Origin of the sequence: Streptomyces sp. NBC_01635 (genome assembly GCF_045209715.1) — a bacterium.
Lineage (GTDB): Bacteria > Actinomycetota > Actinomycetes > Streptomycetales > Streptomycetaceae > Streptomyces > Streptomyces hirsutus.
In genome coordinates, this window is the sequence record NZ_CP109277.1 from 1250554 (window position 1) to 1363551 (window position 112998).

Consider the following 112998-nt stretch of genomic DNA (forward strand, 5'->3'; position numbering starts at 1 on the left):
TGGTGACCATGTGCGTCAGCCACATGGTGGACAGGCTCAGGGGGACCACGGCGAGGCTGCGCAGCAGCCTGCGGGCGCGTCGGCCTGCGACGGCGTCGAAGTCGTCGAGCAGTTCGCCGGCGTCGGCCGGGTCCGCGAGCGCGGCGTCGTCGGGGGCGGGCCCCGGAAGGGTGTCGGACGCCCGCTCCGAGCCGGCGTCCGTCGTGGACTCGGGCATGGTGGGGGGCCCGGTATCGGAGACGGAGGCGGAGGAATGATTGTTCCGCTTCTCTCCCGGCCCAGCAATGACGATCCAAGCCGAGGCGGACACGCTGCGGTCGTGCGCACCGGTGATCAGCGCGGCCCAGCGGTTCAGCGGTCCGGGCGCGAGGGGCACCACGGGGACCGCGTGCGGACGGCCGCCGGACGGGGGGCGGCCCTCGGGCCAGAGGTCCGCCGGGGACCAGCCGGCCGGTGTGAACCGCCGGGCGAGGCCGGTGAACCTCCTGGACCGGGCCCCTTGCGTCTCCGGGTGGAAGGTCACCGGCAGCGGGTCGATCCCGGTGCGCCCCCACAGGTAGCGGGGCAGCAGATGGACGATCACCACGGGGCCGTAGCGGGACAGCAGGTGGACCTGCTCGGCCATCCGCCCGTCGTGCCAGCCGGGGCCGACGCCGTCGGTGACCAGGGCGATCAGGCGTCTGCCGTCGGGCTCCAGCAGTGTGCGCAGGCTGCTGGACCCGCCGCCGGGAGTCGTCGGGAGGGTGCGGGCGGTCCGTGAGTCCAGCCGGCTCACGGTGATCGACCGGAAGACGCCGTACTGGGCCACGGCTCGGGCGAGTTCGCGCAGCATCGGTGTCCACAGCCGCATCGACGAGCCGGTGTCGCGCACGAGGGCGAGGTCGAAGTGCGGTTCCTCGGCGGGCTCGACCATCGGCACGACCATGCCGGTGGCCGCCGCCCACTCGGCCGTGGCCTCCTCGTCCACCGCGGTCCGTACGGGTGAGGGACTGGTACGGCGCAGCGGCCGAAGGGCGTTGCCCAACTCCAGGCGGCCGGGCAGCATCCGCGGTGGGAGGGGCGCGTCGACCAGAGCGGTGGTCTCTCCCGCTCCGGTGAGCAGGGGTTCGGCGCCCGGCAGCCACAGCGCCATGTCGGCGGCCCGGCCGCCGGACTCCGGGGACGTACGGCCCGGTGCCGACGGCGGACCGCCCGCCGGCGAGGCCGGGCCGTCCGGCGCCGGGTCCGCGGATCGCGGGCCGGGCCCCGGAGGGCGCGCCGTGGCCGCCCGGCCGGCCACGGGCAGGCGTGCGGCCAGCCAGGCGGTGTCGAGCACTTCGCTCAGTCCGACCCCCTCGCAGTTCAGCAGCGCCCGCGCGACCTCCGGATGCACCGCGTCACGCCCCGGAGAGCGAGTGGAACACCGCGTTCGTGATCGTCTCCAGGTCGTCCGGCCCCAACTGGGCCGTGAGCCTGAGGCGTACGGCGTTGATCAACTGGTCGGGTGAGAGCTGGCGGCCCTCGGCGGTCAGCCCTTTGTACTCCTTCAGGACGTCCGCGACCTGGGAGAGGTCCTTCATCTCGGGGACGTGCGCGCGGAGGATGTCGTGCAGACGCTCTCCCTCGGGGGGTTTGAGGGTGAGGAAGAGACAGCGGCGGCGGAAGGCCGGCGGAAACTCCCGGTCGCCGTTGCTGGTGAGGATCACGAGGGGGAACTGCGCGCACCGGACGCGGCCGTCGTGCACGGGCACCCGCTCGTTGCCGTCCCAGCTGAGCACACGGACCGGCGACTCGGCGACCCGGCGCAGCTCGGGGATCTCGTAGCCGCCGGTCTCGAAGACGTGCAGCAGGTCGTTGGGCAGGTCCACGTCGCTCTTGTCGATCTCGTCGATCAGCAGCACGCGGGGCCTGCGCCGGGGCAGCAGCGCGTCGCCCAGCGCGCCGAGCCTGACGTACTTCCCGATGTCCTCGTGCCGGTCGCCGTCCTCGTGCCGTCCGGTCTCCCGAGGGGTCCCGGCGCCCTTGTGGGTTCCGCTGTCCCGGTGGTCCTTCTCCCCCCGGTGCCTCCTCTGCTGCGGTGGCACGTTCTTGCGCAGGTTCATGTCGTGCAGACGGCCCAGGACGTCGTAGTCGTAGAGCCCTTCGCGCAGGGTGGACCTGCTGGTGATGCCCCACCGCAGGACGGGGCCCAGGGCCAGCTCCCGGGCGATGGAGGCGGCCAGGGTCGTCTTTCCGGTTCCGGGCGGGCCGGTGACCAGCAGGGGCCGGCGGAGTTGGATCGCGGCGTTCACGAGATCGTGCGCGTTCCGGTCTCCGCGATAGGCGACCGCCGCCTGCTCGTCCCACGATCCCGCTCCCCCGGTCCCGGGCGGCGGCACCGGGAGACTGCTGTGCAGGGGGTCCCGCGCGCGCAGCGCGGCCTCCTCCTCGGGGGGCACCAGCGCGTGCAGTCCGAAGGAGCGCCAGGGCGGTGGGTCGGGAATGCCCGGGAGCGCGCCCTCCCGGGTGCGGGGCTCGCCCCGGTGTCCGCGGTAGACCCACCAGTCGGGAACCGCCGGGGCGGCGACCGGCCCTTCCGTCATTGCTCGTCCCTTCCGTACGTCCGTCCTTGTGAACATCTGTCCATGCGGGGCCCGCAGTCCTCGCGGTCCCCCTCCCGGTGGGGGCCGTTCCTCCCGTCAGGGCGGGTTCAGGGGCCCGCGGACCAGAGGAGAACGACGCGGGTCGTCGAAGAGCACGACCATGTCCCGGAACACTTCGGCCTCGGTGCCGCCCGTTCTGCGCAGGTCGAAGACGATCTCGGGCAGGTCGTGCAGGGGACGGCCGTCGAGTCTGCGCATCAGGCTCTCCCGTACCAGCGCGCCGTCGCAGACCGCGCCGTCGTCACCGCCGCGCCGGCAGTCGTCGGCCGGGGACCGGGCCGGCCATATGGCCAGCAGGGCACCGTTGTTGAGGGCCGTGCCGACGAGATCGGCGTGCGCCCGGTCGGCCAGGGGGCGGGAGAGCACGATGCCGGCGCACGGGTCCGCCGCACCGTTCGCGCCGCCGTTGGCTCCCGCCGGAGCCGACGCGCTCCTGGCGCCGTTGGTTCCGTTGCCCGTGGTGTCCGTCTCGGTGCCGATGACCGCGTTCAGGGTGAAGGCGGTCTCCACGGTGCGGGCGTGCTGTTCGAACTCCGCTTCCCCGGTTCCGCAGGAAGAGGCACAGTCGGTCCACTGCAGTCGTGCCGCGGGGACGGAGTCCAGGAGGGAGGCCCTCCGCTGCCAGCTCAGCGTCTGCGGGCCTCCGTGGTGGCGCCAGCCGTCGCGCAGCACCACCGGCCCGCCGTCCCCCAGCAGCGGCGCCTTCCCGCTGGGTACCGAGAACCTCGGCAGTGCGTCGAAGCGGTGACCGAACAGGTCCCGGTCGACGATGAACTCCACCCAGGCTCCGTCGAGCGCGGACTGGACCTTGGTGTGGGCCTTGCCGTAGATCAGCTTGACGAGGCTGGGGAACTCCTCCTTGCGCCAGCTCTGCCTCGGCAGTCTGATCGGCCGGCGCTGGTGTCCTGTGTAGAACCACGCCTTGGCGCGGTAGCGCGGTCCCTCGGTGCTCTGCGGCTCACCCCGCTCGGCGGACGTCTCGCCGTGGCCGAGCTCGTCCTCCCGTTCCAGGTCTATGACCAGGTGCCCGCGCCGCCGCACGGGCGTGGGCGCGACGGACACGTCGGCCAGCGGTGGAAGGCCTTTGTCCGTGGCCCAGGACGCGTACCACCGGTGGATGCCGTCCCGCAGCCGCCCGATGCGGGCGAGGACGACGCAGAGGTCGGTGATGCAGTGGCTGCCGTCCGCGCGGTGGGGCAGTTCCGTCACCCGCACGGCTGTCTGCGGCAGGGTCAGGTCGTCGTCGGCGAGACGCGGGCCGTAGCGGTGCAGCCACTCCCACACCTCGCTCTCCTCCGCCGGAGTCAGGCAGGCCCGGCTCACCGTCCGGTGCAGCGTCTCGGCCTGGGTGACGGTGACCGCCGCACCCGGCAGAAAGTCGCGGTCCACCAGCAGGTCACCCCGGTGGCTGAGCCAGTAGTGGGTGGGGATCTGGCCGTACTCGGGATCCCCTTGCCGGTAGGCCGCGCGGAAGCGGGCCGCGAGGGCGACCGCGGTCTGCTCGATCCGTTCCAGATCCAGCCGGCCGGCGGACGGCAGTGTCTCCAGCGCGTCCAGGAGCCGGTCGGTGAACACTCCGCCCCGGCCCTCGTCGAAGAGGGCCTGCTCGCCGTGGCGGGCGCCGTAGAGCACCAGGCCCAGCCAGTCCGGGTGCGGGACGGCACCGGCGGCGATGGTCAGGGTCTGGCCGCCACCGCCGTCGCCGGGCCGGGCGGTGTCCGCCTCCCGGCAGGCGTCGATGACGAACAGTTGACGCCCGGGTCTGCGCGGACCTGCCATCCCGCGCGTCAGGTCCTCGAGCGCGAGGCGCCCGTTGTGCGGAAGGTACAGCAGGTGGTTGCCGTTCTCCCGGTTGATCCCGCCGTGCCCGATCCAGTAGAGGACGAAGGCGTCGTCCTCCCCGAGTTCCCCCACGGGGCTGGAGCCGGCCGGGCTGAAGAACTCGCCGATCGGAAGGAGGTCGGCCGATGCCAGGTCGGTTCGCACGTCGGTCCGTCCGGTGTCCGCGGTGGCCGCCCGCAGTCGCGCCGGCAACAGCTCGGTCAGTGGTTCGGCGGACGGTCGGCCGGACGGCGGGTCGGGCGGGGGTTCGGAGGGCGGGGCGGACGGCGCGTGGGCCGGGGGCCCGGACGGCGGGCCGGACAGGTGGTCGGTGTTGGTCAGGAAGGTGAGGGAGCACGGCTCGTCGACGTGGTTCACCAGCCAGGACGCGAAGCGGACGCCGGAGGCCAGGGAGCCGGGCATGGGTCGCAGCGACGAACCCTCGTACGTCTCCGGGCACACCACCAGAGCGCGTACGACCATCGGTCAGCACCCCTCGACGGCGGTGCGGACCGCGTCGTAGACGCGCGGTGTGGTCCAGTAGGCGCCGTGCGCCCGGGGGAACGGCTCACGGGTGTCGACCTCGACATCCGTGACCCGGCCGGCGAAGTGGTCGTCCGCGGGGAAGGCCAGGAGGTCCTCCTTGTCGACGACGTTGACCCAGCGGGCCCGGAAATGATCCGGCAGGGGGGCGTCGAGGCGGTGCGTCGCCAGTGCGTCCAGGCCGTACAGGTAAGGCACTTGGCTGCCCACGGTCACCAGCAGCCGTACCTGGGGCAGTGCGTGGGCGACCAGGCTCTCGAAGCAGGCGATTCCGCCGAGGCTGTGGCCGAGCAGGACCACGGGCCCGTCGATCTCCCGCACCCGCTCGGCCAGATAGGTCCGCAAGGGCTCGCCCCTGGCCTGGTAGAGCAGGATGTCGCCGAGCGCCGGTGTGGCACGGGTCAGCAGGGCGTCCCGGTGGCGCCGGACCACCGGACGGGCCATGTGCTGCGCCGTGGTCCAGGCGACGGCCCGGGCCCTGTCGCCGACGCCGAGGGCGGCCCCGCCCAGACGCCTCTCCATGGCACGCCACAGTGTGTCGCGTTCCTCGGCGGACACGAGAACGGGGCCTGAGTCCCGTTCCCGGAACCTGATGTACGCGGCGGTGACGGACCGTGCGACCAGGTCGTGCGACGCCCTTGCGGCGAGAAGGGGGAGGGCCGCGACGAATTCCTGGGCACGCAGCAATTCCGTGACGGCTGCACGGAATTGCTCGCCGGGTTCGCCTGCCGGGATCAATTCCCCGACTTCGGGATCGTCCGGCATGGCACCGATACGCGTCCTCAGCAGGTCCAGTGCCCTCGGTGAGGTGGCGGACGCGTCGCCGGGTGCCGCCAGGACCGCCGTCCGGATCTCGTAGAGCGGGTCGTCGTACAGCCGGGCCCATACCGCCCGTTCCGCATCCGACCAGGCCACTCCGTGTCCGTCGGGGGCCCAGGCAGGTACTGCGCCGTCCGGCGCGCCGGTCTCGTCCGCCGGGGTCACACCGAGGACGTCGCCCCAGGAGCACGTCTCCACCACGGCGTCCGGCAGTACTTTCCGGAAACCGTCCCCGATCCTGTCGAGCGCTTCCCGCTCACGCTTCGACCGAACTCCCGTTCCGTGAACGAACAGAATCGTCTTCATGTTTCTTCGCACTTGTCCCCCCACCCCGATGCCGCGGCCATGAACACCACGGCGGCGGCCAACGGTAGCGCGGCACAAGGAATTACCTCCGCATATTCCTTGAATTCGCCCCACACGGAGGACGAGTTGTCTTTTCGGAAAAACAACGGAACCCAACCGATCAGGAACGGACAGAGCGAAAGAACGTCCCGTCGGGGGTTCGCCCCCCGCGTGCGCACCGCCGTCCCCCGCCTTTCCCGGCCGGAATCCTTCAGGAGGGCGGGCTCGAGGCCGTCGTGGTGTCGGACCCGCGCAGGAAGCAGATGACCGGGTGGCCGGGATGCCGCGTCACCCCGGCGCGGACGCCGTGGACCTCCTCGATGAGGGCGGGGGTGAGCACGTCGGCGGGGTGGCCCTCGGCCACGGTGCGGCCGTCGCGCAGGACGAGGAGCCGGTCGCACTACATCGCGGCGAGGTTGAGGTCGTGCAGCGCGATCACCGTGGTGACCGGCAGACCGGCAGACCGGCGATCAGGTCGAGCAGGTCCAGCTGGTGCTGGATGTCGAGGTGGTTGGTCGGCTCGTCCAGCAGCAGTTCGCGCGGTTCCTGGGCGAGGGCGCGGGCGATCTGGGCCCGCTGGCGTTCGCCGCCGGAGAGGGTGTGCCACGACTGGGTGGCCCGGTCGGTCAGGCCGGTGCGTTCCAGGGCGGCGGTGACGGCCCGCTCGTCGGCGACGGACGCCGGGCTCCAGGCGCGGCGGTGCGGGATGCGGCCGAGTTCGCCGACGGTTCGCCGTCCGGTGCCGCCAAAGGCTGATCGCCCGTCTGCCCGGCGCGCCCCGCGGCCCGGCCCGGGGCGGGGCGGGTGCGCCGCCGCACCCGCCCCGGGCCGGCCGGCCAGGCCTGCGGGTCAGCCCGCCGGGGCCTGCGCCACGAGGTCGAGAGCGATGTCGGTGATCATGTCCTCCTGACCGCCGACCATCTTGCGGCGCCCGACCTCGACGAGGATCGCGCGGGTGTCGATGCCGTAGCGCTCGGAGGCCCGTTCGGCATGGCGCAGGAAGCTGGAGTACACGCCCGCGTAGCCGAGCGTCAGCGTCTCCCGGTCGACCTGCACCGTGCGGTCCTGCAGCGGCCGTACGAGATCGTCGGCCGCGTCCATGAGGGGGAACAGGTCGCAGCCGTGGTCCCAGCCCATGAGGTCGGCGACCGCGATGAACGCCTCCAGCGGGCAGTTGCCCGCCCCCGCGCCCTGACCCGCGAGCGAGGCGTCGACGCGGGTGACACCGTTCTCGACGGCGACCACGGTGTTGGCCACGCCGAGGGCGAGGTTGTGGTGGGCGTGGATGCCGAGTCCGGTGGCCGGGTCGAGGACGTCGCGGTAGGCCCTGACGCGGTCACGGACCCCGTCCATGGTGAGGCGGCCACCGGAGTCGGTGACGTAGACGCAGTGGGCTCCGTAGGACTCCATGAGCTTGGCCTGGCGGGCGAGTTCGGCCGGCTCGGCCATGTGGGACATCATCAGGAACCCCGCGACGTCCATACCCAGCTCGCGCGCCGCCGCGATGTGCTGGGCGGAGATGTCCGCCTCGGTGCAGTGCGTGGCGATCCGCACGGAGCGGATCCCCAGGGAGTGGGCCCGCTTGAGGTCGTGGACGGTGCCGATGCCGGGCAGCAGGAGCGTCGTGGGTATGGCGTGCCGCGTGGCGCCGGCCACCGCTTCGATCCACTCCCAGTCGGTGTGGGCGCCGACACCGTAGTTGATGCTGGAGCCGGCCAGGCCGTCACCGTGGGCGATCTCGATCGCGGCCACGCCGGCCGCGTCCAGCTCGGCGGCGATGGCGCGGGCCTGGTCGACGGTGTAGCGATGGCGGACGGCGTGCATGCCGTCCCGCAGTGTCACGTCCTGCACGTACAGGGCGGGCTGCTGCTGTGCGGTCATCGGGAGACCACCTCCGACGTGTGGTGGGCGGCCATGCGCTCCGCGGTACGCAGCGCGGCCGAGGTCATGATGTCGAGGTTGCCGGCGTAGGACGGCAGGTAGTGGGCGGCGCCCTCGACCTCGAGGAACACCGACACCCGTGTCGCGTCCGGGGTGCGGGAGCCGGCGGGGAGGAGGGAACGCAGCGGGTCGTCGGCGGCGACCCGGTCGAACTGCACGGCCTGCTTGAGGCGGTAGCCGGGGACGTAGCCCTGGACCCGGGCGACCATCTCCTCGACCGAGTTCTTCACCGCGGTGTCGTCGCACTCGCCCACCAGGCAGTGGACGGTGTCGCGCATGATGAGCGCGGGTTCGGCGGGGTTGAGGATGATGATGGCCTTGCCGCGGGCCGCGCCGCCGACCTGTTCGATGGCGGACGACGTGGTCTCGGTGAACTCGTCGATGTTGGCCCGGGTGCCCGGCCCGGCCGAGCGGGACGCGATGGACGCGACGATCTCGCCGTAGTGCACGGGCGTGACCGCCCCCACCGCCGCGACGACGGGAATGGTGGCCTGGCCGCCGCAGGTGACCATGTTGACGTTGGCGGCGTCGAGGTGGGCTGCGCCGTTGACCGGCGGCACCACGTAGGGGCCCAGTGCGGCGGGGGTGAGGTCGACGAGTGTGCGGCCCAGGGGGCGCAGGACGTCCTCGTGGTGGCGGTGGGCCCCGGCCGAGGTGGCGTCGAAGACGATGTCGATGTCGGCGAACTCGTCCATCCTCACCAGCCCCTCCACCCCTTCGTGGGTGGTGGCGACCTTGAGGCGGCGCGCGCGTGCCAGGCCGTCGGAGTCCGGGTCGATGCCCGCCATGGCGGTGATCTCCAGGCTCTCGGAGAGCCGCAGCACCTTGATCATCAGATCGGTGCCGATGTTGCCGGAGCCGATGACCGCTACTTTGGTCCGCCGTGCGGGGGCCGTGCTCGTCGTGGAGGCCGTGCTCGTCACTGCTGTACTCCCTCGTCCGGGGTGTCCGGGGTGTCGGTGGTGTCCGGTGCGAACGAGACCTGTACGGAGCCGAGCCCGGTGATGTGGGCGTCGAAGCGGTCGCCGGGAGCGGCCACGACCATGGGTCCCAGGGCACCGGTGAGGACGATGTCCCCCGCGCGCAGCGGATCTCCGGCGGAGGCGAGTACGTCCGCCAGCCAGACGGCGGCGTTAAGCGGGCCGCCCAGGCAGTCGCGCCCCGAGCCGCTGGACACCTCCTCCTCGTTGCGCAGCAGCGTCATCCGCACGTCCCTCAGGTTCACCGCGGTCAGCGGCACAGGGGTGCCGCCGAGAACGAAGAGGCCCGAGGAGGCGTTGTCGCAGACCGTGTCGACGATGGAGATGTCCCAGCCGCTGATGCGGCTGTCGACGATCTCCAGAGCGGGCAGGGCGAAGTCCACCGCGCGCAGTACGTCGGCGACCGTGGGCCCGACGAAGGGGAGATCGGCGCCGAGGACGAGTGCCACTTCGGCCTCGACCTTGGGTTGGAGCAGCCTCCCGGCAGGGACCGTTCCGCCGTCGGGGACGGCCATGTCGGACAGCAGGGCCCCGAAGTCCGGCTGGTCGACCCCGAGTTGCTTCTGCACGGCCGGCGAGGTGAGGCCGATCTTGCGGCCCACGATCCTGCGGCCGTCGGTGAGGCTGCGCCGCACGTTGAGACGCTGCACCTCGTAGGCGGTGCCGAGGTCGCCGGCGCCGAGAAGCGTGCGCACAGGCGGACATGTCACGCCTGTTTGCGCGGCCTGCTTCAGGATGTCGGCCGCCTTCAGGATGGAACCGGGCGGCGGGTCGTACAGGGGAGGCGTGGTCATGTTGCCCTCGGGGGTGCGTCGGAAGGGTGGTTCCGGAGGTTCGGGAGGTTCGGGACCGGAGTCCGGCGGGTGCTGAGGTTCCGGTATAGACAGGGGGGCGCAACTCTGACAATCATTGTTCCGTGACACGGAACAATGACCAGGGCAACATGCTGGACAAAGCGGTATCCATCCTGAATTGCTTCGACAGCGTCGGCGGCTCGTTCCGGCTCACGGAACTCTCGGACCGTACGGGGCTGCCGAAGGCCACGGTGCACCGGCTGACCGCGGACCTGGTCCGCCTCAAGCTGATGGAGAAGGAGGGCAACGCCTACCGTCTCGGCGGCCGGCTCTTCGAACTGGGCAGTCTGGTTCCGCGCCGGCACGGCCTGCGGGAGACGGCCCTGCCCTTCCTCCAGGATCTCTACGAAGCCACCCACGAGACGGTGCACCTCGGCGTGCGCGAAGGGCGGGAGGTGGTCTATCTGGAGCGCATCCACGGCCACGACCGGCTGCCGCTGCCCTCACGGGTGGGCGGGCGACTCCCGCTGAGCTGCACCGGCGTGGGCAAGGCACTGCTGGCCTTCTCCAGCCCCGAGCTGGTGGACACGGTGCTGGGCGAGACTCCCCTGCCGCAGCTCACCCGCTACTCGACCTCCGACCCCGACCGGCTGCGGACCGCCATCGAGCAGGCACACGTCTCCGGTCTGGCGTACGAGGAGCAGGAGGCCGCCCTCGGAGTGAGCTGCATCGCCGCTCCCGTCTTCGACGGCAGCGGTACGGCGGTCGCCGCTCTGTCCGTCGCCGTACCGCGCGCCCGTTTCCAGCCGGCGCAGCTCGCCCCCGCCGTCCGCACCGCGGCGCTGGGCCTGTCCCGCGCACTGCGTGCCGACAGCGCGGAACGACGGCCGTCCGTACAGCACACGCTCATGGCCCTGCACGCCGAGGCCGGCCGGGACGACGGTCGCCGGGGGGCATCACGTCCTGGATGACCCGGTAAGGGACCCGCACGACGACCGTATGCCCGGAACGCAGCATGTCCTGTTGCGCATGTGCCTGGTCCTGACGGTCCTCCCGGCGATCGCCTGCCGACGGACGGACGGCGGGAACGGCCCGCCGGCCCGCCGCCGCAGAGGAGGACTGTCAAGCCCGGCCGAGGGCGGCCGCGAGGCCGGTCAGGTGCTCCGGCACCGGCCGAGGGTGAGGAGCCCGTTGCCCGCACCGGCCGGTTCGCCGGCTGCGGGAGTGAGCGCGGTGTGGGCGCCTCGCATGCTGTCCCGGTCGCCGAGGGGGAGGGCCGCCCGGGCGGTGAGGCACCACAGGACTTCCTGGAGGAGATCGCGCGGCGGGTCGAGGGCCTCGCGCAGGGCCTCGGCGCCTCGGCACGGCGGACCTGTTCGATCAGCACGAGAGGTCGGATCCAGGGAGCGTACGGTCCCGGCCGACGGTCCCCTCGAAGTCCAGGGGCAGGACGTGCCGCAGACGCGGGCCCAGCAGCGCCAACGGCGGCAGACCGCGGGCGAGGCCGGGCGTGCCGCAGCCGTCCAGCAGGGCTGCGGCATGCCCGGCAGGCCGCCTCCACCTCGGGTACCGGTGCCCGGACACCGGGGCCGGGCCCACCCGCGCTCCTGACGGGCCCGGCCCCGGTTCGCCCTCTTCTCAGGTCGTCACGTGACCGTACGCGTCTCCTGCTCGTGCACGGCCGACCCTTCCATGATCACCTCGGAGCGTCGGTCGCCCCGGTCCATCAGGCCACCCGTGAAGGCCAGGCCGAGGCCGGCCAGGGCAAGAGCCGCACCGGCCAGGCTGGGCGCGGCCCAGCCCCAGCCGGCCGAGATGACCAGGCCGCCGATCCATGCCCCGCCCGCGTTGGCCAGGTTGAACGCGGAGTGGTTGGAGGCCGCCGCCATCGTCGGAGCGTTCTTGGCCTTGGCCATGAGCAGCATCTGGACGGGCGTGGTGATGAGAGAGCCCATCGCACCGATCACGGTGATCGTCACCAGGGCGGGCACGAGGCTGTGCACGGTGAAGTAGAACGTCACCAGTGCCACGGCGAGCAAAGCCAGGCCCGCGTACAGCGTCGGCCGCAGGGCACGGTCCGTGAGCGGGCCGGCGATCAACGTGCCGAGCGTCATGCCGACGCCGTAGAGCGCGAGGACCAGAGTGGTCGATGAGTCGGACATGCCCGTCAGGTTCGTCAGCATCGGCACCAGGTAGCTGTAGACGGCGAAGAACCCGCCGAAGCCGACCACGGCGACGGCCATGCCGATCGCGACCTGCCTGTTGCCCATGGCCCGCAGCTCGGTCCGGATGCCGGACTGCCGGCCCCGTGGCTGGTGGGGGACGAAGCAGGCCAGCATGAGGAGGGCGACGAGTCCGATGGCGGTGACCGCCCAGTAGGCGGACCGCCAGCCCAGCTGCTGCCCGAGGGCCGTGCTGGCCGGGACTCCGACGATGTTGGCGACGGTGAGGCCGAGGAACATCTTCGAAACGGCACGCGCCGCACGCCCCGGGGCGACCAGTCGTGAGGCGACGACGGCGCCCACGCCGAACAGCGCTCCGTGCGGCAGGCCCGCCAGGAACCGCGCGGCGAAGAGCAGACCGAAGTCGGGAGCGAGCGCGGACGCCGCGTTGCCGACCACGAACAGTCCCGACAGGAGCAGCAGCAGCCGCTTGTGGGGGATGCGCGCACCGATGCCCGTCAGCAGGGGCGCGCCGACGACGACACCGAGCGCGTAGGCGGAGACGAGGTTGCCGGCGTGCGGCACGGACACGCCGACCCCGTCGGCGATCTGGGGCAGCAGCCCCATCGTGGCGAACTCGGTCGTGCCTATGCCGAACGCGACGACAGCCAGGGCCAGCAGAGCCAGCGGCATGGTGCGAAAAACCTTTCGAAGACAAGGAGCCGGGAGCGGGGGGACGATACCGGGCCCGGCCCCGAGGGGCGTCGCCGGTCCGGTGGCCCGAACAGCGGCGGGCCGGTCGCGTCGAGCATCGACCGTACGTTTCTGGACGGCCTGCCGGACCCATTTCGCGGACGGTCTGCGTGACCGCGCGGAGCGGGAAGCGTGGGGGTCGAGGCGGTACGGGTCCCGCTACGGGGTTCTGTTGCGGTGACGGGCGCGGCGCGTCCCTGCCGAGTCGTGCCGTGCCGGCACCGTCTCGTCGCGCGAGACCGCTGAATCCGGCAAGGAAGCGGTGGGGGACGTACGGAGTTCCATGGTTCGTGACTCTCGGAGAGTGCGGCGACCGCCCGAGACGGGGCGAACCTGCGGGACGAGCTGAGGAGGCGCGGGCCTCGACGGTGAGGCAGGCCACCAAGGACCGTAACACCGATTCGATCTATATATCGATTCGCCGTGAAGCGGGAGAAGAACCCTGCGTGCAGTCCCGCCGTCCGAGCGCGGTCCGAGCGCGGTCCGTCAGTGCCCCCGGCGGGCGTGGAGCCGGGCGGCCTGGCGTGTCAGGTGGTCGCGTTCGGCGAGGTTGGACGCCCTTTGGGCCGCCTCGGCGTACAGCCGTGCCGCCGTCGCCGGGTCGCCGTCGCGTTCGTGGAGGTACGCGGACACCGCGGTGTGGCGGGGCAGTGAGTCGTCCAGCGCCGCGAGCGCCGCCAGGCCCGCGCGCGGTCCGTCGGCCTCACCGACGGCCACCGCGCGGTTGAGCCGGACGACCGGGCTGTCGGTCAGGCGCGCGAGCTCGTCGTACCACTCGACGATCTGCACCCAGTCGGTCTCCTCGGCGGTGGGGGCGTCGGCGTGGAGCGCCGCGATGGCGGCCTGGGCCTGGAACTCGCCCAGCCGGTCGCGGGCGAGGGCGGCCTGCAGGATCCCGACGCCCTCGGCGATCGACGCGGTGTCCCACCGGCCGCGGTCCTGCTCGGCGAGCGGTACCAGGCTGCCGTCGGGCGCGGTCCGGGCGGCGCGCCGGGCGTGGTGGAGCAGCATGAGGGCGAGCAGCCCCGCCACCTCGGGGTGGTCGATCGCGGCCGCGAGCTGCCGGGTGAGCCGGATGGCCTCGGCGGCGAGGTCGACGTCGCCGGAGTAGCCCTCGTTGAAGACCAGGTAGAGGACGCGCAGCACGGTGGCGACATCGCCGGGCCGGTCGAACCTTCCCCGAGCTCTCGGCTTCTCCCCCACTCTCGGCTTCGCTCGAGCTGGGGGACCCCCATGAGCAGGGGAGGCCCCATTGCCGGAGACGGTGCGCTTGGCCCGGCTGATGCGCTGCGCCATGGTCGCCTCGGGCACCAGATAGGCCTGGGCTATCTGGCGGGTGGTGAGCCCACCGATGGCGCGCAGCGTGAGCGCGACCGCGGACGACGGCGTCAGCGACGGGTGGGCGCACAGGAAGTAGAGCTGGAGCGTGTCGTCCGCCGAGGGCGCGGGTCCGGGCGGCGGCTCCTCGTCGACGCGCTCCTCGCGCCGGCGGCGGGCGGTGTCCGCCCGGGTCGCGTCGAGGAACCGGCGCCAGGCCACGGTGACCAGCCAGCCCTTCGGGTCGTGCGGTGGGGCGGCAGGCCAGACGCGGACCGCCTCGACCAGCGCGTCCTGCAGGGCGTCCTCGGCCGCAGCGAAGTCCGCTCCGCGGCGGACGAGGATCCCGAGCACGCTCGGCGTGAGGCTCCGGAGCAGGACCTCGTTCACTCCAGACGTCATTCCGGTCCCGTTTCCGTCATCGATTCCGGCCTGCCGTTTCGTCATGTCATTCCGTCATGTCATTCCGTGATGGTGGGCGGTGCGGTCAGGAACGGGCGTACCTCGAGCCATTCGTGAATCGGCTTCCCGCCCGCCCCGGGGGCGGCCGACAGTTCCCCGGCCAGCTCGACGGCGCGCTCGTAGTTGTCGACGTCGATCACCATCCAGCCGGCGATGAGGTCCTTCGTCTCGGCGAACGGGCCGTCGGTGACCGGCGGGCGGCCCTCGCCGTCGTACCGGACGAACGTCCCCTCGGGGGCGAGCGCCTGGCCGTCGACGAACTCGCCGGTCTTCTCGAGCCGGGCGGCGAAGTCGTTCATGTACTGCACGTGGGCCGAGATCTCCTCCGGCGTCCACCGGTCCATGGGCACGTCGTTGACCGCGGCCGGGGCGCCCCGGTAGTGCTTCAGGAGCAGGTACTTGGCCATCGTGTTTCTCCTCGGTGCTGGTGCGACCTCTTCCGGTCGCGTTCACTGCGGGGACGGAGCCGGCCGCGGTTCCTCGACATCGACGCCCGAGATCTTTCCGGCTCCCGCCGATACGCGACGCCCACCGGTGGCCATCGTCCCGGGCCGGCACGGCTTCCGCGCGCTGGAGGATCACGCGGCTCGGCGGGGCACCGGCAGTCTCCGTCAGCGCGGACGCGTGACGAAGACCTGTCGGTCACCGCCGGTGGACGACTCCCCCAGCAGGTCACGCGGTACCGCGTCGTACGCCACCGCGCGTCCGTGCGCGTCGAGAGTCGGGTCGGACGCCGGCCTCTGATTGACGGTGCCGTCGGGCCGGGCGGTGACCATGTCCGTGCGGCCGGTGCGCAGGTCCAGCAGATAGATCACCTGGAGCGGGCCGCGAGGCTCCCTCTCCTCCGCTGCCACGAAGACGATGTGACGGCCGTCCGCGCTCAGACGGCCGGTGTGCGTGGCGAACTGCGGCTTCGGGCCCAAAATGTGGCGCAGCGTTCCGCTCCTCAGATCCTTGAGGAAGACGTCACCGGTGTCGTTGGTGCCTCCGGGTCGCAAGGTACGGCACTTGAAGCGGAACACGACGTGGCGGCCGTCCGGACTCATCACCGGGTCGCTGACCCCGTACTCGGCCGGATCGTCCGCGCACTCGGGGTCGACCCGCATCCGCTTGTCCGTGCGCCGGTCGAGTGCGTAGACGTGCGTCCCACTGCCCTCTGCTCCGTCCGTCCCGGGACCCGACGCCAGGTAGGCGATGTGCCGGCCGTCATGGCTCAGAGACGGCGTCGCGACCCATCGCTCCTCGCCGGCAGAGGGGACGTCGAGCCACTCGCCCGCACCCCGCCCGAGGTCGCGCAGGCGGATGAGAGAGCGGCCTCCCGTGTCCTCCACCGGCCGGGCCGTGAAGGTCACGTACCTTCCGTTGCCACTGATGTTCGGCGCGTTCACGTTGCTGAATCGGGCGTAGGCGCCGTCACTGACCAGTTCGGTACGCCCCGTGCGCACGTCGTACACATAGGCCTGGGTGCTGTCCAGCGTCGGGAAGACCACCCGCATGCCGTCGGCGCTGATGGACGGGGCGATGTACGGTGCTCCCTCGTCCATACCGTCGGTCAGGTTGCTGGCCCAGTGCACCCTCCCGGTCCGCAGGTCCTTCACGTAGACGTCGTGGACGTTGTCGGTGTCGCCGGGCGCCAGATTCGAGGCGCGTGACCAGAAAGCCACATAACGGCCGTTGGCGCTGATCGCGGCGTACTGGCTTCGTTCGTTCCCCATCACCTCGTCGGACGTGACGTTCACGTAATCCGTACCCGGCTTCAGTTCCAACGCCCCTGCGGGCGTCGTCTGCACGGCTGCGCACACCACTGCCACAGCGGCAACGGCAGCCGCTCTCCACCCAAGACGCATTCTTCCCCCCGGTCGACACGTCTCCCCCGGTCCTGCGGCCAGGGATCACCTTCATGCAACCGGCCCGCAGATGCGCGGTCAATGCGTCTATCGCCGTACAACCCGGACGCCTGATCGACCGTCCGCACCCGCGCCCTCGGGAACTTCTCAAGCGCATCGTCGCCGCGAGCCCGATCGGCACCACCGTCGAGTGGTACGACAACTCATTCGGCCAGAGCTGTGACCTACTGCTTTTCGCCTCTGCCCCGTTGACGTCACCACCGAAGCAGCACCGGGAGATCACGTCGGGTGGAGAGCTGGGAGGGACCTGCCCGCACAAGCCACGGGCCACTGGCCACGCCGACTATCACCGCGAACGATCGCTCACAGCGATGAAGATGCCCGTCCCCGTCCCGCCCTTCGAGAGGCTACGACAAGCCCTCCGACCAGCGCGCCGACCGCGTACCAGAACAGGTCCGGCGCGTTGAAGGTGGAACCGAGGATCAAACGGGCAGCAGCGCTGTGCCCGGAGAGCTCCGCCGGCAGCCCACTGAGCTGCAAGAACTCGACCCCCCAACTGACGGCCAGCGCAAGTGCGCCAGCTTTCCATGCTGTCAACCGCGGTGCCGCCAGGATGACGAGGGCGAAAATCAGCAGGGTGTACAGGGCGTCCCCGCCGTACTTGGCCACGTCTCCCGCTGCCACGGCCCGGAGACCCAGCCCCGCGCCAACGGTCGCCAGCGCGGCCACAGCCGCCGAAAGACGAATCCGGTTCGTCTCGCTGTCGATACCTGCACCGATTCCGGAAGGGGAAGTCATCCGGTCATTCTGCTGGACGCCTGGTACTCGCCCCAACAGACGGCCACCACACCGAGCCGCGGACACCTGGCCACACGCTTCCTCGCCTTCGTCGGCATCACCGCCACCTTCCTCTGCCACCACAGGCTCGGCGGCCTCCCGCCGCGGTAATTCGATGGCGTGCGCGAAAAAGTGTCCACCTTGTCCCGTGGCAGAACCCAAGTACCGGATCCGCGCCCCGTACACGGACTCCACAGTCACCGTCCACCAGGCGTACGCGCCGGGGATCGGTCTGCCGACAGCCGGAGAAGGCCGTTTCCCGTCAGTGTGGCAACGGAACCGGATGACGTGGATCACCATGCCACGTTCACAGACCTCAACGGGGCGGAGGAGCAGGTGGCCAAGGTTCGCGCCTCATCAGAGGCGTCGACCGCCTCGTTCGGCTCTCGGAGGCGAAGAGTCGGCCGCTACCGAGGGCCCCACAGGAGGGCCCCTGTCCCATGGGAGACTACGGGTACTGCGCTGTCAGTCGAACGCCACGACCAAGCGGACTCCGTCGTCACCGAAGCGGCCGGCCAGAGCCTTCATCACAGCGAAGACGTGCGGCCAGTGAGTCTCCGAACCCAAGGCAGCGCCCGCGGTCAGCGGTTCGTAGGCGCAGACCAAATCGCCGGTGGTCCACTCAACACGTTTTGAAGCGTTGTGACACTCGCGAGGTGGCACGCCCACCAGGGACAAGAACTCCGACGGCCACTGATGGGATACCGGCTGGCGATGCAGTGTCGACGGCAGCGACTTCTTGTGCCACGTCACGTGGCCGACAAAGTGCTCAGGTCCGGTCGCGGGAGCGAGGGAAGCGAGCTCCCGCCAGCTGACCCAGCTCGCCCCGTCCATCTCGTCCCGCTCAATCCAGGAGCCCAACTGCGAGCGCATACCGCTCGACAGGTCCACGGGAAGACCACGACCGGGCGCAAGCGGCGGAAAGCCCGCGTAGTTGCGCACTCCGAAGAGAAGACCGAAGGCCGTGTAGTCGGTCTCGTCGTACAACGGCCACAGATCCATGGCAGTCACCCATGGCTCGGCGTCGTAGTCATCGGTGCCGGCGTAAGAATGACGAAACTCGATCCCGCCGTAGATGTCCGTGCCCATGACGGCGCACCCTAACTGCCCTGGTCTGTACGGCGCACGTCACTATTAAAGGTCGATGACAGAGACACTCCGAGTGCCGCTTGAGGTGCGGACCGCGGCGTCCCCCAGCCTTCGTGACGATCTCGGTCGACTGGTCTGTGAGCGCGGCTTGACATGGGTCATCAAGCAGCGTTCACAGACCGCAAGAGCCTGTGGCTGGGCGGTGGGCCGGGGTCACCTTCAGGGCTGGCCTGTCGAGGCTGGACCATGGTCTGGTGATGAAGTGGACGAAGGAGACGCCCCCGGTCGGGCAGTCCGAGCATGAGTCGGAACTCTCGGACTACCAGCGGGCGATGCGGGACCGGCTTCTCGCGGCTCCTGTGGTGCCCGCGCCCGAACCCTGGCGGCCCGTCTTCGCCTAAGAGTACGGCGTTCCTGTCGGCGGACTGCTCGGGATCGGCTTCGCGACGAACCCCGATACAGGCCACGATCTGGTGATGGTTGTCTCGCACGACGGGCACGGTCTCTTCGACGCCGTCACCGGCGAGAAGATCGCCAGGGACCGCGACCCCGCTCTTGAGGACAGCACCCCCGACGCAGTCGCCGACCTGTCCTGCCCTGGACTGGGGCCGATCACCGGAAGCCGCGTACACATCGCCGGGCTCTTCGGCGGAGGGCTGCACACCACCACCGAAGACGGCTGGACCCTGGAAGTCGTCACCCCGGCCTGGCCGAACGAGCGGGTCCTGCTGTCAATCGACGGCGGGCTCCCCCATGCGGGTCCGCACGGAGAGGAGTGGTGGCACATCTTCCACTCGAACTACTCCACATTCCGTGCAGCCGGCTTCTCCCCCTCCGGCCAGACGATCGCCGTAGCGACAAGCAGCGACCTCTCCCTGTGGACCCGCAGTACGGACGACCGTCACGCCGACGGCTGAGACACGCCCGAGTTCGGGTGGAAGAGCAGAAGGAGGCGGAGTTGAGCGTCACAGGTGTGTGGATCGTCGGCGCAGTGCCTGAACAGGAGGTACGGAGTGTGCTGAGCGCTTCGGTTCAGAACTCGGCGCCGGCACCGGTGCACTGTGATGTGCCTGGGGAACTGGCTTGGTGGCGAAGCAAGGCGCAGGCGTCCATGTTCACTCCGTCGACGAGTTCTCCCGGCGATTGGAGCGCCGACGAGGACGCCCTCCGGCTCAGCGCGTTCTTCGACGCCTGCCGCGACGACTCTGACCACGCGCAGGAGTTGCGTGACACGGTCATGGATCAGTTTCCCCCCGCTGCTGAGGAGGGCTTGTTCGTGACCACGGCGCGCAAGGCCGACCCGTTCTCCGCCTTGGCTTACGCGCTGGGCCCCGAGGCGACGCTGCGGCTGCCAGGCCGGTTCGGGGACTTCCTTCTTGATGCCGAGCAAGTCCGCGATCAGCTGCCCGCGGTCGAGGAGACCCTCGTCCTGACCGGAACCCCACGTCGTGACGCGATCGAGCGAATCCACGCGTGGATGACCGGCTTGGGTGACGACCCCGACCACAACGCGGACGAACTTCTTGACGGCCCGCTCGGCGTCCTCCGCCACGCCGCCCGCACGGGCCATGGGGCAGCCGGCCAAGTCCGCTGGTACTGACGAGGCCGAACACCTCATTCACCTCGACACGGTGCGCCCGCCGGAATGGGACAGACATCACGAAACCCTGTGCCCAGGCTCCGCTACCTCGCGGGAAAGATCTGTGAGCAAGGCTTGACTTGGGTCATCAAGCCGCTTTCACAGCCCCATCCATGGTCCTGGCAGGATGCGGACCCCAAGCGGATCTACTCTCCGACCCCGCGGGCGACCTCACCGATCAGGTCGGCCAGTAGCCCCGGGTGGGACAGAAACGGATGGTGGCCGGTCGGCAGGTCGATCACACCGGACGCCCGCCGGGCGAACTCCCGCTGCTTCGCCGGCGACGTGGCCCGGTCCCCGGTACAGACGACGTACGTCGAGGGGGTCTTGTGCCAGGCGATGCCGCGCGGAGCCTGAGCGAAGACCGCCTGTGACTGCGGTCCCAACCGCCGGAAGGCGCCCGCCTCGGCCTCCTCGTCGCAGTCGTGCAGGAAGGCGCCCCGCAGGTCGACCGCCGTATTCGGGACGACCGTGCCGTCATCCCGCGGGACGACCCAGGGGGCGGGGTCAGGTCCGGCCAGGGAGGCGAGGGATTCACCGCGGTCCGGCACGACCGCGGTGATGTAGAGGAGGTGGGTGACGTCGTCCCTGCCCGCGGCGGCGTCGGTGATCACCATCCCGCCGTAGGAGTGCCCGCACAGCAAGGCGAGGTGCCCAGGCTCCTGGTCCAGCACGGACCGCACCGCGTCGGCGTCGGCGTACAGATCCGCCCCGTACGTGGCGCCCGCCCGCTCGCCGCAGCTGGGCAGTTCCACACTGCGGCTCTCCAGCCCCAGGGCGGCGAGTGGCTCCACCATCCGGTTCCACCACCAGTCGGCATCCTGCGCGCACGCGCCATGGACGAATACAACCCGCATTCATGCCTCCCTCAGCTTCCCAGCCACCCCGTGACGACCGCAGGCCCAGGCCATCATGTCCAGCCCGAAGGTCAACCGCTTTGCTCTGCGCGCGAATTTCCTCATGCCATCGGCCGGCCCTCGCTGCGAGCACCTGAAGACGCGTGCGGGCCTGCTCGATCTGATCGACAGGGCCGCCTGATCCGCGGGCCGCCGATGCCCAGCCTGCCACCCTCCCGAGAGATCCCGCCGCCCACCTTGAGGGACAAGGACTGCGAACGTGGCTTGACGGGGTCATCAAGCCACGTTCACAGACTCCTTCCGTGACTGAGGCACTCGGAATGGACAGGTAGGGCAGACGTTTTCCCCACAGATCCTCTGGGCGGACGCCATCTTGGACTCCCCAGGCCGATCGCAGTTCGGGGACCGCTCGCAGTCGTCACGGACTCTCCTCTCCCGGTATGGCGAGATCCCGGGCGGTCTCGGTACGAGTGCGCTCGTATTCCGCCGGGTCGAGAATCTCCCATACCGCCTGGCCGATGGCCAGAATGCCGCGGGCCGGCAGGGGCACGTCACCGATGCGCGGGTTCTCCCTCAGCCGGACCGGACGCCCGAGGTCGACGCCGTCGAATGTGGCATGCGAGTCGTCGACGAAGTACATCCGCTGTGGCATGAGCGTTCCGGTGTGCCCGCTCGGCATCGTGCCGGACAGCTGGAGGTCCCCCATTCCCAGCGCACGGGCCAGACGCTCGCGAGCCCGCACCAGGAGTCGAGGGCGCCAGGTCGCGAGCGGCAGCACCCCGCTGACGCCGTTGAGAAGACCGAGGAGTCGTGTCGCGGAGGCGGTGAGGGCCCAGTCCAGGGAGGGGGAATCCATCGTCACCCGCAGGGTGGCAGGGCCCGCCCACGCGAGCCCGATCCGGGCATGACCTGTTTGGCCGCAGGCAGCGCCGTAGTACCTGGGGCACGCGGTGTCCAGTCGTGGCCCGTCGACGTGAATCGACCAACTGCCGTTCGGGTCGCGATGCCACAACGTGCGGTAGGGACCGAAGCAGTTCTCCGGAAAGACACGCAGGGCGAGTACGTGACCGGAATCGAAGGGGAGTCCGAAGACACCCCAGCCCTTGACGTATTCGTGATGGGGCCATGGCGCCCGGCCCCGTACGGGGGGAACATCGGACAGCGCGGAGGAAAGGTCGAGCATCTCCATCACCCCGGCGAGGTTGGCCTGTGCCCCAGATCAAGGTTACGGGGGTCACGACCGGATCCGCTTGGGTTGCCACCTGCGCGGCAGCGTCACAGCAGTGTTTCTCGTCGGACCGCACGGGCTCGACGCACGCTCCTGTGGATGGCCGGGGCGCGGGACCACCTCGACGAGAGCCCTCGCGGGTTACTGCGGGCCGAATGGGACGGGGGTCAAGTCAGGTGACCCGTTCGGGACGAACCCGGGGGCATCGCGCCGAGGCTTCGCCCGAGCCCTCCGCCCCGGCTCGAAGCATTGAACAGTTGGGCAGATCGCTTGGCTGCGGGCGGGATGATTCTTGAGACTGAAGGGTGAGTTGCGGCGTGCCGTCGAGGAAAAGGGCTGTGAGCACGGCTTGACGTGGATCATCAAGCCACGTTCACAGTCTCTTCCGTGCTGCGGGCAGCCGCCCAGCCCAGGCTGCTCCACTCCACGTCGAGGCTGTCCCGTGGCGCACCTGCGGAGGGCCTTGCGTCCGGGCCGGCGGCCGCCGTTCGGATCACCCAAGGCTGCCCTTCGGGTGATGGCCGGACGTCTCATGGGCCAGGCAGCTGTCGCAGGGGTACGACGTCTCAGCAGAGGACGAACACAGAATGCCGTGAGGAGCTTGGGAATGTACGCAGCGGTCCGGCGATACGAAGGGGTGACCGATCCGGCCGAGGCGGTACGTCTCGTGAAAGAGGGGTTCGTGCCGCTCCTGCGCCAGGTCTCCGGCTTCGTGGCCTACTACTGGATCGATGCCGGGGACGGGGTGGTGGTCTCGACCAGCGTCTTCCAGGACCGGGCCGGTGTCGAGGAATCGATCTCGAGGGCGGCGGACTTCGTGCGGGACAACCTCGCGTCAGTGCTTCCCAACCCTCCCGAGGTCATGGCCGGCGAAGTAGGGGCTTCCGCGTGACAGCGTTCGGACCAGCCATGTGAAAGGTCTCCAACGCTGTCCGGCCTGTCGTGCCCACAGAGTCGCCCTTCTCAGCGGCGTTGATCCCGCGAGGGTTTTGGCCTCAGCCTCCACGAGGGTCGCCACCATCACGGAGAGCTAGGGCCACCTTGTGGCAATGCGCGCTACCGAACGTGTCGCTCTGACCTGCTCGCCGACGGATGCGGGGCGCCGGAGTAGACCCATATGCCCCAGTGTGCTCGCCGCGCGACTACTTCCGGGTGACGCTGTGACCGTGACGGATGCGCCCGCCTCCCGCCCGCGTCGTGAGGTGCGGTGACGACCGCGCCAAGACGAAGGGTCAACAGGTCATGGTGGACATGCCTCACGAAGCACGGCAGGAGACCAGAGGCGCCCGAAACGATGGCCAGCCAGCCGGACCGATGAGGTACTTCGGTGTGCTGCTCCTCCTCAGCGGAGTGCTGAGCATCCTTCAGGGCATTGCTGGCATTGCCAAGGATCGTCTTTTTGGCGTGCCGCGATACTACGAGTACCGGTTCGACCTCACCAGCTGGGGCTGGATCCATCTCGTCGTAGGCGTTGCGCTGGTGATTGTGGGCGTGGGAGTGCTGCGGGCCATGAGCTGGGGCCGCGCGGCCGGGGTGACGACCGCCTCGATCAGTCTGGTGACCCAGTTCATGTTCATCCCTTACTACCCTCTGTGGTCGATCAGTGTGATGGCGCTCGATCTGATCATTCTGTGGGGTCTGGCACGGATCGCCATCACTTGATCGGAACCGAAGCCGGCTTGCATACTTCACGGAGTGTGGCACTCCTCCGAACTGAGAGTTCACGGTGATCAAAGAGGGCTAGCACAATGCACTGAGTTGTCGGGGGTGATCAGGCAGCAGGCGAGTTCGAGGAAGGCTTCGTGGATGTCGGCTCGTCTCTCCCATCGGATGCGTGGCCGACGGAAGCCGTGGAGCCTCCTTCTACTGTGCGAAGTGCGGAGTCGAACTCACCCCGGACTTGGTGGAGCTGCCCCCGTGCCGGACGTCTCGGGCCGTGACAAGGATCGGGACAAGGAGACGCGTCTGGCCCCCTCCAGCGTGCCGCGAGGGCACTGTGCTGTTGATCCCGAGCCGTGGGGCGCACCGTTCATCCCACCGACCGACGAACCTCGGTCGCACCATCCGCACCGACTGCTCATGCCGCCCGAGCTGACCGATTGGACCCCGGCCGGCCCGAGGAACAGCGTCGTCGTGCATCCCCAAGACGTACCCGCTCTGCGGCTGCTGGATCAGGGCGGCACGCACGGGGGTTGCTGCGACCCGTTCGGCAGCGGGGGCCGCAACATGGCCTGTGGCTGCGGTGTCCTCGTCGCCCCCCTCGCTGCCGACTGCATGGGCCCGTACGAACTCCACCTAGATCCCGTACGGGTGCGGGCGTTCGACACGAAGGGATCGAAGAGATGAGCAGCCGTCCTGTGCCAACGCATGCTGCTGAACTGGAACCGCTCAGACGCCACCTCCGTGACCCCTCGTTCGAATTCGATGTGGGTCCCGGGTGGCGGGCCCTTGTACTGCGGTGCCATGAGGCGGTCGTCGCGGTGTTTCCCGAGTACGAGCTTCTGGCGGTGAAGCAGAAGTGGGCGGCCCTGGCCTTCCAGGCATTTCCTCGGCCGTGGAAGCGGGGTGGAAACTGGACGTCCGACGAGGCGGTCAGGCTCGACGCGCTGGTGGCCGAGTTCACGGCCGCCGGCGAGCACGTCTGCGAGCGCTGCGGCAACGCTGGAACGCTGCGCGAAACCCGGCCGATCGAACTGATTCTCTGTGATGCGTGCGAGTCCTGCGTGGGACCGGACGGCCGCCTGTAGGCGGGTCTTGCTTCAAGCTGCTGCCAAAGGTTTGTGGGCGCGGCTTGACGTGGGTCATCAAGCCGCGTTCATGGACCTTGTCCGGAAGCGGTGACGGTCCTGTCCGCTACGGGAGGAGGGCCAGGGCCTCCTTCAGGTTGTGCTCGGCGATCCCGTGCATGGAGGCCCGGTCGGGAAAGTCGCCGTCGAGCAGGCGCAACGGGCCGGCGACCAGGGACAGGCGCATCGCGAGCATGTAAAGGTTCAGTCGTTGTGGATCGAGGCCGGGCCGGGACAGGGCGGGATAGTGCTTGCCGAAGCGGAGCCGGAGGAAGACGTGCTCCCACTCGATGTCGAAGTGCATGAGGCCCTCGATGTCGATCAGCACCGCGTGACCGTCGGCGTCGACCAGGACGTGGTCGGGGCCCAGTTCTCCGTGGATCAGTCCGTATTCTGCTCGGGGGGACACCCGTACGGCCAAGTCGTGAAGGCGGTCGCGCAAGTGACCGTCCGCTGCGGCGATCCTGCGGTCTCTGCCCGAGGCCTCTTCGAGATCGTGCAAGGCCCGGCCGAGAACCAGTTGCTCGCAGGAGACTCCGGTTGCCGTGCCGCCCTGTTCCAGCAGATCCATCCGACCGTACTTCGGGGCAAGGTGCCGGTGCATGACGTCCGTCATCGCGGCCAGGTCGTCCAAAGCCGCAGTCGCGCGAGCGGGATCGCTCTCGAAGAGCTCTTCGAGCGTGCCGACGGAGATGTCCTCGACCACGGCCACGTCCGCCGGGTACCGCTGCCGACTGCCGTCCGACAGGAGGACCCGCGGAGCCCTTACGCCCAGGCTGTCCAGACTCCGCTGGGCGGTGAGGAACGGGGCCAGGCCTGAGGCGGGGGCGAACGGATCCCTGACATCGGCTTCGTTCCAGCCCGGCCAGAAGTTCTCCTCCTCGGCCCAGCTATAGACGATCACACTCGTCAGCGGGCTTCCATCGACTCGGACCCGGTACACCCCCTTCTTGCTGCCCCCGCGCAACCGGTCCACCGCGACCACACGGCAGCCCGGTCCCAGCACGTCACGGACCAGCCCCGGCAGGTCTTCGAGCTCCCCGATCTTCCGCATCGGTAGAACATATCGAACAGCGCGTTCGCACGTGCAGTGAAATACGCCCCCGGCAGCGTCCGACCACCGATCGGCGGTACGCGCCCGGCCTACTCCAGAAGGACTACGAACGAGGCTCGACGTGGGTCAGGCCCGAGGTCCTCGGACGGTCCCGTGGGTGGTGGAGAGCTGTCGGTGCAAAGACCGGGCTTGCGCCTCCCCGCTCCTTCGCCGAGTCCGTGCCGCACCGGTACGGCCGCGCGAGAAAGTTCCAGCAGACCGATGAATCTCCGCGCCCGCGGGCGTCTACAGGTGCGACAGTCCCGGGCAGCATGAGACCAGGAGACGAAAAGATGAGCACCGAGCAGACCACCCCGACCGGCGGCTTCTCCTACAAGCTGACTCGAAAGCTGGACGCCCCCGCCGTGAAGGCGTGGCGTGCGTGGACCACCCCCGAGCAGTACGCCCAGTGGGCCTACGCCGCTGCCGGCTCCGTCGAGATGGACGTCCGGCCGGGCGGAGCGTGGAAGGCCATGACGGTCACGCCCGACGGCGGACGGTTCCCGCTGGCCGGCTCCTATCTCGAGGTCGTCGAGAACCGCCTCCTGGTGATCGGCATGGACGTACCCGGCAAGCCCGCGCCCGCGGTCATGACCATGGAACTCGACGAGCAGGACGACCACCACACGCAGATCGTGCTCCGCCAGACCTGCGACACCGCAGAGGATCGCGACATGGCCGAGCAGGGCAGCACCATGCTCCTCGACAGCCTGAACGCCTTCCTGGCCGATGGAGCGAGGGACTGAACCCCGCTCACGACTCACCGCCCGCCCCGGATCACGCGACGGGCCGGAAACACGCCCGGGCGGTGGCCCGCGGACGGGTGCGGCTACTGCCCCGCCGGCGACTGGACTCACGGCACAGGCCGCCCGGAATGGCGTCGGACGGGTGGGCGGCGACTCGTGCACACGGTCCGCATTCATCCCTGTTCGCTTCAACGACGCGCTGGAGGACTCGGCGGCCCGACTTCGCAGGGCACTGCTGGTCATCCGGAGCGGTGACGACCGGATCGGCACTCTCCGCCGGCTCGTCAAGGGGCCGGACCGATGCCAGACGGACAGCGCGTCGAGATGCCGGGCACACACTTTCCCCTGGCACGAACCGCAGTCGCGGTCCGACCCGATACGCCGGCTCGCGGCCCGGGCCGGGTCGGGGCCGTGTCCCGGTCGCTGCTCGGACGCCGCCCGGGTGGCTGTGGAACGGTCACGGCTGCGGCTCGCGATCGGGCGCGGTTTCCGGTGGAGTCGGGGCACGATCTCTGGTGGCGGGTGGATACCGGGCGTTCATGGAGCTGCTTCCGGCTCCGCCCCTCAGCCCTGGTGCATCGAGGCATCGTGCTCGTGGAGAGCTTCGATGACCTCGTCATCACTCACCTGCTCGAAGTCGTCGTACCAGTGGCCGACCGCCCGGAAGTCCGACGGCTGGTGCAGGCAGACGACGTCATCGGCTTCCGACCTCATGTCGGCCGCGGTCTCGGGAGCGCAGACAGGGACGGCGAGGATCAGTCGGGCGGTATGCAGACGGCGCAGGTGGCGCAGGGCGGCGCGGGCGGTGGCCCCGGTGGCCAGTCCGTCGTCGACGAGGATCACTGTCCGGTCCTCGACCTCGGGCGGTGACTGGTCGCCCCGATACAGCAGTGCGCGACGGTGCAGTTCGGTGCGTTCGCGGGCCACATCCGGAAGGAGGCGGTCCTCGTCCAGGCCGAGCATGTCGAGTGCCCGCCGGTCGAACAGCGGAGGGTCGTCGCCCACGATTGCGCCGATGCCCGTCTCCGGCCGGCCGGGAAGGCCGATCTTCCGTACGACCAGCACATCCAGTGGTGCCCCGAGCGCCCGGGCGACCTGGGCGGCCACGGGAACACCGCCCCGGGGCAGCGCGAGTACGACAAGATTGGGGAGGTCGCCGTCGGACGCCCGTTCCACAAGGCGGACGGCAAGTTCCTGACCGGCTTCCCGGCGGTCGTGGAATCGCATGACCGGGTACCTGCCTTTCTGAAGAATAAAGGGTGGGGCCCGCAGCCCCACGCGACCGGTTCGGTCGCACCTTGGCTGCGGCATCCTCACCGGACTCAGGCGGCTGCTCGCTCGGTCACATACCAACGGGCCGGATTCTCCTCCTGGTGCGCTGCCAGGCAGTCCGGCCAGTCCCCTTCCACGGCCACGAGTTCCACGGCCACGAAGGAAAATCCCTTCTCCTCGATCAGCCGCCGTGTCAGCACAGCACGCCACCGGTAGCACTCCATGGTGCCGTGGGACGCCTCCTCGAGCAGTACGTGCCGGGTGGCACCGTCACGGTGAGGACCAACCACGGCGACGCCCTGCGCGCGTGTCGTCGTCGGCGCTGATGGCAGCGCCGGCCGAGTAGCCCGGTACGTCGGAGTGCTGTGCGCACAGGTCGACCTGGCCCTGGAGGTCGAGCACGTGCGGCTCGATGCCGCCGCTGAGGCCTCGGGCCTGCTCGGTCAGCGCCTCCAGGCCTGCGGCGTCCCGGTCGACGGCTCTCACCTTGACGCAGGTGACGAGGGCGGTGCGGCCACCGAGGTCGAGCAGGGGGCCAGGGAGGTGGAGAGGGCGTGGGGCGCGGTCATGTCCCGACGCCAGGCAGCGCCCCTACCCCCTCCCATGCGGTCACGCCCCACAGTTCAGCCAGAAGTAGCGGGGTCGAACCATGTGGGTGCGTCAGCCATGGCTTGCTTGATGCGGAAGCGCCCGAACTCGTTCAGCTCCGGCAGCGCGTCCACGGCGAACCAGGCGACGTCCAGTGATTCGTCGTCGTTGACCCGGGCCTCACCACCGACGGCACGGCAGCGGAAGGTGATGTCCATGTACTGGCAGATGTCGCCGTTGCCGTACGTCACCGGGTTCAGCGCCTGGACCAGCACGACCCGTTCGACGACGCAGTGCACCGCGGTCTCCTCCTCGACCTCGCGCACCGCGCAGGCGGCGGGCTGCTCCCCCGGGTCGGGGATGCCGCCGAGCACCGACCACTTGCGGGTGTCGGACCGGCGGTTCAGCAGCACTCTGCCCTCGTCGTCGAAGACGACGGCGGTGACCCCGGGAAGCCAGAGCAACTGGTGACCGGCGGAAGCGCGCAGCGTGCTGATGAAATCAGGAGTAGCCATGCCCCGACCCTAACGGGCAGGTCGGACAGTTCTACGGCACTTCAGGGGTGTGCGTTCTCCGCACGACCGCGCGTCACCGGCGCGCCCGCCCGCGCACGCCGGTGCCGGCGGCCCGTCCCAGGCCGCCCGCGGCGACCAGGACGAGGGCGACCTCGGGGAGGACGCCGAGGCGGGTGGCGGGGGTCCGGGAGGAGCGCAGCGGCACCTCCTGCACCAGGGAGTCGGCGACGAACATGCCGGTCTTCTGACTGACCGTCCCGTCCGGCATGATGATCGCGCTGACACCGCTGGTCACCGGGACGGTGACGGTGCGGCTGTGCTCGACGGCGCGGACCCTGGACATGGCGAGCTGCTGGTGGGTCATCTCGCTGCGGCCGAAGGTCGCGTTGTTGCTGGGTACGGAGATCAGCTGGGCGCCGGCGGTGACCGTGTCGCGCACCGCCCAGTCGAAGGCCGCCTCGTAGCAGGTGACGAGTCCCACCCCGGTGCCGGCCATGGTGAACACGCCGGGTTCGGTGCCCCGGCTGAAGTCCTGGCGGACCATCGACGTCCACTCGTCGTTGATCGCCCCGACCAGGGAGCGCAGCGGAAGGTACTCGCCGAAGGGCTGGATCTGCCGCTTGTCGTAGGTGTCGACGGGGCCCTTCGCCGGGTCCCAGAGCACCTGCTCGTTGAGCAGCTTGCCGTCCTTGCCCACCACGGCGCCGACCGAGACCGGGGCTCCGATCGCCCGGGCCGCGCGGTCGATGACGGCACGCGCGTCGGCGTTGGTGAAGGGGTCGATGTCGGAGGAGTTCTCCGGCCACAGCACGATGTCGGGCCGCTCGGCCCTGCCCGCGTCGACGGCGGCGGCCAGGCGCTCCGTCTCGCGCGCGTGGTAGTCGAGGACGGCACGCCGCTGGGAGTTGAAGTCGAGCCCCAGCCGGGGCACGTTGCCCTGGATCACGGCGACGGTCGCCGTGCCGTCCTCGGCCGTGTCGCTCACCAGCGGCCGGGCGGCGAACGCGGCCACCAGGGGCACCACCACGCTCAGGGCGCCGACGGCCGCCGCGACGCGCCGCACGGTCCCGGTGCGGCGGGCGTCCAGGGAAACGCGCGCGATCTCGTACAGGCCGAAGCCGCACAGGACGACCGCGAAGCCGAGCACGGGGGTGCCGCCCAGTGCGGCGAGCGGCAGGAACACGCCGTCCGCCTGCCCGAACGCGATCTTGCCCCAGGGGAAACCGCTGAACGGCACGCGCGCGCGTGCCGCCTCCCCCGCCGTCCAGAGCGCGGCGGCCCACACCGGCCACCCGGGCAGCTTCGAGACCGCGGCGACACCCGCGCCGACCAGCGCGACGAAGACCGCCTCGATCACGGCGAGGGCGATCCACGGGCCGGGGCCGACCTCCACACCGGTCCACACCAGCAGCGGCAGCAGGAAGCCCAGGCCGAAGAGATAGCCGAGGCCGAGCCCCGCCTTCCAGCTCCGCCCGCGCAGCAGCAGGGCGAAGACGGCGAAGGCGGGCAGCGCCAGCCACCACAGGGTGCGGGGCGGGAAACTGACGTAGAGGAGCAGTCCGGAGAGTGCTGCCGCTGCGGCCGGAACGAGGCGCACGAGCCACCGGCGCCACGCGCTGGGCGCGGCCTGCGGGGGCATCGGGTCCGACTCGCCGACGGAGGTTGCGGTGACGGTCACTCCGCGAGTCTACGGCGGCCTGCCCGGGCACCGACCGTGCCGGCCGGGCGGGCGGGCGGCGGCGGGGAGGGCGGGCCGCACGGGGAGGGCCGCGGGCGGAGGCGGTGTCCCCGGGTGCGGCTCGTCAGCGCACGTTCCCGCACATCCCCGAACCGCCCATCAGCCGTTACCGTGTGCCGGTGCCTCTGTCGTGCCGGCCCGTCGCGGTGTCGGCGGCCGAGGTCCGTCACAGGTCGGGGGGCGACGCGGTGCGGGGTGCGGGGTGGGTTCCACGGGGACGGTTGTGGTCGGTCCGGATGCAAACGGTGGAAGACGGAGTGGTCTGGCCACGGCGGGCGTCGTGGTGCTCGGTGCGTGCTCGGCCTGGTCGCTGATCACTGCGGCGGCCGGGAACGGCCGGCCCGAGGGGGTGCTGTGCGCGCTGTGGCGCAGTCCGCGGGCCACGCCCGTGGTGCTCTCGGCGGGTGCGGCGCTGACGGCCGTCGCGGCGGTCGCCGCGGTGGGAAACGCGCTGAGTTTCACCGCGGTTTCGGTGGGGGCGGGCCTGCTCGCGGGACTCGCGACGGCCCGTCCGCTCACCCTCGGTGCACCGGAACGGCCGACGGACACTCCCGTCCGCGGGACCCGGCGCACACCGTGACCGCCCCGGCGCGGCGGCTCAGCCTGCCGGGTCCGGTTGGTGCGGGTGGAGACGGTCGCGGATGGCGGTCACCGCCGCCTCCGCGTCGTCCACGGTGATCGTGAAGGTGTGTCCGTCCCACAGACTCAGGGCGATGCCCTCGCCACGGCGCACGATGACCGCGGTGCCCTTCTCGGGCCTCCAGCGGTAGCCCCAGCCGCCCCAGTGCCGCGGGGTGACGTGCGGGACGAACTCCGCTCCGACGACGTGCGACAGCGGGATGCGGCGGCGCGGCACCCCGATGTGGCCGCAGCGCACTTCCAGGTGGTCCTCGTCGACCCGCAGCGCGACGTGCACGAAGGCCAGAGTGCCGAACAGGACCAGCAGCCCGGCCGCGATGCACCCGACGACGGCCATGGCCAGCGGAGCGACACCGCTCGACCAGGCCGAGTCCACGGCCAGCACGATGCCGAGCGCCATGCAGGCGGCACCGATCAGCGCCAGCAGCCACTGCATCCGGTTGGTCGCGCGACCGGTCCAGACGTCGGGGTACGGGGCACGGGCGCCGTGGGGGTGGTCCCTCATGCCTTCGAGATTACTCACGTTTCGCTCCGCGGGGCCCGCGGTGCCCGGCTCCACTGCGCCGACCGGGGTGCGGGTGGCCGGGGTGCGGGTGGCCGGGGTGCGGGTGGCCGGGGTGCGGGTGGCCGAGGGCTCACCCCGCGGCGGTGACCTGCTGGAGGAGCCGGCCTTCCGCGTAGGTGAGGGCGGGCAGGGGGAGCGCGCCCTCGCGTCCGCTCAGCAGCACGGTGAGGGTGCCGGTCGCCGGGGCCTCGGGGGCGGGCTGCTCACCGAGGCGGCGCATGGCCTGGGCGGCGACCGCTCCGGCGGAGCAGTGCAGGACGAGCGGCGGCAGGCCGGGGCGCTGCACGGCGGCCCGGATGCGTTCGGCGACCAGTTCGTAATGGGTGCAGCCCAGGACGACGGTCGTCACCTCGTCCGGGGTGAGTTCGGCGGCGGCGTCGACGGCAGCGGCGATCGCGCTCTCGTCCGCGCGCTCCACGGCCTCCGCGAGCCCCCAGCACGGCACCTCGGTGACGTCGACGCCGCCGGCGAAGTCCCGGATCAGGTTCCGCTGGTACGGGCTGCCGGTCGTGGCCGGAGTCGCCCAGATCGCCAGCGGTCCGCCGCCGGCCGCCGCCGGCTTGATCGCCGGGACGGTGCCGATGACGGGCAGGTCCGATTCGAGGCGGGCGCGCAGGGCGGCGAGCGCGTGCACGGTCGCGGTGTTGCAGCCGACGATCAGGGCGTCGGGCCGGTGCGCGGCAGCCGCCTCGGCGACGGCGAGGGCGCGAGCGGTGAGGTCCTGTGGAGTCCTGGGTCCCCAGGGCATGCCGTCGGGGTCGAGGGAGAGGACGAGATCGGCGTCGGGGCGGAGGTGCCGTACCGCTGCGGTGGCTGCCAGCAGGCCGATTCCGGAGTCCATGAGTGCGATCTTCACCCGGTCACGATAGTCGATGGGCCGTGTCCGGCCCTGCGTTCGGGGCAGAATGCGCGCGTGAGCGCCCTTGTGTGGACCGCCCTCGCGTCCCTCGTCGCCTGGCTGTGGCTGCTGCTCGGCCAGGGCTTCTTCTGGCGTACGGACGTCCGGCTCCCGCCCGGGCGGGAACCGGAGCCGTGGCCGTCGGTGTGCGTGGTCGTTCCCGCGCGGGACGAGGCGGCGGTGCTGCCGGTGAGTCTGCCGTCGCTGCTCGCCCAGGACTATCCCGGGCGGGCGGAGGTCTTCCTCGTCGACGACGGCAGTACGGACGGCACCGGGCGGCTCGCGCGTGAGCTGGCGGACCGGCACGGCGGACTGCCGCTGACCGTGGGTTCGCCCGGCGAGCCGCCGGCCGGCTGGACCGGCAAACTCTGGGCGGTGCGGCACGGCATCGGCCTGGCCCGCGCACGTGCGCCCGAGTACCTGCTGCTCACGGACGCCGACATTGCGCACGCGCCCGACAGCCTGCGCCGGCTGGTCGCGGCGGCCCGCACCGGCGGGTTCGACGTCGTCTCGCAGATGGCGCGGCTGCGCGTGGAGAGCTTCTGGGAGCGGATGGTCGTACCGGCGTTCGTGTACTTCTTCGCGCAGTTGTATCCGTTCCGCCGGATCGGGCGGGACGGGTCGCGGACGGCCGCGGCGGCCGGGGGCTGTGTGCTGCTGCGCGCGGAGGCGGCCGAAAGGGCGCGGATCCCGGACGCCATCCGGCAGGCCGTCATCGACGACGTGGCGCTCGCGCGGGCGGTCAAGGCCGGCGGCGGCCGGATCTGGCTGGGGCTGGCGGACGGGGTGGACAGTGTGCGCCCGTACCCGCGGCTGGACGACCTGTGGCGCATGGTCTCGCGCAGCGCGTACGCGCAGCTGCGGCACAGCCCGGTACTGCTGGCGGGTACGGTCGCGGGTCTTGTGCTGGTGTACCTGGTGCCGCCGGTGGCGGTGGTCGCGGGACTGGCGGTGGAAAGTACGCAGGCCGTGGCCGCCGGTGCGGCGGCCTGGCTGGTGATGACGGGGACGTACCTCCCGATGCTGCGCCACTACCGGCAGCCGCCGTGGCTCGCTCCCCTGCTGCCGTTCACCGCGTTCCTGTACCTCCTGATGACGGTCGACTCGGCGGTGCAGCACCACCGGGGGCGGGGGGCGGCCTGGAAGGGCCGCACCTACACGCGCCCGGGCGCCGTGCCCGACGAGGGCTGAACCGGGGGCCCGTCGGGCGTCGTGGCGATCGGGGGTCAGGTGCTGCCGGAGCCCCTCGTGACCGCGGAGCGCTTGCGGCCGGGGGTCACTTGCGGCCGGGGGTCCAGTTCATGCCCCAGCCGTAGGCGCGGTCGACGGTGCGCTGCGGGCTGACGCCCCGGTCGGGCACCAGGTAGCGGGCCTCGCGCTGGACGACGAGGTCGCCGCCGGTGTGGGTGATGAGGGCGAGGGCGCACACCGTCGAGGGAACGGTGCACTCGTCGAGCGAGAAGTCGATCGGGGCGCCGTGCTGCGGCTGGAGGGTGACCGTGGCGTGCAGGTCGGCGAAGGAGCGGGCGCCCTCGTAGATGGTGACGAAGACGAGGATGCGGCGGAAGTACTGCTTGTGGTCGAGGCTGACGGTGAGGTTCTCGCCGGAGTCCACGGCGCCGGTGCGGTCGTCGCCGTCGAGGTGGATGAAGGGGGGCCGCTGCAGTGAGCCGTACGCGTTCCCGAGGGCCTGGACGACTCCCTTGCTGCCGTCGCTGAGTTCGAACAGGGCGCACAGGTCGAGGTCGAGGTCGGAATGCATGGCGACCGGACGGCCCAGCTTGCCCGCCCAGCCGGAGAACTGTTTGCGCACCTGCCAGTTGAGGTTCACCCGGAGGGCGCCCGAGGTTCCGCCCTGTTTGGCCAGCGAGACGGAGGGAGCGGCCTTGGTGAGCGTCACCTTGGTGAGCCGGACCGGCGACGCGGTGGGAGGCGCGGCCGCCGGGGGCGGCGGCGTGGTGACCGGGGGTGTCGGGGCGGCCGGCGGAGCCGTCGCCGGGGAGGCGGGAGCGGCGTGCTGCGGCTCGTCCACGGTGATGCCGTAGTCGGTGGCCAGTCCCTCGAGTCCGCTGCTGTAGCCCTGGCCGACGGCGCGGAACTTCCAGGCACCCTGGCGGCGGTAGAACTCGCCGAGCACGAAGGCGCTCTCGCTGGTCGCGCCCGCGCTGTCGAAGCGGGCCGCGACGGTGCCCTGCGCGGCGTCCTTGACCTCGATGTACAGGCCCGGGATCCGGCCGAAGGTGCCGCCGTCGGAGGAGGCCGCGAGGAGCACCGTCTCGATGCCGGGCTCCACGCGCGCGAGGTCGACGAGGACGGTGTCGGTGACCTGCCCGCCGGCGTTCCGCTTGCCCTCGTGCCGGACGGCTCCGGAGGAGTGGGCGGGCTGGTTGTAGAAGACGAAGTCGCCGTCGGAGCGGACCTTGCCGCCGGCCAGCAGGAGCGCGGAGGCGTCCGCGTCGGGGACCCCGGGGCCGGTGCGCCACCCCAGTTCCACCCGGAGTGCCGTGGTCGGCACCGGCGTGTTCGATCCCTTCGACATGGACATGTCCGCCCCCATCACGTGTCACCTCGCCAGGCGATGCCCGGCATGCGTCGTGCTCCGTCCGCACAACCTAGTACCCGCACGCGGGAACTCCCATGGGGGCATGCGCGGAGAGGCCGATCGCCCCCGGGTAACCCCGCCGGAACTCGGCTTTTACCAGATGGCCATCAGGACGTACAGCCGTTTCATCCAACTTCGCCCGAATTAGCTATCCCAGGGCACGTCGGACACGGAAAACAACCCTCTTATCGGTCTCCCCAACCAGCACATCGTGGGCTTAACTTATGGCCATGACCTCCCCCCGCTCCACTTATGGCGGCGGCTACTACTCCGCCTCCTTCCCGGACACCCCGATCTACGACTCCCTCGTGGCCGAGCGGGGCACCCCGCAGATCGCCCCGATCCGGGTCCCCTCCGTCTACGACGTGCCGGGCAGTCATCTGCCCGCGCTCCCGTCGGCGTTGCCCGCGCTCCCGGCGGGCCCCTCCCAGCCCGCCTACGGTTATCCGCAGGCGCAGCAGCCGGCCCCGCTCCAGCAGGCGCATACGCCGTACATTCCGCAGCAGGCCACCACGCCGCGCGGTTACCCCGGGCCCCAGCCGCAGCAGCCGCGTCCGGCCGCTCCCGGTGCGGGCTACGAGGCCATGCGCCCCGCGGCCCCGCGCCCGGCGCCGGCTCCGTACCAGGACCCGTACAACAACCAGCAGTACCGCGGGTACTGAGCGGTACCCCGCACTCGCCGGGTACCGAGCCGTTCCAGGCAGTGCGCCCCGGGCCCTGAGCCGTCCCGCGGACCGCCGACCCGGAGCCGTGTCCCCCCGGAGCCGTCGTCGCCGGCTGGCACGATGGCTCCATGGGGAACGCGCTGCTGCAGTCGATTCACGTACATCCGGTCAAGGCCTTCCGTAGCCTGCCTCTTCGGGAGGTCGTCGTGGAGCCCTGGGGACCGGCCGGAGACCGGCGCTGGATGCTGACCGACGACGGGGGAAGGGTCGTCACACAACGCGGGCATCCGCGCTTGGCGCTGGCCGCTGCCGAGCTGTTGCCCGGCGGCGGTCTACGGCTGTCCGCGCCCGGCAGGGACCCGGTGACCGTGCCCGTGCCCGCGCCGGGCGGCCCCACCGAGCGGGTGGAGATCTTCCGCGACAAGATCGACGTGGTGCCGGCCGAGGGCGACGCCGTGCACGCCTGGTGCAGCGCCTTCCTCGGCGCCGACGTACGTCTGGTGCACCTGGACGACCCCGCCACGCGCAGGCCGGTCGATCCCGGGTTCGCGCTGCCGGGCGAGACGGTCAGCCTCGCCGACGGCTATCCCCTGCTGCTCACCACGACCGCGTCCCTCGACGCCCTCAACACCCTGATCGCCGGGGGCGACCACGCGGACGAAGGGCCCCTGCCCATGAACCGCTTCCGGCCGAACCTGGTCGTCGAAGGCACCACCGCCTGGGCCGAGGACACCTGGTCGCACATCACGGTCGGCGAGGTCGCCTTCCGTGTCGCCAAGCCCAGCGGACGGTGTGTGGTGACGACCACCGACCAGCGCACCGCCGAGCGCGGCCGGGAACCCCTGCGTTCGCTCGGCAGGCACCGCAGGTTCGGCGACCAGCTGGTGTTCGGGCAGAACCTGGTGCCCCTCGCACCCGGTACGGTCCGGGTCGGCGATCCGGTCACGGTCCTCGCCTGACGGACGCGACGGGCGCGACGGACACGACGGAGATGACGGATGCGGTGCGGGCCCACCCGCCGGACGGACCCCCGCCGCAATGCCCTCCCGGCCCGGCGGATCACGCCCACCGCCTCGCCCGGCAGACACCGTGTCAGTTCTCCTCCGTCCCCGCCCGATTACCGGGGCGTGCGCGGGAACCGCCCTCCCGGGTCTGCCCGTCGTCCTTTCCGAGAGCCGATGAGAGGGCCTCGGGGGTGACGTCCCTCTCTCTTCGGCGGAATCCTGGGTGAACGGCTCCGTCGCCGCGTTATCACGGATGGAGGAAGGGGGTGCGGCCGGTGCGGGTGATCAGCGGGCTCTGGCGCTGGCGGCACAATCCGCTGTGCCGGCCGACCGACCTGGCCGAGGGCCTGCTGGCGCTCGTGGCGCTGCTGCTCGTTCTCGTCGCCGCTCCGCTCGTCGGCGTCCTCGCCGGAAGCGCCACCGAGGACGCCCTTCAGCGTTCCGTGCGCGAACAGCACAAGGCACGGCACCAGGTGCGGGCCACGGTGGTACGGGTCCTCGAGCCCGCCCGTCCGGACCTCGACCCGGAGGGTGTCTCCGGCCAGGCCCTGCGCACCCGGGTCATGGCCCGCTGGACCGCCCCGGACGGCACCGGGCGCCAACGCCCGGTCCTCGTGCGGCTGAAGGACCCGCGGCCGGGCGGGCACTTCTCTCTGTGGACCGACGCCGAGGGCCGCACAACGGCCCGCCCGCTGGACACCGCGACGGCGACGACGCACGCCGTGCTCGCGGGCTTCGGCGCGGCCCTGCTGACGGCGGCCCTGATCGAGGGCGCACGACGGCTGATGGTCCGGCGCATGGTCCGGCACCGGTACGCCGTCCTGGACCGGGCATGGGACAAAGCGGGCCCCGACTGGGGCAGGACCGGCACCGGAAGCTGATCGCCTTCCGCCTCTGGTCAATCCGGCGGCCGTGCGCACGCTACGGTGGTCCGGCCGAAGGAATCGACGACAAACCCGCGTACGACAAGGTGGGGGCACAGCTACGCCATGGCACAGGGCACGGTCCAGGTGACGCACACCGGCACATCGCGGTGGCGGCGCCGCACAGGTGAGTACGCGTCGCTCGCCGCCGCCCTGGAGGCCGCGGCCGAAGGCGACGTCCTCACCGTCGCTCCGGGCACCTACCGGGAGAATCTCGTCGTGGAACGGGCGGTGACCCTGCGCGGTCCCGAGGGCTCGCCCGGCTCGGTGCGCATCGCGCCCCTGGACGGGGTTCCGCTGACCGTACGCGCTTCGGCGGTGGTCCAGGACCTGCATGTGGAGGGGCAGGACGCGGCGGCGCCCGCCCTGCTGATCGAGGACGGCACCCCGGAGCTGCGGGACATACGGGTGGTCACCCGGTCCGCGGCCGGCATCGAGGTGCGCGGCAGCGGCCGGCCCACGGTCCGCCGTTGCACGGTCGACAATCCGGCGGGGATCGGCATAGCCGTGCTCGACGGCGGGGGCGGAGTGTTCGAGGAGTGCGAGGTGGTCGCCGCGGGGCAGGCGGGCGTCGCGGTGCGCGGGGGCGCCCGTCCCCGCCTCGAGCGCTGCCGCGTGCACCATGCCGCGGGCTCGGGCCTGACCGCGACCGGGGAGAACTCGGCGCTCGAGGCGGTGGGCTGCGAGGTCTACGAGGTGCGGGGCAGCGGTGTCCAGGTGACCGGCCGGGCGACCGCGCACCTCACCGACTGCGATGTGCACCGCACCACCGGCGACGGGGTCACGCTCGACACCGACGCCGTGCTGACGCTGGCAGACTGCCGTATCCACGACATCCCGGAGAACGCCGTCGACCTGCGGTCCCGCTCCGTGCTCACCATGACCCGCACCACCGTGCGGCAGTTCGGCCGCAACGGCCTGTCGGTGTGGGACCCGGGAACCCGCGTGGACGCCAACCAGTGCGAGATCTTCGACAGCACCGGTGACTATCCGGCGGTGTGGGTGAGCGACGGCGCCACCGTCGTCCTGGACTCCTGCCGGGTGCACGACGTGCCGGACGCCCTGTTCGTCCTCGACCGCGGTTCGCGCGCGGACGTGGTCGACAGCGACCTGTCGCAGGTGCGCAACACCGCCGTGTCGGTGAGCGACGGCGCCACCGCCCAGCTCGACGACTGCCGGATCCGGGAGGCGGCCACGGGCGCCTGGTTCCGGGACCACGGCAGCGGCGGCACCCTCAACAACTGCACCCTGGACGGGATGCAGACCGGCGTGATCGTCACCAAGGGCGCCGATCCGACCGTGGAGCGCTGCACCATCGACTCCCCCGCCGAGGCCGGTGTCTACGTCTCGGCCGGCGGTCGCGGCAGCTTCCTCGACTGCCGGGTCACGGGCAGCGGCGGCTACGGTTTCCATGTGATAGACGGCAGCCGGACGACGCTGCGCAAGTGCCGCACGGAACGCTGCGCGCGCGGTGGATACGAGTTCGCCGAGAGCGGCGCGGCTCCCGGCACGGGAGGCCCGGTGGTGGAGAACTGCACCAGCGACGAGAGCGGCAGCCTCGCGTCGCCGGCGGCCCCGGAGCCGGCCGTGCAGACCACGGGTCACTCCCCGGGCCTGCTCGGCACCCTCCCCGGGCAGCCGGCCGAGCGGACGCCGTCCGCATCGGTGACCGACCCGGAGAAGGAGCTGCGCCCGTCGAAGACCGTGCTCGGCGAACTCGACGCGCTGGTGGGACTGGAGAGCGTCAAGCGGGAGGTGCGGGCCCTCACCGACATGATCGAGGTGGGCCGGCGCCGGCAGCAGGCGGGGCTGAAGGCCGCGTCCGTCAAGCGTCACCTGGTCTTCACGGGGTCCCCGGGCACCGGCAAGACCACGGTCGCACGGCTGTACGGCGAGATCCTCGCCGCCCTCGACGTGCTGGAGAAGGGGCATCTGGTCGAGGTCTCGCGCGTCGATCTGGTCGGCGAGCACATCGGCTCCACGGCGATCCGCACCCAGGAGGCGTTCGAGAAGGCGCGCGGCGGCGTGCTGTTCATCGACGAGGCGTACGCGCTCTCCCCCGAGGACTCCGGGCGTGACTTCGGCAAGGAGGCCATCGACACGCTCGTGAAGCTGATGGAGGATCACCGGGACGCGGTCGTGGTGATCGTCGCGGGGTACACGGCCGAGATGGAGCGGTTCCTGTCCGTCAACCCGGGGGTGGCATCCCGTTTCTCACGGACCATCACCTTCGGCGACTACGGGGCCGGTGAGCTGTTGCGGATCGTGGAGCAGCAGGCCGAGGAGCACGAGTACCGGCTGGCGCCGGGAGCCTCGGAGGGCCTGTTGAAGTACTTCACGGAGCTCCCCAAGGGTCCCGCCTTCGGCAACGGCCGTACGGCGCGGCAGACGTTCGAGGCGATGGTGGAGCGGCACGCGAGCCGGGTCGCCCAGGTGCCGGAGCCGAGCACGGACGACCTGACCCTGCTCTTCGCCGACGACCTCCCCGAGCTGCCCTGACCCGGACGGCACCGTACGCGTCGCGACGCGCCCCTCACGCGGTGGGCGCCTCCGTGCCGGTGCGGACGCCGTCGTCGGGGTCTTCCGTGCGGCGCGGCGCCGGGACGTCCGGCCGCAGCCGGGCGAGCAGCCGCCGGCGTTCCTCGGCGAAGGCCGGGTCCGCCTGGTAGTCGGAGTGGCCGAGGATCGGCGCGGGCAGGGGATGGCTCTCGGTGCGGCCGTATGCCAGCGGGTCCTTGAGCGGGGGACGGTCCACCTCGGTGCCGCAGTCGCCGGGAAGCCGCACCGGGCCGCCGATGGGGTCGGTACGGCGGTGGAGGTTGCGCCAGCAGTCGACGTCCCGGTGCAGCGCGCCGAGTGCGTCCGGCCCGAAGTGGGCGGGGAACCAGCGTCCGTACAGCCGCTCCAGCGGGGATCCGTAGGTGAGCAGGGCGACGCGCCCCCGGGTGGACGGGGTGAGCTGCCAGGCCGCGGCGGCGGCGAGGACGCTGCCCTGGGAGTGGCCGGAGAGCACCAGGCGTCCGCCGGTGGCCCGCGTCCAGGTCTCGATGCGCCAGGTCAGGTCGGGTACGGCGCGTTCGGCGTAGCAGGGCGGGGCGAAGGGGTGGGCGGCGCGCGGCCAGAAGGTGCCGACGTCCCACAGGATGCCGATCGTGCGCCGCGCGGAGGCGTCCTTGTAGGCGCGCCGCCCCCAGGTGACGAACAGTATGAAGCCGAGTCCGATCAGCCAGGAGCCCAGCGCCTGCGCCGTCTCGGCGGCGCCGTGGACGACGGCGTAGGTTCCCTGGGCGGCCTCGCCCGGCGTGCGGTCGGTGGCCAGCGCGCCGACGAGGGCGCCCGCGCCCAGCAGCAGGGTCGCGGCGGAGATGACGGCGAGGATGCGGGGGCCCCGGTCGGTGAGGGAGGCCATGGCGCGGGCGTTGGCGATCCGCCGGGTGCGGGCGGGGTCGCCGGTTTCGTCCGGGAACTCGCGGGCCACGGCGGCGCGCTCGTCGCGGGCGATGTGCCAGGCCCGCCGGGCCAGCCAGCCGCAGAGCCCGAGGAGCAGGACGAGCAGGGGCGGGATCACGGCCGCCTGCCAGGTCAGGACCACCGGCGGCCCGGGGATCGACGTCCCGGTGCCGTCCAGCCAGTCGGAGACGCGCTGGGCCACGCCGCCGGACATCACGCCGCCCAGCGCGCAGGCCAGCATCGCGACGGCCGGTCCGGCCAGGCCCCGCATGGCGGCGCGCCGGTCGGGGGCGCTGCGGTGCAGGGCGTGGGCGACGCCGGCGAGGACGATCACGAGCAGGCCCTGGACGAGGGAGAGCGCGCCGAAGGTCATGTCGCCGGGCAGCCGGTCCGCCGATTCCCAGCCGGGGCGTCGCCATCCGGCGTACACCAGGGTGAGGGCGAGCAGGAGGAGCGCGGTCAGGGGCAGCAGGCGCAGCAGGCGGGTGTCGAGGGCGTCGTCCAGACGGCGGTCGGTGCGGCCGCGGCGGCAGACCACCCACACCACGACGGCCCCGGCGGCGAGCAGGGCCGCTTGCACGAGGGGGCCGAGGAGGGCCAGTGCCGCGGATCCGCCCGGTGCGCGGTCGTGCCGGGCGGCCGCCAGGGCGAGTGCGGAGGCGACGGTGAGCAGTCCGGCGGCGGTGTGCGCGGCACGGAGCCGGGCGACCAGGCGGCGGCCGTACCAGAAACCGGGCCGGCTCAGGGCGGTGGGGCGGCTGTCCTCGGGCTCGTGGGCCATCGGCTGCTGGGACTCGTACGCGCTCCAGGTGCGCAGGGACAGGTACCACAGCAGCCCGGTCAGGGCGGTGGGCACCAGGGCGGCGAGGCCGAGCCGGCGGCCCGGCTCGCTCCACCAGCCGTCGTCCGACGCCTCGGGCGAGAGGAAGCCGAGCCAGGAGTGCCGGTCGGCGCACGCCCGCGTGCCCGCGCACTGCCAGGCCGCCAGGTCGAGGGCGACCTCGCACGCCGCCGCGACGAGCAGCACCGTCAGGCTCAGTCCGGCCAGCCGCACCAGCAGTCCGTACAGCCGGACGAGGCGTCTGCGGCCTCGGGCCGCCGGGCGCATCCAGTGGGCGAGGTTGACCACCATGAAGGGCAGCAGCAGCAGCCACAGGGCGCGGGTGCCGTTCCCGGAGGTGAGGTTGCACCAGACGTAGGCCTCGGGGACCGGTCCGTCCCGGTGGCCGGCGGGCAGGCGCTCCGCCCGGACGTCGTCGGCGCGCCGGAAGATGGCGGCGACGTCGTCGCCGGCGATCCGCACGGTGCGCGGATCGTTCAGCATGGCCTGCGGGGTGGCTCCGCCCACTCCGTGGACCAGGAGTTCCAGGGCGGTCCCCGAGTCCTTCGGCCGTTCGGCAGGGGCGCCCACGGTCTCGGTCCGCTCGGTCCGCTCGGCTGATCTGCCTTCCTGCGCACGTTCCACTGCTTCGCACTTCCCCCGTGACACGCCGTCGGATCCGTCCGTGCGAACAACAGGATCTCCCCTGCCGGAACGGCTGACACCTCTCCTCACGGAATCTCCCCGATCCTGGTGGCGAACGGGCGACCCAGGGGACAGTGATGGCATGTACGCGACGAAGGCAGGAGACGCCGCCCTTGCCCCGGCATGCGAGGATGGGACGCCGACGCACCGGCGGCGGGAGGAACGTGCCCGTCGGACCGGGTGCGCGGGGCGTGTCGGACGGCTTGGCGGCGAAAGGACCGGAGCGTACGTGAGCGAGAATCAGAACCTCCTCGCGGAGCAGCGGCGCACCCTGATCCTCGACGAGGTCCGGCGCCGCGGCGGAGTCCGGGTCAACGAACTGACCCGCAAGCTCGGCGTGTCGGACATGACGGTCCGCCGCGACCTCGACGCCCTCGCCCGGCAGGGCGTGCTGGAGAAGGTGCACGGCGGCGCGGTCCCGCTGGTCGAGGCCAGCACCCATGAGCCCGGCTTCGAGGCCAAGTCCGGTCTGGAGTTGAGCGCGAAGGACGACATCGCGCGAGCGGCGGCCGAACTGGTCCCGCCGGGTGCGGCGATCGCCCTCTCGGGCGGTACGACGACGTACGCGCTGGCCGGTCGACTGCTCGACGTGCCCGACCTCACCGTGGTCACCAACTCGGTGCGGGTGGCGGACGTCTTCCACGCGGCGCAGCGCACCTCGGGCCCCCGTCAGGGTGCGGCCACGGTCGTCCTGACCGGCGGTGTGCGCACGCCGTCCGACTCACTGGTGGGGCCGGTGGCCGACCAGGCGATCGCGGTGCTCCACTTCGATCTGCTGTTCCTCGGCGTGCACGGGATATCGATCGAGGCCGGGCTGTCGACGCCGAACCTCGCCGAGGCCGAGACGAACCGGCGTCTGGTGCAGTCGGCGCGCCGGGTGGTCGTGGTGGCCGACCACACCAAGTGGGGCACGGTGGGCCTGAGTTCGTTCGCGTCCCTGGACCAGGTGGACACGCTGGTGACGGACTCCGGACTGCCGGCCGAGGCCCGCGAAGAGATCTCCGAGCACCTGCCGCGGCTGGTCGTGGCGGGCGAGCCCGAGGAGCCGGCGGAACCCTCGGACGTCTGACCAGGCCCCGGGAACCCGGGCTCCGGCCCCGGTCTCCCGGCGCCCCGGCTCTTGGCTCCTCGGCTCTTGGCTCCTCGGCCGGAAGTCACCCGACCCCACGGGATCACGGCACCACGGGATCGCGCGGCCGTACGCGCACGGCGGCCGCCGTCAGTCCGGCCAGACCCCTGTCCGCAGCAGCGTCTCCATCGTCGTCGTGTACGGGGCGATGTCCAGGCCCTGGTCGGTCAGCCAGGCGTCCGAGTAGTACTTGTCGAGATAGCGGTCCCCCGGGTCGCACAGCAGCGTCACCACACTCCCCTGCCGCCCCTCGGCCACCATCTCCGCGACGATCTTCAGCGCGCTCCACAGCCCGGTGCCGGTGGAGCCGCCCGCCTTGCGGCCGATCGCCCGCTCCAGGAATCGCACGGCGGCGACGGCGGCCGCGTCGGGAACCTTCATCATCCGGTCGATCGCGCCGGGCACGAAGCTCGGTTCCATCCGGGGCCGGCCGATGCCCTCGATGCGGGAGCCCCGGTCGCAGACGACGTCCGGATCGCCGGTGGTCCAGCCCTCGAAGAAGCAGGAGTTCTCCGGGTCGGCGACGCAGATGCGGGTGTCGTACTGCATGTAGTGGACGTAGCGGGCGAAGGTCGCCGAGGTGCCGCCGGTGCCGGCCGTGGCGACGATCCAGGCGGGTTCCGGATGGGGCTCCAGCTTCAGCTGGCGGAAGGTGGATTCGGCGATGTTGTTGTTTCCCCGCCAGTCCGTGGCGCGTTCGGCGTAGGTGAACTGGTCCATGTAGTGGCCGCCGGTCTCCGCCGCGAGGGCGACCGACGCCTCGTACAGGGTGCGCGGGTCGTCCACGAAGTGGCACCGGCCGCCGTGGAACTCGATCAGGCGGCACTTCTCGGCGCTCGTCGTGCGCGGCATGACGGCGATGAAGGGCACCCCGATCAGCTGCGCGAAGTACGCCTCGGACACGGCGGTCGAGCCGCTGGAGGCCTCGATCACCGGGCGGCCCGGACGGATCCAGCCGTTGCACAGTCCGTAGAGGAAGAGCGAGCGGGCGAGCCGGTGCTTGAGGCTGCCGGTCGGGTGCGTCGACTCGTCCTTGAGATAGAGGTGCACGCCCCACCGCTCGGGCAGCGGGAAGCGCAGCAGGTGAGTGTCGGCCGACCGGTTGGCGTCGGCCTGGACCCTGCGCACGGCTTCTTTCAGCCAGTCGCGGTAGCCGGGGTCGCTGCGGTCGGCGTCGAGGGTGGCGCCCTCCAAGGCGTGCCGGGGCTGTGGGTACTGCTGGGGAGTGCTCACGACAGGGCTCCTTACGCCGAGCGCGCCGACGGCGTCCCGCGCGGCCGACACCCCGATCATAGAACCCTGCGAACCGCCCCCCACCTGCATAAACGTCCCTTTGGGAGACTCAAAGGAAGCCCTGGACCCCACCTCGGCGCCGCCTTCCGGCACCCGGCACGCGGCTGGGGGCGCATTCGCGCGAGTGCTTCGGACGCCCCCGGAAGGGGGACGTGCGCACTGGTGATCAACGGTGAGGGCGGGCAGACTGCCCGCGGAGCAAGGTCCCGGACGGGAGCACACTGGACCAGGACATGAGCCGGCCCGCTGAGCACGGTCCGGTACACCGACGCGCACAAGGGGGCGAGTGGCATGGCCGAGCTGGAGTTCACGGCCAGGGGCGTGCGGATCGGCAGGCGGCTGCGGTCGCTCACCCGGGCCGGACAGGTCCGGATCAGCGACGGCAGGCTCGAGCTGCTCACCAGCTACGGAAGCGAGATCGACAGCGCGCCGGTGCAGGCCGTACGCGCTTCCCGGCCCTGGTTCGCCCCCGGGGGCCGCGCCCTGGCCGACCTCAACGGCCACCGGTACCTGCTGACCCTGAGTGACCACGACCCGGCGCCGGGCGAGCCGGGGCCGCCCGCGGCGCGCCGCTTCATCGAGGCCGTGCGCCGGGCATCGGGGCGCGGCGCCTGAGATGCCCGCGAGTTGCGCCGCCCCAGGCCCTGCGTCACTCTGTTCTCACGTCACTCTGGGTTTACCGGCGATAACGCTGCGAACCAGCCCGCCGGCCACGACAGCAGGCGGCCATGTCACGCAGGCACCCTGCTGGATCCGTACTCCGTGTTCTTCCGGACGTCCGTCCGGGCCTGACACCGGGGAGTCGCAGCTGTGATCACTCACCCAAGCAGACACTGCACGGTGGAGCTCCAGGCTCTGCCGCCGCGGATCGGCCAGGTCCGCAGAATCGTATCTGCGCAATTGCGCTACTGGCATATGGACACCTTGATAGACCGTGCCTCACTCGGTGTGACGGAGCTGTTGTCCAACGTCCACCGACATGCCCAGCCCGACAAGATCTGCACGGTCGAGCTGGAGGTGCTGCTCGACCGGCTCAAGGTCTCGGTGCGCGACCACGACCCGCGGCTGCCGGTCGTCGGGGACGCCGCTCCGCTCGCCACCTGCGGGCGCGGGCTGGCCATGGTGGCCGCGATGAGCGAGAGCTGGGGCGCCCTGCCGGACGGCGAATCCGGCAAGGTCGTGTGGTTCACGCTGCCGGCGCCGTCCGCGGCTCCCGTGGCGGACTGGGACCACTATCCGCGGATCACCACCGGCGAGCGCGCCGTGCCCCGGTTCGCGGAGGTCGCGCTCGTCGAGCACGCCGTCGAGGAACGCCGGTCCGAACCCGCTCCCGCCCGGTCCGCCGTTGTCGGCTGACCGGGCGGTGTCCGCCTCCCGTACGGGGTGCCCCCTCGGTGGCCCCGGCCCGGCCGACGGCCCGGAACGGGCCCGCTCGCGGGCGGGAACGCGGACCGCCGGGATCGGCGTGCCGGCTGTGCGCAGGGCGTGATGCCCCGGCCGTCGCCGGCAGCGCGTGGACCGGGGTGGGCGTCACGCGGCTTTCGCCGCGCCGCCACGAGCTCCTTCCCCGATACCGACACGGGCCGGGGGCGGGGCCGTGGTCTCTCCCTGGGTCATGCCGCACCGCCCTTGCCGTGCCGGCCGAACTCCTCGTCCAGGACGGACAGCCGCCGCCAGTACTCGTCCTCGTCGATCTCGCCGGAGGCGAAGCGGTGACCGAGCACCGCGATGGGCGAGCCGTCCGCCCCGGCGGGCCCGCCGGGGCCGTGTCCGGGACCGCGGCGTCCGCGCCACACCGTGCGGCGCAGCAGGGCGATGCCACCGCCGACGGCCAGGGCCCAGACCAGGGGGAAGAGCAGGATCCACGGGCCGGGCCCGCCGTCGCCGAAGTGCGCCGGTGTCTGCATGGTCGTTCAACTCCTCGGATGCGCGCGCCGACGTCCTGTCGTCGTGCGAAGCGTCGTGACGCGTCGTCGTGCTGCTTCGCTTCCGAGAGTCGTCCCCGAGGGGGTGCCGGGTCGTCGTACGGCCGGCGGCACTGTCCCTGCCTCAGGGGGAGTACGCCGGACGGCGACGCCTGCTTCCGTCCGCCCGAAGTGCCGCACCCACGGGTACGTACGGCGCGGCGGGCGTCCGGCCGGACGCTCGGGGGGGGCGGAACCGGCTCCCCCGGGGGCCTCGTGGGGCAGCCCTGGGGTGAGCCCGTTCCGCTCCGGGCGGCCGGGGCTCAGGTGGACGCCTGGGAGCTGTCCTTCATCGCGCCCCAGCCGTGCCAGCGTTCGACCTCGATCCAGGCGCTGACCCGCGCCCGTACCCGGTCCGGGTACGGGTTGCCGGTGTAGTGCCGGGAGAGACGGTCGATGTCGGCCAGGCCCTCGTCGTCGCTCAGCTCGACGACGCGGCCGATGAGGGTGACGTGGGTGTACCAGTCGTCACCGGCCAGCACCGTGAGGGTGACGCGCGGGTCGCGGCGCAGGTGCTTCAGGCGTACCCGGCCCTCGTCCAGGCTGATCAGTACGCGACCGTCCTCCCACATGTACCAGGTGGGCGTGGAGACGGGTGCGCCGTCGGAGCGGAGGGTGGCCATGACACAGGGGTTGGGGCGGCCCAGCAGGGCGTCGGCCTCGGGGGGCAGCGGGGGCTTGGACATACGGTCTCCTCGGAGGGTCTTCGGACAGGTCCCCGGACGTTGTGGCGTACGGGTGCTCGGGTGGGAACGAGACAGCCGTCGAGGACAGGGGTGCGGGCGGCCGTTCAGGCGGGGGGCTCTTCGAAGCTGGCGTAGTAGGCGGCTGCCATGTCCTCGTCGCCGTGGCCCTGGGCGGCGGCGCGTTCCAGGCGTTCGGCGCCGGCCGCGGCCACGTCCAGGCGTACACCGTGCTGTTCGCCGGCCCGGACGATCAGACGGGCGTCCTTGGCCGCGGTGTTCACGGCGAACTGGGCCGGGGACAGCGGCCCGTCGAGGATCAGCCCCGCCTTGGCCCGCAGGTAGCCCATGTCGAGCGGACCACCGGCGATGAGGTCGAGGAAGCCGTCGGGCTCGACGTCCAGCGCCTTGGCCAGGGCGAGGGTCTCCCCCACCGCCGACGTGACCGCAAGGACCCAGCTGTTGGCCACCAGCTTGAGGCGGGTGGCGCTGCCGGCCGCTCCGTCCTCGCCGGTCCACACGGTGCGGGCGCCGACGGCGTCGAACACCGGCCTCACCGTGTCCCGGCCCTCGGCCGGTCCGGCGGCGAGCACGGTCAGCTGTCCGGCCTCGGCCGGCTGACGGGTGCCCAGCACCGGGGCGTCGTAGAAGAGCAGGCCGTGCTCGCGCGCGAAGCCGGCCAGCTCGGCGACCCCCTCGAGACCGGCGGTGGTGGACTGCGCCCAGACGCTTCCGCGCCGCAGCGCGGGTGCGGCCAGCCGCATCGTCTCCAGGGTGGCGGGACCGTCGTACAGCATGGTCAGGACCACGTCGGCGGACTCGACCGCCTCGGCGGGGGTGCCGGCGACGTGCGCGCCGTCGGCCACGAGCGGGTCGGCCTTGGCACGGGTGCGGTTCCAGGCGCGGACGGTGTGGCCGGCACGGGCGAGGTTGCGGGCCATCGCCGCACCCATGATGCCGGTGCCCAGAACGCTCACGGTGAGCTTGTCGGTCATGACCTCGGCTTTCTGTCGGTCGGTCCGGGACGCGTCTCCGGGCCGGTTCGCACAACCCGTTCCCGCGGCCCGCGCGTACGGTCCTCGCGTACCACCCGTTCGCACGGCCCGTTGCTTCGGCGCTCGCGCAGGAGCCGCGCGTGCGGCCCGTCCGTACGTCGTGGGTCATTGTGCGACGGTCGGCGCGGGATGCGCCTGTCGGCACGGGCATCCGCCGTTCCGTCCACCCGCCCGCCCGCTACGCCAGGGTCCCCAGCGGGTCGTCCAGGACCGGCTGCCAGGCGAGTTCGGCGGCGCCGGCCAGGCTGTTGTGAGCCAGAGTGCACGCCAGGATGGGGACGCCACCGCTGCGGCCCCACAGACTGCGGTCGGCGACGACGGCGCGCAGCCGGTCGGGGGCGGCGTCCAGGAGGGTGCCGTGCAGGCCGCCGAGGATGATCCTGTCCGGGTTGAGGATGTTCACCAGGCCGGCGAGGCCCCGTCCCAGGCGGTCGACGAGGACGGCGACAGCGGAACGGACGGCGGGGTCGTCGTAGTGCTCGCGGATCAGCGTGTCGGCCTGTTTCAGGAGGGACATCTCGGGGCCGGGTTCGCGTCCGGCCGCGGTGAGGAAGGCCAGCGGGTCCGCCTCCACGTCCAGACAGCCCCGGCTGCCGCAGTGGCAGGGGCGGCCACCGGGGTTGACCGGGACGTGGCCGACCTCCAGGGCGAGACCGGAACTGCCGGTGTGCAGGCGGCCGTCGAGCACCAGTGCGCCGCCGACCCCCCGGTGGCCGGTGGCCACGCACAGCAGGTCGCGCGCGCCACGCCCGGCGCCGTGCCGGTGTTCGGCGAGGGCGGCGAGGTTGACGTCGTTGCCAGCGAAGGCCGGGCCGTCGAGGCCGGCGGCGCGCACCTGCTCGGCGAAGATCTCCCGGACCGGGGCCCCCGCGGGCCACGCCAGGTGCATCGGGTTGAGGGCCAGCCCTTCGGGTTCGGCCATCGCGGACGGCACGGCGAGCCCTGCTCCGACGCATCGGCGTCCGGTCTCCCGGAGCAGGTCGGCGCCGGCCGCGACGACGGAGCCGAGCACCTTCGCCGGGTCGGCGTCGATGACCTCGGATCCGGGGGCGGTGGCCACGATCCGGCCGCCGAGGCCGACCAGGGCGGCCCGGAAGCCGTCGGCGTGCACCTGCGCGGCCAGCGCCACCGGACCGTCCTCGGCGACCGAGAGCCGGTGTGAGGGGCGGCCCTGCGAACCGGCTGCCGCGCCGGGCCGGGCGTCGACCCGGATCAGGCCGAGCGCCTCGAGTTCGGCGGCGACCGCGCCGGCCGTCGCCCGCGTCACGCCCAACTCCGCGGTGAGCACCGCGCGGGTCGGCGCACGTCCGGTGTGCACGAGCTCCAACGCGGGCCCGAGCGCACCGCGCCCCCGGTCCAGCCGCGCCCTCGAGGTGGTCCCTTCCCCCGTCGGCCGGGGATCCGCCTTCCCGCTCATGAGGGCGAGTCTCCCATGATCGCGACCGCGTCCGGTGACCGGCCGCTGACCCGGAGTGTGATGTTCAGCCTGCCGGTCAGCCCCAGTTCCGGCGGCGCCGTGCCCGCGCGCACGCGCGGGACCCCGTGGTACGCCGACCGCGACGGCCCGCCGAAGACGAAGAGGTCACCGCTGCGCAGCTCGACGTCCGTGTAGGGGCGGGTCCGGGTCCCGGGGTTGCCGAAGCGGAAGACGCAGGTGTCGCCGAGGCTCAGCGACACCACGGGCGCGTCGCTCTCCTCGTCGCTGTCGCGGTGCATGCCCATGCGGGCGTCGCCGTCGTAGAAGTTGATCAGGGCGATGTCGTACGCGGTCCCCGCCGGCGCCGCGTCCGTGCCGAGCGCGTCGGTCACCGCGCGGCGGCCCAGTTCGCCGAGGCAGGCGGGGAACGGCTTGACCGGGGCGCCGTCGCCGTCGACTACGGTGCGCGCGTAGCCGTACGGGTACCAGTGCCACCCCAGGCACACCTGCCGGGCGGTCATCGTGCCGCCGCCCGGGGTGCGGACCGTGCGCAGTCCGGCGGGCGGGCGGGCCCACGCGCGGCACGCGTCGAGCAGGGCGCGCTGGGTTTGGGCGTCCAGCCAGTCCGGCACGTGCACCGCGCCGGGCGCGACCTCGGCGCGGGGCCGGGGGAAGAGCTCGCCGTCCATGGAATCCATCCTGCCCGACGGCCCCCTCCCGCCCGACACGGTCCGGGCCGGGGCTCGGCTAGCCTGGTCGCACGATGAACGACCGTATGACGACTGCGTGGGGTGCGCCGGTTCTGGCCCGCTTCCCCGAGGACCCCCGCGACAGGCTGCGCGCCTGGGACGCCTCCGACGAGTACCTGCTCGGGCATCTCGACCGGGAAGAGGTGCCGCTGGACGGCACGGTCGTGGTCGTCGGGGACCGGTGGGGGGCGCTCGTCACGGCGCTGGCCGCGTACCGGCCGACACAGATCACCGACTCCTGGCTGGGGCAGGAGGCCACCCGCGCGAACCTGGCGCGGGCCGGTGTCGAGCCGGGGACGGTCCCGTTGCTCACCACGCAGGACCCGCCGCCGGGCCGGATCGACGTGCTGCTGGTGCGGGTGCCCAAGAGCCTGGCGCTGCTGGAGGACCAACTGCTGCGGCTGGCGCCCTCGGTGCACGCCGGCACGGTCGTCGTCGGCACCGGCATGGTGAAGGAGATCCACACCTCGACGCTGAACCTCTTCGAGCGGATCATCGGCCCCACCCGGACCTCCCTCGCCGAGAAGAAGGCGCGGCTGATCTTCTGCACACCGGACCCGGAACTGGTGCGTCCCGCCGGCCCCTGGCCGTACAGCTACCGGCTGCCCGACGGGATCGGCGCGGTCTCCGGCCGGACCGTCGTCAACCACGCGGGGGTCTTCTGCGCGGACCGGCTCGACATCGGCACCCGGTTCTTCCTCCAGCATCTGCCGCAGCCGTCCTCGGAACGGCCGGGCCTTCGGGTGGTGGACCTCGGGTGCGGCAACGGCGTCGTCGGTACGGCGGTGGCGCTGGCCGACCCGCGGGCCGAGGTGCTGTTCGTGGACGAGTCGTTCCAGGCGGTGGCGTCCGCGCAGGCCACGTACCGGGCCAACGGCGTACCGGGGCACGGCGAGTTCCGGGTCGGCGACGGTCTGACGGGCGTGCCGGACTCCAGTGTCGACCTGGTGCTCAGCAACCCGCCGTTCCACTCCCACCAGGCGACCAGCGACGCCACCGCCTGGCGCATGTTCACCGGTGCCCTGCGCGCCCTGCGACCGGGTGGTGAGCTGCGGGTGGTCGGCAACCGGCATCTGGGCTACCACGTGAAGCTTCGCCGGTTGTTCGGGAACAGCGAAGTGGTCGCGAGCGACCGGAAGTTCGTCGTGCTGAGGGCCGTGAAGCGGTAGGACGGACTTCCCTCGGGCCGGGGCCGGACCGTGCCCGTACCCGGCCGGACCAGGGCGTCCACCGCTTGCTCCGGGCCGGAGCGGCCGCGATGGAGCGGATGACCGCCACGGTCCGGGCGACGGTGGGCGGGGCATGAAGGGTGTCCGGTGGTCCCGGTGCTCTCAGGGTGCCGTGAGGGTCCCGATGATGTCCGCCACCGCACGGGCCATCGCCTCGCGGCCCACCGTCAGGTAGCCGCGGGAGTCGACCGCTTCGGGGTGGGCGGCGAGGAAGTCCCGGACGGCCCCGGTCATGGCGATGTTCAGTGCCGTGCCGATGTTCACCTTGGCGATGCCCGATCCGACGGCGGCGGTGAGTTCGGTGTCCGGGAGGCCGGAGGAGCCGTGCAGGACGAGGGGGACGTCCAGGGCGGCGGACAGGCGTCCGAGAAGGGCGTGGTCGAGGGCGGCGGTGCGGGTGGTCATCGCGTGCGTGGTGCCGACGGCGACGGCGAGCGCGTCCACGCCCGAGTCGGTGACGAAGGCGCGGGCCTGGTCGGGGTCGGTGCGGGCACCGGGCGCGTGGGCGTCCAGCGGAGGCTTGCCGCCCTTGCCGCCGATCTCCCCCAGCTCCGCCTCGATCCACAGGCCCCGGGCGTGCGCCCAGTCGGCGGCCGCCCGGGTCGCGGCCAGGTTCTCGGCGTAGGGCAGCCGGGCCGCGTCGTACATCACGGAGCCGAAGCCGGCGTCCGGGGCCTGGCGCAGCAGGGCGTCGCTCTGGACGTGGTCGAGGTGCAACGCGACGGGCACGGCGGCGCGTTCGGCGGCGGCGACGGCGGCGCGGGCGAGCGGCAGCAGCCGGCCGTAGCGGAACTTGACCGCGTTCTCGCTGACTTGGAGGACCACGGGGGCGTTCACCGACTCGGCGCCGGCGATGACGGCTTCGATGTGCTCCAGTGTGATGACGTTGAACGAGGCGACCGCCGATCCGTCCGCGGCGGCGCGGCCGACGAGTTCGCCGGTGGTGGTGAGGGGCACGGCCTGTCCTTCCGGCAGTCGGTGTCAGGAGTCGAGGACGATGGAGCGGGTGAGGTGGCGGGGACGGTCGGGGTCCAGGCCACGGGCCGCCGCCACGGCGACGGCCAGGCGCTGGGCGCGGACGAGTTCGGCCAGCGGGTCGAGGGTGCCCTGGATCCACGACCCTCCGGTGGCCCGCACCTGTCGGGCCAGGCCCTCCGGCGCGTCGCCCAGCATCCAGGTGGCCGTGGAGTGGGTGGTGACGCTGATGGGACCGTGCCGGTACTCCATCGCCGGGTAGGACTCCGTCCACGCCAGCGCCGCCTCCCGCATCTTCAGCGCGGCCTCGTGGGCGAGGCCCACGGTCCAGCCGCGGCCGAGGAAGGTGAACTGGGTGCGGTGCACGAGCCCTTCGGGCAACGGCCGCGCGAGCGCGGTGCGCGCGTCCTCGACGGCCGCGTCGCTGTGCAGGCCGAGATGGGCGCGGAGCAGGGTGAGTGCCGTGGTCGCGAACCGGGTCTGCACGACGGAGCGTTCGTCCGCGTAGTCGAGTACGACGGTCTCGTCCGCCGACGTCGTCACGGGGGTCTCCGGGTCGGCGGTGAGGGCGGTGGTGCGGGTGCCGCCCTTCAACCGGTCGAGCAGGCCGAGGACTTCGGTGGTGGTGCCGGAGCGGGTGAGGGCGACGACACGGTCGTAGGCGCGCCCGTACGGGAACTCCGAGGCGGCGAAGGCGTCCGTCTCGCCCTGGCCCGCTCCCTCGCGCAGGGCCGCCACCGCTTGGGCCATGAAGTACGAGGTGCCGCAGCCGACGACCGCGACCCGCTCCCCCGGTGTCGGGAGCACCCGGGTGTGCTCGCCGGCCTGTGCCGCGGCACGCGTCCAGCACTCGGGCTGACTCGTCAGCTCGTCCTCGACATATGTCATGACCGCCCCCACCCAGCTCTGTGATTGTTCTTGCAAGATAGAGCGGAGTTTCGAGCACGATCAAGCATTCGAGCAGAAGTGGGGTGCGCTAGGGTCACCGTGGATCCGGAAAGGACCCGAGATGCCCCGGGACGGCCCGGGACGCCCGGAGGTCCGAGGTCCGGGAACGACGGGAACCGCACGACGGGAGGGCGGATGTCGCGGGACGCCCGCTGGCAGGCGCTGCTGGAACTGCTCGTGGAGCGAGGCCGGCTGGACGTCGACGAGACCGCCGCCGAGCTGGAGGTGTCGGCCGCGACGATCCGCCGGGACTTCGACCAGCTCGCCGGGCAGCAGATGCTGCTGCGCACCCGGGGCGGGGCAGTGGCGCACGGGGTGTCGTACGAGCTGCCGTTGCGCTACAAGACCGCGCGCCGCGCCTCCGAGAAGCAGCGCATCGCCCGGGCCGTGGCGGATCTGCTCGCAGCGGGCGAGGCGGTCGGGCTGACCGGCGGCACGACCACCACGGAGGTGGCGCGCGCGCTGGCGGTGCGGAGTGATCTCGCGTCCGGGTCACCCGCGCTGACGGTGGTGACGAACGCGCTCAACATCGCGGGTGAGCTCGCCGTGCGGCCGCAGTTCAAGATCGTGGTGACGGGCGGCGTGGCGCGGGCCCAGTCGTACGAGCTGGTCGGGCCGCTCGCGGACGGCGTGCTGGAGCAGATCACGCTCGACGTGGCGGTGCTCGGTGTCGTCGCCTTCGACGTCACGCACGGCGCGGCGGCGCACGACGAGGCGGAGGCGGCGATCAACCGGCTGCTGTGCGAGCGGGCGGAGCGGGTGATCGTGGCCGCCGACTCCAGCAAGCTGGGCCGGCGGGCGTTCGCCCGGATCTGCCCGGCCGAGTCGGTGGACACCCTGGTCACGGACTCGGCGGTGGCCCCGGAGACGGTGCGCCGGTTCGAGGAGTCGGGGGTGCGCGTCGTCGTGGCGTAACCGCTCGCCACGGACTGCCGGGCCGGCCGGATCTGCCTAGTGCCCCAACAGGCGACGTTCGCCCGTCAAGGAGCGGCGTCCGGTGCGTGCTCTCGGCGTGCCGGCCGGAAGTCCTCGTACTGGACGTACTTGGACTTTCGGCCGGTGCGGCGAGAGTGCGTGCCGGGCGTCGCGACGGGGCGAACGTCGCCTGTTGGGGCACTAGGCTGGCAGTGCGGCCGCGCGGGCCGGGTCGCAGGACGGCGACGCGGGCCGGAGCAGGGAGGCTGTGATGGACGGGACGGCCGAGGAGCGGGGTGCGTCCGACGAGCGCCGGTACGTGCCGATCGCCGATCACGGGCTGATCGGCGACCTGCGCAGCGTGGCGCTGGTGGGGACCAACGGCACCATCGACTGGTACTGCTGTCCGGACTTCGACGCGCCGAGCGTGTTCGCCGCGATCCTGGATGCCGAGCGCGGCGGCTGCTTCGAGCTGGCGGCGGCCGTGCCGGCGCGTACCAGGCAGTTCTACTTCCCCGACACCAACGTCCTGATCACCAGGTTCTTCACCGAGGACGGCGTGGGTGAGGTGCAGGACTTCATGCCCGTCGCCGGGGAGTCGGCCGAAGCGGGCCGACACCGACTGATCCGGCGGGTGGTGTGCGTACGCGGGTCCCTGCCGTTCCGGATGCGGGCGGCTCCGAGATTCGAGTACGGCACCCGGCCGCACACCCTGCGGTTGACCGACGGCATGGCGCTGTTCGCCTCCGAGGCCCTGTCCCTCGCACTCACCTCGACCGTCCCCCTGGAGGCGGACGGCCCGGACGCGTGGGCCGACTTCAAGCTCGCTGAGGGCGAGACGGCGGTGTTCGCCCTGGACCAGGTCGGCGGTGAGGTGTCCCCCCGCCGCTGCGCGCGGCGGGAGGCGGAGGACCAGTTCGGTGAGACCGTGCGGTACTGGCGGCGCTGGCTGTCCTCCTCGCGCTACCGCGGCCGCTGGCGGGAGATGGTGCACCGCTCCGCCCTCACCCTGAAGCTGCTCACCTACGCGCCGACCGGGGCGATCGTGGCGGCGCCCACGACGAGTCTGCCGGAGGAGCTCGGCGGGGAGCGCAACTGGGACTACCGGTACGTGTGGGTGCGGGACGCGGCCTTCTGCGTGTACGCGCTGCTGCGGCTGGGCTTCTCCGAGGAGGCCGCGGCGTTCATGGGGTTCGTGTCCCGGCACGTCAGCCCGGGTACCGACCGCCCCTCCGGCCCTCTGCAGATCATGTACGGCATCGACGGCCGCACCGACCTGTCCGAGCGCGAGCTCGGACATCTGGAGGGGTACCGGGGCTCGGCGCCGGTGCGGGTCGGCAACGCGGCGTCCGACCAGCTGCAACTCGACATCTACGGGGCGTTGATCGACTCCGTCTACCTGTACGACAAATGGGCCGAGCCGGTTTCCAGCGAGCAGTGGGACCATGTGTGCGCGCTGGTGGACTGGGTGTGCGCGCACTGGGACCAGCCCGACGAGGGGATCTGGGAGACGCGCGGCGGGCGCAAGAACTTCCTCTACTCACGGCTGATGTGCTGGGTGGCGATCGAGCGGGCCATCCGCATGGCCCACCGGCGCGGGCTGCCCGCCGACCTCCCCCACTGGCAGGCGAGCCGCGACAGCGTCTACCGGCGGATCATGAGCCATGGCTGGTCCGATGAGCGCCGGGCCTTCGTGCAGCACGAGGAGGGCGACGTGCTGGACGCGGCGGTACTGATGATGCCGCTGGCGAAGTTCATCGCGCCGACCGACCCGAAGTGGCTGTCCACCCTGGACTCCCTCACCGAGGACCTGGTGTCGGACTCCCTGGTCTACCGGTACGACCCGCGGACGAGCCCGGACGGCCTGCACGGCGGCGAGGGCACGTTCTCCATCTGCACGTTCTGGTACGTCGAGGCGCTGACCCGGGCCGGCCGGCTCGACGAGGCCTCCCTCGCCTTCGAGAAGATGCTGACGTACGCCAACCATCTCGGCCTGTACGCCGAGGAGATCAGCCACAGCGGGGAACAGCAGGGAAACTTTCCGCAGGCGTTCACGCATCTCTCGCTGATCAGCGCCGCGTTCAATCTGGACCGCGCCCTGGGCTGAGGTTCAGTGGCCGTGGCCTGCTCCTCGGTCGTCGTCGCCGGGATGATCCGAGGTGCCGGCGTCCGGTGCGGGAGTCCTCGCTTCCGTGTCCGTTCCCGCTTCCGCCCCCGGCTGTGTGCCCGCCCGGACCGTGAACGCCGCGGTGCGGACGACTCCGTCGTGCTTGAAGTCCAGGAACAGCCGGTAGCTGCCGACGCTGGGCGCCGTGGCCGCGAACGAGACCGTCGGGCCGGGCTCGGTCCTGCCGTCTCCGGGTTCGCCGCTCGGGTGGACGTGCAGGTGGGCGAGGTCCCCGGAGCGCAGGGCCACCAGGTGGCCGTAGGCGCCGAGGTAGGGCTGGAGGTCGGTGACCGGCTTGCCGTCCCGGGAGACGGTCAGGTTCAGTTCGGTCCTCCGCCCCGACCGCAGTGTCCCGTCCAGCCGGACCTCGTAGCCGTCGACGCGGGCCGTGTCGCGGGGAGCGGGCAGCTGCTGCGGCCGGTAGGGGCCGGAGGCGGCGAGATCCGCGCCGAGGGTGATGTTCCCGGCACCCTTCTTCGCCGGCGTGAAGTCGGCGAAGACCCGGTAGCCGCCCGCCTTCGGCAGGTCGACCGGGGTGCTCCAGGTGCCGTCGGCGGCGCGCGCGGGGTGCAGATGGCGGTAGGTGAGCAGGTCGCGCGAGGCCACGATGAGATGGAGTTCCTTGTCGTGCTCGCGCTGGTACTCGGTGACCGCCCGCCCCCTCTCGTCCCGGACGGCGAATCGCAGGTCGGTCCGGTGGCCGGCCTCGACCCTCGGGGTCCTCAGGTCGAGGGTGTAGCCGTTCTCCGAGACCTGCAGGCCTCCCGCCGGGGTGGTCTCGTGCCCGCCGTGGCCGTCCTGCTCGTGCGGCGCGGATACCCCGGGAGCGTGCTGCTCGTCGTGCGCGGAGGCGGGTGCACCGTCCTTGACGACCGGGTCCAGCCCTTGGCCGACGCCGTACGCCGCGCCGAAGGCAGCGGCCAGGGCTGCGGCGAATGCGGTGATCTTCAGTCCGGTCTGCATGGCCGTCTCTCCTCGGGAACAGCGCGTCCGGCCCGGCTCCGGGTCGGTGTCCACACACCTCACGATACCCCCAGGGGGTATTGAGTCAAGGCCGGACAACCCTTGAATCACATACCTCCGGGGGGTATACCTGAACGTGCGGGAGGGGATACCCCCGACCCGTATACCGCGGCCACCGTCGGATACGTCCCGGTCGGCCCTCGTCCTCAGGAGCGCTCATGACCGTCCATACAGCCGGCCCCGGTGAAGAGACCGGCGCCGGGGCCGCCGAGGGGCAGGTGGAGCTGGTCATCGGCGGGATGACCTGCGCATCGTGCGCAGCGCGGGTCGAGAAGAAGCTCAACCGGATGGCCGGGGTCACCGCCACCGTCAACTACGCCACCGAGAAGGCCCGGGTGTCGCACCGCGAAGGCGTCACCGTGCAGGACCTGATCGCCACCGTGGAGGCGACCGGCTACACGGCACAGGAGCCCGCGCCGCCCGCAGGCGAGGACGCTCCGGCCCCGGACGCCCCCGACGAACTCCGTTCGCTGCGGGAACGCCTGGTCACGGCCGTGGTGCTGTCGGTGCCCGTCGTGGCGATGGCGATGGTCCCGGCCCTGCAGTTCGAGTACTGGCAGTGGCTGTCCCTGACGCTCGCGGCACCCGTCGTGACCTACGCAGCGTGGCCCTTCCACCGGGCCGCCCTCACCAACGCGCGGCACGGCGCGGCCACCATGGACACGCTGATCTCGGTGGGCACCTCGGCGGCGTTCCTGTGGTCACTGTGGGCACTCTTCTTCGGCACCGCGGGCACCCCGGGCATGACCCACCCCTTCGAGCTGACCATCACCCGTTCGGACGGCGCCGGGAACATCTATCTGGAGGCCGCCGCGGGTGTCACCGCGTTCCTCCTGGCCGGGCGGTACTTCGAGGCGCGCGCCAAGCGGAAGGCGGGCGCGGCGCTGCGGGCGCTGCTGGACCTGGGCGCGAAGGACGTCACCGTGCTGCGCCCGGACGGACGCGAAGAGAAGGTTCCCGTCGAGGAGTTGACGGTGGGCGACCGTTTCCTGGTGCGTCCGGGCGAGAAGATCGCGACCGACGGTACCGTCCTCGAGGGCACCTCGGCGGTGGACGCCTCCCTGCTCACCGGCGAGTCCGTCCCCGTCGAAGTGGGTGCCGGGGACGCGGTCACCGGGGCCACCCTGAACGCGGGCGGACGTCTTGTCGTGGAGGCCACCCGGATCGGCTCCGACACTCAACTGGCCAGAATGGCACGGCTGGTGGAGGACGCGCAGAACGGGAAGGCTTCGGCGCAGCGGCTCGCGGACCGGATCTCCGCGGTCTTCGTGCCGGCGGTGATCGCGCTGGCGCTGGGCACGCTGGGCTTCTGGCTGGGCAACGGTGCCGGACTCACCACCGCCTTCACCGCGGCCGTCGCGGTGCTGATCATCGCCTGCCCGTGCGCCCTCGGGCTGGCCACCCCGACCGCGCTCATGGTGGGCACCGGACGCGGCGCGCAGCTCGGCATCCTCATCAAGGGCCCCGAGGTCCTGGAGTCCACCCGCCGCGTCGACACCGTCGTCCTGGACAAGACCGGCACGGTCACCACCGGCCGGATGACCCTGCTGGCCGTGCACCCGGTCGCGGGCACCGACGAGTCCGAAGTACTGCGGCTGGCAGGCGCGTTGGAGCACGCCTCCGAGCACCCGATCGCCCGTGCCGTCGCCGACGGGGCGCTGGAGAAACTGGGCACCCTGCCCGCTCCGGACGACTTCGCCAACGTCCCGGGACTCGGCGTCCAGGGAGTCGTGGACGGCCACGCGGTGCTCGTCGGCCGGGAGCGGCTGCTGGAGGAGTGGGAGATGAAGCCGTCGGCGGGCCTGAACCGGGCCCGGGAGGCCGCCGAGGCGGCCGGGCGCACCGCCGTCCTGGTGGCCTGGGACGGCGAGGCGCGTGCGGTGCTGGAGATCGCCGACGCCGTGAAGGAGACCAGCCCCGAGGCGGTACGCCGGCTGCGCGCGCTCGGGCTGCGGCCCGTCCTGCTGACCGGTGACAACGAGGCGGTGGCCCGGTCCGTCGCCCACCAGGTCGGGATCGCGCCGGAGGACGTCGTCCCGGAGGTGCTGCCGCAGGACAAGGTGGATGTGATCAAGCGCTTTCAGGCGGAGGGCCGTTCGGTCGCGATGGTCGGTGACGGGGTCAACGACGCCGCCGCGCTGGCCCAGGCCGACCTCGGGCTGGCCATGGGCACCGGTACGGACGCGGCGATCGAGGCCGGCGACCTGACCCTCGTACGGGGCGACCTGCGGGCCGCCGCGGACGCGATCCGGCTCGCCCGCCGCACCCTCGGCACGATCCGGACCAACCTGTTCTGGGCCTTCGCCTACAACGTCGCCGCGCTGCCGCTGGCCGCGGCCGGACTGCTCAACCCGATGATCGCGGGAGCGGCGATGGCCTTCTCATCGGTGTTCGTGGTGGGCAACTCCCTCCGCCTGCGTACCTTCCGGGCGGGCTGACGGGACACCGCCGTCGGGGGGGAAGGGTCGAGCGGCGCACCGGGGGAACTCGGGCGGACGCCGGCATCCCGTACGGCCGGTTCCCGGCGGGTCCCCCGTACGGCCGCGTCCAAAAGCTCGCACGTACGGGGCCGTACGGCGCCTGGCCGCGCCGTTCCGGGCAGGCCGGTGCGGCGCGGTCGCCGGGCGTGCCGGCGGGGGTGCGCGAACGTACGGGGCCGACCACGCGTACCGTGGGCACCTGGTGATTCCCGGTCCGCGGTGCGGGTGTGCCCAGCGGGCCCCGGACGCGCGGACCCTGCTCCACCACACCACCGCGGGAGAGACGAATGAGCGAGCCGACCACCACCGACCAGGGCGGAGCCCGCCCGCTCACGACGCCTGTGCCCCCCGCCGACGGCCTCCGCCGGGTGGTGTCCGCCGTCCTCAGTGATCTCAGGTCCGTCGACGGCGCCCTGTACGCGGCGGTGGCCGCCACTCCCACTCCCACCCTCGACCGGGCGCTGCGCCGTCTCTCGCACGCCGCCGACCACTCGAAGATCTCGTTCGCCGTCGCCGGTGCCCTCGCCCTGGGCGGGTCGCGGTCGCGCCGGGCCGCGCTCGTCGGGGTCGGGGCCATAGCGGTGGCGTCGGCGTCGGCCAACATCCTCGGCAAGCGCCTCGTCCGCAGGGACCGGCCGGACCGGGAGGCCGCCCGGGTGACCGTGGACCGGCACGTCCCGATGCCGACGTCGGCCTCCTTCCCGTCCGGGCACACCGCGTCGGCGGTCGCTTTCGCCACCGCCGTCGGTACGGTCCTGCCCGCCGCCTCCGTCCCGCTCGGCGCACTGGCCGGCGCGGTCGGCTACTCACGCATCCATACGGGCGTGCACTACCCGGGTGATGTCGCCGCCGGCGCGGTTCTCGGCATCGCGAGCGCGGCCACCGCCCTCGCCGTGGCATCGGCCCGTCTCCCCCACTCGTACGGGAACTCCAGGCCGCTGCGGGGGCAGTGACCGGCGTGCGCCCCAGGGGCTGCCGCCAAAGGTCCGGTCGTTCAGCCGTTCACCCGTACGGCTTGCGGGACTCGAAGGCCTCGGAGTCGCGGTGGCGGACGTGGCACAGGATCTCCGTGCCGCTTGCGGAAGTGACCGGGACGGCCTCACCGCGGGACGGCCTCACCCCGGGACGGCCTCACCCCGGGACGGCCTCACCGCGGGGTGACCGGCGCGGAGACCGCGGGGGACACGCTCGGCGTGCTCGGCGCGGGCGCTCATGCGTGCTCCTTCGGAGCCCAGTCGGGGTGGTCGCCGTGCATGGCCGTGTGGAAGGGGTCGCCGGCCGCGATCTCGCCGGCCCGTACCGGGCGGCCGGTGAACGCGGACTTGTACAGGGCGGCGGCGAACTCGATGGTGTTCCGGGCTTCTTGACCGCTGCCCGGCGGCCGGACCCCGGCGTCGTAGGCGTCGAGGAGGGCGCCGAGCTGGGCCGTGTGCGAGCTGGGTACGTCGTGCGGCGGGGTGCGCCAGGCAGCAGCGCGTGCGGCGGGGACGTGCCGCGCCGGAGTGTACGACCAGTCGTCGTTGCGGTGTCCGTACAGGTGGGTGAGCTCGACCGTGGCGTCGGCGCAGTCCACGCGGACGCGGCTCACCTCGTCCGGCGAGAGCACGCTGTTGACGACGGTGGCGAGGGCGCCGCCGCGGAAGCGGACCAGGGCGGTGGAGACGTCCTCGCTCTCGGTGTCGTGGACGAGCCGGCCCGCCATGGCCCGTATCTCCCCCCACGGGCCGAGGAGATGGAGCAGCAGGTCGTACTGGTGGATACCGTGCCCCATCGTCGGCCCGCCGCCCTCGGTGGCCCACCGCCCGCGCCAGGGGACGGCGTAGTACGCGGCGTCCCGGTGCCAGGTGGTCTGGCAGTGCGCGACCAGCGGGGCGCCCAGCGCACCGCTCGCGATCAGTTCCCGGGCATGGACGGAGCCCGAACCGTAGCGGTGCTGGAAGATCACGGAGGCGTACGCGCCCGACGCCTCCTCCGCCGCCGCGATCTCGTCGTACTCGGCGAGCGACAGGCACAGCGGCTTCTCGCACAGCGCCCAGGCTCCGGCCCGGAGCGAGGCCACCGTCTGCTCCCGGTGCAGCGACGGCGGCGTTCCGATCAGCACCAGGTCGGGGCGTACGGCATCGAGCATCACCTCCACCGAGGCGTACCCGGCGACCTGCCCGCCGGCCAGTTCGCGGAAGGCGTCGAGCCTGTCCGGGTCCACGTCGACGGCGGCCACGAGTTCGGTGCGGTCGGTGTGGGCCCGCAGCGCCGGCAGGTGGCTGTCGGCGACGATGGCGCCGGTGCCTACGACGGCGACGCGGCGGCGGACAGGGGGCAGGGACATCGGCACTCCTCCGGACGGTCGGCGGGCCCACGCTGCCGACGGGCTCCCGGAGAGTCCTCGCCGAACCTTTAGAAAGCGCTTGCATCCGCTGCTCGACCCTAGATCCGGGTGCGGGCGGGGACAACCCCGCGCCGTGGGCGAGTTCGCCCCGCACGAGGCCGGGCCGGGGCGCCGGCCCGTACCTCTACGCCCGCGCCCCGCCACCCGAGCGGAGCCCGTCGGCCCGGTCCCCGGCCTGCCCGTCGGCCTGCCCGTCGATCTGCGGTGCGGGCTGCCGCCGGGTCCCCCGGCCGGGCCGGCCCTCCGGCGGTCCCAGGAACCGGTAGCGGCGTTCCGGCCGCCCTGCCGCCCCGTACCGCAGGGAGACCTCGGCCCTGCCCACGGTGTGGAAGTGCTCCAGGTAACGGCGGGCGCTGACCCTGGAGACACCGGTGAGGGCGGCGCACTCGGTGGCCGACAGCGTGCCGTCGGCCTCGCGCAGGACGCGCTCGACGAGTTCGGCGGTCTCCACGCTCATGCCCTTGGGCAACGCCGGCGCCGTGGTCACCGGTACCGGCGCTCCGGCCAGGACCCGGTCGACATCGGCCTGGCCCCGCACGACCGCGCCGAGCAGCCGGCCGCGCCGGACGGCGTACCGCTCCAGTCGTGCCCGCAGGTCCTCGGACTCGAACGGCTTCAGCAGATAGTCGACGACCCCCTGGCGGACCGCACCGCGCACCGTGCCGGCCTCCCGCGCGGCGCTGATGACCATCACGTCGCAGTCGTGTCCGGCGCTGCGCAGCCGGGGAATCACGTCGAGGCCGAACAGGTCCGGCAGATACAGGTCGAGCAGGACCAGATCGGGACGGAGTCCGTCCACCGCGGCGACCGCCTGCTCGCCGGTGCCGGCGACGCCGACGACCCGGAATCCCTCGACGCGTTCGACGAAGGCGCGGTGCACCCGGGCCACCATGAAGTCGTCGTCGACCACGAGCACGTCGATCGCGTCGGCGCCCGCGGATTCCGCGTACTCGCCATATGTGCTGGTCATCGTCCGGCTCCTTCCGCCACCGCGTCGGCGAGGTGGCTGACGGTCATGCGGGCGGTGAACATCGCCCCCTCCGGGGTGTTGGTCACCGAGATCTCACCGCCGTGACGTTCGCAGACGAGGCGGGTGAGCGCCAGGCCGATACCGCGCTCGCCCTCCTGGGCGGCCTTGGTGGTGAAGCCGTGCTGGAAGACCTCACGGGCCAGCTCGGGGGCGACACCGGGGCCGGAGTCGCGCACGACGATCTCCACGCTGGCGGCGTCGTGGCGCAGTTCGACCTCGACCCAGGCCCCATGCCCGTCGTCTCCGGCCCCGTCCCCTGCCCCTGCCCCTGCCCCGGCCCCGGGGTCACCCGCGGTGGCCGCCGCCGCGTCCACCGCGTTGTCCACGAGGTTGCCCACGACCGTCGCCACGTCGGCGGCGTCCTCGGGGGCGAGCCGGTCCAGGGCGGTGCTCTCGGAGATGCGCAGGCTCACCCTGCGTTCGGCGGCGAGCGAGGCCTTCGCCGTCAGCAGGGCGGCGAGGGCGGTGTCCCGCACCCTCCGACTCAGCGTGACGTCGAGGGACTGGCGGCGCCGGCTCAAGGCCCGGACGTAGCGCACGACCTCGTCCTGTTCACCGATCTGGATGAGCCCGGAGATCGTGTGCAGTTGGTTGGCGAACTCGTGGGCCTGGGCGCGCAGCAGTTCGGAGGAGCTGCGGAAGGAACCGATCTCCCGTTCCAGCCGGGCGAGTTCGGTGCGGTCCCGCAGGGTGGTGACCGAGCCGAGGGAGCGCCCGTCCTTCGTGACGGTCATCCGGTTCATCACCAGCACCCGGCCGTTGCGGACGACGACCTCGTCGCGTCGCCGGCCCGTCTCGTGCGGCGGCCGGTCACCCGCTCGGGGCCGCGGCCGGTCACCCTCCCGGTCCTGCGACCGGCCACCGCCCTGCTCCCGTGTCCGGTCGGTCCGGTGCGGTGGCCGGCTCCCCGCTTCGTGCTGCATCCCGGCGAGCACGTCCCGCAACCGCCCGTCGATACCGAGGGCGTCCAGGCTCTGGCCCACGCAGTCCTCGGGCAGGGCCAGCAGACGGCGGCCCATCTCGTTGACCAGGGTGAGCCGGTGCTGCGGGTCAAGGGCGATCACACCCTCGGCGATGCCGTACAGCATGGCTTCACGGTGTTCGGCGAGTCCCGCGATCTCGCGCGGCTCGAGGCCGAGGGTCTGCCGCTTGACGCGTCGCGCGAGCAGCCAGGAGCCGGCCACCCCGAGCCCGCTGGCGATACCCAGGTAGGCCAGCAGATACGAGGAGGCGCCGCTGAGTCGCTGCCACACCGTCGGGTCGGCCGCGCCGATCATCACCGTGCCGAGGTGGCGCCCCAGATTGTCCTGGGTCGCGCCGAGCACCGGCACCTGGGCGACCCGCTCACGGCTGCCGTCGAGCGTCAGCGGGCCCGACCAGCCGCGACCGCGCACGGCGCCCTCGCCCGAAGGCAGCCGGTCGCCGATCACCGTGGGATTCGTGGAGGCGACGATCCGGCCGTCCGGGCCGGCCACGGTCACCGAGGTGACCCCGGACTGGGTCTGGGTGGAGTTCACCAGCGCGGCCAGGGCCTCCCCGGGCACCGGTCGCACCAGCCTGCTGCGCACCAGCGGGTTCGCGGCCAGCTGTTCGGCGAGCGCGCCGACCCGGCGGCCCTCGACCCGGTTGAAGGTCGCCTCCGACTGCGCCAGGGAGACCGCGGCGACCGCCAGCAGCACCATCACGACGATGGCGAGTTGGAGCACCAGCATCTCGCCCGCGAGGGTCTGACGACGGAAGGTGACGGCCACGACGTACTCGATCTCTCCTGTCGGCGGGCCCGCCGGCCGACGGACTCTCCCTGCCGACGGGCTCTCCGTTCGGCGACGCGCCCGCGCCCCGGCGGGCACGACGAGGCGCGGCGCAGGTGGTGGGCGCCCCATCATGGCGCCCACCTGTGTCTCTCGGGAAGGGATGGGCCCGGGTGAACGTGCGGAGGCGGACACCGGAGGGCCCGGCCACGCGCCCGCGCAATGGGCCGTTGGGCCGCTGAAGCGCTGAAGCGCTGAAGCGCTGAAGCGCTGAAGCGCTGAGGCAATGAGGCGCTGAGGCGCTGAGGCAATGAGGCGCTGACGCAATGACCAAAACCTCCGTTGGTTCCGCAAGCGAGACAGCCGGGCGGCGCGCGTGCACCATGTGGCGCACGTCACCCACCCCCACAGGGCTCTGCGTGACCCCCAGACGATCGACCGACAGGTGGTGGCATTCGTGCGCCTGCGCACCCCCCTCGCCCTGCTCGGGGCCGCCGTGCTGGTGCTCGTGGGTCCGCCGCTGCTCACGACCGGCAGCGGCACCGAGACCGGCACACAGATCCCGGGCCTGCGCTTCATGGTTCCCAACACACCCGGCGGCGGCTACGACATCACGGCCCGTACGGCCGCGAAGAACGCCGAGGACGCCGGGCTCACCCACAACATCGAGGTGTTCAACCTGCCCGGCGCCGGCGGCACCGTCGGTCTCAGCAGGCTGGTGAGCGAGCACGGCAACGGCAAGCTCGCCATGTCGATGGGCCTCGGCGTCGTCGGCGCCGTCCGGTCCAACGACGCGCCGAAGACCCTCGCCGACACCACCCCCGTCGCCCGGCTCACCGAGGAGCAGGACGTCGTCGTGGTCGCCAGGAACTCCCCGTACAAGACGATCGACGACCTGATCGGCGCCTGGAAGGAGAACCCCGGCAAGGTGCCGGTGGGCGGCGGTTCCTCGCCCGGTGGGCCCGACCATCTCGCGCCGATGCTGATGGCGCGTGCCGCCGGGATCGCCCCGAAGCAGGTCAACTACATCCCGTTCGACGGCGGCGGTGAACTGCTCGCCTCGATTCTCGGCAACAAGGTCGGGTTCGGCGTGTCCGGCGTGGGCGAGTACCTCGACCAGATCAAGGCGGGCGAGCTGCGCCTGCTCGCGGTCACCGGACCGGAGCGGGTCCCCGGGCTGGACGCGCCCACCCTGCAGGAGGCGGGATACGACGTGAACTTCACCAACTGGCGGGGCATCGTGGCCCCTCCGGGTCTGACCGATGCCGAGCGCGACCAACTCATCGCTCTGATACAGGAGTTGCACGACTCGAAGGAATGGCGCGCGTCCATGAAGCAGAACGGCTGGGACGACGCCTTCCTGACGGGTGAGGAGTTCGGCGACTTCCTGGACGCCGAGGACAAGCGTGTGGTGTCCGTTCTGAAGGAGCTCGGACTGTGACGACACCGACCACCGACCTGTCCCCCGCGCCCGCCGGACGGCGCTCCTGGTTGCGTGACCACTCCGAACTCGGTGTGTGCGTACTGCTGTTGATGCTCGGTGTGCTCGTCCTGACCGACGCCCTCACCATGGACGTCGACATCACCCAGCGCGGCCCCGTCGGACCGAAGACGGTACCCGTCGTGGTCGGCGCCGGACTCCTCGTCGTCGCCGCCCTGCTCGCGGTGGACGTGGTGCGCGGCGGGCGGGGCCAGGCCGAGACCGGCGAGGACGTCGACCTGTCCGAACCCGCCGACTGGCGCACGGTGCTGCTGCTCACCGGGGTGTTCCTCGGTTCGGCCGTGCTCATCGAGCCGCTCGGCTTCCCCGTCGCCGGCGCGCTGCTCTTCTGGGGGGCGGCCTTCGCCCTCGGCAGCCGCAGATTCGACCGCGACCCGCTGATCGCCGCGGTCGTCTCCCTCGTCGCCTACACCGTGTTCAACAACCTGCTCGGAGTGCCGCTGCCCGGTGGTCCGCTGATGGGAGTGCTGTGACGTGAACGCCCTCACCTCCCTCCTGGACGGCTTCGGTACCGCCCTGACCCCGATCAACCTGCTGTGGGCCGCGATCGGTGTGCTGCTGGGCACCGCGATCGGCGTGCTGCCCGGCATCGGCCCGGCGATGGCGGTGGCGTTGCTGCTGCCGGTGACGTACGGCCTTGACCCGATCGGCGCGTTCATCATGTTCGCGGGGATCTACTACGGCGCGATGTTCGGCGGTTCGACCACTTCGATCCTGCTGAACACACCGGGGGAGAGCGCCGCCGTGGTCGCGGCCATGGAAGGCAACCCCATGGCCAAGTCGGGTCGTGGCGCGCAGGCGCTGGCGGCCGCCGCGATCGGCCACTTCGCGGGCGGCATGATCGGCACGGTTCTGCTGGTCGCGCTGGCGCCTGCGGTCGCCGAACTCGCCGTGGACATCGGAGCTCCGGACTACCTCGCCATCATGGTGCTGGCGTTCATCGCCGTGACGTCGGTGCTGGGTTCCTCGCGGATCCGGGGGCTGGCCTCGCTGCTGATCGGCCTGACCATCGGTCTGGTGGGCCTGGACCAGATGACCGGCCAGCAGCGGCTGACCTTCGGCTCTCTCCAACTGGCCGACGGCATCGACGTGGTGATCGTCGCGGTGGGCCTGTTCGCCATCGGCGAGGCGCTGTGGGTCGCCGCGCATCTGCGGCGCAGGCCGCCCGAGCCGATTCCGGTGGGCCGGCCGTGGCTGGGCCGCGACGATGTGCGGCGCACGTGGAAGTCCTGGGTGCGCGGCCCGTTCATCGGCTTCCCGTTCGGCGCGATCCCGGCGGGTGGCGCGGAGATCCCGACCTTCCTGTCGTACGTCACGGAAAAACGGCTGTCCAAGCACAAGGACGAGTGGGGCAAGGGCGCCATCGAGGGCGTGGCGGGGCCGGAGTCGGCGGCGTCCGCCTCGGCGGCCGGCACGCTGGTGGCCATGCTGACGCTGGGTCTGCCGACCACCGCGGTCGCGGCGGTGATGCTGGCCGCTTTCCAGCAGTACGGCATTCAGCCGGGCCCGCTGCTCTTCGAACGGGAGCCCGACCTGGTGTGGGGCCTCATCGCCTCGCTGTTCGTCGGCATGGTGCTGCTGCTCGCCCTCAACCTGCCCCTGGCACCGGTGTGGGCGAAGCTGCTGCACATCCCGCGGCCGTACCTCTACGCCGGGATCCTGTTCTTCGCGGCGATCGGCGCGTACGCGGTCGGCGGCGAGGTGATCGATCTGGTGACCTTGCTGATCATCGGTCTGATCGGCTTCGGTATGCGGCGATACGGCCTGCCGGTCCTGCCCGCCGTCATCGCCGTCATCCTCGGCCCGGCCGCCGAGCAACAGCTCCGCCGCGCCCTGCAGATCAGTGACGGCAGCGTCTCGGGCCTGGTCAACACACCCTTCTCGGTCACCGTGTACGCGATCATCGTGCTGCTGCTGGTCTGGCCGCTGCTGATGAAGGTGGTGACCCGCCGGCGCGCCGAGCGCTGATCCCGGTCACGGGGTTCTCCTCGAGGGCATGTCATGGGCGTGGCGCACAGGTGCGCCACGCCCATGAGGCACAGGGAAACCGTGAGGGACCAACCGAACGGCACCCGGCGGAGCGACCGCACGCACCCCACCGGGCCGACCGTACGGACACCACTGCCCCGGCGCTCCCTCGCTCCAACCTCTTGACGCGTAACCGACAAGGGTGGCTTGATACCCCTGTGGGAGCGCTCCCATATTGCCCAGGGAAGGGAACACCATGCGCGTCACCGACCACTTACCGCTACGGGTTCTCCTCGCACTGACCGCTCTGCTCCTCCCGTTCGGCCTCACCCTCACTCCCCCCTTCGCGCCCCGCGCGGCCGCCGCACCGGACGCGACCCCCGTCCGCGTCATGCCGCTGGGCGACTCGATCACCGGCTCACCGGGCTGCTGGCGGGCCCTGTTGTGGAACCGGTTGCTGGACGCCGGCCATACGGACATCGACTTCGTCGGCACCCTGCCCGGCCAGGGCTGCGGCGTGGCGTACGACGGCGACAACGAGGGTCACGGCGGCGAACTGGTGACCAACCTCGCCGACCAGGACCTGCTGCCCGGACGGCTGGCGGCGACCCGACCGGACATCGTTGTCATGCACTTCGGTACGAACGACGTCTGGAGCAGCGTCTCCCCCGACCGCATCCTCGCCGCCTACACCAAGCTGGTGACTCAGATGCGGGCGGCGAACCCGGACACGCGGCTCCTGGTCGCCCAGATCATCCCGATGAACCCCGCCGGCTGCACCGGCTGCGCCCAGCGCGTCGTCGACTTCAACGCGCGGATTCCCGGGTGGGCCGCGGAAACGAGCACCACCCGTTCCCCGGTGACCATGGTCGACCAGTGGACGGGCTTCGACACCGCCACCGACACCTACGACGGCGTGCACCCGGGCGACGCCGGCAACGAGAAGATCGCCGCCCGCTGGTACCCGGCCCTGGCAGACGTCCTCGATCAGGGCGTCCCAGGCGACCCCGGTGATCCGGGCGACCCCGGTGACGACGCCACCTGCACCGCGTCGTTCCGGGCCGGTTCGGTCTGGCCGGGCGGCTACCAGGCCGAGGTGACGGTACGGAACACCTCCACCGTCGCGCTCACCGGCTGGACCGTGACGGTCGCACCGGCCGACGGCGCGCGGCTGACCCAGGTGTGGGGCGGCACGCTCGACGGCTCCGCGGACGGCACGGCGACCGTCACCGACGCGGGCTGGAACGGCGCCCTGTCTCCCGGCGCGAGCACTTCCTTCGGCTTCCTCGCGAGCACCCCGGCAACGTCCGGGGCGCCGGCGGCAACCGTCGGCTGCACGGCCACGGCAACCTTCTGAACCACGGCGTACGGACAGCAGCCCCTCGCACAGCCGCCGCACCACCCCCGGACGAACAACGCCCCCTCATGAACCACGGCACGGACACGAACCGGGACCGGTCCCGGAACAGGAACAGGAACCGAAATCGGGACCGGATCCGGGACCCACCCCCGTATCACCCGAATCGCCCCTCTGGAGCCGCCATGAGATCCCCCACGCCCACACCCACCCACACACCCGCCCCGCCCTCCACCCGCACCACCGCACTCCCCCGCGCAGCCGGCCTGGTCGCCGCCCTCCTGGGCCTCCTGCTCCCCCTGCTCGCCCTCGGCACCCCGGCGCACGCGGCACCCACCGGCTTCCACGTCGAGAACGGCCGGCTGCTGGAGGCCTCCGGGAACGACTTCGTGATGCGCGGGGTCAACCACGCCCACACCTGGTACGCGGACCGGATCAGTTCCCTCGCCCACATCAAGGCCAAGGGCGCCAACACCGTGCGTGTGGTCCTCTCCAGTGGCGACCGGTGGACCGCCAACAACGCCGCCGATGTGGCGAACGTCGTCGCGCAGTGCAAGCAGAACCGGCTGATCTGCGTCCTGGAGGTGCACGACACCACCGGTTACGGCGAGCAGAGCGGAGCGGTCACCCTCTCCCGCGCCGCCGACTACTGGATCGGCGTCCGGAGCGCGCTGACCGGCCAGGAGGACCATGTCATCGTCAACATCGGCAACGAGCCCTACGGCAACACCAATTACGCGAACTGGACGGCCGACACCAAGGCCGCCATCCAGAAGCTGCGCAACGCGGGATTCGACCACACGCTGATGGTCGACGCCCCCAACTGGGGCCAGGACTGGGCGTTCACCATGCGTGACAACGCCGCCTCGGTGTTCGCCGCCGACCCGGACGCCAACACGGTGTTCTCCATCCACATGTACGGCGTCTTCGACACCGCCGCCGAGGTCAGCGACTACCTGGGCCGCTTCGTCTCCGCGCGCCTCCCGATCGTGGTCGGCGAGTTCGGCCACGACCACTCCGACGGGAATCCCGACGAGGACGCCATCCTGGCCGTCACCCGGCAGCTCGGCCTCGGCTACCTCGGCTGGTCCTGGAGCGGCAACGGCGGTGGGGTCGAGTACCTGGACATGGTCACGAACTTCGACCCGGACCGGCTGACCAGTTGGGGGCAGCGCCTCTTCAACGGTGCCAACGGCATCGCCGCGACCTCCGAGGAGGCCGAGATCTACTCGTCCGGCTCAGGCGGCGACACCACGGCCCCGACCGCCCCCGGCACGCCGACCGTTTCCTCGGTGACCTCGTCGTCGGCCACGCTCTCCTGGGCGGCGGCCACCGACGAGACCGGAGTGACGGGCTACGACGTCGTCCGGATCAGCGGCGGCGAGGAGACGGTCGCCACCACGACCGCAAGCACCTCCGCCACCCTCACCGGCCTCTCCCCCGAGACCTCCCACACGTTCGCCGTGTACGCCCGGGACGCGGCCGGCAACCGCTCGCCGCGCTCCGGCACGGTGACGGTCACCACGTCCCCCGGCGGGAGCCAGGGCTCCTGCGCGGTCGCCTACCGGGTGACGAACCAGTGGCCCGGCGGCTTCCAGGGCGAGATCGTCATCCGCAACACCGGCAGCTCAAGGGTCGACGGCTGGACCCTGAACTGGACCTTCCCCGGCGCCCAGCGCATCACCAACATGTGGGGCGGCACCCCCGTTCAGACCGGTTCCGGAGTCAGTGTCGCCTCTGCCTCCTACACCGCGTCGATCCCTGCGGCGGGCTCCGTCACCCTCGGCTTCACCGCCACCACGACGGACGGCAACCCCAGTCCGTCGGCGTTCGCCCTCAACGGGGCCGTCTGCTCCTCGGCCTGACGAACGCGCTGCCCGGAAGGGTGTCCTTCTCCCCCTTCCGGGCAGCGACCCATCCGGGGCGGCCCGATCGTTCCGTACGGGTCAGACCAGGTGGGCGAAGACCACCAGGTTCTCGGTGTAGTCCTTGGCCTTGCGGTCGTAGTCCCCGGCGCAGGTGATCAGCCGGACCTGGGCGTCGTCCGTGTCTGCGTAGACACGCTCGTCGGGAAAGTCGTTCTTGGCGAACGATTCCGCGTGGTCGACCACGAACTCCGCCTTGCGCCCGTCGGCCCGCTTCACCTCGAAGCGGTCACCCTTCTCGAGTTCGGAGAGACGGGCGAACACCGCGGCCGAAGTCTTCGTGTCCACATGTCCGGCGATGATCGACGCTCCGCGCTCCCCCGGAGACGCTCCGTCGGCGAACCAGCCGACCAGGTTGGTGTCGTTCGGGGGCGGTGCCTCGAGCTCGCCCGAAGCGGCGATGGCGAGATCGGTGAAGGGCGCGTCGACGTCGATGTCGGGGATACGCAACCGGGTCGGGGCGGACCGCTGCAGATGCTTGCCGGCCGGCCGGGCCTTGGCGGAATCGCTGGCCGTGGGACTGGCCGCGGGACTGGCCGCGGGACTGGAAGCGGAGGCGGAGGCAGTGACGGTGGCGGACGTCGCGGGAGGAGCGTACGGGCCGCGGGCGTCGGCAGGGGGATCTCCCCTGCCCCCGAACAGGCTCACCGCCAGCACCAGGGTTGCCGTGCCCCAGAAGATCGCCGTCATGACAGCGCGCAGCCTCCGCCGCGCCGGGGCCGGATCTTCAGGGACGGAGGAAAGGGGGCGGGCTGCCATCGGGGGACCACCTCATTCGGACACGGCAGCGAACACACGGAAGGCGAAAGGGAGAGCAGAGCCGCCATGACACGCGTCGTGTGTCATGGCGGCCCCGGCTGCTATGACGCCAGGCATGGATCAGGCCACGCTTCCGGACGCCTTCTTGCGCCGCAGCGCGTAAGCGCCGGCGCCGAGAACGGTCAGCGCGGCCAGGCCGCCGCCGGAGACACTCGGGTCGGAAAGCCCGCCACCGCCCGTGTGCACACCGCCGCTGGGCTTGTCGTGCTCCCAGTCCTTCTTGCCGCTGTACTCGTCCTTCGACTCGTCCTTGTACTCGTCCTTCGACTCGTCCTTGTCGTACTTGCCGCTCCAGCCGTCCTCATTGACAGCGGCCAGGGCGCCACCGCCGGTGTGCACACCGCCGCTGGGCTTGCCCTTGTCCTCGCCCTTGTAGTTGCCCTTGTCCTCGTCCTTGTAGTTGCCCTTGTCCTCGTCCTTGTCCTCGTCCTCGTAGTTGCCCTCGTCCTCGTCCTCGTCCTTGTACTCGTCCTTCGACTCGTCCTTGTCGCTCCAGTCGTCCTCACCCCCGGCGGTCAGGGCGCCACCGCCGGTGTGCACACCGCCGCTGGGCTTGCCCTTGTCCTCGCCCTTGTAGTTGCCCTTGTCCTCGTCCTTCTCCTCGTCCTTGTAGTTGCCCTTGCCCTTGTCCTCGTCCTCGTCCTTGTACTCGTCCTTCGACTCGTCCTTGTCGTGCTTGCCGCTCCAGTCGTCCTCGCCCCCGGTGGTCAGCGCACCGCCACCCGTGTGGATTCCGCCGTGCGGCTTGTCGTGGCTGCTGTCCTCGTCGTGCTTCTTGCTGTAGGAAGACTTGTCGTGATCCCAGTCGCCCGCCGTGACGGCGAAGGCTGTGGGCGCCGAGACCACGAGGGCTGCGGTGGCCGTCGCGGTGGCGAGCAGCATGCGGGCAGAACGCATCCGAGTTGTCCTTCCGTCGGTGACCCCGGCTGCTGACTCCGCATCAGCACGTTTGACCGAGCCCCAACGTGATCTACCGTCAGGCAGATATCCGACTCTCACCATTCGAGGCGTTCACACGGGTTACGAAGCCACCCCTACGGCGGTATCAACGGCTCGTCCGCTGCCGCACGGACCGGGTCGCCCCCGGAAGCGGAACCCTTTGACAGCGCTCCGCGTCTGGGGGGGCGGAAGGGCGTGGGAGGATCCTCACCGCCGGAGGGGGCGGACCGACTGCCGCCTCCCGACGCCGCACGATGCCGCCGGAAGCGCACATGCCTCTGGTCGGTCTGTTCTGGATCACCGAGGAATCCGCGCATGCGGGACCGAGCCGGAAGGGGACGCCACGGGGCTACGGCTCGCCAAGGACGGCGTCGAGCCACTGGGCCGCGAGCAGACAGAATTCCGGACCTGGGACGAGGTCCAGAGGATCGAGATCGCCGACGTCACCGTCCGGCGGACGGCTCGGCGGCACGCTTCCCCCGCGTGCGACGCGGTGAGCGCCATGCCGGGCCGGGACCCGGAGCAGCCGCTCTTCTTCACCGTCCGCGGGACGACCGGCGACGGAACGGTCGGGGCGAGCCCTTTCGCGGCCCTCACGGGCGGAATCCACGGGCTTGAGGAGTACGAGCTCTCGTTCACCCTCATGCGGCGGCCCGGGGGCGACGGCGGTACCGGCCTCGACGACCTCCTCAGCTGGCGCCGCGACCATGGCACCACCGCCCCTCCGGGCCGCGAGGAGCGCGAGCTGCTGCTCCCGAAGTGGGCGGTCGGGCCCACGCCGGCGCGGACCACGACGGATCCATGAACGGTGCGACCGCCGGACCACGACCGGAGGAACAACGACCGGTGCCACGAGGCCGGCTCGCTCGGCGTGACCGCGCGAGCCGAGCCGCCTTGCTTGTCCCTGCCCCGGGGGCCACTTAGCCTCATTTTGTGCCGCTAATAAACAAACTCCGCTCGCACCGTGCCGTGCCGCGCTCCGACCTCGTCCGCCTCCGCCTCGCCCTGACCCTCTTCTTCGCCCTCGACGGCTTCGTCTTCGCCGGCTGGGTCGTGCGCATTCCCGCCATCAAGGAGCAGACCGGCGCCTCCGCCGGCGCGCTCGGGCTCGCCCTGCTCGGGGTCTCCGCCGGAGCCGTCGTCACGATGCTCTTCACCGGCCGGCTGTGCCGCCGCTACGGCAGCCATCCCGTCACCGTGGTCTGCGCGGTCCTGCTCTGCCTCAGCGTCGGCCTGCCGCCGCTCACCCACTCCGCGCTCGCGCTCGGCGCCGTGCTCCTGGTGTTCGGCGCGGCCTACGGCGGCATCAATGTCGCCTTCAACAGTGCGGCCGTCGATCTGGTGGCCGCACTGCGGCGCCCCGTCATGCCGAGCTTCCACGCCGCGTTCAGCCTGGGCGGCATGGCCGGCGCGGGGCTGGGTGCCCTGGTCGCCGGTTCCCTCTCGCTCACCCGGCATCTGTGGGGGCTCGCCGCCATCGGCCTGCTGGTGACCGCTGTAGCGGGACGGATGCTCATGCGGATCGAGCCGCTGGTCCCCGCTGACCGGAGGCAGGGGCGGGGGAAGGACGAGGGGCGGACCGAGCAGGGCGGCCCGCGCCGACTGGACGGCCGTACGCGCACGCTGGTGATCGTCTTCGGGCTGATCGCGCTCTGCACCGCCTACGGCGAGGGGGCCCTGGCCGACTGGGGCGCGCTGCATCTGGAGGAGGACCTCGGTGCCTCGCCGGGCGCCGCGGCCCTCGGGTACTCCTGCTTCGCGCTCGCCATGGCGATCGGGCGGCTCAGCGGTACGGCACTGCTCGAGCGGCTGGGCAGGACCCGGACCCTGGTGGCGGGCGGCACCATCGCGACGGCCGGGATGCTGCTCGGCGCGCTCGCGCCCTCCCTGGAGGGCGCCCTGCTCGGCTACGCGATCACCGGCATCGGCCTCGCCAACCTCTTCCCGGTGGCCATCGAACGCGCGGGCGCGCTCGCCGGCCCGAGTGGTGTCGCCACGGCGTCCACCCTGGGGTACGGCGGCATGCTCCTCGGTCCGCCGGCGATCGGGTTCATGGCGGACCGGTTCAGCCTTCCGGCCGCCCTGACCAGCGTGGCGGTGCTCGCGGCGGTGGCCACGGTGATCGGGTTCGCGACCCGCAAGGCGGCCCCGGCCTGACCTAGGGGCAGCTTGCCGACACACGTACACTCCACCGGCCCCGGTCCGGTACGGCAGACTCCTCCTCATGGACGTTTCCCGGTTCGTGGAGATCCTGGACGAAGAGGGCCGGCTGCTGGCCGAAGCCGCCGAGAAGGCCGGTCCGGACGCCGAGGTGCCGACCTGCCCCGAGTGGCGGGTGCGCGACCTGGTCCGGCACACCGGGGTGGTGCACCGGTGGGCCGCCGCCTTCGTCGCCGACGGGCATGTCCCTCCCCGTCCCATGGGGGAGCCTCCCGAGCTGGACGGCCCCGAGCTCCTGGCCTGGTACCGCGAAGGGCACCGCGGGCTCGTCGGCACTCTGTCGGGCGCGGCCCCCGACGTGGAGTGCTTCACCTTTCTGCCCGGATCGCCCTCGGCCCTTGCCTTCTGGTCCCGCCGCCAGGCGCACGAGACGGCGGTGCACCGCTTCGACGCGGAATCGGCGCGCGGCGGCGCTCCGGCCCCGGTCGCGACGGACTTCGCGGTGGACGGCATCGACGAGCTGCTGCGCGGCTTCCACGCACTCCGCAGGAGCCGGGTCCGTACCGAGGCGCCGCGCGTCCTGCGGGTGCGGGCCACCGATGCCGACGCGGTGTGGACCGTACGCCTGTCCCCGGAGCCGCCCGTGACCACGCGGGACGCGGACGGGGACGCCGAATGCGAACTGGCGGGTCCGGCGGAGCAGTTGTATCTCGCGTTGTGGAACCGACTGCCGGTGCCGACGACATCGGGCGATCCGGCTCTCGCCACGCTCTGGCGGGACGCGTCCGCCGTGATCTAGGTTCCCGCCCCGAGGAACCCGGCTCAGGGGTGTGTGAGCATCCGGGTGAGCACCGCGCGCTGAACGGGAAGCACTTCGCCGTGCAGCGCGCGCCCCTTGGCCGTCAGCGAGACCCGAACGCCCCGCCGGTCCTCCGCGCACGTGCCCCGTTCGGCGAGCCCTTCCCGCTCCAGACGGGCGATCAGCCGGGACAGCGCGCTCTGGGTCAGGTGGACACGCTCGGCGATCTCCTGGACGCGGTAGGAACAGCCGCGCACCGCACCCGCGAGGATGTCCAGGACTTCGAAGTCGCTGCCGCACAGGCCGTGTTCGTGCAGTGCACGGTCGAGTTCGCACTGTGTGCGGGCATGCAGGGCCAATATGTCCCGCCACTGTTGCACGAGCGCCTGTTCGGCCTGCTTCGCCGCCATGGCCGCACCGTAGCAGGCACACCGTCCGACCACGTACGCGCTTCGGGCTCCTCGCCCTTCCGGCCCCGGGCCGTTTGGCTTCAGAAGGCCAAGCAGAGCACCTCGGTGGGGGTGCGGATGCGGCGGACCCAGGTCGAGCGGGATGCGATCACCGTCGAGACCGGTTACGCGCTGTGCGGCGCGGTGTTCGCGCGGTGTTCGCGCGGCGGTCGCCTTCGGTGCCGCGGCGGGTCCGGCGCCGCCCTTCACCCTCCCGGGTACCGTCGAAGAACTGCTGCTCGGCGCGGGGACGGCGCTTGCGCCGGTCCTCTTCCTGCTCCGGGGGGCAGTGTGCTTCCTGGTCCGGGGGAAGTGTGCCGAGGCGGTTCCGGCCGGCGGGTCAGCCGAGCCAGCCCGGCCGGACCAGACCCGACTCGTAGGCCAGGACGACCAGTTGCGCCCGGTCACGGGCACCGAGTTTGACCATGGTGCGGCTGACGTGGGTCTTGGCGGTGAGCGGGCTGACGACCAGACGGCGGGCGATCTCCTCGTTGGTCAGGCCGATGCCGACCAGCGCCATCACCTCCCGTTCCCGCTCGGTGAGGCCGGACAGCGTGCCGACGGCTGCCGGTTCCTTGGACCGGGCCGCGAACTCGGCGATCAGGCGCCGGGTCACCCCCGGTGAGAGCAGTGCGTCACCGGAAACCACCGCCCTCACCGCGCGCAGGAGTTCGTCCGGTTCGGTGTCCTTCACCAGAAAGCCCGAGGCACCCGACCGGATCGCCTCGAAGACGTACTCGTCCAGCTCGAAGGTGGTGAGCATGACCACCTTCACGTCCGCCAGACCGGCGTCACCGGTGACCCGGCGGGTGGCGGCGAGTCCGTCGAGCACGGGCATGCGGATGTCCATCAGGACGACGTCGGGCCGCAGTTCTCGGATCAACCGCACCGCTTCGGCGCCATCGGACGCCTCTCCCGTCACCTCGATGTCCTGCTGCGCGTCCAGCAGAGCCCGGAAGCCTGCCCGGACCAGTGCCTGGTCGTCGGCGAGCACTACACGGATCACCGGTTCTCCTCGGAGTCGAGCGGCAGCACGGCGAGCACCCGGAAGCCGCCGTCGGGACGCGGGCCCGCCTCGATGGTGCCGTCGAGGGCAGCGGCCCGCTCCCGCATCCCGGCGAGCCCGTTGCCGCTGCCGCCCGCGTCGGCACCGGTGGCGGGCCCGTCGTCGTCGATGCGCAGCCGCAGCCTCCCCCCGTCCTGGTCGATGCGTACGCGCGCGTGCCGCGAGCCGGAGTGCCGTACCACGTTGGTGAGGGCCTCCTGGAGGATCCGGAAGGCGGCCAGGTCCGCGCCGGGCGGAAGCTTCGGCGGCTCCCCCTCGACGGTGACGTCGAGGCCCGCGCCCGCCGCCTGCTCCACCAGCTCGGGCAGGCGGTCCAGGCCGGGGACCGGCGCGCGCGGCGCGTCACCGGGGGCGCGCAGCGTGTCGAGCACTTGTCGCACCTCCCCCAGTGCCTCCTTGCTCTGGTCCTTGATGGTGGCGAGCGCGGTGCGCGCCTGCTCGGGGTCGCTGTCGAGGAGCGCGAGTCCGACACCCGCCTGCACGTTGATGACGGAGATGCTGTGCGCGAGCACGTCGTGCAGTTCGCGGGCGATCCGGAGCCGTTCCTCGTCCGCGCGCCGCCGTACCGCCCGGGCGCGCTCGGCGCGCTCCCGTGCCCACTGCTCGCGGCGGACCCTGGCCAGTTCCGCCACCGCCACGACGGCCACCACCCAGGTGGCGACCACGATCTCCTCGCTCCAGGAGGCAGCCGCGTCGCCGGCCGGCGGCAGCCACCGGTGGAGCACATGGGCGAGCAGCAGGTGACCTGCCCAGAGTGTTCCCATCGCCGCCCATGCCGCCCGGCGATGACCGGTGACGACGGCGCTGAAGCAGGCTACGACGACGGTCAGGAACACCGGCCCGTACGGGTAGCCGGCGCCCAGATAGAGCAGCACGGCGGCCACGGTGGCGAACACCACCGGCACCGGATGCCGCTGCCGCCACAGCAGCACCGCTCCGGCCGCGAACAGCAACAGGCGCGCGAAGGGATCGAGGGCGACGCGCTCGCCCTCCTGGGAGTGCTCCGCGAAGGCGGAGCCGACCAGCACGAAGGCGGTGAGCAGCAGGGTGGAGGGCCAAGGCCACCGTGAACGCGGGTTCCCGACGTCGTCCCCGTCGCCCCCGTCGGCCCAGCGGCCCCTCCCGGACGGGCCGTACCGCCACCAACCGGGAGGACCGGGCCTCCGCCCGCCCGGCGGCCCGCCGCCGTGCCCGCGCTGCTCGTCCATGTCCGTCACGCTAGACGCCGGATACCGGTGGCGGCGTCACCCCGGCGAGGTGATCACGCATACTCCCCCGGGAGTACGCGTCGGCGCGGGCGGCGGAACGGCGGGAGGGCCGGGGCTACGACGACGCCGGCAGGCCGACCGAACGGGCGAGGCGGTCCACCGCGTGCCGGAAGAACCTCTCGCGGTCCTCCACGACCCGGTGGAACTGTCCGAACAGTTCGAACCCGACCAGCCCGAACAGCTCGGCCCAGGCCGCCACCATCGCCACCACCACCTCCGGGGGGAGGTCGGGCGCGAGGTCGGCGGCCATCCGCTCGGCCTCCGGCCTCAGGTCGGCCGACAGGGGCGGCAGCGCCAGAGCGGAGCGGCGGTGTGCGTCCCGCAGGATGTCGAAGGCGAGGAAGGCCAGGCGGGAGGCGGCCGGCACGGTGGTGTCGGGTGCCTTGTAGCCGGGAACCGGCGAACCGTAGATCAGCGCGTACTCGTGCGGGTGCCCGAGCGCCCAGGTACGCGCGCTCTCGCACACCACGGTCCAGCGCCGGGCCGGCGGGGTGTGGGCGGCCTCGGCGTGGGCCGTTTCGGCGGCCTCGCCGAGGGAGTCGTAGGCGTCGATGATGAGAGCGGTCAGCAGTTCGTCGCGGCTGGGGAAGTACCGGTACAGGGCGGAGGACGCCATGCCGAGTTCACGGGCCGCGGCTCGCAGCGAGAGTTTGGCGGCGCCTTCCGCCGCGAGCTGTCTGCGGGCCGCCTCCTTGATCGCCGCGGTGACTTCGATCCTGGCCCGTGCACGGGCGCCGTGTGCGGTGCTCATGGAATCAGTCTTCCATGACATCAGAGCACTGCACGCAAAAGAGAGCGCCGGACACAAAGGAGAGCACTGCTCTTGCGTAAAGACATCGGGCCGTGCAGACTGATGCCACCAAACAGAGAGCAGTGCTCACGAAAAGGAGCAGCGCTCTCCTTCTGCTCCCCGTCTCCTTCGCCGCGCCACTCCGGCGACCCGACTCGTTCTCACCTGGGGTCCTCATGTCCACGCACGTCAAGAAGCCCGGCTGGTTCACCGTCAACGTCCTCAACCGCCTAGTGGCGTGGCTGACCCGCCGCGGACTGAGCGTCTGGGGGTCCAGGGTGCTTGCGGTCCGCGGCCGCAAGAGCGGCCAGTGGCGGACCACCCCGGTCAATCTGATGACCCTGGACGGCGCTCAGTACCTCGTCGCACCCCGGGGCCATGTCCAGTGGACGCACAACATGCGGGCGGCCGGCGGCGGCGAGCTGCACCTCGGAAAGAGCGTCGAAGCCTTCACCGCGACCGAGGTCGCCGACGACGACAAGCCGCCACTGCTGCGTGCCTACCTCAAGCGCTGGAAGGCGGAGGTCGGCGTCTTCTTCGACGGAGTGGGCCCGGACTCCTCCGACGAGGAGCTGCGCCGTGTCGCCCCCGACCACCCGGTCTTCCGGATCACGGTCACGAACTGACGGACGTGCCCCCGGCCTCGGACCTGTCCGCGGCACCGGAGCCGCCGCCCGAAGGACGCCGGTCCAGTGCGATCATCGCGCGGTGGGCCAGCGGATGGGTACGGACCAGCTCGCCGAGCGTCGTCGAACCGCGGGTGATGTCCCGGAAGGCGTTCCAGGCGGGGCGGAAGCCGGTGAGGACGGCGTGGAGCACCCCGGGGCGCCGCTCGAACGCGGCCAGCATCCGCTTGCCCACGCTCATCTCGGTACCGAGCCCCGCCTTGACCGCGAAGGCGTAGTTCAGCGCCTGCCGGCGCGTGTCCACGGCGTCGTGGGCCTCGGCGATGCGCACCGCCCACTCCCCCGCCAGCCGGCCCGACCGCAGCGCGAAGGAGATGCCCTCGCGGGTCCACGGTTCCAGGAGCCCGGCGGCGTCCCCGCACACGAGCACCCGTCCGCGCGACAGCGGAGAGTCGTCCGCCCGGCACCGGGTCAAGTGGCCGGAGGAGATGCTCGGTTCGAAGCCGGCGAGACCGAGCCGCCCGATGAAGTCCTCCAAGTACCGCTTGGTCGCGGCGCCTTCACCACGCCGGGAGATCACCCCGACGGTGAGCGTGTCTCCCTTGGGGAAGACCCAGCCGTAACTGCCGGGCATCGGGCCCCAGTCGATGAGCACTCGCCCCTTCCAGTCCTCGGCGACGGTGTCCGGCACCGGGATCTCCGCCTCCAGACCCAGGTCGACCTGGTCCACCTTGACCCCGACGTGTGCTCCTATGCGTCCGGCGCTGCCGTCCGCGCCGACCACGGCCCGCGCGAGCACGGTCTCGCCGCCCTGCAGGACGAGGGCGACCGTGCGCCGGTCCGGTACCGCCGAGCCGTGCTGCTCGACCCGCTGCACGGCGGCACCGGTGCGCACCTCGGCGCCGGCCTTCTGCGCGTGCTCCACCAGCTGGTGGTCGAACTCGGGCCGGTTGATCAGCCCGAACAGCATCTGCCGGGACCGGCGGGTACGGCTGAAGCGGCCGTTGATCGAGAACGTCACCGCGTGCACCCGGTCCTTCAGCGGAAGCTCGAAGCCGGGAGGCAGGGAGTCCCGCGACGGGCCGATGAGGCCGCCCCCGCACGTCTTGTAGCGGGGCAGTTCCGCCTTCTCCAGCAACAGCACGCGCCGTCCCGCGACCGCTGCCGCGTAGGCGGCCGAGGCACCCGCGGGTCCCGCGCCCACCACGACGACGTCCCATACCTGCCGCGCGTCGTCCGCCGAAGAGTTCTCGCTGCTCACGATGGTCTACTGCTCCCGATCCAGCCGCCTGCCCGCCCCCAGCTCCCGGCATCGCTCGAGCAGGGGGTACCCCCATCTGTCCACCGCATACTACGGCGACGATCACTCGAAGCCGCTGTGGGAGGATCGTGCGGCATGGGTGCCCCGTACACCGGACCTCACCCGTGCTCCACGATCGTCTCGCCCACGAACGTACGCACACGTATCAACGTCGCACCCACAAGGAGCGTGCCCATGTCGTCGAATCCGGTCGCCGCGACCGTCGCCTCGCTGATGCCCAGGGCGAAGGAGGAGCTCGCCGAACTGGTGGCCTTCAAGTCGGTGGCGGACTTCGGCCAGTTCCCGCGCAGCGAGAGCGAAGGCGCCGCCCGCTGGGTCGCGGACGCGCTCACGGCCGAGGGGTTCCAGGACGTGGCCCTCCTCGACACCCCCGACGGCACCCAGTCGGTGTACGGCTTCCTTCCCGGCCCCGAGGGCGCCAGGACGGTGCTCCTGTACGCCCACTACGACGTGCAGCCGCCGCTGGACGAGGCCGGCTGGGACACCCCGCCGTTCGAGCTCACCGAGCGGGACGGCCGCTGGTACGGGCGCGGGGCCGCCGACTGCAAGGGCGGTGTGATCATGCACCTGCTGGCGCTGCGCGCGCTCAAGGCCGACGGCGGCGTTCCCGTCAACGTCAAGGTGATCGCCGAGGGTTCGGAGGAACAGGGCACCGGCGGCCTGGAGCGGTACGCCGAGCAGCACCCCGAACTGCTGGCCGCCGACACCATCGTCATCGGCGACAGCGGCAATTTCCGCGCCGGTCTGCCGACGGTGACCGCAACCCTCCGCGGTATGACGCTCGTCCGTCTGCGTGTCGACACCCTCGAAGGCAACCTGCACTCGGGCCAGTTCGGCGGTGCCGCGCCCGACGCCCTGGCCGCCCTGGTCCGCGTCCTGGACTCGCTGCGCGCCGAGGACGGCAGCACGACCGTCGACGGGCTGACCGGCGACAGCGCCTGGGACGGACTGCAGTACGACGAGGAGCAGTTCCGCAAGGACGCCAAGGTCCTCGACGGCGTGGAGCTGATCGGCTCCGGTACGGTCGCCGACCGCATCTGGGCCCGCCCGGCCGTCACCGTCCTCGGCATCGACTGCCCGCCGGTCGTCGGCGCGACCCCGTCCGTGCAGGCGAGTGCCCGCGCGCTGATCAGCCTGCGCGTGCCGCCGGGGGTCGACGCGGCCGAGGCGACCGAGCTGCTCCAGGCGCACCTGGAGGCGCACACGCCGTGGGGCGCGCGGGTGAGCACCGAGCACATCGGACAGGGGCAGGCGTTCCGCGCCGACACCACCAGCCCGGCCTACCGGGCCATGGCCGACGCGATGGCGGTCGCGTACCTGGGCCGGGAGATGAGTTACGCGGGGCAGGGCGGATCCATCCCGCTGTGCAACACCCTCGCGACCCTCTACCCGCAGGCGGAGATCCTGCTCATCGGCCTGAGCGAGCCGGAGGCGCAGATCCACGCGGTGAACGAGAGCGTCTCACCCGACGAGCTGGAACGGCTGTCGGTCACGGAGGCGCTGTTCCTGCGCAACTACGCGTCCGCGGCCGGGTCCACGGGCTGATCCCGCCCGCGCGGCACTGCTGCGGTGCGGCGCCCGGCCGGGGAACCAGGCACCGGGCCGGGCCTCGCACCGCGAACAGGCCGCGCCGGTCCGCGCGGGGTCCGGCCGGGTTCCGGGCGTCAGCCGACCGGCACCCCCGCTTCCAGATACATCGCCTTCCCGCGTTCCCGTGCCCGCAGGGCGCGGCGGAGCCGTTCGTAGCGCACCGGGGGCAGCATGCCGGCGGCCTCCGTTTCGGAGACGAAGCGCCAGTCGCGGAGTTCGGGGCCGGGCAGCAGCAGCCGCGCGGCGTCGGCGGCGCGGAGACGGCCGCCGTCGAAGAGCAGGCGCAGGCCGCCGTAGGCGGGCGGCGCGGGCGGTTCCCAGTCGACGACGAGCAGGGACGGCGCCTCGTCGAGGCGGATGCCGGTCTCCTCGGCGACTTCGCGCATGCCCGCGCGCGCGGGCGCCTCGCCGGGTTCGACGACCCCGCCGGGGAACTCCCAGCCCGGCTTGTAGGTCGGATCGACGAGCAGCACCCTGTCGCGCTCGTCGAAGAGGAGGACACCGGCGGCGACGGTCTCGGCCGTCGGCTCGGGCGTCTGCACGATGTCGCAGGCGGGCGCCTCGCCGCTGCCGACCGCCTCGGCGATCCGGACGGCGGTGTCGTACGGGCTCAGCGGGCCGGCGCCGACCGGATAGGCGTCGGCGGTGAGCCAGGAGGCCAGGGCGGTTTTGTACGGCTCGATGTGGTCGTAGGACCACTGCCGGATCCGTATCTCGCCGTCCGGGAGGTCCGGCGGAACCTCCCGGCCCGCTATTCGCTCACGCAGGATCGTTTCCGCCGGAGCCAGGAGGACATGCCGGACCGGAATACGGCGGGCCGCGAGGCCACCGAAGATCTCGTCGCGGTAGTCCTGCCTCAGCAGGGTCATGGGAACGACCAGGGTCCCGCCGAGTTCGGCGAGCATGGCCGCCGCCGTGTCGATCACGAGCCGGCGCCAGATGGGAAGGTCCTGGAAGTCGCCGACCTCGGCCAGGCGTTTGGGCGGAAGCAGATGGCTGAGCGCCCCGCCGATGACCTCGGGGTCGAAGAGCGCGCTGTTCGGGATCAGTTCGATCAGTTCCCGTGCGGTCGTGGTCTTCCCCGCACCGAACGCACCGTTGATCCAGACGATCACGGTTCCCCCTCTTCTGTTGGGCCCCCTGTGGCTTGCCCGCTCCACCCTGCCACGGAAACCAGCCCCCGTTGAGAACGCACACCGACGGTGCCGGTGCCCTCCCGGGAGGGCACCGGCACCGTCGGGCGGTTTCGCGGGGCCCGTCAGCCCTTGGCCTTCCGGTCGCCGTCGGCCGCGTCGGCCGGGCCAGCGTCGGTGACGGTGTGGTCGAGGGTGCTGAGGGCGTCACCGACGGGGAGGCCCTCGAGGCCCTCGCCGAGCGCGTGCGACGGAGTGACCGCCGCGACGACGAAACCGGTGGCCAGGGTGGCGATGGCGAGCATGCTGCGCTTCTTCATGCCGGGCTCAACGGCCGAAACCGCCCCGGGGTCACGCACGGACGCGTACGGACACGCCCGGACCTTCACGACGAGCGTGAACGCTCCCGCGGGCATCCGTGCCCCGGCCGTGGTCAGACGCCCGCCGCCGCCGGATCCGTCCGCAGTGTCAGGGCCGCCGCCGCGGCGCCCACCAGCCCGGCGTCGGTGCCCATCCGCGCCGGCGCCACCACGAGACGCCGGACGAACGACAGCGTCGCGTACTCGGTCAGGGCCTGGCGCAGGGGGGCGAAGAGGACCTCGCCCGCCTTGCCCACCCCTCCGCCGACCACGGCGATGTCGATCTCGACGAGCGTCGCGGTGGCCGCGATTCCGGCGGCCAGCGCCCGCGCGGCCCGCGTGAACGACGCCACGGCCACCGGGTCCCCGGCGCGGGCGGCGGCGGCCACCGCGGCGGCGGAGGTGTCGCCGTCCGGTCCGGGGAGCCAGCCGTTCGCCAGGGCTCGGCGGGCGATGTTGGGCCCGCTCGCGATGCGCTCCACGCAGCCGCGCGAGCCGCACGGGCACGGGTCGCCGTCGAGGTCCACGCTGATGTGGCCGATGTGCCCCGTGTTGCCGGTCGGCCCGGGGTGCAGCCGGCCCCCCAGCACGAGTCCGCCGCCGACCCCGGTCGAGACGACCATGCACAGCGCGTTGTCGTGGCCGCGGGCGGCGCCCTGCCAGTGTTCGGCCGCCGTGATCGCCACACCGTCGCCGATCAGTTCCACGGGCAGTCCACCGGTCGCCGCCCGGACCCCGGCGACCAGCGGGTAGTCACGCCAGCCGGGCACGTTCACCGGGCTCACCGTGCCCGCGGAGGCGTCCACGGGGCCCGCACTGCCGATACCGACAGCGCTCGCGCGCCCCCACAGCGGGGACGCGGCGAGCTCGCCCAGCACCGCCTCGACCGACCGCATCACGGTGTCGCCGTCCGCCTGGGCGGGCGTCGGCCGCTGGGCACGGGCCAGTATCCGGCCCTGTCCGTCCACCAGCGCGCCGGCGATCTTGGTGCCGCCGATGTCGAGCGCTGCCACGAGGTCGGTGTGCATCAGTCTCGGTTCTCCCCGTCAACCATGAGAAAGGCGCTGAAACAACCCATGCGCGGCCATGGAGCGACACACGGGGCGAGCCGCACCCCACGGGCAGCGATCGCTCGCGGGCCGGGATGCGCGGTGGACAGTGTCCCTGAGCCTGACAACGTTGTCCAGGCTCTATGCTCGACGCCACATCCTCGTACAACCCCATGGATCCACGCAGCCCGTGGTCGACAGGACAGGACACCGCACCGTGCCGGAGACACCCCGCCGCACCCACCGCCTCTCAGGGTCCCGTTACGGCAACCGCCCGACCATGAAGGACGTGGCGGCCCGTGCCGGAGTCGGCCTGAAGACGGTCTCTCGGGTGGTCAACGGCGAGCCCGGGGTCACGCCGGAGACGGAGCGCCGGGTGCAGGAGTCCATCGAGGCTCTCGGTTTCCGCCGCAACGACAGCGCGCGGGTGCTGCGCAAGGGCCGTACCGCCAGTGTGGGCCTGGTGCTGGAGGATCTCGCGGACCCGTTCTACGGTCCGCTGAGCCGGGCGGTCGAGGAGGTCGCCCGCGCACACGGCGCGCTGCTGATCAACGGTTCCAGCGCGGAGGACGCCGACCGCGAGCAGGAGCTCGTGCTGGCACTGTGCGCCCGCCGGGTGGACGGTCTGGTGGTGATTCCGGCAGGTGACGACCACCGGTATCTCGAGCCCGAGCTCAGGGCGGGCGTCGCCACGGTCTTCGTGGACCGGCCGGCAGGCCGGATAGACGCCGACGTCGTCGTGTCGGACAACTACGGCGGCGCCCGTGACGGCGTGGCCCACCTCATCGCCCACGGGCACCGCAGGATCGGTTTCATCGGTGACATGCCCGGCATCCACACCGCGTCCGAGCGTCTGCGCGGCTACCGCGCCGCCATGGAGGACGCGGGCATACCGGTGGAGGACGCCTGGATGTCCCTGGGGGTCACCGACCCCGAGCGGGTGCGCCGGGCCACCGAGGAGATGCTGTCCTGCCCGGATCCGGTCACGGCTGTCTTCACGGGCAACAACCGGGTGACGGTCACCGTGATCCGGGTCCTGAGCGAGCGGTCCCGCCCTGTCGCGCTCGTGGGTTTCGACGACATCGAGCTCGCCGATCTGCTCCGGCCGGGACTCACGGTCGTCGCCCAGGACTCCGCGGCCCTCGGCCGGACCGCCGCCGAACGCCTCTTCCGGCAGCTGGACGGCACCCTGCTCGCCCCCGAGCGGATCGAACTGCCGACCAAGCTGATCACACGCGGCTCGGGCGAGCTGCCCCCGGCGGACTGAGCCCCCGTGTCCGCGAGGATCCGAAGGGGCGGCGCAGACCGCGCAGATGACCGCCCCCGCCGCTCGAGTGACCGCGCGCACCGCGTGCGGGACGCGGACCGTACGCTGCGGGCGCTGGGCCTGGCCGAGGCGCCGCGCGAGCATCCGTTGCGGTACCCGGGTGCGTGGCCGCGGGAGTCGGGGCTGCTGGACGGGGACCTGCTGCGGCCGCTGGACCGCCTGGTCCACGAGGACCGGGTGCCCGTCCTCGCCGTCGGGTCCAACGCCTCCCCCGGCCAACTGCGGTACAAGATGGACCGGTTCGGGGTCTCCTCGCCCCTCCCCATGGTGCGGACCCGGGTGACCGGCGTCGACGTGGGGGTCTCGGCGCATGTGAGCCGCATGGGGTATGTGTCCGCGTCACCGGTCGAAGCCCCGGGGGCGGTACGGGAGTTGTTCGTCATCTGGCTCGACGCCGAGCAGCTCGCGGTGATCGACGCGAGCGAGGGCGTCCCCCTGCCGGACGGCAACTACGACCGCGTCTGGCTGTCCTCGGCCGACGTCCGCATCGAACTCCCCGACGGTACCGCGCTCCCCGGCACCCATGCGTACGTCAACCGGCACGGCGTCCTCCACGACGGCACCCGGACCCCACGCGGCCACCCCGGCCAGCGCCCCCTGCTCACCGAACTACTGCTGAATTCAAGGACGTTGCGGGAACTGTTCGGCGTCTCCGCCGAACAGTTCAGCGCGCGGGCCCGCTTCGATCCGGCGCTCTGCGCGCGGGGCACACGGGTGTTCGCCGAGGAGCGTCTGGTGACGGCGTCGGGTCTGGAGCGGCATGTACGGTCCCGGCGGACGGACAGCCCGGGCACCGGCCTGTCGTTGCCACCCCTCACGTAGACGACGCGAACCCGCCGGTCACCATGGAGCATTGCCCCACACGGCCCCCACACGGATCCCGCACGGCTGTCGCGCAGAGGTGCGGGCTACGGCGCGGAGGCCTTCGGGTCACCGCGGTGCGGAAACGCGAAACCCTCCAGGTCGGCGCGGGTGAGGCCGGTCGCCCGCGCCACCTCGGCGTGGTCCAGGGCACCGCAGTCCAGGCCGCGCAGCAGGTGGCCGGCGAGGGCCCTGGCGGTGGCGGGCTCGTCCATGACGTCGCCGGCGGTCCGGGCGGCGTACCGGGCGAGCCGGGCGGCGGTCTGTTCGAAACTCTCGCGGTAGAAGGCGAAGACGGCTGCGTAGCGGGTGGGCAGATGCCCGGGGTGCATGTCCCAGCCCTGGTAGTAGGCGCGGGCCAGGGCCCGGCGGGTGAGGCCGTGGTGCAGCCGCCAGGCGGCGTGGACCTGTGCGGTCGGGCCGACGGGCAGGACGTTGGTGGAGCCGTCCGAGACGCGTACGCCGGTGCCCGCGGCGGCGACCTGCATGACGGCCTTGGCATGATCGGCGGCCGGGTGGTCACTGGCCTGGTAGGCGGCGGAGACGCCGAGGCAGGCGCTGTAGTCGAAGGTGCCGTAGTGCAGGCCTGTGGCACGCCCTTCGGCGGCCTGGATCATCCGGGCGACGGTGGCGGTGCCGTCGGCGGCGAGAACGGCCTGGCTGGTCTCGATCTGGATCTCGAAGCCGAGCCGGCCGGGTTCCAGCCCGCGCGCCCTCTCGAATGCGTCGAGGAGCCGCACCATGGCGGTGACCTGCTCGGGACAGGTGACCTTGGGCAGCGTCAGCACCAGCCCTCCGGGCAGCGGACCGGCCTCGGCCAGGCCGGTGAGGAAGATGTCGAGGGTGCGGATGCCCCGGTCGCGCACCGCGGCCTCCATGCACTTCATCCGGATGCCCGTGTACGGGGCCGCCGTGCCGTCCCGGTGCGCCTCGGCGATCAGCCGCGCGGCGCGGGCGGCGGCCTCGTCCTCCTCGGCGTCGGGACGGTTGCCGTAGCCGTCCTCGAAGTCGACCCGCAGGTCCTCCACGGGTTCGCGCTCCAGCTTGGCGCGGACGCGGCCGTAGACCGCCTCGGCCAGGACGGGGTCCATCCCGACGGCGGCGGCGAACGAGGCGGCGTCCGGAGCGTGTTCGTCGAGAGCGGCCAAAGCCCGGTCACCCCAGGAGCGGAGGGTGCCTGCGGTGAAGGCGTCGCCGGGGACGTAGACGGTGTGGACGGGCTGACGGGTGCCGGGGTCTCCGGGGTAGCGGCGCTCCAGCTCGGCGTCGACCGGCGCCAGGAACGCGTCGATCTCCGCGCCGACGGCATCCGCGATGCTCGTGGCCACCTGCTCCTGCCGGCCCTGGCTCATCCACGCCCTCCAGATCCCTCATGTCCCCGCGAGCACGCCCGATCCGCACTTTCCACAATGCGGAATCAACAATCCGTTGAATGAAGTTATCGGGCGGCCTTTACGCCGGTCAACACCACCTCACCCTCCTCCAGCATCCCGATCCCCTCCGCCCTCTCGGCATGTCCGCATCCATCTGGCACCGTCTGACACGGAACCGCGCACCACCCGGCACCGCACCACCCCGCGCCGCCCGCACACCGACGTACGCCCGACCCTCCCGGACACCGCCGCGCAGCACCAGCGAAGGAGCTCCTGTGCCGAACCCCAGCCGAGTCACGCGCCGCCTGGGTCTGAAGACCGCGCTCGCCGCCTCCGTCGCCCTTCCGCTCTCCAGTACAGCACTGCCTCCCGAGCCCGCCTCGGCCCGGGAAGGCCAAAAACGCCAGGAACGCCAGGGCGGGCCGCTCGAGGTCATGTCGTTCAACCTGCGCTTCGCCGGTACCGCGGAGCCCCACAGCTGGGCCGCCCGCAGACCCGTGATGCGCCGGCTGCTGCGCCGCGAGCAGCCGCACGTCATCGGCACCCAGGAGGGCCTCCACCAGCAGCTGCGCGACATCGAGGCGGACCTGGGACCGTCCTACGACTGGATCGGCACCGGCCGGGCGGGCGGCAGCCGCGACGAGTTCATGGCGGTCCTCTACGACACCCGCCGGCTCGCCCCTCTGGAGTACGACCACTTCTGGCTCTCCGACACCCCGTACCTGATCGCCTCGAACACCTGGGGCAACGCCCACATCCGCATGGCCACCTGGGTCCGCTTCCGCGATCTGCGCGCCGGTGACCGGGAGTTCTACGTGCTCAACACCCACCTGGACAACGCGAGCCAGTACGCGCGCGAGCGGGCCGCCGCCCTGGTCGCCGAGCGCGTCACCGGGCTGGCCCGCTCCCTGCCCGTGATCGTGACGGGGGACTTCAACGTCGCCGCCCACGGGAACCCGGTGTACGACACGGTGCTGGGCGCCGGTCTCGTCGACACCTGGGACGCGGCGGCCGAGCGGGGCGAGGCGTACGGGACGTTCCACGGGTACGGGCCGCTGGTGCCGGGCGGTGCCCGTATCGACTGGGTCCTGGCCACACCCGACGTCACGGTGCACCGCGCTGCGGTCAACACCTACGCCCCGGGAGGCCGGTTCCCGAGCGACCATCTGCCGGTGCAGGCGTCGCTCACCCCGGGACAGCCGGGGCAGCCCCGTTCCGGAACGGGCGAAGGCCCCCACGACCGCGCCGGGCGCGGTCGTGGGGGCCCCGGGCCCTTACGGCCCTGAGGGGATCAGCCCTTGCGGGTGTTGATCTCCTCGGTGAGCTGCGGGACGACGTCGAACAGGTCGCCGACCACGCCGTAGTCGACCAGGTCGAAGATCGGGGCCTCGGCGTCCTTGTTGACCGCCACGATCGTCTTCGAGGTCTGCATGCCCGCCCGGTGCTGGATCGCTCCGGAGATGCCGGAGGCGATGTACAGCTGCGGCGAGACGCTCTTGCCGGTCTGGCCGACCTGGCTGGTGTGCGGGTACCAGCCGGCGTCCACCGCGGCCCGCGAGGCGCCGACGGCCGCGCCCAGGGAGTCGGCGAGCGCCTCGATGACCGCGAAGCTCTCCGCGCCGCCCACCCCACGCCCACCGGAGACCACGATCGCGGCCTCGGTCAGCTCCGGACGCCCGGTCGACTCGCGCGGCGTGCGGCCGGTCACCTTGGTGCCGGTGGCCTGCGCGGAGAAGGTCACCGACAGCGCCTCGACCGCGCCGGCGGCCGGGGCCGCCTCCACGGCGACCGAGTTCGGCTTGACGGTGATGACCGGGGTGCCCCGGGAGACGCGGGAGCGGGTGGTGTAGGCGGCGGCGAACGCCGACTGGGTGGCCACCGGGCCCGCCTCGGACGCCTCGAGGTCGACGGCGTCGGTGATGATGCCGGAGCCCAGGCGCAGCGCCAGGCGGGCGGCGATCTCCTTGCCCTCGGCGGAGGAGGGCACCAGCACCGCGGCCGGGGAGACCTGTGCGGCCGCGGCCTGCAGGGCGTCCACCTTGGGCACGACCAGGTAGTCGGCGTACTCGGCGGCCTCGTGGGTCAACACCCGCGCCGCGCCGTGCTCGGCCAGGGCGGCGGCGGTGGCGGCGGCGCCGGCGCCGGCGCCCAGCGCGACGGCGACCGGCTCGCCGAGGCGGCGGGCCAGGGTGAGCAGCTCCAGGGTCGGCTTGCGGACGGCGCCGTCCACGTGGTCGACGTAGACGAGAACTTCAGCCATGGGACTTCTTCTCTCCTGCTTGCGAAGTGTGAAGGGGGCGGGAAGCGAGCTGGGGCCGGTGGGCTCAGATGAACTTCTGGCTCGCGAGGAAGGCGGCGAGCTGCTTGCCGCCCTCGCCCTCGTCCTTGACGATCGTGCCCGCGGTGCGGGCCGGGCGCTCGGTGGCGTCCTCGACCACGGTGTAGGCACCCTCGAGGCCGACCTCGTCGGCCTCCAGGTCCAGGTCGGACAGGTCCCAGGAGGCGACCGGCTTCTTCTTCGCCGCCATGATGCCCTTGAAGGAGGGGTAGCGCGCCTCGCCCGACTGGTCGGTGACCGACACCACCGCCGGCAGCGACGCCTGCAGCTGCTCGGAGGCGGCGTCGCCGTCCCGGCGGCCCGACACCGTGCCGCCGGCGACCGCGACCTCCGACAGGAGCGTGACCTGCGGCACGCCCAGGCGCTCGGCGAGCAGCGCCGGCACCACGCCCATCACGCCGTCGGTGGAGGCCATGCCGGAGATGACCAGGTCGTAGCCGGCCTTCTCGATCGCCCGGGCCAACACCAGGGAGGTGCCGATGGCGTCACTGCCGTGCAGGTCGTCGTCCTCGACGTGGATCGCCTTGTCGGCGCCCATGGACAGCGCCTTGCGCAGCGCGTCCTTGGCGTCCTCGGGGCCCACCGTCAACACGGTGATCTCCACGTCGTCGTCGGAGTTCTCCGAGATCTGCAGCGCCTGCTCGACCGCGTACTCGTCCAGCTCGGAGAGCAGACCGTCCACGTCGTCGCGGTCGACGGTCAGGTCATCGGCGAAGTGCCGGTCGCCGGTGGCGTCGGGCACGTACTTCACGGTGACAACGATCCTCAAGCTCACGCCGGCTCTCCTACTGCAATCGTCAGTTCTGGCTGCCTGCCTTCAGGCAGCATAGGCGCCTCAAACGGCCGTTCCCGATCGGGGCGATCCACGGTTCCGAGCTAAATATTACTCGCCAGTACACCCAGTTCATTCCCGCTGAGCAAGCGCTTTGAACTGTGACCTTCGCAACGCAGCGTAACCGGAACTCGACCGGCACGCAGCAGCGGTCACCCTCGGACCGGTGAGGTGGGGCGTGGAGACGTCCCTGGCGACAGAAGAAGGCGGGGCGGCCCACCCCGTCATACGGCCTCGCCGAGCGCGGCGATCACATCGGCCTTGCGCGGCTGGCCGGTGGCGCGCCGGACGACACCGCCGTCGGCGTCGAGGACCAGCACGGTGGGCGTCTTGAGGATGTCCAGCCGGCGCACGAGATCCAGGTGCGCCTCGGCGTCGATCTCCACGTGGGCCACACCGGGAACCAGACCGGCCACCTCGCCGAGCACTCTCCGGGTCGCCCGGCAGGGCGCACAGAACGCGCTGGAGAACTGGACGAGGGTGGCCCGTTCACCGAGGTCGGCGCCGAGTTCCTCCGCCCTCAACCGCTTGCCGTCGTCCCGCCCTCGCACCCGTACTCTCCCGCTCCGCCGCAACCGCAGCACTCCGAAGGCGCTCGCCGCCGCGAGCACCGGCACACACCCCGTGAGCCCGGTCATCATCCGTCGAAGCATTCACGGGACCGCAAAGATTCCCGGCACCCGCAGGGGTTTCCCTTACGGAATTGCCCAATCCACGGACACCGACGCGAGAGGACCCGTCCACCGGGCCGCCATGACGACCGCAGTGCAGGCCGCCGTGCTGGTCACCGGAAACGTACGGCTGCCGGCCCGGCGGACGCCGGCGTTCGCCTGCGGCCCGGCGGACGGGGCGGCCGCCGCCGTACGGCTGATTGTTCCGGCGTGTCCTGCGGAGCCGGATCGGACCGGCGACGGACTCCGGGGCTCCCGGGCCTCGTTCGGCTACCGCCCGGGGAGGTGAGACACACCTGCTCCTGCGGCGGACGACGGTGCGCGGGGTAATGGCGACGCAAAAGCCCGAGGTGGATCAAGGGGGTGGACGTGACGAGAATCTCGCCGCAGGCAGGCGTCAGGGCTGGTTCGGCGGTCGTTCTTGGGGCACCATCAGCGACAAGCCGTAAACCTACGGCTGCGTAACTTCGACTGGGAGTCCCCCTTCCCAGGCAGAGCAGGAAGGGTTCCACCACACCCATGGCAGAACTCGTCTACCGTCCCGTGATCGGTTTCGCCCAGACTCTGTTCAAGGCGTGGGACCTCAAGATCGACTGCCAGGGTTCGGAGAACATCCCGCGTACGGGCGGCGCCGTACTGGTGAGCAACCACATCAGCTACCTGGACTTCGTCTTCAACGGCCTCGCGGCGCTGCCGCAGAAGCGGCTCGTGCGCTTCATGGCGAAGGACGCCGTATTCCGGCACAAGATCTCGGGCCCGCTGATGCGCGGGATGAGGCACATCCCCGTGGACCGCAAGCAGGGCGACGCGGCGTACGCGCACGCGCTCGCCTCGCTGCGGTCGGGCGAGATCGTGGGCGTCTTCCCGGAGGCCACGATCTCCCAGTCCTTCACGCTGAAGAGCTTCAAGTCGGGTGCCGCGCGCATGGCGCAGGAGGCGGGCGTACCGCTGATCCCGATGGCGGTGTGGGGCACCCAGCGGCTGTGGACCAAGGGACACCCCCGCAACTTCAAGCGCAGCCACACCCCGATCACCATGCGCGTCGGCGAGGCGCTCGAGGCCTCCAAGGACAAGTACGCGGGCGCGATCACCCGGCAGCTGCGGGGGCGGGTGCAGGAACTGCTGGAGGCCGCGCAGCGCGCCTACCCGGTGCGCCCCAAGGGCCCGGACGACACCTGGTGGATGCCGGCCCACCTCGGCGGCACGGCGCCGACCCCGGAGCAGGTCCGTGCGGCCGAGGCGCGCTGAGCCGCCGACGCGCACGTCACGTTCCGGCGTGCTCCGGTAGCGCGGTGGGCAGCGTCCGCCACAGGTGCGGGCGGTCCCGCGCGGTCTTGAGCGCGTCCAGCACGACGGGATGCGGTGCGGCGTACAGGAGCGGGTAGTCCCTCTCACCGGAGGCCGGATCGGGCGTGAAGGCCAGCCGCTCGCCGTCCAGGGAGAAGCGGGCGTCGACCCCCGGCTTGTTGCCCCGGGGGTCCTGCCGGTGCCAGGCGCCGCGGAACCGCACGGCGACCAGACCGTGCACCACCCCGAGATTCTGGTAGCACAGCGCCGTCGGGATGTCCTCGGCCCGCAGCAGTGCGGCCAGCGCGTGGGCCTTGGCATAGCAGATACCGGTGCGCCGCTCCAGGACGTCGGAAGCACGCCAGGTGACGCGGGGATCGCCGGAGTCCTGCGAGTGCGGGATGGTGTCGCGCACGAAATCGAAGGCCGCTCGCGCATACTCATACGAGTCGGCCACTCCGGCCGCGAGCCCGGCGGCAGTCTCGCGGACCAGGTCGTGGTGGTGGTCAATCGCCTCGTCTGCGGCCAGATAAGCGGAGAGATCCGGGGTTTCCTGGATGGTCTGCATACCAACGGAGCATAGGTATGCACCCAACCGAAGATCAATACATTTTCGGTCGGGTGCACACCCCTGCGAGGACGTCGACCGCGCGACGGCCGCTAGCGGGCCATCTCCTCCTTGAGGGCCGCCACGAACGTGTCCACGTCGTCCTCGGTGGTGTCGAAGGCGCACATCCAGCGGACATCGCCCGCGGTCTCGTCCCAGAAGTAGAAGCGGAAGCGCTTCTGCAGGCGCTCGGTCACGGCATGCGGCAGGCGGGCGAAGACGGCGTTGGCCTGGACCGGGTGGAGGATCTCCACACCGTGCACGGCACGCACGCCCTCGGCGAGACGCTGGGCCATCTCATTGGCGTGCCGGGCGTTGCGCAGCCACAGGTCCCGCGCGAGCAGGGCCTCCAGCTGCACCGAGACGAAGCGCATCTTGGACGCGAGCTGCATGGACAGCTTGCGCAGGTGCTTCATGTGGCTGACGGCGTCCTGGTTCAGCACCACGACGGCCTCGCCGAACAGGGCACCGTTCTTGGTGCCGCCCAGAGAGAGCAGGTCGACGCCGGCCGCGTTGGTGAAGGTGCGCATCGGCACGTCCAGGGTGGCGGCGGCGTTGGCCAGCCGGGAGCCGTCCACGTGCACCTTCATCCCGTGGGCGTGCGCGTGCTCGCAGAGGGCGCGCATCTCGTCCGGCGTGTACACCGTGCCCAGCTCGGTGGCCTGAGCGATGGACACCACCTGCGGCATCGCCCGGTGCTCGTCCTCCCAGCCGTACGCCTGCCGGTCGATCAGCTCGGGGGTGAGCTTGCCGTCGGGGGTGGGCACGGTGAGGAGCTTGATCCCGCCGACGCGCTCCGGCGCTCCTCCCTCGTCGACGTTGATGTGCGCGCTCTCGGCGCAGATCACGGCGCCCCAACGGTCGGTGACCGCTTGGAGCGCGACGACGTTGGCACCGGTGCCGTTGAAAACCGGGAAGGCCTCGGCGGTGGGGCCGAAGTGGCTGCGGATCACCTGCTGGAGGTTCTCCGTGTACGCGTCCTCGCCGTACGCGACCTGGTGCCCGCCGTTGGCCAGGGCCAGGGCGGCGAGCACCTCCGGGTGAGCCCCGGCGTAGTTGTCGCTGGCGAAACCGCGGACATCCGGGTCGTGATGGCGGCGCGCGTCGGTCCGGGGCGGGTTCACGGCTTCTCGGTCAGCCACAGACGGTTTCCGTTCAATTCCGCGGCGGGCTTGTCCCAGACGCCGGCGATCGCCTCGGCGAGATCCCTGACGTCCGTGAAGCCCGCGAACTTCGCGTTGGGGCGCTCGGCGCGCATCGCGTCGTGCACCAACGCCTTCACCACCAGGATCACAGCCGCCGATGTCGGCCCCTGCTCGCCCCCCGCCTTGCGGAAGTAGTCGCCCATGGCCAACGTCCACGCCTCGGCGGCGGCCTTGGCGGCGGCGTAGGCGGCGTTGCCCGCGGTGGGCTTGGTGGCGCCGGCCGCGCTGATCAGGACGTACCGGCCGCGGTCGCTGCGCTGCAGCCCTTCGTGGAAGGCGAGGGAGGTGTGCAGCACGGTCCGGACCAACAACATCTCCAGCAGGTCCCAGTCGTCCACGCTGGTCTTGGTGAAGGTCTCGCTGCCGCGCCAGCCGCCGACGAGATGGACCAGGCCGTCGATCCGGCCGAACTCCTCCTCGGTGCGCGCGGCCCACTCACGGGTGGAGTCCAGGTCGAGCAGGTCGACCGTGTCACCGGTGACGGTGGCGCCGCCGTGCGCGTAGCGCGCCGCGTCCACGGCCTCCGCCAGCCGCTCCGGATCGTTGTCGGAGCCGATGACGGTCGCCCCCGCCTCGGCCAGCCTGAGCAGTGTCGCCCGCCCCGCAGGTCCCCCCGCGCCGGCCACCGCGATCACCGCACCGTCGAGTGCCCCGTTCCCCATGGTCATCGCCTCCTGAGCAGTGGTGCGAACCAGATCGCTCACGCGGCGATCCGCTCGGCGCTGTCCGCCGTGATGCCCCGGGTCGAGGCGATTACGTTCTTCAGCTTCTTGGACAGTGCCTCATAGAACATGCTCAGCGGAAACTCGTCCGGAAGCACGTCATCGACGAGTTTCCGCGGCGGCTGCGTCAGGTCCAGGGCGTCGGGGCCCTTGGCCCACCTGGATCCCGGGTGCGGGGAGAGGTAGCGGGAGACCAGCTCGTACCCGGCGAACCAGTGGACGAGCTTGGGGCGGTCGATGCCGTCGCGGTACAGCGTCTCGATCTCGGCGCACAGCTGGTTGGTGACCTGCGGGGCGCGGTCCCAGTCGATGGTGAGTTTGTTGTCGGTCCAGCGGACGACGTCGTGCTTGTGCAGGTAGGCGAAGAGCAGCTGGCCGCCGAGGCCGTCGTAGTTGCGGACCCGCTCGCCGGTGACCGGGAAGCGGAACATGCGGTCGAACAGCACCGCGACCTGGACGTCACGGGCCTGCGGGACGCCCTCGCCGGCGAGCTTCACGGCCTCCTTGAAGGCGGTGAGGTCGCAGCGCAACTCCTCCAGGCCGTACATCCAGAACGGCTGGCGCTGCTTGATCATGAACGGGTCGAAGGGCAGGTCACCGTGGCTGTGGGTGCGGTCGTGCACCATGTCCCACAGGACGAACGCCTCTTCGCAGCGCTTCTGGTCGTGCACCAGCGCGGCGACATCGTCGGGCAGCTCGAGGCCCAGGAGGTCGACGGCGGCGGCGGACACCCGGCGGAAGCGGGCGGCCTCGCGGTCGCAGAAGATTCCGCCCCAGGTGAACCGCTCGGGGGCCTCGCGCACGGCGATGGTCTCGGGGAAGAGCACTGCGGAGTTGGTGTCGTAGCCCGCGGTGAAGTCCTCGAACGAGATGCCGCAGAACAGCGGGTTGTCGTAGCGGGTGCGCTCCAGCTCGGCCAGCCAGTCGGGCCACACCATGCGCAGCACGACCGCCTCGAGGTTGCGGTCCGGGTTTCCGTTCTGCGTGTACATCGGGAAGACGACCAGGTGCTGGAGGCCGTCCTCGCGGTGCGCGGCCGGGTGGAAGGCCAGCAGCGAGTCCAGGAAGTCGGGCACCTCGAAGCCGCCCTCGGCCCAGCGGGTCAGGTCCTTCGCCAGGGCCTCGTGGTAGGCGCGGTCGTGCGGGAGCAGCGGGGACAGCTCGTCGAGCGCGTCGACCACGCGGCGCACCTCGAGCTCGGCCTCGGCGCGGGCCGGGGCCCCCTCGGCGTCGAGGTCGATCGATCCGTCCTTCGCCTGCCAGGGCCTGATCCGCTCCACGGCATCCTTGAGCACGGGCCACGCCGGGTGCTCGACCACCCTGGCCGTCGAAGGAACGTGCCCCTCCGTACCCACCTGCGCAAGAATTTCCGTCATATCCCATCCTCCAGCGAAGAAACTGCGTACGCCGACCGTATACATACGAGGTTTCTCCCAGCAAGGGACACCTCCGTAAATTATCCTGCGCCACCCCGGTCGTCACCGCACTTTTTCCTGCCCATCACGCGAGTGGGTGACACTCCTCGACTTCGCTGTTCAGCATCTGGACGGGGCGGGCACAGACGATACGGTCCAGGAGGGCCGCAGGGACGCGGTCCCGCGTCGCCGTCGACGGAAGCGAGTCGTATCTTGAACTTCCTCACCATCGGTCACCGCGGAGTCATGGGTGTCGAGCCCGAGAACACCCTCCGGTCCTTCGTCGCCGCCCAGGAGGCCGGTCTCGACGTCATCGAACTCGATCTGCACCTGAGCAAGGACGGCGCGCTCGTCGTCATGCACGACGCGGACCTGGACCGCACGACGGACGGCACGGGCCCGATCGCCGACCGGACCGTCGCCGAACTGCGCGCCCTGGACGCCGGACGCGGCGAGCGCATCCCCGTCCTCGAGGAGGTGCTGGACGCCGTCCACGCCCCGTTGCAGGCCGAGATCAAGGACGTGCAGGCGGCCAGGGCCCTGGCCGAGGTGATGAACCGGCGGGATCTGGTGGGCCGGATCGAGGTGTCCTCGTTCCACGACGACGCGATCACCGAGATCGCCCGTCTGGTGCCCGGGGTGCGCACCGCCCTCGTCGCGAGCCGCTACGGCCCGGACGTGGTGGAGCGGGCGGTCGGCGCCGGTGCGTCGACCGTCTGCCTGAACATCCGCCGCCTCACCCTGGAGATCGTCGAGCAGGCCCGCAAGGCGGACCTGCGGATCATCGGCTGGGTGGTGAACACGCAGGACCACCTCAGACTGGTCCGGGCCCTCGGGCTCGACGGCGCGACCACCGACTACCCGGAGATCAAACGCACCGGCCGCTTCACCGCGTGACGGCCGGGCCGGCTCCGTCCGGGGGCGGCCGGGACCGTGCGTTCGGCCGTCAGGCCAGTTCCTTGACCAGCAGCTCGAACCGCAGGTCGGCGCGGAGCGGAATGCCGAACCGCTCGTCGCCGTACGGGAAGGGAGTCGTCCTGCCCGTACGGCGGTAACCGCGCCGCTCGTACCAGGCGATCAGGTCCTCGCGCACCGTGATCACGGTCATGTGCATCTCTCGCGCGCCCCAGGTGTCCCGCACCTGCCGCTCGGCGTGAGCGATGATCGCCTTTCCGAGCCCGGCGCCCTGGAGCCCGGGGCTGACCGCGAACATGCCGAAGTAGGCGTGGTCACCGCGGTGCTCGAGCTGGCAGCAGGCGACGATCCGACCCTCGCGCTCCACCGTCAGCAGCCGGCTGTCCGGCGACTTGACGACCTCCCGCACGCCTTCCGGGTCGGTCCGCTGCCCCTGAAGGATGTCGGCCTCGGTGGTCCACCCGGCCCGGCTGGAGTCGCCCCGGTACGCCGACTCGATCAGCGCGACGAGGCCGTCCACATCGGCTTCGGTGGCGTCACGGAAGGTGAGTACGCTCTCGGTGACGGATTCCATGGGGCACTTCTCCGCTTCTTCGCTCAGGTCGTCCGCGGTCCGCGGCACGCAGTCCTCGGTTCGCAGTCCGCACATGCGTCGGCTGTACCGGTTGTCGGCGTGGCTCGGCCACGGACGAGGTTATCCCGGCCGCTACGCTCGGCCGCATGGTGCATGTACTGGGCAGCCGGATCCTCCTCCGTCCCACCGATCCCGAGCGCTCCCGCGTCTTCTACGGCGAGCAGCTGGGCCTCGCGGTGTACCGCGAGTTCGCCACCGGCCCGGAGCGCGGCACGGTCTACTTCCTCGGCGGCGGTTTCCTGGAGCTGTCCGGCCGGTCCGACGGCCCGGCAGGCACGGCGGACCCCGCGACGAGACTGTGGCTCCAGGTGGCGGACGTGGCGGTGGCCCACGAGGAGCTGAAGGACAAGGGCGTCGGGATCGTCCGGCCGCCGGTGAAGGAGCCGTGGGGCCTGATCGAGATGTGGATCGCCGACCCGGACGGCACGCCGATCGTCCTCGTGGAGATCCCGGCCGATCACCCGCTGCGGTACCGGCCGGGGATCTGAGACCGGGTACGGCGATCCCGACGGCCGGGGTTCGTCACGTCCGCGGGGCGCCCAGGCGTCCTTCCAGCCGTCCCAGCAGCTCGGCGAGCAACGAGGCCAGCTCGCCGAGCGCCGGTCCGTCCAGGCCGGACAGCACGGCGCTCTCGTAGGCGAGCTGCGCGGGCATGACCCCGTCGACCGCGTCCTGCCCGGCGTCGGTCAGGCGGACCCGGGCCATGCGGCGGTCGCGGGGGTCACCGCGGCGCTCCACCAGGCCGCGCGCGGTGAGCTGCTTGAGGCGCTTGGTGACGGCGGCGCCCGAGGAGAAGGTCTCGCGCGCCAGCTCCCCCGGGGTGAGTTCGCGGCCGGTGCGGCGCAGCGCGCCGAGCAGGTCGAACTCGGGACGGGTCAGTCCGGCCCGGCCGAGCGGGGCGTCCTCGGCCTGCTGGAGCAGGGCGGCACAGCGGTTGATGCGCCCGATGATCTCCATGGGCCCGGTGTCGAGGCCGGGGTACACCGCCCGCCACTGCCGGACCACCTCTGCGACGGTGTCCTGGCCGGACACCGGTGTGCCTTCGCCGGTGGGGACTCCCGCGCCGGCCGGGAGAGCCTCGTCCGCCGGGGGTCCGCCGTCGGCCCGGTGGGCCCCTCCGGCGGAACGTCCTCCGTCGGCCGGGTGGCCTTCGGTCGCTCTCATGGCCGTACGTCCTCCGTGTCGTTGCCCGTGTCGCCGTTCGCGCCCTTACCGGTGCCGGTGCCCGGGCCGGTGTCGGCACTCGTGCCCGAGCCTGTGCCCGGGCCGGTGTCCGTACTCGTGCCTGCGACCGCGCTCCCGTTCATCTCCGCGCCGGAGCCGGCCGCCAGGCCCTGGCGTCGTACCATCGCCGCGAGCGTACGGTGTCCCGCCTGCTCGGCGAGCACGACCCGCTCCTGCGGCAGCGTGCGAAGCCACCATTCGCCCGCGGCCGCGTCGGCGGTGGCCCGCAGGTCGACGAGGGCGGCGGCCAGGCCGCGCCGGGCGGTCTCCAGGGCGGCCGGGGCGGCCTGTGGGTCGGCCAGGAGCCGGGCCGCGTGTTCGCGCCGCAGGCCCACCGCGGTGAGCGCCGTCGCGACGCGGTTGCCCGCCCGCCGGTTGGTGACGACCAGGGCCGCGCCGAAGCCGACCAGCGCGCCGACCAGGGTGTCCACCACACGATCGGTGATCAGGGAGCCGGTCCCCTGGTAGCCGGGGAACTCGGTGACGAGCAGGGCCAGCGGGGTGACGCAGACACTGCCGAGCCAGTAGTTGCGGCCGATGAGCGCCTCGGCGCCGAAGTTGAAGACGAGGCAGCACAGGACGAGGGCGAGCGGTCCGAGGTCGGCGACCGGGGCGACGGCCGCGAAGACCAGCACGCCGACGAGGTTGCCGACGACCCGCTGCACGGTCCGGCTCCAGGTGAGGGTGATGTTGGCCTGGTAGAGGGCGGCGGCGGTGGTCAGGGCCCAGTAGGGCCGCCCGACCCCGAGAGCGAGAGAAGCGTATCCGGCGAGGCCGCAGCCGAGAGCGGTACGTACGACGATGGGGGTGAGCGGTCCCAGGCGGGACCACAGGGAGCGGTGGGGGATGGCACGCTCGGCGGCCGCACCGAGAAGTTCGTCGGCCTCCGAGCGGGGGTCGTCGGCGCCCGGGACACGGCCCGTGCCGCGCACCTCACGGGCCTGGGCACGGAGCCGGGCGGGGTCGGCGTCGGCCGGCGCGGCGAGCGCGATCTCGGCGCGGATGACCAGCCGTTCGAGGGCCCGGCGGGTGGCGAGGGAGCGGGGGCCGGTGAGGAGCAGACACTGCCAGGCGGCCTGCACGGCGGCGTAGGCGGAGGCACGGGCCCGCGCGTGGCCGTCACCGGTGCCGCCGGTGTCGACGTACGCGGCGGTGGCGTTCAGGGCGTCGGCGGTGGCGCGGCGTTCGGGACCGTGCGGCCGGACCAGTGCGGGTGCCATGCCGACCGACCAGGCCCAGACCCCGGCCACCGCGGCCAGTGCCACGTGGCCGGGGACCTGCCCGAGGGTCTGGGGGACGAACAGCGAGGCGGAGCTGACGAAGGTGAGGATCACGTTGCCGGGCGGGCCGATACGCGTGACGTCGCAGACCACCTTCTGGACGGCGGCCAGCAGGGCGCCGATCGCGACCAGGATCACGGCGTTGCCGGTGAGCGAGGCGGCGACCAGGGCCACGGCGAGGCCGCCGACCATGCCGGCCACCACGCCCGCGAGTGCCTTGGCGCGGGCGTGGTATGGACGGTTGTGGGCGTAGAGGGCGCACAGGGAACCGGCCATGGTGTAGGCGGCGAGGTCCAGTCGGCCGAGAGCGACCAGAAGCAGGCTGGGCGGTGCGACGGCGGCCACCACGCTGAAGGCCGGCTTGAACCAGATGTTGGAGGGCCGTCCGACGCGCAGCACGTCGACCAGCGGGAACCGCCGGGGCTTCGGCGCCGGCTCTTTCTCGGGGGTGGGATGGGGGGTCGCACTGCTCATGACGTGCAAGACTACCAGATCTTTTACTCGTAAAACATCTTCATGACCTGCGGTGCTCCCCCGAATGCCCCCCATGTACCCCTGTGCGCTCGCGTGCACGCCTTCGAGCGCGGGCATGCCTTGACCGACCGTGGAACGGGACCACCCGTGTGGCGGGGGCGGGCCCGGAGGGGGAGGTTCGCGTGCACGGACCGGCGGCGTCCGGCTGGCTGCTGGTCGCGCTCTGCGCGGCGACCGGCGTCTACTGCCTGCTGCGGATGCGCAGCAGCGTCGAGGAGCAGCGCCGCACTGCGGGCGGCGAGGCGCTGATGGGCTTCGGCATGGCCGCGATGGCCGTACCGGCGGCGGCCTTCACACCGCCCTCGTGGGCGTGGCCCGTCTACGCGGTGGTGTTCGGTACGGCGGGGCTGCACGCCCTGTGGGCGGCCCGCGCGGGCGCCCGTCATCTGCACCACCCCCTGGGCGCCGGGGCCATGGTCTACATGGCGGTGGCGATGGCCGTCTCCCCCGGAGCGGGGCAGGGGCACACGCACGGGAGCTCGGGCATCCCCCTGCTGACCGGCGCCCTGCTGCTCTACTTCACCGGATACGTGCTGGTCACAGGCGTACGACTGGTGCCGGTGACCGCTGCGGCGGGAAACCCGGCGCCAGGGACCGGCGAGGCCTCGGGCTGGGGTGACCGGCCGGAACTGGCGCGGGCGTGCCGACTGTCCATGGGCATCGCCATGGTGGCGATGCTGCTGACGATGTGAGGCGGGCAGGCGGCGGCCGGCCGACGGGCCAGGCCGTTGCCTACGTCACTTTGCCCCGGTGAGCCGTACCCGGGGGTGGTGTGCGCTCATAGGCTGAACGCATGATGCTCCCCGCGGCACTGTTGCTGCTCGGTGTCCTGATCGCCGTCACCGGCCCCCGGTTGCTGGCGCGGGCCGACTGGGCGGACCGTGAGCCGGTGGTGGCGCTGTGGGTGTGGCAGTGCGTGGTCGCCGCGGTGCTGCTGTGCTGTGCCCTGTCGATGACGTTCAGCGCGGCGGCCGCCTCGGACGTGGTCGGCCGTCCCGTGTTCGCGACGGCACCGCACGGCGTCGTGGAGGCCTACGCCCTGGGCACGGCCGGGCCCCTGGCGGCGACCACCGCGGTCGCGCTGGCGTGCGGCGGGCTGTGGACCGCGACCATGCTGGTCCGCGAGGTCGTACGGGCCCGTGCCCGGCGGCGGGCCCGCCGGGCCGAGCTTCTGGTGCGGGCGCCGCTGCTGCCCGGCGAGGAGCCCGGCGCCGGCCGGCTGGTGGTACTGGAGGGCGAACACCCCGACGCCTGGTGGCTGCCCGGCACCCCGCCCCGGCTGGTCGTCACCACGGCCGCGCTGCGCAGGCTGAAGGGCCGCCGGCTGGACGCCGTCCTCGCGCACGAGCGGGGGCACGCGCAGGCCCGGCACGACTGGCTGCAGCACTGCTCCTCGGCGCTCGCCGACGGCTTTCCCCAGGTGCCGGTGTTCGCCGCGTTCCGCGACGAGATGCACCGGCTGGTCGAACTCGCCGCCGACGACACGGCCTCCCGCCGCTTCGGCCGGCTGACCACCGCCCTGGCGCTGGTCGAGCTCAACGAGCACCGCGGGGTGTTCGGCCCCTGCCCGTCCCCGCAGGGCCAGATCCCCGCCCGGGTGCGCCGGCTGCTGACTCCCCCGAACCGGCTGCCGGCGTGGCACCGGCTGCGGCTGACGGCCGTGGCGTCACTGGTGCCGGTGATCCCGGTGCTGGTGGCGTTCGTACCGGGGCTGCGGGCGCTGGGATAGGGCCCGTCCGGCGTCGCACGGGGGCTTTGGGGGCACGAGGGCTCGGAGGCGAGGTGGTGACCGGACCGACCGGGCTGCCGGCGGGCGAGGGGACTGGCTCCGAGCCCCGTGAGTCGACGAGTATCGCTGTATGCCCTCCCCCCACGTCTCTCCCGTCGCCCCCGAGGCACCGCTCCGCCCACCGGAGCACCGTCCGTCCGCCGCTCTCCTCGGCGTTCCGGCCGTGTGCTCAGCCCTTCTGCTGATCCTGGTCGCCGCGAAGTGGCGCCCGCTGACCGGTCTGGACCGTGACATCGCCTCGGCCTTCCACCGCTGGGCGGTCGACGAACCGGGGCTGACGCAGACGGCCCGCATTCTGACGGACTGGGTCTGGGACCCGTGGACCATGCGCCTGCTGTGCGGGGCGGTCGCGCTGCTGCTGTGGTACCGGTACGCGGCCCGGTGGACCGCGGTGTGGCTGGTGGTGACGTGCGCCGTGGGGGCCATGGTGCAGCAGGTTCTGAAAGCGGCGGTGGGCCGCGCCCGTCCCGTGTGGCCGGATCCGGTGGACACGGCCCACTACGCGGCGTTCCCTTCGGGTCATGCCATGACCGCCGCCCTCACCTGCGGCCTCCTGCTCTGGCTGCTGCGCCGGCACGGGGTGGGCCGGGCCCTGTGGGGCTGGGCCGTGGCCCTGGCGGTGCTCTCGGTCACCGGCGTCGGCCTCACCCGCGTCTGGCTCGGCGTCCACTGGCCCACGGACGTGCTCGGCGGCTGGCTCCTCGGCCTCGTGACCGTGGCCGTGGCCGTACGCGTCCATGGGCATCGGCGCTCTTGACCGCGAGAGATCCCGGCGGCCCGCCGGGCCAGAAGCCCCGGCAGCCCGGACGAGCGGGCCCGCGCCGACGACTGCGCCGTCCTCCTCGGGCGATCCCCCGCGCCGCCCGAGGAGGACGGCAGCCCGGAAGGGTCCCACACGGGGCCCGACCGGATGCGCTGAGTATAGTTGGCTGCCAGCCAGTCAACGCAGGAGTCCAGGATGTCCCCGCGCAGCGCCTCGGTCAATGAAGAGTTGCGGAGACGTTCGAAGGAGCGACTTCTCCAAGCCGCCGTCGAGCTGGTGAGCGAGCGCGGATACGAGGCGACGACGCTCGGCGACATCGCCGACCGCGCGGGTTCCGCGCGAGGCCTGGTGTCGTACTACTTCCCGGGGAAACGCCAGCTGGTGCAGTCCGCCGTGCACCGCCTGATGCACCGGACGCTCGACGAGGCGCTGGAGCGCGAACCGCGAACCGACGACGGGCAGGAGCGGATGGCGCGGGCCATCGACGCGATCCTGGGCCTGGCCCGGGACCGTCCCGTACTGATGCGCCAGCACATGGCCGGGCTGCTGCAGGCCGAGGGTTTCCTGCCCTGCCCCGAGCAGCGCCGTCTGGCGGAACTGCTGAGCGACACCGTCGCCCGGTACGGTTCGACACAGGTCGACAGCGACTATCCGATGCTGCGCGCCCTGCTGATGGGCGCCGTGTACTCGGCCCTGGTGCCGGGTGTGCCGATGCCCGTCGCGGTGCTGCGCGAGGAACTGTTCAAGCGGTACCGGCTCGACCGGGGCCTGGGTGTCCCGCCGGACACCGAGGTGCCCGGCGGGACGGGTGCGAGCGGCCCGTCGGACCGTTTCGACGACACGGAACGGCCGGACGGATCGAACCACTCGGGTGAAACGGCCGGCTCGGAAGGCACGGGTGGCACGGACGCGCCGGACCGGACGGATGTGTCACGGTTCTTCGCGACCGGGGCGGCGCCGGAGTCACCGGCGCCCGTCCGTCGGCCCGAGCCGGACGCTCAGTCGAAGTAGTCCGGCTGCGTCTGCACGTTGAGCTCACGCACATGGACCCCGCGGGCCGGGTCCGTGCGCCGGTCGTCGATCTTCAGGACGTCGAAGCCCTTGGCGATGTCGTTCGAGTAGATGTAGCCGTTGTAGTAGTACGCCGACCACGAACCGCCGGTGACGAGCTGGTCGGTGCTCAGCGGACCCCGCTCGAAGTAGGCGATCTCCTTCGGCTTCGAGGAGTTGGTGAAGTCCCAGACGGAGACGCCGCCCTGGTACCAGGCCTGGACCATGATGTCCTTGCCCTTGACCGGGATCAGCGAGCCGTTGTGGGCGACGCAGTTCTCGGTGTCGGCCTGGTGACGCGGGATCTTGTAGTAGCTGCGGAAGACGAGCTTGCTCCTGTCGCCCTTGCCGACGACGTCGTAGATGCCGTTCGCCCCGCGGTTCGGTCCGATCTCCGCGTTGCAGGTGGCGGCGCCGCCGCCGCCCAGCTCGTCGGTGAAGACGATCTTGTCGGCCTTCTGGTTGAAGGTCGCGGAGTGCCAGAAGGCGAAGTTGACGTTGTCCTGCACCCGGTCGATCACCTTGGGGCGCTCGGGGTTCTTGATGGAGAACAGGATGCCGTCGCCCATGCAGGCACCGGCGGCCAGGTCCTTGGAGGGCAGCACGGTGATGTCGTGGCAGCCCGTGGTCTTGGAGACACCCGGGTTGGTGGGCCCGCCCGGGTTGCCGCCGCCGTCGGGGCCCTCACCGGGGAACAGCACCGGGAATCCGACCACGGCCGCCTTGTGCGGGGCCTTGCGCGGCACCTTGATGACGGAGATGCCGTCGTGCGGCGGCTGGCAGTCGGGATAGGCGGCGTTCGGCGAGTACGAGGAGACGTAGAGGTAGACGTTCTTGCCCTCGGGGACCAGCGTGTGGGTGTGCGAGCCGCAGGCGGTCTCGACGGCGGCGACGTAGCGCGGGTTGCGCTTGTCGCTGATGTCGAAGACCTTCATGCCCTCCCACGAGGACTTCTCGGTCACAGGCTGCGTGGTGCTGTTGCAACTGTCGTCGCTGCGCGAGGAGTCGGTGGAGAGGAAGAGCAGATCCCCGGAGACGGAGATGTCGTTCTGGGATCCGGGACACAGCACCTGGGACACCGTCTTCGGCGACTTCGGGTTGCTGATGTCGTAGACGGTGAAGCCGTCGTAGTTTCCGGCGAAGGCGTACCGGCCCTGGAAGGCCAGGTCCGAATTGGTGCCGGGCAGCGCGTCCTTGGGGACGTGGGCGACATGGCGGATGTTGGCGGAGTGGACGACCTCGTCCTGGGCGGGTATCTCGCCCTGCGCGATGGCCTCGCGCGCCTCGGCCTGCGCGCTCTTCGACATCTCCTTCGAAGCGGGCGGCGCGTCCCCGGGGTCGGGGATCGCCGCGGCCGGCGCGGCGGTCAGGAGCGCGGCGAGCAGCCCACCGGCCGCTGCGGCAACTCCCAGCCGTCTGCGCCGGGTTCGGGGAACATTTAACAGGATCACTGTTTTCCTCCCTTGTCCCGTTCGGCTCGGAACGGGTTCTGCTCCGGCAGTATGGTCCTGAGCATGCGCATATCAACAGTGGGCAACACACTCGCAACGAAGTTTTTTGATCACTGACGCGCGGAAGCGTGCTAGGACAGTCGTCAGCACTCACGAGGTGTCGTGCCACCCGCCTGCCACAGGAGGTCTCGTGTTCCACCGCCGTGCGTCACGCGCGTCCGTCGCCGCGACCGGGCTGATCGCCCTGGCCGTACTCGGGCTCACGGGCTGCGACTCCGCTACGGACGACGCCAAGTCGGCCTCGGCGAGCGGTCCTTCGGTGATCGCGCCGGGTGAGCCCGGAGAACCGAACCGGACCCTGTCGGCCGAGGAGGCGGCGGAGCGGCGCGTCGAGGACGACTCCCCCAACTCCGCGGACGTCTCCTACACCCGCATGATGATCGAGCATCACTCGCAGGCCCTGGAGATGACCGACCTCGTCGCGGACCGCGCCGAGTCGACGAAGATCGTCAAGCTGGCCGAACGGATCGCCGCGTCCCAGCAGCCGGAGATCAAGATGATGGAGGGCTGGCTGACGAAGCACGGCAAGTCCGGGAAGGCCGACGGGCACGACCACGGACACGACCACGCGACGATGCCCGGGATGGCGACCCCGGCTCAGCTCAAGAACCTGCGCGCGGCCGAGGGGAAGGCCTTCGACCAGCTCTTCCTCACGCTGATGATCACCCATCACGAGGGGGCGATCACCATGGCCACGGAGGTGAAGGCGCAGGGCAACAACATTCAGGTCGAGGAGATGGCCGACGACGTGGTCGCCCAGCAGACGAGCGAGATCACCCGGATGCGCTCCCTACTCTGACGGCCGCCGGACGTGACGCGGAGTCAGCAGGCCCGCGTCGCGCGCCCGCCCGATGACCCTGAGCGCTCCGCGCCGGCTGTATCCGGTCGCGCACATCACGGCGAGGACCGGATCGGTGCCCTCCTCCTGGGCCGCGCGGTACTCCCGTGCCACGAGGCGCCTCCCCACGGGCTCCCGCGGCCGGACCGCACGGCTCCGGCGCTCCCCCGCACCGGGCGGCCGGGCCCGGACGACGGAGCCGCCCTCGGAGTCCGGTGCACCGTCGGGGGCCGGTTCACCGTCGGCCGACCGCCCGTCCCCGGCAGCCGGTTCGATGCCGGGGGCCGGGGCGCACGGGGCGCCCCGGCCGCCGGTGCCCGGTCCGTCGCCGGCTGTCCCGTCGTCGTGGCCCGGCCCGCCATCGGCGCCGCACGCCCGTGCGAGCGGCCCCTCGATCCAGTCGGCGAACAGCGCCAGGTCCTCCAGGGAGAGCGCGGGTTGGGCCCGCACGTCCTCGACGCAGACGCAGAGCCCGGAGACCAGGGCGAGCGCCTCGACGCCGGCCCCGTCCGCGAAGTCGAGCCGCACATGGAACCAGCGCGTCGCCTGCCCGCCCTCCCGGACCTCCCAGGCGGGCCACACGGACACCGCCCCGTCCGCCGGAGAACGATCGGAAAGATGGAGAAAAGATTCCTCGAGCACGCGCGCCACGTAATCACGTGATCACTTTCCATACGAACAAACACGCAGTCCGGTCGACGGACGGCACCCTGTCAGCGCAGCGGATGCCGTCGGCACCGTAAGAAGCGTCCCCCTCGCGCACTCCGCACCGCCGAAGGCGAAGGACCCCGGGAGCACTCCGTCACCGCCCGCTCGGCACCCGATGCTTCCGCTCGCGCCGGACGGCCGAATATGGACGTCCAAGGCGTTGACCAGAAAGCGCTTACCCTCTACGTTCCGTTCAGCGATGTGAACGAGGCCGGGTGGCATGACGCCTCCGCGCCCTCCGCATCGCCACATCCCCCACACCACGAGAGAAGGAACCGGGACATGACTTCCGCGACACGACCACGCGCCCGCGGGCGCGCACTGACCGGAGCCCTGGCCACCCTCGGCCTCTCGGTTGGCATGATCATGACTACCGGGGCGTCCTCGGCAAGCGCCGCCACCTGGCCGACCCCCAACGGCAGCGAGGGCGTCTCCTCCACCATCTCGGTGTCCGGCACCAAGGACTACGGGATGAAGCGCCTCTACGGCACGGGCGCCCTGGGCTCGGGCAGCCAGGACGAGGACCAGGGCCCGATCCTGGAACTGGCGAACGGCGCGGTCCTGAAGAACGTCATCCTCGGCGCCCCCGCGGCCGACGGCATCCACTGCAAGGGCTCCTGCACGCTGCAGAACGTGTGGTGGGAGGACGTCGGCGAGGACGCGGCCACGTTCAAGGGCACGTCGTCGTCCTCGGTCTACACCGTCAGCGGCGGCGGGGCCAAGGAAGCCAGCGACAAGGTGTTCCAGTTCAACGGCGCCGGCACGCTGAACGTGTCGAACTTCGCGGTCAAGAACTTCGGCACCTTCGTGCGCTCCTGCGGCAACTGTTCGACGCAGTACAAGCGCACGATCAACCTCAACACCATCGAGGTGAGCTGGAAGGGCAGCAGGATCGCCGGCATCAACACCAACTACGGCGACAGCGTGACCCTGCGCAACATCAAGATCGTCGGGGACAGCAGCAAGAAGATCATCCCCTGCCAGAAGTACATCGGCAACAACAGCGGTTCCGAGCCCAGCAGCAACGGATCGGGCGCCGACGGTACTTACTGCAAGTACGCGTCGTCCGACATCACCTACCAGTAGGACCGCCGGCTACCAGTAGAACCGCCGGCGGCAGCCCCCCACGGTGAGGGCGGCGGCCGTGCACGGCGCCCATGCGGCGCTGCGCACGGCCGCCGTCCGTGTCCGGAGGGCCGGCCCGCACCCGTCCACCGCCCGTGCACCGACCGGGCCGTGGTGCGGTCCGCCGCACCTGCCTCGTGTTCCGCCCCTCCGCCCCTCCGCCCCTCCGCTCCGACCTGCGTCGGCGCCTGATCCTGAGGTGACTGTCAGTGGTGGGGTGCAGACTGGCGGATGTCCGGAACGAGGGCGTCGACGAAGACGTCACGGAGGTGATCGGCATGTCCGAGGTACTGCTCGCCGTGGGCACCCGCAAAGGTCTGTTCATCGGGCGTCGGCGGGGTGCCGCCTGGGAGTTCGACGAAAGCCCCTACTTCAACGCCCAGGCGGTGTACTCGGTCGCCGTCGACACCCGCGGTCCGGTACCGAGGCTGCTGGCCGGCGGTGACAGCGCGCACTGGGGCCCGTCCGTGTTCCACTCCGACGACCTGGGCCGGACCTGGACCGAACCGGCACGGCCCGCCGTCAAGTTCCCCAAGGACACGGGGGCGTCGCTGGAGCGGGTCTGGCAGCTCCATCCGGCGGCCGCGGAGCCGGACGTGGTGTACGCGGGCA

The 112998-nt window shown here is 71.9% G+C and carries 106 protein-coding genes and 4 pseudogenes (2 of these 110 cut by a window edge); 49 read left to right on the top strand and 61 right to left on the bottom strand.

The annotated features are described in order from the left end of the window. The 8 genes and pseudogenes from OHB56_RS06105 to mhpD form a co-directional block, all read right to left on the bottom strand. Positions 1-1372, bottom strand: partial view of an SAV_2336 N-terminal domain-related protein gene (locus OHB56_RS06105; RefSeq protein ID WP_406352058.1) — the start only. 1625 nt of this gene lie to the left of the window's left edge; only the first 1372 of its 2997 coding nucleotides appear in the window; the start codon lies at positions 1370-1372; its stop codon lies off the left edge, out of view. Between the two features lie 4 nt (positions 1373-1376). After that, positions 1377-2561, bottom strand: a complete 1185-nt coding sequence (locus tag OHB56_RS06110; RefSeq protein ID WP_326751328.1) for a MoxR family ATPase — start codon at positions 2559-2561, stop codon at positions 1377-1379. A 96-nt stretch (positions 2562-2657) separates the two neighbouring features. After that, entirely contained in the window at positions 2658-4925 is a 2268-nt protein-coding gene (locus tag OHB56_RS06115) for a caspase family protein (protein ID WP_406352060.1), read from the bottom strand. A gap of 3 nt (positions 4926-4928) precedes the next feature. Beyond that, on the bottom strand, positions 4929-6110 hold the full coding sequence (locus tag OHB56_RS06120; protein WP_406352062.1) for a hypothetical protein: 1182 nt from the start codon (positions 6108-6110) through the stop codon (positions 4929-4931). 250 nt (positions 6111-6360) lie between these two features. Further along, positions 6361-6881 (bottom strand): annotated as a pseudogene (locus OHB56_RS06125) (ABC transporter ATP-binding protein); the annotation flags it as partial. A gap of 117 nt (positions 6882-6998) precedes the next feature. Beyond that, positions 6999-8030, bottom strand: a complete 1032-nt coding sequence (gene dmpG / locus OHB56_RS06130) for a 4-hydroxy-2-oxovalerate aldolase (RefSeq protein WP_399803450.1) — start codon at positions 8028-8030, stop codon at positions 6999-7001. Beyond that, positions 8027-9013, bottom strand: coding sequence for an acetaldehyde dehydrogenase (acetylating) (locus OHB56_RS06135; RefSeq protein WP_406352065.1), 987 nt, complete (start codon positions 9011-9013; stop codon positions 8027-8029). The genes dmpG and OHB56_RS06135 overlap by 4 nt, the downstream gene beginning before the upstream one ends. After that, on the bottom strand, positions 9010-9864 hold the full coding sequence (gene mhpD / locus OHB56_RS06140; RefSeq protein WP_406352067.1) for a 2-keto-4-pentenoate hydratase: 855 nt from the start codon (positions 9862-9864) through the stop codon (positions 9010-9012). The genes OHB56_RS06135 and mhpD overlap by 4 nt, the downstream gene beginning before the upstream one ends. 149 nt (positions 9865-10013) lie before the next feature. Between mhpD and OHB56_RS06145 the strand changes: the two genes are divergently transcribed. Beyond that, the gene (locus tag OHB56_RS06145) at positions 10014-10835 is read left to right on the top strand and encodes an IclR family transcriptional regulator (protein WP_079034571.1); all 822 of its coding nucleotides are present in this window, start codon (positions 10014-10016) and stop codon (positions 10833-10835) included. Between the two features lie 675 nt (positions 10836-11510). Here OHB56_RS06145 and OHB56_RS06150 read toward each other — a convergent pair. From OHB56_RS06150 to OHB56_RS06170, 5 genes are all read right to left on the bottom strand, one after another. Then, positions 11511-12719, bottom strand: coding sequence for an MFS transporter (locus OHB56_RS06150; RefSeq protein ID WP_406352069.1), 1209 nt, complete (start codon positions 12717-12719; stop codon positions 11511-11513). Positions 12720-13265: 546 nt separating this feature from the next. Beyond that, positions 13266-14486, bottom strand: a complete 1221-nt coding sequence (locus tag OHB56_RS06155; RefSeq protein WP_406358942.1) for an RNA polymerase sigma factor — start codon at positions 14484-14486, stop codon at positions 13266-13268. 71 nt (positions 14487-14557) lie between these two features. Beyond that, entirely contained in the window at positions 14558-14965 is a 408-nt protein-coding gene (locus OHB56_RS06160; protein WP_326751336.1) for a YciI family protein, read from the bottom strand. Between the two features lie 204 nt (positions 14966-15169). Then, positions 15170-16297, bottom strand: a complete 1128-nt coding sequence (locus OHB56_RS06165; RefSeq protein ID WP_406352071.1) for a hypothetical protein — start codon at positions 16295-16297, stop codon at positions 15170-15172. Positions 16298-16768: 471 nt separating this feature from the next. Then, entirely contained in the window at positions 16769-17203 is a 435-nt protein-coding gene (locus tag OHB56_RS06170; RefSeq protein WP_326751338.1) for a DUF2809 domain-containing protein, read from the bottom strand. Between the two features lie 154 nt (positions 17204-17357). On the opposite strand from OHB56_RS06170, the gene OHB56_RS06175 reads away from it, so the two are divergent. Further along, positions 17358-17795: a DUF4291 family protein gene (locus OHB56_RS06175; protein WP_406352074.1), complete on the top strand. Its 438-nt coding sequence runs from the start codon at positions 17358-17360 to the stop codon at positions 17793-17795. Here OHB56_RS06175 and OHB56_RS06180 read toward each other — a convergent pair. After that, positions 17708-18331 (bottom strand): hypothetical protein, encoded by a 624-nt coding sequence (locus OHB56_RS06180; RefSeq protein WP_406352076.1) that lies wholly within the window; start codon positions 18329-18331, stop codon positions 17708-17710. The two genes, OHB56_RS06175 and OHB56_RS06180, sit on opposite strands and share 88 nt — an antisense overlap. Positions 18332-18588: 257 nt before the next feature. Here OHB56_RS06180 and OHB56_RS06185 point away from each other — a divergent pair. Continuing rightward, positions 18589-19248 (top strand): annotated as a pseudogene (locus OHB56_RS06185) (hypothetical protein). Positions 19249-19265: 17 nt separating this feature from the next. Beyond that, a complete protein-coding gene (locus OHB56_RS06190) occupies positions 19266-19931 on the top strand; it encodes a hypothetical protein (protein WP_406352078.1) in 666 nt (221 codons plus the stop codon). 185 nt (positions 19932-20116) lie between these two features. Here the strand turns inward: OHB56_RS06190 and OHB56_RS06195 are convergent, their stop codons facing one another. Continuing rightward, a complete protein-coding gene (locus OHB56_RS06195; protein ID WP_406352080.1) occupies positions 20117-20827 on the bottom strand; it encodes an alpha/beta hydrolase in 711 nt (236 codons plus the stop codon). Between the two features lie 55 nt (positions 20828-20882). Between OHB56_RS06195 and OHB56_RS06200 the strand changes: the two genes are divergently transcribed. Continuing rightward, positions 20883-21008, top strand: a complete 126-nt coding sequence (locus OHB56_RS06200; RefSeq protein ID WP_326751340.1) for a hypothetical protein — start codon at positions 20883-20885, stop codon at positions 21006-21008. A gap of 237 nt (positions 21009-21245) precedes the next feature. Here the strand turns inward: OHB56_RS06200 and OHB56_RS06205 are convergent, their stop codons facing one another. After that, positions 21246-22010, bottom strand: a complete 765-nt coding sequence (locus OHB56_RS06205) for a hypothetical protein (protein ID WP_406352082.1) — start codon at positions 22008-22010, stop codon at positions 21246-21248. A gap of 652 nt (positions 22011-22662) precedes the next feature. Between OHB56_RS06205 and OHB56_RS06210 the strand changes: the two genes are divergently transcribed. From OHB56_RS06210 to OHB56_RS06225, 4 genes are all read left to right on the top strand, one after another. Beyond that, the gene (locus tag OHB56_RS06210; RefSeq protein ID WP_326751342.1) at positions 22663-22947 is read left to right on the top strand and encodes a hypothetical protein; all 285 of its coding nucleotides are present in this window, start codon (positions 22663-22665) and stop codon (positions 22945-22947) included. A 437-nt stretch (positions 22948-23384) separates the two neighbouring features. Continuing rightward, the gene (locus OHB56_RS06215; protein WP_326751343.1) at positions 23385-23717 is read left to right on the top strand and encodes a hypothetical protein; all 333 of its coding nucleotides are present in this window, start codon (positions 23385-23387) and stop codon (positions 23715-23717) included. Positions 23718-24188: 471 nt separating this feature from the next. Continuing rightward, positions 24189-24401 (top strand): hypothetical protein, encoded by a 213-nt coding sequence (locus OHB56_RS06220; RefSeq protein WP_326751344.1) that lies wholly within the window; start codon positions 24189-24191, stop codon positions 24399-24401. Further along, on the top strand, positions 24398-24802 hold the full coding sequence (locus tag OHB56_RS06225; protein ID WP_326751345.1) for a hypothetical protein: 405 nt from the start codon (positions 24398-24400) through the stop codon (positions 24800-24802). Before OHB56_RS06220 ends, OHB56_RS06225 begins: the two co-directional genes overlap by 4 nt. Positions 24803-24908: 106 nt before the next feature. Here OHB56_RS06225 and OHB56_RS06230 read toward each other — a convergent pair whose 3' ends face one another. Then, entirely contained in the window at positions 24909-25895 is a 987-nt protein-coding gene (locus tag OHB56_RS06230; protein ID WP_406352085.1) for a phosphotransferase, read from the bottom strand. A 332-nt stretch (positions 25896-26227) separates the two neighbouring features. Here OHB56_RS06230 and OHB56_RS06235 point away from each other — a divergent pair, with 332 nt between their 5' ends. Beyond that, a complete protein-coding gene (locus tag OHB56_RS06235; RefSeq protein WP_406352087.1) occupies positions 26228-26680 on the top strand; it encodes an SRPBCC domain-containing protein in 453 nt (150 codons plus the stop codon). A 564-nt stretch (positions 26681-27244) separates the two neighbouring features. Here OHB56_RS06235 and OHB56_RS06240 read toward each other — a convergent pair. The 5 genes from OHB56_RS06240 to lnt form a co-directional block, all read right to left on the bottom strand. After that, a complete protein-coding gene (locus OHB56_RS06240) occupies positions 27245-27907 on the bottom strand; it encodes a phosphoribosyltransferase (RefSeq protein WP_406352089.1) in 663 nt (220 codons plus the stop codon). Positions 27908-28002: 95 nt separating this feature from the next. After that, positions 28003-28242 carry a hypothetical protein gene (locus OHB56_RS06245; protein WP_406352090.1) on the bottom strand — a complete coding sequence of 80 codons (240 nt, stop codon included), beginning with the start codon at positions 28240-28242 and terminating at the stop codon, positions 28003-28005. Next, the gene (locus OHB56_RS06250; protein WP_406352092.1) at positions 28223-28438 is read right to left on the bottom strand and encodes a hypothetical protein; all 216 of its coding nucleotides are present in this window, start codon (positions 28436-28438) and stop codon (positions 28223-28225) included. Before OHB56_RS06250 ends, OHB56_RS06245 begins: the two co-directional genes overlap by 20 nt. A gap of 137 nt (positions 28439-28575) precedes the next feature. Next, positions 28576-29055, bottom strand: coding sequence for an NUDIX domain-containing protein (locus OHB56_RS06255; RefSeq protein WP_326751349.1), 480 nt, complete (start codon positions 29053-29055; stop codon positions 28576-28578). A gap of 73 nt (positions 29056-29128) precedes the next feature. Then, entirely contained in the window at positions 29129-30733 is a 1605-nt protein-coding gene (lnt, locus tag OHB56_RS06260; protein WP_406352094.1) for an apolipoprotein N-acyltransferase, read from the bottom strand. 334 nt (positions 30734-31067) lie between these two features. Here lnt and OHB56_RS06265 point away from each other — a divergent pair. Beyond that, positions 31068-31373: pseudogene (locus OHB56_RS06265) on the top strand (hypothetical protein); the annotation flags it as partial. A gap of 18 nt (positions 31374-31391) precedes the next feature. Here the strand turns inward: OHB56_RS06265 and OHB56_RS06270 are convergent. Further along, positions 31392-31937, bottom strand: a complete 546-nt coding sequence (locus OHB56_RS06270) for a hypothetical protein (RefSeq protein ID WP_055631214.1) — start codon at positions 31935-31937, stop codon at positions 31392-31394. A gap of 130 nt (positions 31938-32067) precedes the next feature. Continuing rightward, positions 32068-32853 (bottom strand): glutamate racemase, encoded by a 786-nt coding sequence (locus OHB56_RS06275; protein ID WP_406352096.1) that lies wholly within the window; start codon positions 32851-32853, stop codon positions 32068-32070. Positions 32854-32910: 57 nt separating this feature from the next. Between OHB56_RS06275 and OHB56_RS06280 the strand changes: the two genes are divergently transcribed. Then, positions 32911-34086 (top strand): glycosyltransferase, encoded by a 1176-nt coding sequence (locus OHB56_RS06280; protein WP_406352098.1) that lies wholly within the window; start codon positions 32911-32913, stop codon positions 34084-34086. Between the two features lie 85 nt (positions 34087-34171). Here the strand turns inward: OHB56_RS06280 and OHB56_RS06285 are convergent, their stop codons facing one another. Further along, a complete protein-coding gene (locus tag OHB56_RS06285; RefSeq protein ID WP_406358944.1) occupies positions 34172-35434 on the bottom strand; it encodes a TerD family protein in 1263 nt (420 codons plus the stop codon). 293 nt (positions 35435-35727) lie between these two features. Between OHB56_RS06285 and OHB56_RS06290 the strand changes: the two genes are divergently transcribed. The 4 genes from OHB56_RS06290 (at position 35728) to OHB56_RS06305 (ending at position 40588) form a co-directional block, all read left to right on the top strand. Next, on the top strand, positions 35728-36159 hold the full coding sequence (locus OHB56_RS06290) for a DUF6643 family protein (RefSeq protein ID WP_055593298.1): 432 nt from the start codon (positions 35728-35730) through the stop codon (positions 36157-36159). A gap of 131 nt (positions 36160-36290) precedes the next feature. Next, complete coding sequence (locus tag OHB56_RS06295; RefSeq protein WP_406352100.1) at positions 36291-37121, top strand: MOSC domain-containing protein; 831 nt, start codon at positions 36291-36293, stop codon at positions 37119-37121. A gap of 320 nt (positions 37122-37441) precedes the next feature. Next, entirely contained in the window at positions 37442-38047 is a 606-nt protein-coding gene (locus OHB56_RS06300) for a hypothetical protein (RefSeq protein WP_326751356.1), read from the top strand. A gap of 108 nt (positions 38048-38155) precedes the next feature. Beyond that, the gene (locus OHB56_RS06305; protein ID WP_406352102.1) at positions 38156-40588 is read left to right on the top strand and encodes a right-handed parallel beta-helix repeat-containing protein; all 2433 of its coding nucleotides are present in this window, start codon (positions 38156-38158) and stop codon (positions 40586-40588) included. Positions 40589-40622: 34 nt separating this feature from the next. Here OHB56_RS06305 and OHB56_RS06310 read toward each other — a convergent pair whose 3' ends face one another. Then, positions 40623-43004, bottom strand: coding sequence for a hypothetical protein (locus OHB56_RS06310; RefSeq protein WP_406352104.1), 2382 nt, complete (start codon positions 43002-43004; stop codon positions 40623-40625). Between the two features lie 289 nt (positions 43005-43293). On the opposite strand from OHB56_RS06310, the gene OHB56_RS06315 reads away from it, so the two are divergent. Next, the gene (locus OHB56_RS06315) at positions 43294-44133 is read left to right on the top strand and encodes a DeoR/GlpR family DNA-binding transcription regulator (protein ID WP_055593292.1); all 840 of its coding nucleotides are present in this window, start codon (positions 43294-43296) and stop codon (positions 44131-44133) included. Between the two features lie 150 nt (positions 44134-44283). Here OHB56_RS06315 and OHB56_RS06320 read toward each other — a convergent pair whose 3' ends face one another. Further along, positions 44284-45426: a PLP-dependent cysteine synthase family protein gene (locus OHB56_RS06320; protein ID WP_406352106.1), complete on the bottom strand. Its 1143-nt coding sequence runs from the start codon at positions 45424-45426 to the stop codon at positions 44284-44286. A 351-nt stretch (positions 45427-45777) separates the two neighbouring features. On the opposite strand from OHB56_RS06320, the gene OHB56_RS06325 reads away from it, so the two are divergent. Beyond that, on the top strand, positions 45778-46101 hold the full coding sequence (locus OHB56_RS06325; RefSeq protein WP_055593290.1) for a hypothetical protein: 324 nt from the start codon (positions 45778-45780) through the stop codon (positions 46099-46101). A 195-nt stretch (positions 46102-46296) separates the two neighbouring features. Beyond that, positions 46297-46842: an ATP-binding protein gene (locus tag OHB56_RS06330; protein ID WP_326751359.1), complete on the top strand. Its 546-nt coding sequence runs from the start codon at positions 46297-46299 to the stop codon at positions 46840-46842. 257 nt (positions 46843-47099) lie between these two features. On the opposite strand, the gene OHB56_RS06335 is transcribed toward OHB56_RS06330, so the two are convergent. The 5 genes from OHB56_RS06335 to OHB56_RS06355 form a co-directional block, all read right to left on the bottom strand. Beyond that, a complete protein-coding gene (locus OHB56_RS06335) occupies positions 47100-47393 on the bottom strand; it encodes an SHOCT domain-containing protein (protein WP_326751360.1) in 294 nt (97 codons plus the stop codon). 320 nt (positions 47394-47713) lie between these two features. After that, positions 47714-48136 carry a PPOX class F420-dependent oxidoreductase gene (locus tag OHB56_RS06340; RefSeq protein WP_406352109.1) on the bottom strand — a complete coding sequence of 141 codons (423 nt, stop codon included), beginning with the start codon at positions 48134-48136 and terminating at the stop codon, positions 47714-47716. Between the two features lie 104 nt (positions 48137-48240). Next, entirely contained in the window at positions 48241-49128 is an 888-nt protein-coding gene (locus tag OHB56_RS06345; protein ID WP_326751362.1) for an NAD(P)-dependent oxidoreductase, read from the bottom strand. 238 nt (positions 49129-49366) lie between these two features. After that, positions 49367-50605: an ROK family protein gene (locus OHB56_RS06350; protein ID WP_326751363.1), complete on the bottom strand. Its 1239-nt coding sequence runs from the start codon at positions 50603-50605 to the stop codon at positions 49367-49369. Continuing rightward, positions 50602-51294, bottom strand: coding sequence for an alpha-ketoglutarate-dependent dioxygenase AlkB family protein (locus OHB56_RS06355; RefSeq protein ID WP_406352112.1), 693 nt, complete (start codon positions 51292-51294; stop codon positions 50602-50604). Before OHB56_RS06355 ends, OHB56_RS06350 begins: the two co-directional genes overlap by 4 nt. Before the next feature lie 86 nt (positions 51295-51380). Between OHB56_RS06355 and OHB56_RS06360 the strand changes: the two genes are divergently transcribed. Beyond that, entirely contained in the window at positions 51381-52523 is a 1143-nt protein-coding gene (locus OHB56_RS06360) for a methyltransferase (RefSeq protein ID WP_406352113.1), read from the top strand. A 162-nt stretch (positions 52524-52685) separates the two neighbouring features. Here OHB56_RS06360 and OHB56_RS06365 read toward each other — a convergent pair whose 3' ends face one another. After that, a complete protein-coding gene (locus OHB56_RS06365; protein WP_406352115.1) occupies positions 52686-53540 on the bottom strand; it encodes a ketose-bisphosphate aldolase in 855 nt (284 codons plus the stop codon). A gap of 24 nt (positions 53541-53564) precedes the next feature. Continuing rightward, positions 53565-54446, bottom strand: a complete 882-nt coding sequence (locus OHB56_RS06370; RefSeq protein WP_406352117.1) for an SIS domain-containing protein — start codon at positions 54444-54446, stop codon at positions 53565-53567. Positions 54447-54641: 195 nt separating this feature from the next. Here OHB56_RS06370 and OHB56_RS06375 point away from each other — a divergent pair, with 195 nt between their 5' ends. Both OHB56_RS06375 and OHB56_RS06380 read left to right on the top strand, forming a co-directional pair. Then, on the top strand, positions 54642-55421 hold the full coding sequence (locus OHB56_RS06375; RefSeq protein ID WP_406352118.1) for a DeoR/GlpR family DNA-binding transcription regulator: 780 nt from the start codon (positions 54642-54644) through the stop codon (positions 55419-55421). Positions 55422-55692: 271 nt separating this feature from the next. Then, entirely contained in the window at positions 55693-57528 is a 1836-nt protein-coding gene (locus tag OHB56_RS06380; RefSeq protein ID WP_326751369.1) for a glycoside hydrolase family 15 protein, read from the top strand. A 3-nt stretch (positions 57529-57531) separates the two neighbouring features. On the opposite strand, the gene OHB56_RS06385 is transcribed toward OHB56_RS06380, so the two are convergent. Next, positions 57532-58551, bottom strand: a complete 1020-nt coding sequence (locus OHB56_RS06385) for a hypothetical protein (RefSeq protein WP_406352120.1) — start codon at positions 58549-58551, stop codon at positions 57532-57534. A gap of 218 nt (positions 58552-58769) precedes the next feature. Between OHB56_RS06385 and OHB56_RS06390 the strand changes: the two genes are divergently transcribed. After that, positions 58770-61049: a heavy metal translocating P-type ATPase gene (locus OHB56_RS06390; RefSeq protein ID WP_406352122.1), complete on the top strand. Its 2280-nt coding sequence runs from the start codon at positions 58770-58772 to the stop codon at positions 61047-61049. Positions 61050-61378: 329 nt separating this feature from the next. Continuing rightward, complete coding sequence (locus OHB56_RS06395; RefSeq protein WP_360032441.1) at positions 61379-62044, top strand: phosphatase PAP2 family protein; 666 nt, start codon at positions 61379-61381, stop codon at positions 62042-62044. Positions 62045-62301: 257 nt separating this feature from the next. Here the strand turns inward: OHB56_RS06395 and OHB56_RS06400 are convergent, their stop codons facing one another. The 3 genes from OHB56_RS06400 to OHB56_RS06410 all read right to left on the bottom strand — a co-directional run bounded on the left by OHB56_RS06400 (position 62302) and on the right by OHB56_RS06410 (position 66258). Further along, positions 62302-63417: a Gfo/Idh/MocA family protein gene (locus OHB56_RS06400; RefSeq protein WP_406352125.1), complete on the bottom strand. Its 1116-nt coding sequence runs from the start codon at positions 63415-63417 to the stop codon at positions 62302-62304. A 184-nt stretch (positions 63418-63601) separates the two neighbouring features. Continuing rightward, a complete protein-coding gene (locus tag OHB56_RS06405) occupies positions 63602-64447 on the bottom strand; it encodes a response regulator (protein WP_326751374.1) in 846 nt (281 codons plus the stop codon). After that, complete coding sequence (locus OHB56_RS06410) at positions 64444-66258, bottom strand: ATP-binding protein (RefSeq protein WP_406352127.1); 1815 nt, start codon at positions 66256-66258, stop codon at positions 64444-64446. The genes OHB56_RS06405 and OHB56_RS06410 overlap by 4 nt, the downstream gene beginning before the upstream one ends. A gap of 457 nt (positions 66259-66715) precedes the next feature. Between OHB56_RS06410 and OHB56_RS06415 the strand changes: the two genes are divergently transcribed. From OHB56_RS06415 to OHB56_RS06435, 5 genes are all read left to right on the top strand, one after another. Then, positions 66716-67699 carry a tripartite tricarboxylate transporter substrate binding protein gene (locus tag OHB56_RS06415; RefSeq protein WP_326756907.1) on the top strand — a complete coding sequence of 328 codons (984 nt, stop codon included), beginning with the start codon at positions 66716-66718 and terminating at the stop codon, positions 67697-67699. After that, positions 67696-68232 carry a tripartite tricarboxylate transporter TctB family protein gene (locus OHB56_RS06420; protein ID WP_406352129.1) on the top strand — a complete coding sequence of 179 codons (537 nt, stop codon included), beginning with the start codon at positions 67696-67698 and terminating at the stop codon, positions 68230-68232. The genes OHB56_RS06415 and OHB56_RS06420 overlap by 4 nt, the downstream gene beginning before the upstream one ends. A gap of 1 nt (position 68233) precedes the next feature. Beyond that, positions 68234-69727: a tripartite tricarboxylate transporter permease gene (locus OHB56_RS06425; protein ID WP_406352130.1), complete on the top strand. Its 1494-nt coding sequence runs from the start codon at positions 68234-68236 to the stop codon at positions 69725-69727. Positions 69728-69983: 256 nt separating this feature from the next. Beyond that, positions 69984-71084, top strand: coding sequence for a GDSL-type esterase/lipase family protein (locus OHB56_RS06430; RefSeq protein ID WP_406352131.1), 1101 nt, complete (start codon positions 69984-69986; stop codon positions 71082-71084). A gap of 185 nt (positions 71085-71269) precedes the next feature. Continuing rightward, entirely contained in the window at positions 71270-72949 is a 1680-nt protein-coding gene (locus OHB56_RS06435; protein WP_406352133.1) for a cellulase family glycosylhydrolase, read from the top strand. Positions 72950-73030: 81 nt separating this feature from the next. Here OHB56_RS06435 and OHB56_RS06440 read toward each other — a convergent pair whose 3' ends face one another. Both OHB56_RS06440 and OHB56_RS06445 read right to left on the bottom strand, forming a co-directional pair. Further along, positions 73031-73699 (bottom strand): class F sortase, encoded by a 669-nt coding sequence (locus OHB56_RS06440; protein WP_406352135.1) that lies wholly within the window; start codon positions 73697-73699, stop codon positions 73031-73033. A 189-nt stretch (positions 73700-73888) separates the two neighbouring features. After that, positions 73889-74725 (bottom strand): hypothetical protein, encoded by an 837-nt coding sequence (locus OHB56_RS06445; protein ID WP_406352137.1) that lies wholly within the window; start codon positions 74723-74725, stop codon positions 73889-73891. A 535-nt stretch (positions 74726-75260) separates the two neighbouring features. Here OHB56_RS06445 and OHB56_RS06450 point away from each other — a divergent pair. The 3 genes from OHB56_RS06450 to OHB56_RS06460 all read left to right on the top strand — a co-directional run bounded on the left by OHB56_RS06450 (position 75261) and on the right by OHB56_RS06460 (position 77726). Further along, the gene (locus tag OHB56_RS06450; RefSeq protein ID WP_406352139.1) at positions 75261-75572 is read left to right on the top strand and encodes a hypothetical protein; all 312 of its coding nucleotides are present in this window, start codon (positions 75261-75263) and stop codon (positions 75570-75572) included. Between the two features lie 164 nt (positions 75573-75736). After that, positions 75737-76924, top strand: coding sequence for an MFS transporter (locus OHB56_RS06455; RefSeq protein ID WP_406358947.1), 1188 nt, complete (start codon positions 75737-75739; stop codon positions 76922-76924). Between the two features lie 67 nt (positions 76925-76991). Continuing rightward, entirely contained in the window at positions 76992-77726 is a 735-nt protein-coding gene (locus OHB56_RS06460) for a maleylpyruvate isomerase family mycothiol-dependent enzyme (protein WP_055628675.1), read from the top strand. A gap of 23 nt (positions 77727-77749) precedes the next feature. Here the strand turns inward: OHB56_RS06460 and OHB56_RS06465 are convergent, their stop codons facing one another. Then, on the bottom strand, positions 77750-78136 hold the full coding sequence (locus OHB56_RS06465; protein WP_055596413.1) for a MarR family winged helix-turn-helix transcriptional regulator: 387 nt from the start codon (positions 78134-78136) through the stop codon (positions 77750-77752). Between the two features lie 142 nt (positions 78137-78278). Between OHB56_RS06465 and OHB56_RS06470 the strand changes: the two are divergent. Then, positions 78279-78485 (top strand): annotated as a pseudogene (locus OHB56_RS06470) (DUF6332 family protein); the annotation flags it as partial. A 30-nt stretch (positions 78486-78515) separates the two neighbouring features. Here the strand turns inward: OHB56_RS06470 and OHB56_RS06475 are convergent. The 3 genes from OHB56_RS06475 to OHB56_RS06485 form a co-directional block, all read right to left on the bottom strand. Further along, a complete protein-coding gene (locus tag OHB56_RS06475; protein WP_406352142.1) occupies positions 78516-79181 on the bottom strand; it encodes a response regulator in 666 nt (221 codons plus the stop codon). Then, positions 79178-80449: a sensor histidine kinase gene (locus OHB56_RS06480; RefSeq protein WP_406352144.1), complete on the bottom strand. Its 1272-nt coding sequence runs from the start codon at positions 80447-80449 to the stop codon at positions 79178-79180. Before OHB56_RS06480 ends, OHB56_RS06475 begins: the two co-directional genes overlap by 4 nt. 115 nt (positions 80450-80564) lie before the next feature. Continuing rightward, positions 80565-81260, bottom strand: a complete 696-nt coding sequence (locus tag OHB56_RS06485) for a TetR/AcrR family transcriptional regulator (RefSeq protein ID WP_388444956.1) — start codon at positions 81258-81260, stop codon at positions 80565-80567. A 215-nt stretch (positions 81261-81475) separates the two neighbouring features. On the opposite strand from OHB56_RS06485, the gene OHB56_RS06490 reads away from it, so the two are divergent. Then, positions 81476-81925, top strand: a complete 450-nt coding sequence (locus OHB56_RS06490) for a nitroreductase family deazaflavin-dependent oxidoreductase (RefSeq protein WP_055596399.1) — start codon at positions 81476-81478, stop codon at positions 81923-81925. Here OHB56_RS06490 and OHB56_RS06495 read toward each other — a convergent pair. Then, positions 81915-83186 (bottom strand): geranylgeranyl reductase family protein, encoded by a 1272-nt coding sequence (locus OHB56_RS06495; RefSeq protein ID WP_326751389.1) that lies wholly within the window; start codon positions 83184-83186, stop codon positions 81915-81917. The genes OHB56_RS06490 and OHB56_RS06495 overlap by 11 nt on opposite strands. 234 nt (positions 83187-83420) lie before the next feature. Between OHB56_RS06495 and OHB56_RS06500 the strand changes: the two genes are divergently transcribed. After that, positions 83421-84791 carry a dipeptidase gene (locus OHB56_RS06500; RefSeq protein ID WP_406352147.1) on the top strand — a complete coding sequence of 457 codons (1371 nt, stop codon included), beginning with the start codon at positions 83421-83423 and terminating at the stop codon, positions 84789-84791. A gap of 119 nt (positions 84792-84910) precedes the next feature. Here the strand turns inward: OHB56_RS06500 and OHB56_RS06505 are convergent, their stop codons facing one another. The 3 genes from OHB56_RS06505 to OHB56_RS06515 form a co-directional block, all read right to left on the bottom strand. Continuing rightward, positions 84911-85951 carry an NUDIX hydrolase gene (locus tag OHB56_RS06505; protein WP_055596396.1) on the bottom strand — a complete coding sequence of 347 codons (1041 nt, stop codon included), beginning with the start codon at positions 85949-85951 and terminating at the stop codon, positions 84911-84913. A 143-nt stretch (positions 85952-86094) separates the two neighbouring features. Next, entirely contained in the window at positions 86095-86289 is a 195-nt protein-coding gene (locus tag OHB56_RS06510) for a hypothetical protein (RefSeq protein ID WP_406352149.1), read from the bottom strand. A 113-nt stretch (positions 86290-86402) separates the two neighbouring features. Next, positions 86403-87356 (bottom strand): ROK family protein, encoded by a 954-nt coding sequence (locus OHB56_RS06515; RefSeq protein ID WP_326751392.1) that lies wholly within the window; start codon positions 87354-87356, stop codon positions 86403-86405. A gap of 211 nt (positions 87357-87567) precedes the next feature. On the opposite strand from OHB56_RS06515, the gene OHB56_RS06520 reads away from it, so the two are divergent. Together OHB56_RS06520 and OHB56_RS06525 are read left to right on the top strand one after the other, a co-directional pair. After that, the gene (locus tag OHB56_RS06520) at positions 87568-88644 is read left to right on the top strand and encodes a LacI family DNA-binding transcriptional regulator (RefSeq protein ID WP_326751393.1); all 1077 of its coding nucleotides are present in this window, start codon (positions 87568-87570) and stop codon (positions 88642-88644) included. Between the two features lie 84 nt (positions 88645-88728). After that, positions 88729-89526: a hypothetical protein gene (locus OHB56_RS06525; protein ID WP_406352151.1), complete on the top strand. Its 798-nt coding sequence runs from the start codon at positions 88729-88731 to the stop codon at positions 89524-89526. An 86-nt stretch (positions 89527-89612) separates the two neighbouring features. Here OHB56_RS06525 and OHB56_RS06530 read toward each other — a convergent pair whose 3' ends face one another. Further along, a complete protein-coding gene (locus tag OHB56_RS06530; RefSeq protein ID WP_406352153.1) occupies positions 89613-90917 on the bottom strand; it encodes a DUF6986 family protein in 1305 nt (434 codons plus the stop codon). A gap of 296 nt (positions 90918-91213) precedes the next feature. Here OHB56_RS06530 and OHB56_RS06535 point away from each other — a divergent pair, with 296 nt between their 5' ends. After that, positions 91214-92224 carry an endonuclease/exonuclease/phosphatase family protein gene (locus OHB56_RS06535; RefSeq protein WP_406352155.1) on the top strand — a complete coding sequence of 337 codons (1011 nt, stop codon included), beginning with the start codon at positions 91214-91216 and terminating at the stop codon, positions 92222-92224. 5 nt (positions 92225-92229) lie between these two features. Here OHB56_RS06535 and OHB56_RS06540 read toward each other — a convergent pair whose 3' ends face one another. The 3 genes from OHB56_RS06540 to OHB56_RS06550 all read right to left on the bottom strand — a co-directional run bounded on the left by OHB56_RS06540 (position 92230) and on the right by OHB56_RS06550 (position 94746). After that, positions 92230-93198, bottom strand: coding sequence for an electron transfer flavoprotein subunit alpha/FixB family protein (locus OHB56_RS06540; RefSeq protein ID WP_406352157.1), 969 nt, complete (start codon positions 93196-93198; stop codon positions 92230-92232). A 64-nt stretch (positions 93199-93262) separates the two neighbouring features. After that, positions 93263-94051 (bottom strand): electron transfer flavoprotein subunit beta/FixA family protein, encoded by a 789-nt coding sequence (locus OHB56_RS06545; protein WP_406352158.1) that lies wholly within the window; start codon positions 94049-94051, stop codon positions 93263-93265. A gap of 281 nt (positions 94052-94332) precedes the next feature. Continuing rightward, the gene (locus tag OHB56_RS06550; RefSeq protein WP_326756908.1) at positions 94333-94746 is read right to left on the bottom strand and encodes a thioredoxin family protein; all 414 of its coding nucleotides are present in this window, start codon (positions 94744-94746) and stop codon (positions 94333-94335) included. Positions 94747-94861: 115 nt separating this feature from the next. Between OHB56_RS06550 and OHB56_RS06555 the strand changes: the two genes are divergently transcribed. Both OHB56_RS06555 and OHB56_RS06560 read left to right on the top strand, forming a co-directional pair. Next, entirely contained in the window at positions 94862-95068 is a 207-nt protein-coding gene (locus OHB56_RS06555; protein ID WP_326751399.1) for a hypothetical protein, read from the top strand. Positions 95069-95298: 230 nt separating this feature from the next. Then, positions 95299-96027: a lysophospholipid acyltransferase family protein gene (locus tag OHB56_RS06560; RefSeq protein WP_326751400.1), complete on the top strand. Its 729-nt coding sequence runs from the start codon at positions 95299-95301 to the stop codon at positions 96025-96027. 16 nt (positions 96028-96043) lie between these two features. On the opposite strand, the gene OHB56_RS06565 is transcribed toward OHB56_RS06560, so the two are convergent. The 4 genes from OHB56_RS06565 to OHB56_RS06580 form a co-directional block, all read right to left on the bottom strand. Further along, complete coding sequence (locus OHB56_RS06565; RefSeq protein WP_406352160.1) at positions 96044-96634, bottom strand: transglutaminase domain-containing protein; 591 nt, start codon at positions 96632-96634, stop codon at positions 96044-96046. Between the two features lie 92 nt (positions 96635-96726). Beyond that, positions 96727-97797 (bottom strand): low specificity L-threonine aldolase, encoded by a 1071-nt coding sequence (locus OHB56_RS06570; protein WP_326756909.1) that lies wholly within the window; start codon positions 97795-97797, stop codon positions 96727-96729. Beyond that, a complete protein-coding gene (locus OHB56_RS06575) occupies positions 97794-98540 on the bottom strand; it encodes an SDR family NAD(P)-dependent oxidoreductase (RefSeq protein ID WP_326756910.1) in 747 nt (248 codons plus the stop codon). Before OHB56_RS06575 ends, OHB56_RS06570 begins: the two co-directional genes overlap by 4 nt. A 38-nt stretch (positions 98541-98578) precedes the next feature. Continuing rightward, on the bottom strand, positions 98579-99976 hold the full coding sequence (locus OHB56_RS06580; RefSeq protein ID WP_406352162.1) for a DUF6421 family protein: 1398 nt from the start codon (positions 99974-99976) through the stop codon (positions 98579-98581). Positions 99977-100228: 252 nt separating this feature from the next. On the opposite strand from OHB56_RS06580, the gene OHB56_RS06585 reads away from it, so the two are divergent. Beyond that, positions 100229-100912 (top strand): glycerophosphodiester phosphodiesterase, encoded by a 684-nt coding sequence (locus OHB56_RS06585; RefSeq protein ID WP_406352163.1) that lies wholly within the window; start codon positions 100229-100231, stop codon positions 100910-100912. Between the two features lie 49 nt (positions 100913-100961). On the opposite strand, the gene OHB56_RS06590 is transcribed toward OHB56_RS06585, so the two are convergent. Continuing rightward, complete coding sequence (locus tag OHB56_RS06590; protein WP_326756911.1) at positions 100962-101504, bottom strand: GNAT family N-acetyltransferase; 543 nt, start codon at positions 101502-101504, stop codon at positions 100962-100964. A 146-nt stretch (positions 101505-101650) separates the two neighbouring features. Between OHB56_RS06590 and OHB56_RS06595 the strand changes: the two genes are divergently transcribed. Further along, the gene (locus tag OHB56_RS06595) at positions 101651-102052 is read left to right on the top strand and encodes a VOC family protein (protein ID WP_326751404.1); all 402 of its coding nucleotides are present in this window, start codon (positions 101651-101653) and stop codon (positions 102050-102052) included. A 34-nt stretch (positions 102053-102086) separates the two neighbouring features. Here the strand turns inward: OHB56_RS06595 and OHB56_RS06600 are convergent, their stop codons facing one another. Further along, complete coding sequence (locus OHB56_RS06600) at positions 102087-102728, bottom strand: MarR family transcriptional regulator (protein ID WP_326751405.1); 642 nt, start codon at positions 102726-102728, stop codon at positions 102087-102089. Continuing rightward, a complete protein-coding gene (locus tag OHB56_RS06605; RefSeq protein WP_406352166.1) occupies positions 102725-104542 on the bottom strand; it encodes an FUSC family protein in 1818 nt (605 codons plus the stop codon). The genes OHB56_RS06600 and OHB56_RS06605 overlap by 4 nt, the downstream gene beginning before the upstream one ends. Positions 104543-104724: 182 nt before the next feature. On the opposite strand from OHB56_RS06605, the gene OHB56_RS06610 reads away from it, so the two are divergent. From OHB56_RS06610 to OHB56_RS06625, 4 genes are all read left to right on the top strand, one after another. Continuing rightward, positions 104725-105294, top strand: a complete 570-nt coding sequence (locus tag OHB56_RS06610) for a DUF5134 domain-containing protein (RefSeq protein ID WP_326751407.1) — start codon at positions 104725-104727, stop codon at positions 105292-105294. 101 nt (positions 105295-105395) lie between these two features. After that, positions 105396-106331, top strand: coding sequence for a M56 family metallopeptidase (locus OHB56_RS06615; RefSeq protein ID WP_406352168.1), 936 nt, complete (start codon positions 105396-105398; stop codon positions 106329-106331). A 130-nt stretch (positions 106332-106461) separates the two neighbouring features. Continuing rightward, positions 106462-107148 (top strand): phosphatase PAP2 family protein, encoded by a 687-nt coding sequence (locus tag OHB56_RS06620; RefSeq protein ID WP_326751409.1) that lies wholly within the window; start codon positions 106462-106464, stop codon positions 107146-107148. 201 nt (positions 107149-107349) lie between these two features. After that, on the top strand, positions 107350-108165 hold the full coding sequence (locus OHB56_RS06625) for a helix-turn-helix domain-containing protein (RefSeq protein ID WP_326751410.1): 816 nt from the start codon (positions 107350-107352) through the stop codon (positions 108163-108165). Here OHB56_RS06625 and OHB56_RS06630 read toward each other — a convergent pair. Continuing rightward, a complete protein-coding gene (locus OHB56_RS06630; protein WP_326751411.1) occupies positions 108153-109655 on the bottom strand; it encodes a hypothetical protein in 1503 nt (500 codons plus the stop codon). The genes OHB56_RS06625 and OHB56_RS06630 overlap by 13 nt on opposite strands. Before the next feature lie 190 nt (positions 109656-109845). Between OHB56_RS06630 and OHB56_RS06635 the strand changes: the two genes are divergently transcribed. Continuing rightward, positions 109846-110514: a DUF305 domain-containing protein gene (locus OHB56_RS06635; RefSeq protein WP_326751412.1), complete on the top strand. Its 669-nt coding sequence runs from the start codon at positions 109846-109848 to the stop codon at positions 110512-110514. Here the strand turns inward: OHB56_RS06635 and OHB56_RS06640 are convergent. Then, entirely contained in the window at positions 110506-111141 is a 636-nt protein-coding gene (locus tag OHB56_RS06640; RefSeq protein ID WP_406352170.1) for a DUF6214 family protein, read from the bottom strand. The genes OHB56_RS06635 and OHB56_RS06640 overlap by 9 nt on opposite strands. 402 nt (positions 111142-111543) lie before the next feature. On the opposite strand from OHB56_RS06640, the gene OHB56_RS06645 reads away from it, so the two are divergent. Together OHB56_RS06645 and OHB56_RS06650 are read left to right on the top strand one after the other, a co-directional pair. Further along, positions 111544-112347, top strand: coding sequence for a pectate lyase (locus OHB56_RS06645; RefSeq protein WP_326751413.1), 804 nt, complete (start codon positions 111544-111546; stop codon positions 112345-112347). 248 nt (positions 112348-112595) lie between these two features. Further along, positions 112596-112998, top strand: the 5' portion of a protein-coding gene (locus OHB56_RS06650) for a WD40/YVTN/BNR-like repeat-containing protein (RefSeq protein WP_406352172.1). It continues 752 nt past the right edge of the window; the window shows 403 of its 1155 coding nt (coding positions 1-403); it begins with the start codon at positions 112596-112598; the stop codon falls past the right edge of the window.

Bases quoted from the DNA above. Each gene is read 5' to 3' on its own strand.
- OHB56_RS06550 (WP_326756908.1), bottom strand. From the start codon at position 94,746: ATGACCGGGCTCACGGGGTGTGTGCCGGTGCTCGCGGCGGCGAGCGCC.
- OHB56_RS06150 (WP_406352069.1), bottom strand. From the start codon at position 12,719: ATGCCGCTGGCTCTGCTGGCCCTGGCTGTCGTCGCGTTCGGCATAGGC.
- OHB56_RS06575 (WP_326756910.1), bottom strand. From the start codon at position 98,540: ATGGGGAACGGGGCACTCGACGGTGCGGTGATCGCGGTGGCCGGCGCG.
- OHB56_RS06485 (WP_388444956.1), bottom strand. From the start codon at position 81,260: ATGAGCACCGCACACGGCGCCCGTGCACGGGCCAGGATCGAAGTCACC.
- OHB56_RS06395 (WP_360032441.1), top strand. From the start codon at position 61,379: ATGAGCGAGCCGACCACCACCGACCAGGGCGGAGCCCGCCCGCTCACG.
- OHB56_RS06465 (WP_055596413.1), bottom strand. From the start codon at position 78,136: ATGGCGGCGAAGCAGGCCGAACAGGCGCTCGTGCAACAGTGGCGGGAC.
- OHB56_RS06590 (WP_326756911.1), bottom strand. From the start codon at position 101,504: ATGGAATCCGTCACCGAGAGCGTACTCACCTTCCGTGACGCCACCGAA.
- OHB56_RS06230 (WP_406352085.1), bottom strand. From the start codon at position 25,895: ATGCGGAAGATCGGGGAGCTCGAAGACCTGCCGGGGCTGGTCCGTGAC.
- OHB56_RS06370 (WP_406352117.1), bottom strand. From the start codon at position 54,446: ATGACATATGTCGAGGACGAGCTGACGAGTCAGCCCGAGTGCTGGACG.
- OHB56_RS06620 (WP_326751409.1), top strand. From the start codon at position 106,462: ATGCCCTCCCCCCACGTCTCTCCCGTCGCCCCCGAGGCACCGCTCCGC.
- OHB56_RS06385 (WP_406352120.1), bottom strand. From the start codon at position 58,551: ATGCAGACCGGACTGAAGATCACCGCATTCGCCGCAGCCCTGGCCGCT.
- OHB56_RS06350 (WP_326751363.1), bottom strand. From the start codon at position 50,605: ATGAGCGGGAAGGCGGATCCCCGGCCGACGGGGGAAGGGACCACCTCG.
- OHB56_RS06615 (WP_406352168.1), top strand. From the start codon at position 105,396: ATGATGCTCCCCGCGGCACTGTTGCTGCTCGGTGTCCTGATCGCCGTC.
- OHB56_RS06375 (WP_406352118.1), top strand. From the start codon at position 54,642: ATGTCGCGGGACGCCCGCTGGCAGGCGCTGCTGGAACTGCTCGTGGAG.
- OHB56_RS06645 (WP_326751413.1), top strand. From the start codon at position 111,544: ATGACTTCCGCGACACGACCACGCGCCCGCGGGCGCGCACTGACCGGA.
- OHB56_RS06560 (WP_326751400.1), top strand. From the start codon at position 95,299: ATGGCAGAACTCGTCTACCGTCCCGTGATCGGTTTCGCCCAGACTCTG.
- OHB56_RS06210 (WP_326751342.1), top strand. From the start codon at position 22,663: ATGTACGCAGCGGTCCGGCGATACGAAGGGGTGACCGATCCGGCCGAG.
- OHB56_RS06435 (WP_406352133.1), top strand. From the start codon at position 71,270: ATGAGATCCCCCACGCCCACACCCACCCACACACCCGCCCCGCCCTCC.
- OHB56_RS06195 (WP_406352080.1), bottom strand. From the start codon at position 20,827: ATGCGGGTTGTATTCGTCCATGGCGCGTGCGCGCAGGATGCCGACTGG.
- OHB56_RS06390 (WP_406352122.1), top strand. From the start codon at position 58,770: ATGACCGTCCATACAGCCGGCCCCGGTGAAGAGACCGGCGCCGGGGCC.
- OHB56_RS06120 (WP_406352062.1), bottom strand. From the start codon at position 6,110: ATGAAGACGATTCTGTTCGTTCACGGAACGGGAGTTCGGTCGAAGCGT.
- OHB56_RS06200 (WP_326751340.1), top strand. From the start codon at position 20,883: ATGTCCAGCCCGAAGGTCAACCGCTTTGCTCTGCGCGCGAATTTCCTC.
- OHB56_RS06240 (WP_406352089.1), bottom strand. From the start codon at position 27,907: ATGCGATTCCACGACCGCCGGGAAGCCGGTCAGGAACTTGCCGTCCGC.
- OHB56_RS06295 (WP_406352100.1), top strand. From the start codon at position 36,291: ATGGGGAACGCGCTGCTGCAGTCGATTCACGTACATCCGGTCAAGGCC.
- OHB56_RS06460 (WP_055628675.1), top strand. From the start codon at position 76,992: ATGGACGTTTCCCGGTTCGTGGAGATCCTGGACGAAGAGGGCCGGCTG.
- OHB56_RS06235 (WP_406352087.1), top strand. From the start codon at position 26,228: ATGAGCACCGAGCAGACCACCCCGACCGGCGGCTTCTCCTACAAGCTG.
- OHB56_RS06530 (WP_406352153.1), bottom strand. From the start codon at position 90,917: ATGAGCCAGGGCCGGCAGGAGCAGGTGGCCACGAGCATCGCGGATGCC.
- OHB56_RS06625 (WP_326751410.1), top strand. From the start codon at position 107,350: ATGTCCCCGCGCAGCGCCTCGGTCAATGAAGAGTTGCGGAGACGTTCG.
- OHB56_RS06225 (WP_326751345.1), top strand. From the start codon at position 24,398: ATGAGCAGCCGTCCTGTGCCAACGCATGCTGCTGAACTGGAACCGCTC.
- OHB56_RS06170 (WP_326751338.1), bottom strand. From the start codon at position 17,203: ATGACTTCCCCTTCCGGAATCGGTGCAGGTATCGACAGCGAGACGAAC.
- OHB56_RS06115 (WP_406352060.1), bottom strand. From the start codon at position 4,925: ATGGTCGTACGCGCTCTGGTGGTGTGCCCGGAGACGTACGAGGGTTCG.
- OHB56_RS06180 (WP_406352076.1), bottom strand. From the start codon at position 18,331: ATGGGCACGGACATCTACGGCGGGATCGAGTTTCGTCATTCTTACGCC.
- OHB56_RS06430 (WP_406352131.1), top strand. From the start codon at position 69,984: ATGCGCGTCACCGACCACTTACCGCTACGGGTTCTCCTCGCACTGACC.
- OHB56_RS06305 (WP_406352102.1), top strand. From the start codon at position 38,156: ATGGCACAGGGCACGGTCCAGGTGACGCACACCGGCACATCGCGGTGG.
- OHB56_RS06325 (WP_055593290.1), top strand. From the start codon at position 45,778: ATGGCCGAGCTGGAGTTCACGGCCAGGGGCGTGCGGATCGGCAGGCGG.
- OHB56_RS06510 (WP_406352149.1), bottom strand. From the start codon at position 86,289: ATGAAGAAGCGCAGCATGCTCGCCATCGCCACCCTGGCCACCGGTTTC.
- OHB56_RS06540 (WP_406352157.1), bottom strand. From the start codon at position 93,198: ATGGCTGAAGTTCTCGTCTACGTCGACCACGTGGACGGCGCCGTCCGC.
- OHB56_RS06285 (WP_406358944.1), bottom strand. From the start codon at position 35,434: ATGTCGAAGGGATCGAACACGCCGGTGCCGACCACGGCACTCCGGGTG.
- dmpG (WP_399803450.1), bottom strand. From the start codon at position 8,030: ATGACCGCACAGCAGCAGCCCGCCCTGTACGTGCAGGACGTGACACTG.
- OHB56_RS06445 (WP_406352137.1), bottom strand. From the start codon at position 74,725: ATGCGTTCTGCCCGCATGCTGCTCGCCACCGCGACGGCCACCGCAGCC.
- OHB56_RS06270 (WP_055631214.1), bottom strand. From the start codon at position 31,937: ATGAGGGACCACCCCCACGGCGCCCGTGCCCCGTACCCCGACGTCTGG.
- OHB56_RS06600 (WP_326751405.1), bottom strand. From the start codon at position 102,728: ATGAGAGCGACCGAAGGCCACCCGGCCGACGGAGGACGTTCCGCCGGA.
- OHB56_RS06405 (WP_326751374.1), bottom strand. From the start codon at position 64,447: ATGACCAGCACATATGGCGAGTACGCGGAATCCGCGGGCGCCGACGCG.
- mhpD (WP_406352067.1), bottom strand. From the start codon at position 9,864: ATGACCACGCCTCCCCTGTACGACCCGCCGCCCGGTTCCATCCTGAAG.
- OHB56_RS06565 (WP_406352160.1), bottom strand. From the start codon at position 96,634: ATGCAGACCATCCAGGAAACCCCGGATCTCTCCGCTTATCTGGCCGCA.
- OHB56_RS06555 (WP_326751399.1), top strand. From the start codon at position 94,862: ATGACGACCGCAGTGCAGGCCGCCGTGCTGGTCACCGGAAACGTACGG.
- OHB56_RS06290 (WP_055593298.1), top strand. From the start codon at position 35,728: ATGACCTCCCCCCGCTCCACTTATGGCGGCGGCTACTACTCCGCCTCC.
- OHB56_RS06595 (WP_326751404.1), top strand. From the start codon at position 101,651: ATGGTGCATGTACTGGGCAGCCGGATCCTCCTCCGTCCCACCGATCCC.
- OHB56_RS06580 (WP_406352162.1), bottom strand. From the start codon at position 99,976: ATGACGGAAATTCTTGCGCAGGTGGGTACGGAGGGGCACGTTCCTTCG.
- OHB56_RS06255 (WP_326751349.1), bottom strand. From the start codon at position 29,055: ATGGCTACTCCTGATTTCATCAGCACGCTGCGCGCTTCCGCCGGTCAC.
- OHB56_RS06480 (WP_406352144.1), bottom strand. From the start codon at position 80,449: ATGGACGAGCAGCGCGGGCACGGCGGCGGGCCGCCGGGCGGGCGGAGG.
- OHB56_RS06110 (WP_326751328.1), bottom strand. From the start codon at position 2,561: ATGACGGAAGGGCCGGTCGCCGCCCCGGCGGTTCCCGACTGGTGGGTC.
- OHB56_RS06400 (WP_406352125.1), bottom strand. From the start codon at position 63,417: ATGTCCCTGCCCCCTGTCCGCCGCCGCGTCGCCGTCGTAGGCACCGGC.
- OHB56_RS06490 (WP_055596399.1), top strand. From the start codon at position 81,476: ATGTCCACGCACGTCAAGAAGCCCGGCTGGTTCACCGTCAACGTCCTC.
- OHB56_RS06605 (WP_406352166.1), bottom strand. From the start codon at position 104,542: ATGAGCAGTGCGACCCCCCATCCCACCCCCGAGAAAGAGCCGGCGCCG.
- OHB56_RS06335 (WP_326751360.1), bottom strand. From the start codon at position 47,393: ATGCAGACACCGGCGCACTTCGGCGACGGCGGGCCCGGCCCGTGGATC.
- OHB56_RS06380 (WP_326751369.1), top strand. From the start codon at position 55,693: ATGGACGGGACGGCCGAGGAGCGGGGTGCGTCCGACGAGCGCCGGTAC.
- OHB56_RS06145 (WP_079034571.1), top strand. From the start codon at position 10,014: ATGCTGGACAAAGCGGTATCCATCCTGAATTGCTTCGACAGCGTCGGC.
- OHB56_RS06440 (WP_406352135.1), bottom strand. From the start codon at position 73,699: ATGACGGCGATCTTCTGGGGCACGGCAACCCTGGTGCTGGCGGTGAGC.
- OHB56_RS06345 (WP_326751362.1), bottom strand. From the start codon at position 49,128: ATGACCGACAAGCTCACCGTGAGCGTTCTGGGCACCGGCATCATGGGT.
- OHB56_RS06160 (WP_326751336.1), bottom strand. From the start codon at position 14,965: ATGGCCAAGTACCTGCTCCTGAAGCACTACCGGGGCGCCCCGGCCGCG.
- OHB56_RS06355 (WP_406352112.1), bottom strand. From the start codon at position 51,294: ATGGACGGCGAGCTCTTCCCCCGGCCCCGCGCCGAGGTCGCGCCCGGC.
- OHB56_RS06205 (WP_406352082.1), bottom strand. From the start codon at position 22,010: ATGCTCGACCTTTCCTCCGCGCTGTCCGATGTTCCCCCCGTACGGGGC.
- OHB56_RS06360 (WP_406352113.1), top strand. From the start codon at position 51,381: ATGACGACTGCGTGGGGTGCGCCGGTTCTGGCCCGCTTCCCCGAGGAC.
- OHB56_RS06340 (WP_406352109.1), bottom strand. From the start codon at position 48,136: ATGTCCAAGCCCCCGCTGCCCCCCGAGGCCGACGCCCTGCTGGGCCGC.
- OHB56_RS06175 (WP_406352074.1), top strand. From the start codon at position 17,358: ATGGCGTGCGCGAAAAAGTGTCCACCTTGTCCCGTGGCAGAACCCAAG.
- OHB56_RS06515 (WP_326751392.1), bottom strand. From the start codon at position 87,356: ATGCACACCGACCTCGTGGCAGCGCTCGACATCGGCGGCACCAAGATC.
- OHB56_RS06500 (WP_406352147.1), top strand. From the start codon at position 83,421: ATGTCGTCGAATCCGGTCGCCGCGACCGTCGCCTCGCTGATGCCCAGG.